The organism is Shewanella sp. NKUCC05_KAH, assembly GCF_019345585.1.
Lineage (GTDB): Bacteria > Pseudomonadota > Gammaproteobacteria > Enterobacterales > Shewanellaceae > Shewanella > Shewanella oncorhynchi.
The window spans coordinates 1-115,343 of the sequence record NZ_JAHKQZ010000013.1 but is presented as its reverse complement, the minus strand read 5'-3'; the positions used below and the strand labels follow the sequence as shown (position 1 = coordinate 115,343).

General features: G+C 45.1%; 103 protein-coding genes and 1 pseudogene (1 of these 104 running past the window's edge). 46 read left to right on the top strand and 58 right to left on the bottom strand.

Translation table 11 applies throughout. From position 1 onward, the window contains the following. The 4 genes from chrA to ohrR all read right to left on the bottom strand — a co-directional run. Nucleotides 1-232, bottom strand: partial view of a chromate efflux transporter gene (chrA, locus tag KO533_RS13175; protein ID WP_219254561.1) — the 5' end (the start) only. Its footprint begins 917 nt before the window's first position; only the first 232 of its 1,149 coding nucleotides appear in the window; its start codon is at nucleotides 230-232; its stop codon lies off the left edge, out of view. 200 nt (nucleotides 233-432) lie between these two features. Beyond that, on the bottom strand, nucleotides 433-1,605 hold the full coding sequence (gene rlmC, locus KO533_RS13170) for a 23S rRNA (uracil(747)-C(5))-methyltransferase RlmC (RefSeq protein ID WP_219254559.1): 1,173 nt from the start codon (nucleotides 1,603-1,605) through the stop codon (nucleotides 433-435). Between the two features lie 109 nt (nucleotides 1,606-1,714). Beyond that, nucleotides 1,715-2,890: an FAD-dependent oxidoreductase gene (locus KO533_RS13165; protein WP_219254557.1), complete on the bottom strand. Its 1,176-nt coding sequence runs from the start codon at nucleotides 2,888-2,890 to the stop codon at nucleotides 1,715-1,717. A 137-nt stretch (nucleotides 2,891-3,027) separates the two neighbouring features. After that, the gene (ohrR, locus tag KO533_RS13160) at nucleotides 3,028-3,483 is read right to left on the bottom strand and encodes a hydroperoxide resistance transcriptional regulator OhrR (RefSeq protein WP_251073438.1); all 456 of its coding nucleotides are present in this window, start codon (nucleotides 3,481-3,483) and stop codon (nucleotides 3,028-3,030) included. 181 nt (nucleotides 3,484-3,664) lie between these two features. Between ohrR and KO533_RS13155 the strand changes: the two genes are divergently transcribed. From KO533_RS13155 to KO533_RS13145, 3 genes are all read left to right on the top strand, one after another. Further along, complete coding sequence (locus tag KO533_RS13155) at nucleotides 3,665-4,090, top strand: organic hydroperoxide resistance protein (protein WP_131524696.1); 426 nt, start codon at nucleotides 3,665-3,667, stop codon at nucleotides 4,088-4,090. Between the two features lie 275 nt (nucleotides 4,091-4,365). Further along, the gene (locus KO533_RS13150; protein WP_219254553.1) at nucleotides 4,366-5,799 is read left to right on the top strand and encodes a cytochrome C biosynthesis protein; all 1,434 of its coding nucleotides are present in this window, start codon (nucleotides 4,366-4,368) and stop codon (nucleotides 5,797-5,799) included. 86 nt (nucleotides 5,800-5,885) lie between these two features. Next, on the top strand, nucleotides 5,886-6,071 hold the full coding sequence (locus tag KO533_RS13145; protein ID WP_028759392.1) for a hypothetical protein: 186 nt from the start codon (nucleotides 5,886-5,888) through the stop codon (nucleotides 6,069-6,071). 83 nt (nucleotides 6,072-6,154) lie between these two features. On the opposite strand, the gene KO533_RS13140 is transcribed toward KO533_RS13145, so the two are convergent. Genes KO533_RS13140 through KO533_RS13130 form a run of 3 tightly spaced genes read right to left on the bottom strand, consistent with a single transcriptional unit; the run spans nucleotide 6,155 to nucleotide 7,461 of the window. Continuing rightward, nucleotides 6,155-6,445 carry a hypothetical protein gene (locus KO533_RS13140; protein WP_105250069.1) on the bottom strand — a complete coding sequence of 97 codons (291 nt, stop codon included), beginning with the start codon at nucleotides 6,443-6,445 and terminating at the stop codon, nucleotides 6,155-6,157. A gap of 30 nt (nucleotides 6,446-6,475) precedes the next feature. Beyond that, nucleotides 6,476-7,045 carry a methyltransferase domain-containing protein gene (locus KO533_RS13135; protein WP_219254551.1) on the bottom strand — a complete coding sequence of 190 codons (570 nt, stop codon included), beginning with the start codon at nucleotides 7,043-7,045 and terminating at the stop codon, nucleotides 6,476-6,478. A gap of 5 nt (nucleotides 7,046-7,050) precedes the next feature. Continuing rightward, nucleotides 7,051-7,461 (bottom strand): hypothetical protein, encoded by a 411-nt coding sequence (locus tag KO533_RS13130; RefSeq protein ID WP_219254549.1) that lies wholly within the window; start codon nucleotides 7,459-7,461, stop codon nucleotides 7,051-7,053. 498 nt (nucleotides 7,462-7,959) lie between these two features. Here KO533_RS13130 and fccA point away from each other — a divergent pair, with 498 nt between their 5' ends. The 4 genes from fccA to KO533_RS13110 all read left to right on the top strand — a co-directional run bounded on the left by fccA (nucleotide 7,960) and on the right by KO533_RS13110 (nucleotide 12,146). Then, nucleotides 7,960-9,753, top strand: a complete 1,794-nt coding sequence (fccA, locus tag KO533_RS13125) for a fumarate reductase flavoprotein subunit FccA (protein ID WP_219254547.1) — start codon at nucleotides 7,960-7,962, stop codon at nucleotides 9,751-9,753. Nucleotides 9,754-10,012: 259 nt separating this feature from the next. Beyond that, nucleotides 10,013-11,002 (top strand): 2-hydroxyacid dehydrogenase, encoded by a 990-nt coding sequence (locus KO533_RS13120; RefSeq protein WP_105250073.1) that lies wholly within the window; start codon nucleotides 10,013-10,015, stop codon nucleotides 11,000-11,002. Between the two features lie 68 nt (nucleotides 11,003-11,070). Next, nucleotides 11,071-11,808 (top strand): dienelactone hydrolase family protein, encoded by a 738-nt coding sequence (locus tag KO533_RS13115; protein ID WP_131524705.1) that lies wholly within the window; start codon nucleotides 11,071-11,073, stop codon nucleotides 11,806-11,808. Nucleotides 11,809-11,858: 50 nt separating this feature from the next. Continuing rightward, nucleotides 11,859-12,146 (top strand): hypothetical protein, encoded by a 288-nt coding sequence (locus KO533_RS13110; RefSeq protein WP_173246570.1) that lies wholly within the window; start codon nucleotides 11,859-11,861, stop codon nucleotides 12,144-12,146. 136 nt (nucleotides 12,147-12,282) lie between these two features. Here the strand turns inward: KO533_RS13110 and KO533_RS13105 are convergent, their stop codons facing one another. The 3 genes from KO533_RS13105 to KO533_RS13095 form a co-directional block, all read right to left on the bottom strand. Then, nucleotides 12,283-12,744 (bottom strand): hypothetical protein, encoded by a 462-nt coding sequence (locus KO533_RS13105; protein WP_219254546.1) that lies wholly within the window; start codon nucleotides 12,742-12,744, stop codon nucleotides 12,283-12,285. Nucleotides 12,745-12,835: 91 nt separating this feature from the next. Continuing rightward, nucleotides 12,836-13,279: a hypothetical protein gene (locus KO533_RS13100; protein ID WP_219254544.1), complete on the bottom strand. Its 444-nt coding sequence runs from the start codon at nucleotides 13,277-13,279 to the stop codon at nucleotides 12,836-12,838. A gap of 16 nt (nucleotides 13,280-13,295) precedes the next feature. Then, a complete protein-coding gene (locus tag KO533_RS13095) occupies nucleotides 13,296-13,841 on the bottom strand; it encodes a mechanosensitive ion channel family protein (RefSeq protein WP_106651494.1) in 546 nt (181 codons plus the stop codon). Between the two features lie 106 nt (nucleotides 13,842-13,947). On the opposite strand from KO533_RS13095, the gene KO533_RS13090 reads away from it, so the two are divergent. From KO533_RS13090 to ahpF, 4 genes are all read left to right on the top strand, one after another. Next, on the top strand, nucleotides 13,948-14,691 hold the full coding sequence (locus KO533_RS13090) for a spermidine synthase (protein ID WP_113939824.1): 744 nt from the start codon (nucleotides 13,948-13,950) through the stop codon (nucleotides 14,689-14,691). Between the two features lie 89 nt (nucleotides 14,692-14,780). Then, entirely contained in the window at nucleotides 14,781-16,316 is a 1,536-nt protein-coding gene (locus KO533_RS13085) for a leucyl aminopeptidase (protein ID WP_198573862.1), read from the top strand. Nucleotides 16,317-16,652: 336 nt separating this feature from the next. Continuing rightward, a complete protein-coding gene (ahpC, locus tag KO533_RS13080) occupies nucleotides 16,653-17,222 on the top strand; it encodes an alkyl hydroperoxide reductase subunit C (protein ID WP_105250080.1) in 570 nt (189 codons plus the stop codon). A 163-nt stretch (nucleotides 17,223-17,385) separates the two neighbouring features. Further along, nucleotides 17,386-18,957 (top strand): alkyl hydroperoxide reductase subunit F, encoded by a 1,572-nt coding sequence (gene ahpF, locus KO533_RS13075; RefSeq protein ID WP_219254542.1) that lies wholly within the window; start codon nucleotides 17,386-17,388, stop codon nucleotides 18,955-18,957. A 72-nt stretch (nucleotides 18,958-19,029) separates the two neighbouring features. Here the strand turns inward: ahpF and KO533_RS13070 are convergent, their stop codons facing one another. The 6 genes from KO533_RS13070 to brnQ all read right to left on the bottom strand — a co-directional run bounded on the left by KO533_RS13070 (nucleotide 19,030) and on the right by brnQ (nucleotide 24,972). Continuing rightward, entirely contained in the window at nucleotides 19,030-19,470 is a 441-nt protein-coding gene (locus tag KO533_RS13070) for a GNAT family N-acetyltransferase (protein ID WP_219254541.1), read from the bottom strand. A gap of 34 nt (nucleotides 19,471-19,504) precedes the next feature. Further along, nucleotides 19,505-19,840 carry a hypothetical protein gene (locus tag KO533_RS13065; protein ID WP_258547618.1) on the bottom strand — a complete coding sequence of 112 codons (336 nt, stop codon included), beginning with the start codon at nucleotides 19,838-19,840 and terminating at the stop codon, nucleotides 19,505-19,507. An 11-nt stretch (nucleotides 19,841-19,851) separates the two neighbouring features. Next, nucleotides 19,852-21,576: a single-stranded-DNA-specific exonuclease RecJ gene (recJ, locus tag KO533_RS13060; protein ID WP_219254539.1), complete on the bottom strand. Its 1,725-nt coding sequence runs from the start codon at nucleotides 21,574-21,576 to the stop codon at nucleotides 19,852-19,854. 94 nt (nucleotides 21,577-21,670) lie between these two features. Next, nucleotides 21,671-22,396, bottom strand: coding sequence for a bifunctional protein-disulfide isomerase/oxidoreductase DsbC (gene dsbC / locus KO533_RS13055; RefSeq protein WP_105250085.1), 726 nt, complete (start codon nucleotides 22,394-22,396; stop codon nucleotides 21,671-21,673). 140 nt (nucleotides 22,397-22,536) lie between these two features. Next, on the bottom strand, nucleotides 22,537-23,439 hold the full coding sequence (gene xerD, locus KO533_RS13050; protein WP_173497326.1) for a site-specific tyrosine recombinase XerD: 903 nt from the start codon (nucleotides 23,437-23,439) through the stop codon (nucleotides 22,537-22,539). Nucleotides 23,440-23,559: 120 nt separating this feature from the next. Continuing rightward, complete coding sequence (brnQ, locus tag KO533_RS13045) at nucleotides 23,560-24,972, bottom strand: branched-chain amino acid transport system II carrier protein (protein ID WP_219254537.1); 1,413 nt, start codon at nucleotides 24,970-24,972, stop codon at nucleotides 23,560-23,562. Nucleotides 24,973-25,500: 528 nt separating this feature from the next. On the opposite strand from brnQ, the gene KO533_RS13040 reads away from it, so the two are divergent. From KO533_RS13040 to KO533_RS13015, 6 genes are all read left to right on the top strand, one after another. Continuing rightward, nucleotides 25,501-26,217, top strand: coding sequence for a methyltransferase (locus tag KO533_RS13040; protein ID WP_219254535.1), 717 nt, complete (start codon nucleotides 25,501-25,503; stop codon nucleotides 26,215-26,217). A 236-nt stretch (nucleotides 26,218-26,453) separates the two neighbouring features. Further along, on the top strand, nucleotides 26,454-27,713 hold the full coding sequence (gene srmB, locus KO533_RS13035; protein ID WP_105250089.1) for an ATP-dependent RNA helicase SrmB: 1,260 nt from the start codon (nucleotides 26,454-26,456) through the stop codon (nucleotides 27,711-27,713). A 362-nt stretch (nucleotides 27,714-28,075) separates the two neighbouring features. Beyond that, on the top strand, nucleotides 28,076-29,287 hold the full coding sequence (locus tag KO533_RS13030; protein WP_212599765.1) for an efflux RND transporter periplasmic adaptor subunit: 1,212 nt from the start codon (nucleotides 28,076-28,078) through the stop codon (nucleotides 29,285-29,287). After that, on the top strand, nucleotides 29,287-32,478 hold the full coding sequence (locus KO533_RS13025; protein WP_198572829.1) for an efflux RND transporter permease subunit: 3,192 nt from the start codon (nucleotides 29,287-29,289) through the stop codon (nucleotides 32,476-32,478). The genes KO533_RS13030 and KO533_RS13025 overlap by 1 nt, the downstream gene beginning before the upstream one ends. A gap of 228 nt (nucleotides 32,479-32,706) precedes the next feature. Then, nucleotides 32,707-33,414, top strand: a complete 708-nt coding sequence (locus KO533_RS13020; protein WP_173497324.1) for a TatD family nuclease-associated radical SAM protein — start codon at nucleotides 32,707-32,709, stop codon at nucleotides 33,412-33,414. Between the two features lie 190 nt (nucleotides 33,415-33,604). Continuing rightward, nucleotides 33,605-35,842, top strand: coding sequence for a PAS domain-containing protein (locus KO533_RS13015; RefSeq protein ID WP_173246598.1), 2,238 nt, complete (start codon nucleotides 33,605-33,607; stop codon nucleotides 35,840-35,842). Here KO533_RS13015 and KO533_RS13010 read toward each other — a convergent pair. From KO533_RS13010 to KO533_RS13000, 3 genes are all read right to left on the bottom strand, one after another. Beyond that, the gene (locus KO533_RS13010; RefSeq protein WP_028761621.1) at nucleotides 35,823-37,226 is read right to left on the bottom strand and encodes a hypothetical protein; all 1,404 of its coding nucleotides are present in this window, start codon (nucleotides 37,224-37,226) and stop codon (nucleotides 35,823-35,825) included. The two genes, KO533_RS13015 and KO533_RS13010, sit on opposite strands and share 20 nt — an antisense overlap. A 95-nt stretch (nucleotides 37,227-37,321) precedes the next feature. Continuing rightward, nucleotides 37,322-37,876 carry a hypothetical protein gene (locus KO533_RS13005; protein ID WP_113939813.1) on the bottom strand — a complete coding sequence of 185 codons (555 nt, stop codon included), beginning with the start codon at nucleotides 37,874-37,876 and terminating at the stop codon, nucleotides 37,322-37,324. Next, nucleotides 37,869-38,618: a helix-turn-helix domain-containing protein gene (locus KO533_RS13000; protein ID WP_105250092.1), complete on the bottom strand. Its 750-nt coding sequence runs from the start codon at nucleotides 38,616-38,618 to the stop codon at nucleotides 37,869-37,871. The genes KO533_RS13005 and KO533_RS13000 overlap by 8 nt, the downstream gene beginning before the upstream one ends. 429 nt (nucleotides 38,619-39,047) lie before the next feature. On the opposite strand from KO533_RS13000, the gene KO533_RS12995 reads away from it, so the two are divergent. Together KO533_RS12995 and KO533_RS12990 are read left to right on the top strand one after the other, a co-directional pair. Further along, nucleotides 39,048-39,869, top strand: coding sequence for a cytochrome C (locus KO533_RS12995; RefSeq protein WP_168824862.1), 822 nt, complete (start codon nucleotides 39,048-39,050; stop codon nucleotides 39,867-39,869). 10 nt (nucleotides 39,870-39,879) lie between these two features. Beyond that, on the top strand, nucleotides 39,880-40,398 hold the full coding sequence (locus tag KO533_RS12990) for a hypothetical protein (RefSeq protein WP_219234424.1): 519 nt from the start codon (nucleotides 39,880-39,882) through the stop codon (nucleotides 40,396-40,398). 193 nt (nucleotides 40,399-40,591) lie between these two features. Here KO533_RS12990 and nhaD read toward each other — a convergent pair whose 3' ends face one another. From nhaD to tkt, 6 genes are all read right to left on the bottom strand, one after another. Continuing rightward, entirely contained in the window at nucleotides 40,592-42,061 is a 1,470-nt protein-coding gene (gene nhaD, locus KO533_RS12985) for a sodium:proton antiporter NhaD (RefSeq protein ID WP_028761625.1), read from the bottom strand. Between the two features lie 231 nt (nucleotides 42,062-42,292). Continuing rightward, nucleotides 42,293-43,030: a DUF481 domain-containing protein gene (locus tag KO533_RS12980; protein WP_219234425.1), complete on the bottom strand. Its 738-nt coding sequence runs from the start codon at nucleotides 43,028-43,030 to the stop codon at nucleotides 42,293-42,295. 205 nt (nucleotides 43,031-43,235) lie between these two features. Then, nucleotides 43,236-44,303: a class II fructose-bisphosphate aldolase gene (gene fba, locus KO533_RS12975; protein WP_028761627.1), complete on the bottom strand. Its 1,068-nt coding sequence runs from the start codon at nucleotides 44,301-44,303 to the stop codon at nucleotides 43,236-43,238. A gap of 223 nt (nucleotides 44,304-44,526) precedes the next feature. Beyond that, on the bottom strand, nucleotides 44,527-45,702 hold the full coding sequence (locus KO533_RS12970; RefSeq protein ID WP_219254533.1) for a phosphoglycerate kinase: 1,176 nt from the start codon (nucleotides 45,700-45,702) through the stop codon (nucleotides 44,527-44,529). Between the two features lie 134 nt (nucleotides 45,703-45,836). Beyond that, complete coding sequence (epd, locus tag KO533_RS12965; RefSeq protein ID WP_219254531.1) at nucleotides 45,837-46,853, bottom strand: erythrose-4-phosphate dehydrogenase; 1,017 nt, start codon at nucleotides 46,851-46,853, stop codon at nucleotides 45,837-45,839. Nucleotides 46,854-46,969: 116 nt separating this feature from the next. After that, complete coding sequence (gene tkt / locus KO533_RS12960) at nucleotides 46,970-48,964, bottom strand: transketolase (protein WP_219254529.1); 1,995 nt, start codon at nucleotides 48,962-48,964, stop codon at nucleotides 46,970-46,972. A gap of 445 nt (nucleotides 48,965-49,409) precedes the next feature. Here tkt and metK point away from each other — a divergent pair, with 445 nt between their 5' ends. From metK to KO533_RS12945, 3 genes and pseudogenes are all read left to right on the top strand, one after another. After that, the gene (gene metK / locus KO533_RS12955) at nucleotides 49,410-50,561 is read left to right on the top strand and encodes a methionine adenosyltransferase (protein WP_113939808.1); all 1,152 of its coding nucleotides are present in this window, start codon (nucleotides 49,410-49,412) and stop codon (nucleotides 50,559-50,561) included. A 155-nt stretch (nucleotides 50,562-50,716) separates the two neighbouring features. Then, entirely contained in the window at nucleotides 50,717-51,202 is a 486-nt protein-coding gene (locus KO533_RS12950; RefSeq protein ID WP_219254527.1) for a hypothetical protein, read from the top strand. A gap of 77 nt (nucleotides 51,203-51,279) precedes the next feature. Then, a pseudogene (locus tag KO533_RS12945) lies at nucleotides 51,280-51,608 on the top strand (transposase); the annotation flags it as partial. A gap of 120 nt (nucleotides 51,609-51,728) precedes the next feature. On the opposite strand, the gene KO533_RS12940 reads toward KO533_RS12945, so the two are convergent. Next, a complete protein-coding gene (locus tag KO533_RS12940; RefSeq protein ID WP_212599759.1) occupies nucleotides 51,729-54,143 on the bottom strand; it encodes a TonB-dependent receptor in 2,415 nt (804 codons plus the stop codon). A gap of 791 nt (nucleotides 54,144-54,934) precedes the next feature. On the opposite strand from KO533_RS12940, the gene KO533_RS12935 reads away from it, so the two are divergent. Both KO533_RS12935 and KO533_RS12930 read left to right on the top strand, forming a co-directional pair. Next, complete coding sequence (locus tag KO533_RS12935) at nucleotides 54,935-55,339, top strand: GNAT family N-acetyltransferase (RefSeq protein WP_219254525.1); 405 nt, start codon at nucleotides 54,935-54,937, stop codon at nucleotides 55,337-55,339. 97 nt (nucleotides 55,340-55,436) lie between these two features. After that, the gene (locus tag KO533_RS12930; RefSeq protein WP_219254523.1) at nucleotides 55,437-56,549 is read left to right on the top strand and encodes a hypothetical protein; all 1,113 of its coding nucleotides are present in this window, start codon (nucleotides 55,437-55,439) and stop codon (nucleotides 56,547-56,549) included. Nucleotides 56,550-56,810: 261 nt separating this feature from the next. On the opposite strand, the gene KO533_RS12925 is transcribed toward KO533_RS12930, so the two are convergent. Both KO533_RS12925 and KO533_RS12920 read right to left on the bottom strand, forming a co-directional pair. Continuing rightward, on the bottom strand, nucleotides 56,811-57,161 hold the full coding sequence (locus KO533_RS12925; protein WP_219254521.1) for a hypothetical protein: 351 nt from the start codon (nucleotides 57,159-57,161) through the stop codon (nucleotides 56,811-56,813). Between the two features lie 80 nt (nucleotides 57,162-57,241). After that, a complete protein-coding gene (locus tag KO533_RS12920) occupies nucleotides 57,242-57,784 on the bottom strand; it encodes a GNAT family N-acetyltransferase (protein ID WP_219254519.1) in 543 nt (180 codons plus the stop codon). Between the two features lie 168 nt (nucleotides 57,785-57,952). Here KO533_RS12920 and KO533_RS12915 point away from each other — a divergent pair, with 168 nt between their 5' ends. After that, nucleotides 57,953-58,969: a GGDEF domain-containing protein gene (locus KO533_RS12915; RefSeq protein ID WP_219254517.1), complete on the top strand. Its 1,017-nt coding sequence runs from the start codon at nucleotides 57,953-57,955 to the stop codon at nucleotides 58,967-58,969. A gap of 36 nt (nucleotides 58,970-59,005) precedes the next feature. Here the strand turns inward: KO533_RS12915 and KO533_RS12910 are convergent, their stop codons facing one another. Beyond that, complete coding sequence (locus KO533_RS12910) at nucleotides 59,006-59,236, bottom strand: hypothetical protein (protein ID WP_219234431.1); 231 nt, start codon at nucleotides 59,234-59,236, stop codon at nucleotides 59,006-59,008. A 71-nt stretch (nucleotides 59,237-59,307) separates the two neighbouring features. Between KO533_RS12910 and KO533_RS12905 the strand changes: the two genes are divergently transcribed. Further along, complete coding sequence (locus KO533_RS12905) at nucleotides 59,308-59,724, top strand: META domain-containing protein (RefSeq protein WP_113939802.1); 417 nt, start codon at nucleotides 59,308-59,310, stop codon at nucleotides 59,722-59,724. Nucleotides 59,725-59,797: 73 nt separating this feature from the next. Here the strand turns inward: KO533_RS12905 and KO533_RS12900 are convergent, their stop codons facing one another. Continuing rightward, a complete protein-coding gene (locus tag KO533_RS12900) occupies nucleotides 59,798-61,132 on the bottom strand; it encodes a dicarboxylate/amino acid:cation symporter (RefSeq protein WP_219254515.1) in 1,335 nt (444 codons plus the stop codon). A gap of 209 nt (nucleotides 61,133-61,341) precedes the next feature. Continuing rightward, nucleotides 61,342-61,638, bottom strand: a complete 297-nt coding sequence (locus tag KO533_RS12895) for a hypothetical protein (protein WP_105250106.1) — start codon at nucleotides 61,636-61,638, stop codon at nucleotides 61,342-61,344. A 213-nt stretch (nucleotides 61,639-61,851) separates the two neighbouring features. On the opposite strand from KO533_RS12895, the gene KO533_RS12890 reads away from it, so the two are divergent. Beyond that, complete coding sequence (locus KO533_RS12890; RefSeq protein WP_105250107.1) at nucleotides 61,852-62,295, top strand: GNAT family N-acetyltransferase; 444 nt, start codon at nucleotides 61,852-61,854, stop codon at nucleotides 62,293-62,295. Between the two features lie 109 nt (nucleotides 62,296-62,404). Here the strand turns inward: KO533_RS12890 and KO533_RS12885 are convergent, their stop codons facing one another. Both KO533_RS12885 and KO533_RS12880 read right to left on the bottom strand, forming a co-directional pair. After that, a complete protein-coding gene (locus KO533_RS12885; protein ID WP_028761640.1) occupies nucleotides 62,405-63,700 on the bottom strand; it encodes an aromatic amino acid transport family protein in 1,296 nt (431 codons plus the stop codon). 451 nt (nucleotides 63,701-64,151) lie between these two features. Continuing rightward, complete coding sequence (locus KO533_RS12880; protein ID WP_219254514.1) at nucleotides 64,152-66,716, bottom strand: acylase; 2,565 nt, start codon at nucleotides 66,714-66,716, stop codon at nucleotides 64,152-64,154. Between the two features lie 258 nt (nucleotides 66,717-66,974). On the opposite strand from KO533_RS12880, the gene yjjX reads away from it, so the two are divergent. The 4 genes from yjjX to KO533_RS12860 all read left to right on the top strand — a co-directional run bounded on the left by yjjX (nucleotide 66,975) and on the right by KO533_RS12860 (nucleotide 71,874). Further along, a complete protein-coding gene (gene yjjX / locus KO533_RS12875; RefSeq protein ID WP_219254512.1) occupies nucleotides 66,975-67,535 on the top strand; it encodes an inosine/xanthosine triphosphatase in 561 nt (186 codons plus the stop codon). A gap of 4 nt (nucleotides 67,536-67,539) precedes the next feature. After that, on the top strand, nucleotides 67,540-68,589 hold the full coding sequence (locus KO533_RS12870) for a bifunctional helix-turn-helix transcriptional regulator/GNAT family N-acetyltransferase (RefSeq protein ID WP_219254510.1): 1,050 nt from the start codon (nucleotides 67,540-67,542) through the stop codon (nucleotides 68,587-68,589). Between the two features lie 241 nt (nucleotides 68,590-68,830). After that, the gene (locus KO533_RS12865) at nucleotides 68,831-71,293 is read left to right on the top strand and encodes an ankyrin repeat domain-containing protein (protein ID WP_219254508.1); all 2,463 of its coding nucleotides are present in this window, start codon (nucleotides 68,831-68,833) and stop codon (nucleotides 71,291-71,293) included. 161 nt (nucleotides 71,294-71,454) lie between these two features. Further along, nucleotides 71,455-71,874 (top strand): hypothetical protein, encoded by a 420-nt coding sequence (locus KO533_RS12860; protein ID WP_219254506.1) that lies wholly within the window; start codon nucleotides 71,455-71,457, stop codon nucleotides 71,872-71,874. 148 nt (nucleotides 71,875-72,022) lie between these two features. On the opposite strand, the gene KO533_RS12855 is transcribed toward KO533_RS12860, so the two are convergent. Both KO533_RS12855 and KO533_RS12850 read right to left on the bottom strand, forming a co-directional pair. Further along, the gene (locus KO533_RS12855; protein WP_219254505.1) at nucleotides 72,023-73,219 is read right to left on the bottom strand and encodes a serine hydrolase domain-containing protein; all 1,197 of its coding nucleotides are present in this window, start codon (nucleotides 73,217-73,219) and stop codon (nucleotides 72,023-72,025) included. Nucleotides 73,220-73,471: 252 nt separating this feature from the next. After that, a complete protein-coding gene (locus KO533_RS12850) occupies nucleotides 73,472-73,789 on the bottom strand; it encodes a hypothetical protein (protein ID WP_212599749.1) in 318 nt (105 codons plus the stop codon). A gap of 167 nt (nucleotides 73,790-73,956) precedes the next feature. Between KO533_RS12850 and KO533_RS12845 the strand changes: the two genes are divergently transcribed. Beyond that, nucleotides 73,957-74,274 (top strand): ankyrin repeat domain-containing protein, encoded by a 318-nt coding sequence (locus KO533_RS12845; protein ID WP_251073434.1) that lies wholly within the window; start codon nucleotides 73,957-73,959, stop codon nucleotides 74,272-74,274. Nucleotides 74,275-74,377: 103 nt separating this feature from the next. Here the strand turns inward: KO533_RS12845 and nqrF are convergent, their stop codons facing one another. The 6 genes from nqrF to KO533_RS12815 form a co-directional block, all read right to left on the bottom strand. Next, complete coding sequence (nqrF, locus tag KO533_RS12840) at nucleotides 74,378-75,595, bottom strand: NADH:ubiquinone reductase (Na(+)-transporting) subunit F (RefSeq protein WP_219254501.1); 1,218 nt, start codon at nucleotides 75,593-75,595, stop codon at nucleotides 74,378-74,380. 77 nt (nucleotides 75,596-75,672) lie between these two features. Then, on the bottom strand, nucleotides 75,673-76,281 hold the full coding sequence (gene nqrE / locus KO533_RS12835) for an NADH:ubiquinone reductase (Na(+)-transporting) subunit E (RefSeq protein WP_105250116.1): 609 nt from the start codon (nucleotides 76,279-76,281) through the stop codon (nucleotides 75,673-75,675). Nucleotides 76,282-76,290: 9 nt separating this feature from the next. Beyond that, on the bottom strand, nucleotides 76,291-76,911 hold the full coding sequence (locus KO533_RS12830; protein WP_028761892.1) for an NADH:ubiquinone reductase (Na(+)-transporting) subunit D: 621 nt from the start codon (nucleotides 76,909-76,911) through the stop codon (nucleotides 76,291-76,293). Beyond that, nucleotides 76,908-77,714 (bottom strand): Na(+)-translocating NADH-quinone reductase subunit C, encoded by an 807-nt coding sequence (locus KO533_RS12825; protein ID WP_219254499.1) that lies wholly within the window; start codon nucleotides 77,712-77,714, stop codon nucleotides 76,908-76,910. The genes KO533_RS12830 and KO533_RS12825 overlap by 4 nt, the downstream gene beginning before the upstream one ends. Beyond that, entirely contained in the window at nucleotides 77,704-78,936 is a 1,233-nt protein-coding gene (locus KO533_RS12820; RefSeq protein ID WP_028759366.1) for an NADH:ubiquinone reductase (Na(+)-transporting) subunit B, read from the bottom strand. The genes KO533_RS12825 and KO533_RS12820 overlap by 11 nt, the downstream gene beginning before the upstream one ends. After that, entirely contained in the window at nucleotides 78,936-80,309 is a 1,374-nt protein-coding gene (locus tag KO533_RS12815) for a Na(+)-translocating NADH-quinone reductase subunit A (protein WP_219254497.1), read from the bottom strand. Before KO533_RS12815 ends, KO533_RS12820 begins: the two co-directional genes overlap by 1 nt. Before the next feature lie 454 nt (nucleotides 80,310-80,763). Here KO533_RS12815 and KO533_RS12810 point away from each other — a divergent pair, with 454 nt between their 5' ends. The 3 genes from KO533_RS12810 (at nucleotide 80,764) to KO533_RS12800 (ending at nucleotide 83,411) form a co-directional block, all read left to right on the top strand. Beyond that, complete coding sequence (locus KO533_RS12810; RefSeq protein ID WP_219254495.1) at nucleotides 80,764-81,804, top strand: NADP(H)-dependent aldo-keto reductase; 1,041 nt, start codon at nucleotides 80,764-80,766, stop codon at nucleotides 81,802-81,804. Between the two features lie 353 nt (nucleotides 81,805-82,157). Continuing rightward, nucleotides 82,158-82,931, top strand: a complete 774-nt coding sequence (gene ompV, locus KO533_RS12805; protein ID WP_168824821.1) for an outer membrane protein OmpV — start codon at nucleotides 82,158-82,160, stop codon at nucleotides 82,929-82,931. Nucleotides 82,932-82,952: 21 nt separating this feature from the next. Next, the gene (locus KO533_RS12800; RefSeq protein WP_028761861.1) at nucleotides 82,953-83,411 is read left to right on the top strand and encodes a hypothetical protein; all 459 of its coding nucleotides are present in this window, start codon (nucleotides 82,953-82,955) and stop codon (nucleotides 83,409-83,411) included. A 266-nt stretch (nucleotides 83,412-83,677) separates the two neighbouring features. Here the strand turns inward: KO533_RS12800 and KO533_RS12795 are convergent, their stop codons facing one another. The 5 genes from KO533_RS12795 to KO533_RS12775 all read right to left on the bottom strand — a co-directional run bounded on the left by KO533_RS12795 (nucleotide 83,678) and on the right by KO533_RS12775 (nucleotide 88,893). Then, nucleotides 83,678-84,970 (bottom strand): ATP-binding protein, encoded by a 1,293-nt coding sequence (locus KO533_RS12795; protein ID WP_219254493.1) that lies wholly within the window; start codon nucleotides 84,968-84,970, stop codon nucleotides 83,678-83,680. Continuing rightward, on the bottom strand, nucleotides 84,967-85,671 hold the full coding sequence (locus KO533_RS12790) for a response regulator transcription factor (RefSeq protein WP_105250123.1): 705 nt from the start codon (nucleotides 85,669-85,671) through the stop codon (nucleotides 84,967-84,969). Before KO533_RS12790 ends, KO533_RS12795 begins: the two co-directional genes overlap by 4 nt. 2 nt (nucleotides 85,672-85,673) lie before the next feature. Beyond that, nucleotides 85,674-86,063: a DUF3019 domain-containing protein gene (locus KO533_RS12785; RefSeq protein ID WP_219254491.1), complete on the bottom strand. Its 390-nt coding sequence runs from the start codon at nucleotides 86,061-86,063 to the stop codon at nucleotides 85,674-85,676. Between the two features lie 9 nt (nucleotides 86,064-86,072). Continuing rightward, nucleotides 86,073-86,912, bottom strand: a complete 840-nt coding sequence (locus KO533_RS12780; RefSeq protein ID WP_028761859.1) for a MipA/OmpV family protein — start codon at nucleotides 86,910-86,912, stop codon at nucleotides 86,073-86,075. A 280-nt stretch (nucleotides 86,913-87,192) separates the two neighbouring features. Next, entirely contained in the window at nucleotides 87,193-88,893 is a 1,701-nt protein-coding gene (locus KO533_RS12775; protein WP_219254489.1) for a methyl-accepting chemotaxis protein, read from the bottom strand. Between the two features lie 348 nt (nucleotides 88,894-89,241). Here KO533_RS12775 and KO533_RS12770 point away from each other — a divergent pair, with 348 nt between their 5' ends. From KO533_RS12770 to KO533_RS12755, 4 genes are all read left to right on the top strand, one after another. Beyond that, nucleotides 89,242-90,591 (top strand): cysteine desulfurase, encoded by a 1,350-nt coding sequence (locus KO533_RS12770; RefSeq protein ID WP_219254487.1) that lies wholly within the window; start codon nucleotides 89,242-89,244, stop codon nucleotides 90,589-90,591. A 69-nt stretch (nucleotides 90,592-90,660) separates the two neighbouring features. Beyond that, nucleotides 90,661-91,101, top strand: coding sequence for a SufE family protein (locus KO533_RS12765; RefSeq protein ID WP_219234442.1), 441 nt, complete (start codon nucleotides 90,661-90,663; stop codon nucleotides 91,099-91,101). 176 nt (nucleotides 91,102-91,277) lie between these two features. Then, complete coding sequence (locus tag KO533_RS12760; protein ID WP_219254485.1) at nucleotides 91,278-92,444, top strand: membrane dipeptidase; 1,167 nt, start codon at nucleotides 91,278-91,280, stop codon at nucleotides 92,442-92,444. 83 nt (nucleotides 92,445-92,527) lie between these two features. Beyond that, nucleotides 92,528-93,700 (top strand): AAA family ATPase, encoded by a 1,173-nt coding sequence (locus KO533_RS12755; protein WP_219254483.1) that lies wholly within the window; start codon nucleotides 92,528-92,530, stop codon nucleotides 93,698-93,700. A 19-nt stretch (nucleotides 93,701-93,719) separates the two neighbouring features. On the opposite strand, the gene KO533_RS12750 is transcribed toward KO533_RS12755, so the two are convergent. Beyond that, nucleotides 93,720-94,037: a cupin domain-containing protein gene (locus KO533_RS12750; protein ID WP_168824805.1), complete on the bottom strand. Its 318-nt coding sequence runs from the start codon at nucleotides 94,035-94,037 to the stop codon at nucleotides 93,720-93,722. A gap of 180 nt (nucleotides 94,038-94,217) precedes the next feature. Here KO533_RS12750 and KO533_RS12745 point away from each other — a divergent pair, with 180 nt between their 5' ends. Further along, a complete protein-coding gene (locus KO533_RS12745) occupies nucleotides 94,218-96,614 on the top strand; it encodes a toxin-antitoxin system YwqK family antitoxin (protein WP_219254481.1) in 2,397 nt (798 codons plus the stop codon). Between the two features lie 180 nt (nucleotides 96,615-96,794). Here the strand turns inward: KO533_RS12745 and KO533_RS12740 are convergent, their stop codons facing one another. Both KO533_RS12740 and KO533_RS12735 read right to left on the bottom strand, forming a co-directional pair. Further along, nucleotides 96,795-97,169: a PH domain-containing protein gene (locus KO533_RS12740; protein WP_105250128.1), complete on the bottom strand. Its 375-nt coding sequence runs from the start codon at nucleotides 97,167-97,169 to the stop codon at nucleotides 96,795-96,797. Nucleotides 97,170-97,370: 201 nt separating this feature from the next. Beyond that, nucleotides 97,371-99,287, bottom strand: coding sequence for a U32 family peptidase (locus tag KO533_RS12735; protein ID WP_219234446.1), 1,917 nt, complete (start codon nucleotides 99,285-99,287; stop codon nucleotides 97,371-97,373). Nucleotides 99,288-99,490: 203 nt separating this feature from the next. Between KO533_RS12735 and rluA the strand changes: the two genes are divergently transcribed. The 3 genes from rluA (at nucleotide 99,491) to KO533_RS22770 (ending at nucleotide 104,795) form a co-directional block, all read left to right on the top strand. After that, nucleotides 99,491-100,168, top strand: a complete 678-nt coding sequence (rluA, locus tag KO533_RS12730; protein WP_028761728.1) for a bifunctional tRNA pseudouridine(32) synthase/23S rRNA pseudouridine(746) synthase RluA — start codon at nucleotides 99,491-99,493, stop codon at nucleotides 100,166-100,168. A 95-nt stretch (nucleotides 100,169-100,263) separates the two neighbouring features. Beyond that, the gene (asnC, locus tag KO533_RS12725; RefSeq protein WP_006080290.1) at nucleotides 100,264-100,725 is read left to right on the top strand and encodes a transcriptional regulator AsnC; all 462 of its coding nucleotides are present in this window, start codon (nucleotides 100,264-100,266) and stop codon (nucleotides 100,723-100,725) included. Between the two features lie 206 nt (nucleotides 100,726-100,931). Next, nucleotides 100,932-104,795, top strand: coding sequence for a S8 family serine peptidase (locus tag KO533_RS22770; RefSeq protein ID WP_219254479.1), 3,864 nt, complete (start codon nucleotides 100,932-100,934; stop codon nucleotides 104,793-104,795). 68 nt (nucleotides 104,796-104,863) lie between these two features. On the opposite strand, the gene KO533_RS12715 is transcribed toward KO533_RS22770, so the two are convergent. The 9 genes from KO533_RS12715 to KO533_RS12675 all read right to left on the bottom strand — a co-directional run bounded on the left by KO533_RS12715 (nucleotide 104,864) and on the right by KO533_RS12675 (nucleotide 113,430). Next, nucleotides 104,864-105,634: an ABC transporter permease gene (locus KO533_RS12715; RefSeq protein ID WP_006080287.1), complete on the bottom strand. Its 771-nt coding sequence runs from the start codon at nucleotides 105,632-105,634 to the stop codon at nucleotides 104,864-104,866. Next, nucleotides 105,631-106,569 (bottom strand): ABC transporter ATP-binding protein, encoded by a 939-nt coding sequence (locus KO533_RS12710; protein WP_219254477.1) that lies wholly within the window; start codon nucleotides 106,567-106,569, stop codon nucleotides 105,631-105,633. The genes KO533_RS12715 and KO533_RS12710 overlap by 4 nt, the downstream gene beginning before the upstream one ends. A 203-nt stretch (nucleotides 106,570-106,772) precedes the next feature. Next, the gene (hpt, locus tag KO533_RS12705; RefSeq protein ID WP_028761726.1) at nucleotides 106,773-107,303 is read right to left on the bottom strand and encodes a hypoxanthine phosphoribosyltransferase; all 531 of its coding nucleotides are present in this window, start codon (nucleotides 107,301-107,303) and stop codon (nucleotides 106,773-106,775) included. A gap of 7 nt (nucleotides 107,304-107,310) precedes the next feature. Continuing rightward, entirely contained in the window at nucleotides 107,311-107,970 is a 660-nt protein-coding gene (locus KO533_RS12700; protein WP_028761725.1) for a flavin prenyltransferase UbiX, read from the bottom strand. 1 nt (nucleotide 107,971) lies between these two features. Continuing rightward, nucleotides 107,972-109,366: a UDP-N-acetylmuramate:L-alanyl-gamma-D-glutamyl-meso-diaminopimelate ligase gene (gene mpl, locus KO533_RS12695; RefSeq protein ID WP_219254474.1), complete on the bottom strand. Its 1,395-nt coding sequence runs from the start codon at nucleotides 109,364-109,366 to the stop codon at nucleotides 107,972-107,974. A gap of 447 nt (nucleotides 109,367-109,813) precedes the next feature. Further along, on the bottom strand, nucleotides 109,814-110,452 hold the full coding sequence (locus KO533_RS12690) for a hypothetical protein (RefSeq protein ID WP_063883553.1): 639 nt from the start codon (nucleotides 110,450-110,452) through the stop codon (nucleotides 109,814-109,816). A gap of 169 nt (nucleotides 110,453-110,621) precedes the next feature. Beyond that, the gene (locus KO533_RS12685; protein WP_219254473.1) at nucleotides 110,622-111,488 is read right to left on the bottom strand and encodes a sterol desaturase family protein; all 867 of its coding nucleotides are present in this window, start codon (nucleotides 111,486-111,488) and stop codon (nucleotides 110,622-110,624) included. Between the two features lie 131 nt (nucleotides 111,489-111,619). Further along, nucleotides 111,620-112,651: a DUF2804 domain-containing protein gene (locus KO533_RS12680; RefSeq protein ID WP_219254471.1), complete on the bottom strand. Its 1,032-nt coding sequence runs from the start codon at nucleotides 112,649-112,651 to the stop codon at nucleotides 111,620-111,622. Between the two features lie 215 nt (nucleotides 112,652-112,866). Continuing rightward, on the bottom strand, nucleotides 112,867-113,430 hold the full coding sequence (locus tag KO533_RS12675) for a porin family protein (RefSeq protein WP_173497291.1): 564 nt from the start codon (nucleotides 113,428-113,430) through the stop codon (nucleotides 112,867-112,869). 188 nt (nucleotides 113,431-113,618) lie between these two features. Here KO533_RS12675 and KO533_RS12670 point away from each other — a divergent pair, with 188 nt between their 5' ends. The 3 genes from KO533_RS12670 to KO533_RS12660 all read left to right on the top strand — a co-directional run bounded on the left by KO533_RS12670 (nucleotide 113,619) and on the right by KO533_RS12660 (nucleotide 115,193). Beyond that, on the top strand, nucleotides 113,619-114,185 hold the full coding sequence (locus tag KO533_RS12670) for a YajG family lipoprotein (RefSeq protein WP_105250136.1): 567 nt from the start codon (nucleotides 113,619-113,621) through the stop codon (nucleotides 114,183-114,185). Nucleotides 114,186-114,214: 29 nt separating this feature from the next. Next, on the top strand, nucleotides 114,215-114,799 hold the full coding sequence (locus tag KO533_RS12665; RefSeq protein ID WP_168824782.1) for a peptidylprolyl isomerase: 585 nt from the start codon (nucleotides 114,215-114,217) through the stop codon (nucleotides 114,797-114,799). Nucleotides 114,800-114,872: 73 nt separating this feature from the next. After that, the gene (locus tag KO533_RS12660; RefSeq protein WP_028761869.1) at nucleotides 114,873-115,193 is read left to right on the top strand and encodes a hypothetical protein; all 321 of its coding nucleotides are present in this window, start codon (nucleotides 114,873-114,875) and stop codon (nucleotides 115,191-115,193) included. Nucleotides 115,194-115,343: the final 150 nt, after the last annotated feature.

Here is a 115,343-nt window from a genome sequence, read left to right as displayed (position 1 = left end):
AAGCAGCAAGCGCGCCAACAAGCCCGCCTCTTTGATAACCAATGGCGAAGCCCACTTGGCTCGACCCTGGCCCCGGCATAAATTGGCTTAAGGCAACCAGACTGGCGTAACGCTTATCATCGAGCCAACCGAGTTCATTTACGAAGGTCTGGCGAAAATAACCAATGTGCGCCGCAGGTCCGCCAAAACTCATCAAGCCCAAGGTAAAAAAGCGTAGGAAAATCTGTAGCATAAATCGCCGCCCATCAATGCATAAAGTGCTGAAGATTATGCCACTAAAAAGACACTTTGATGAAGTTTCACGCGAGCAGCGCAGATAAAAGTATTGCAAAGACTCTACATGGTAGAGTCCTTATGATTGTTTGAGCGGACTTCAAGAGTCGTAAAGCGAGTGAACACAAATGCTTAGTGATAAATTGATGAGCTAAAAAATTAATCCTTCACCAACATGACTAGTACTTCGAAGTGATCCGTGTGGGGGAATAAATCAAATAGCTGCACTTTGGTTAAGTGATAGCCTTGAATATGTTCGAGATCTTTCGCTAAGGTTTTGGGATTACAGCTTGAATAGAGAATCGCCTTAGGGGCAAACTCGCTTAAAGACTGACATAGCGCCTCGCCAATACCGCGCCTCGGCGGATTAACTATGATCAAATCCGGCTTATCGGCAGCGCTTTTACCCTTAGCAAAGTCGGTGGAATCGAGCGCCATAAATTGCACGTTTTCGAGCCCCATCATCTGCGCTGACATTTGCGCGCAGGCAATCGCTTCAGCTTCAATTTCAATCCCTGTGAGGGTAATGTCATTGGATGCACAGTGCAGTCCGAAACCGCCTACACCACAGAAGAGATCCCATAACGAATGAGGTGAAAACTCGGCAACCCATTCACGGGCAGTTTGATATAACTGAGCCGCAACGTGTGGATTAGTTTGGAAAAAGCTTTTAGGCCGAATGAACAAAGGCACATGATTAAAACGTTCTTCAAGCCTAGTATTCTCAGTTAAGAAAATCTCTTCATCACCCTCAAGTATTGCCATATGAACCGGTTGGATATTGACTGACACCACTTTTATTTGCGGATATTCAGCTAATAATGCAGGTAATTCACGTTCGATACGTTCGATACTATTGGTGGACCGCAGTACAAACCGCAGTAGATATTCACCACGCACTTGACTGCGGGTCAGCAGAATAAATTTAAGTTCACCCTTGGCTCTATCTACCCGATAAGGAGGAAGTCCAGCCTGCTGCACAAAGCGTGTTAAGCGATGTAATAAATCTTGCATATCAGATGGATATAAAAGGCAGTCGCAAAGATCTACCGCCTCGCCACTTGGGCCCACAATCCCCAACACAGGCGCATGGGCGGCGCCTAAGGCCACCATTTTAGCTTTATTACGAAAGCCGCTGTCCTCGCCAATTACCGGCGGCTGAAAAATATCGGGCAAATTAGCTGGGATAAAAGGCGCGAGTAGTTGCTGTAAAGTTTGAGTCTTAACCGCCACTTGCTGCACCATAGGCTGTTGTATATGCCGGCAAGAAAGGCACAGACCTTGGTTAAAATAACCACATTGCTTGATGGTATTTACAATAGCAGCACTCACGGCAGATCCTAGATATCAGTAAAAAAGCGCCACACTGTAGCGGTTTTACAGGTAAAAATCACCTTGAAGCATATTCAAATCAGCATCAAGTGCATAATTCACGGCGCACTCAAGATAGGGTGAGTTTATCAACATCAGCAATAGACTGCCGCTTACCTATGGCCTTTTCAATCCATTCAAGCACTTCAGCTGAAGTACTGCGAAACGTCGTTAACTTACCACCATATAAACTGAGTATTCGCGGATGGGAAATTGATGTTTTCATCAACGTATCCCGCGGTCGCTCAAAGGCTTGGCTATTTTGCTTAGGTAAAACCCGAATACCGCAGAAGGTTTGGGTAATTAAAGCCTTAAGCTCATCAATCTCCGGCGTTAGCGGGAAGTAATGCTTATAAATACCAAGCAGATAATTAATTTCAGACTCGGTCGCCTCAGGCGGCTTATCTAAAGAGGTTAATTCAGTTTCTGTGGTGCCGACTAAGGTTTGACCATACCAAGGCATCACAAATATTACCCGTTTATCGAAGCATGACTCTAAGTACAAGATGCCATCGGGCGCAGGAATATCCAGTAACACATGGGCGCCTTGCACCCAATCGAGTTCAACACCCGCAAGTGGGGGCAACACTTTACTCAACACCTCATTCACCCAAGGACCAGCGGCATTGATAACTAGACGCGCCTCGGCACTATGGGCCTCGCCCCTGTGGCTAAAACTCAGTTCACAGGTCTCGCGCTTGTGTTCCAACTCAAGAAATTCAGCCTCGGCATAGACTTCAGCGCCCAGTGCCTGCGCGCTGCGCGCCACCGCTTGAGTGAGCAATTTATCGTCGGTCTGCGCATCCCAATACTGAAATACGGCTTTTAATCCAGAGAGTTTTAATCCCTTGAAACGATGCCAATGCACAGCAGGTACTGACACAAATTGGCCTAAAGGATCAAATTCACTCAGCAGTGCATACATACTCAGTCCTGCGCGAATGGTCCAAGGACTGCGCTGACTGTTGTCGTACACGGGAATATAAAAGGGCACAGCTTTAACAAGTGATGGCGCAAGATTGAGTAAATGTCGCCTTTCAAGCAATGACTTACGGACTAAATTAATTTGTCCGGTTTCTAAATAGCGTAAACCACCGTGGATAAGCTTGCTGGAATTCGCTGAGGTTTGGCCGCCAATTTCGCCCTTTTCAATCAGCAAGGTGGAATAGCCCGCTGCTGCCGCATATTGGGCAATGCCGACACCGCTGATCCCACCGCCAATAATGGCTACATCGAAACAGGCCATAACTTACTCTCGCTAACCTTCAATAGACGACTGACCCGCTGAGCTTCAAGCATACAACCCATTGCACTCAGTCGAACCGCTAATAAGCGTTAATATGTCAATAAGTTAATCTTAGATCAAATCTCGACGATAAGAGTTTAATCAATACTGGCATGTAATTGCTTAAGTGCTTGATCGCACATAGTCTTTAAGGCTTTTAGTTCGCTCGCCTCGCCGCCGACTTTACAACGCATCAAATGGGGAATTTCACTTGCCTGTGTTTTGAGGGCAAGCCCCGCTGGCGTTAAGGCCAGCACTCTCACGCGTTCATCCTGCTCGCTACGACCACGAGTCACTAATCCTTTAGATTCTAACCGCTTCAGCAATGGCGTTAACGTGCCTGAATCGAGGAAAAGTTTATCGCCTAAGGTTTTGACACTAATCCCCTGCTCTTCCCACAGCACTAGCATGACTAAGTACTGCGGATAGGTTAGATCTAATTTGTCCAACAAAGGCCGATAGGCACGCACCATAGCATTTGCAGCACTATAAAGTGAGAAGCACACTTGATTCTCAAGACATAAAGCATTCTCTGTGCTGGCATTTTCGGCCATATCAACAGGATTAATACGGGTATTGGGTTGAAGCGTTGCCATAGGAAGATCCGACAAATTAAATATATTGCGCACAATATACTTGCATTCACACCAAAGATCGAATTATAGTTTATCACAATTGAATTGCGCGCAATTTAAATCAATTTACTTAATCCTTAATCTTAAAAGGTCTAATACTATGAAAACACTTTATGAAACACGTGCCACAGCAAAAGCGGGTCGTCAAGGTCAAGTCAGCACTGATGATGGTTTACTGGATGTCGCTTTAGCCTATCCAAAAGCCATGGGCGGTAGCGGTCTCGCCACGAATCCTGAACAACTGTTTGCCGCAGGTTATGCCGCCTGTTTCTCAAACGCCGTTTTGCACGTCGCAAAAATCGGCAAAGTGGATATTACCGAAGCACCAGTCAGTGCGGTTGTTGGGATTGGTGCCAATGACGCCGGTGGTTTTGCATTAGCGGTTGCCTTAGAAGTCAGCTTAGATTTACCGCAAGAAGCCGCAGAAGCCCTAGTGCGTCATGCACATCAAGTTTGTCCGTACTCGAACGCCACGCGCAATAATATCGACGTTAAACTTAGCGTAAATGGCGTAACGTTAGGCTAACCATAACCCATCATCGACACCTGTTGATAACGTCAGAAATAGAGCACCCTCGGGTGCTTTATTCTTTATTAGCCAATAACGACTCAAGCTGAGAGTGAGTGTGCATCACACCATTTCACAGGGAGATAAACTGGTTTCAGTTCCCAAAAAATTATTATTCGCGAGTTAACTAACACTTCTTAATATCTAATTTAATCAAAATGATTGATTTAAGTAGAGTAAGAGATAATCGAACCGTTTGACGATACTTAAACCCACTCTCTGTGGGAGGCGCTATGACAAAATATCTATCGAAATTATCTCTCTTTTGCTCGCTATTATTCCTCTTTGCCTTTTCTATCCCAAGCTGGGCCGAGACAACACCCTCAAGCTCAGCGGATCGAACGTGGCACTATGTGAATGCTCAGGGTGAACTCAAAATTAAGCTGTATTTCTTTTGGTCAAAAACCTGTCCGCACTGTGCAGAGGCCCATCCCTTCATTAATTCATTACCGCAAAAATACCCTTGGATAGAACTCGAATCCCATAGGGTGTCAGATCCCGGCGTACAGGATATTTGGCAAAATATTGCCTCCAAAACCAGTACTGAAGCACGCTCAGTACCCTATATGGCAAGTTGTGAAAAGGCCATTGTGGGATATTCAAGTGAAGCGGTAACGGGTGAATTTTTAGTCAATCGACTGAAGAATTGTTATTTATCCCTTGGCGGTAAACTGAGCGACGCTGACCTCCCCACCAAAGGAGCCACCAGCACAACCACAAGCGCTCAAACAGATGCACCGCTCTTTGGCACTTGTGGCACAGATACTGGCGAAGGCACCTGTGATGCCACCAGCTTAAGCGAGCCCGTTGCAGAGCCAGAAGTTCAACCCGTTGAATTACCTTTAGTGGGAGTAGTGACACCTGAGACTATGTCTCTGCCGTTACTCACCTTAGTGCTCGCAGGTGTCGATGCTTTTAACCCTTGCGCCTTCTTTGTGTTGCTATTTTTACTGTCGATAATGGTTAATGCCAAGAGTCGCAGCCGCATGTTACTCGTCGGCGGGATTTTCGTATTCTTCTCCGGCTTTATCTATTTCCTGTTTATGACGGCATGGCTAAACATCTTCCAACTGCTGGGGGCAGGCAGTGATGGCGGTATGATCATTTTAGCAGCGGGTTGTTTAGCTTTGATCGCAGGAGTCATCAATATCAAAGATTACTTCTTTACTAAGGGAGAAGTGACACTATCGATGTCGGCAGAAAATCGTACGAGTCTAATAAAACGCATGGGAAAACTATCCAATTCCAGTAACTTAGGCGCGTTACTCATAGGTTCTACTGTATTAGCTATCCTCGCCAACGCCTATGAATTACTTTGCACCGCAGGCTTCCCAATGATCTACACCAGTGTGCTATCTATGCACAATCTGCCAGACATTGAACGCTATATGTATCTGGTTTTATACAATATTGTATATGTGATCCCGCTGGCTATTATTGTTATCGTTTTCAGTGCGACCTTAGGCAAACGTAAGTTGACCGAAAAAGAAGGCCAAACCCTGAAACTTATGTCAGGCGTGATGATGTTAGGTATGGGTATCGCACTGGTTATTGACCCAACAGCACTGCAAAATGTGAGCCTAGCACTCGGATTGATCTTAGGCTCACTAGGCGTTACAGCAATAATTGTCATCGGCCGCAAACTGTTCACGGCCAAGGCAAAATAATTGCAGATTGGCAAATTCATGTGTAACGACTAAAGTTAACCGTGGGTTTGCCGATAAAGGGATCCAGCTTACAATCGAGGTTAGTTATGTCAATTTCACTGAATACCCAAGCTATCGCACCGAATCTAGAAAATGGTGCAATTGGCGTTAAGGTTGCTCAGTTAGCAAAAGAGCAGCAAAAAGCCGAAGGTAAAATCGCGGTAGATTTAATTGCAGCTGCGGCGCCAAAACCCGTAGGCAATGCAGGCCACAACATCAACACCACGGCCTAATTGTTAGCAATACAAAATCAAAAAAAGCGCTCTGATTATCAGGGCGCTTTTTTTTGTTATTTTCTCTAAAACGTCAGGCGAATTTAAGAAAAAGCGTTACCATTTACGTGCATAATAGTGAATGTCCACACCACAAACGCCAGTGGGATATGCACTAAGGCATAGAAACACTGATCGAGTCGCCCCATTCCTTTTGCTAACAAAATCAAATATAAGTGTAATCCAATCACCAAGGGAAATAGCGCTAACAACGGATAGAGTGCGACAGGATTTGCATCGGAAAATAAGCTGTGACTGAATAAAGCCCACGCCACCATAAAGGCGGTCGTCAACGGCGGCGTTGCAATGCGATATTGCTCTGGATAGGGAAACATCCTACGACCTCTGAGTCTCAATCAATAAATTTACGTTGTAGGTTTTCGCGCAATCAACTGGGCTTTATAACTGCTTTGAGTGGACTGCGGATCACATAATCGACCTTCAAAGTAATGTAAAGATTGCCAGTTAGCAAACACTGATTTGAGTTCATTTTCAGTAAGTAGGAAATCAGGGTTACGTGGCCTACCTATCTGCGCCTGTTGCATTGTAAAGGTTTCATAGACAATAAGGCCTGTGCTCTTAACCGCCTTAGCAATTTGTGGCAGTAATGGGCGATGCAGATAATTAAATACTAAGACAATATCGTACTCTTCAACCGGCAATAATGGTCCTGCCTCTGCTTCTAAATCCCTTTGTAATTTGTAAGCATTAGCCTGATCAATGTGTGACATGGCTGACAAATCTCGATCGATAAAAGTCACTTCAGCCCCTTGCGCTAAAAACCACAAACCATTACGCCCAGAACCGCAAGCGAGATCGAGCACCTTAAGTCCATCGAAGCAACTCAAGTCTAAGTTAGACACAGATGGATTAGGCCAAGCGAACTCTGTGATTAACGCAGCAGGCGTTAAAGTTGACGTATGGGTTACAGACATATCAATTAGCCCTTAATTTCTTTTTTCGAGTCAATTTGCCGACGATGCACAATAGAATAATGCCTGAGCCCTGCTGGACCATGGGACACGATAACTGACAAAAAAAGTATCACGATTAACAGCTCAGGTTTGTAATGAGCCAGCGGCACAAACAGGCCAAGCAAGCCTATTTTTACTAAAGTTAACACTCCCTTAAGCTGGATCAGCCAGCGCCAATCCCGTGCGATTTCCCACAACATTAATATGCAGCCCGTCGTCATCGCGAGATACCAATAACTCAACCATTGCACTTTATTTACATCTAATAAAATACCACCACCGACACCAACGATCCCTAAAATATGTAATGCCCTTAAACTGGTTTTACTCAAACGTTGAAACCAAAAACGTTTTTCTGATATGCCTTGTTTGTGCATTACAACCCCTTAAGAATCAATTGCGTAACATTTAATTAAAATGATAATATAATTTTATACAATAAAGGCTTTTGAAATAACATTATTTATAGAATATATAAAAATAAATAAGCCATCTCCTCAATATACAAGATTAAATTATAATATCTATAAAATACAAATAGATAAAACACACCACCAAAGCCATAATTCATGCCATTTTTATTTTATAAAGTTAAAATCAATCCATTCAATATGTTAACTCACGCATGTTATACCGTATTGAAGCAGTGATTAGCCTCAACTTCATTAATATTTCCCATCCGATTGCACATTTTAAATATGTTATTTTCGCTGTAACAAAGGTTATGTGATCTGAACACACATATACCTCTTTAGATAGTGCTAAATTTGCAAATGGAGAATGCTCTAACAGTGCGTGAGCTGCGTAAAAAATAAATATCACGCCACGATGAATAACCCTTATTAAGTAGATGAATGTACGGCGGAGGAACTATCATGTTCACAAGAAATATTCAAAAAACAGCACTAGCCATGCTGATCTCTGGCGCTATGGCAGGTACTGCCTATGCAGCACCAGAAGTGCTAGCCGATTTTCACGGTGAAATGGGTAGCTGCGACAGCTGCCACGTATCAGACAAAGGTGGCGTCACCAACGATAACCTTACCCATGAAAATGCTCAGTGTGTTAGCTGCCACGGTGATTTAAAAGAACTGGCCGCCGCTGCACCTAAAGATAAAGTATCACCCCATAAATCTCACCTAATTGGCGAAATTGCTTGTACTAGCTGCCATAAAGGTCATGAAAAATCAGTCACCTATTGCGATGCTTGTCACAGCTTCGGCTTCGATATGCCTTACGGTGGCAAGTGGGAACGTAAGTTTGTGCCTGTTGATGCAGACAAAGCTGCTCAAGATAAAGCCATTGCCGCTGGCGCAAAAGAAACCACTGATGTCGTGATCATAGGTTCAGGTGGTGCAGGTCTTGCTGCAGCCGTTTCAGCCCGTGATGCAGGCGCTAAAGTTATCCTGCTTGAAAAAGAACCTATCCCAGGCGGAAACACTAAACTTGCTGCTGGTGGTATGAACGCTGCAGAAACTAAGCCACAGGCTAAACTAGGTATCGCAGACAAGAAACAAATCATGATCGACGACACCATGAAAGGTGGTCGCAATATTAACGATCCTGAATTAGTCAAAACCTTAGCCAACAACTCATCAGACTCTATCGATTGGTTAACCTCTATGGGTGCCGATATGACTGACGTAGGTCGTATGGGTGGCGCAAGTGTTAACCGTAGTCACCGTCCAACAGGCGGCGCGGGTGTGGGTGCACACGTAGCACAAGTTCTATGGAACAACGCGGTGAAACGTGGTGCTGACATTCGCTTAAACAGCCGTGTCGTACGTATTCTTGAAGATGCAAGCGGTAAAATTACCGGCGTATTAGTGAAGGGTGAATACACAGGTTACTACGTAGTTAAAGCCGATGCTGTCGTCATCGCGGCGGGTGGTTTTGCTAAAAATAATGACCGTGTCGCTAAGTACGATCCAAAACTGAAAGGCTTTAAAGCAACTAACCACCCAGGTGCTACAGGTGATGGCTTAGATGTGGCATTACAAGCGGGTGCTGCAACTCGCGACTTAGAGTTTATTCAAGCTCACCCAACTTATTCACCTGCTGGTGGCGTGATGATCACCGAAGCGGTACGTGGTAACGGTGCGATCGTGGTTAACCGTGAAGGTAACCGCTTTATGAACGAAATCACCACCCGTGACAAAGCGTCTGCCGCGATTCTGCAACAAAAAGGCGAAAGTGCTTATTTGGTATTCGATGACTCTATCCGTAAGAGCTTAAAAGCTATCGAAGGCTATGTGCACCTGAAAATTGTTAAAGAAGGCAAAACAATTGAAGATCTGGCTAAACAGTTAGATATTCCAGCAGCCGAACTCGCTAAAACAGTGAAAGCTTATAATGGCTTTGTTAAATCAGGTAAAGATGCTCAATTTGAACGTCCTGACTTACCACGTGAATTAGTTGTTGCACCTTTCTACGCTCTCGAAATCGCGCCAGCAGTTCACCACACTATGGGTGGTGTTGTGATCGATACTAAAGCCGAAGTGAAGAGTGAAAAAACGGGCAAGCCTATTGATGGTTTATATGCAGCAGGTGAAGTCACAGGTGGCGTTCACGGTGCTAACCGCTTAGGTGGTAATGCTATTTCCGATATCGTTACTTATGGCCGTATCGCGGGTGCATCTGCAGCTAAATACGCTAAAGACAAAAAGTAAAATGCAATAACGGAGGGTTAAAGGACTAACCCTCAGCTCATAATAGTACGACTTTCAATATGAGAGCCCTAGCTTGAACACTTCAAGTAAAAGCAGTCAATCAATAAGCGAGCCGTCAGGGGCTCGCTTTTTTTATTCCCAATTGATGATAAAGCTCACTCTTTTAACGGGGAATTTTCTAAGGCTAAGGACAAAAAGCCCTAACTCACTTACACTCTTTGCCAGATAATGACATCAGCAAACCCGTTAGGTGACTGAAATGAGAATTGGATTTTTTAGCGCAAAACATTACGACATGCAGCACTTTAACCGCACAAATGCTGCGTTTGGTGCACAAATTGAGTACTTCGATTATCGCCTCTGCATGCAAACAGTGAAGCTTGCCGAAGGTTTTGAAATTGTCTGCGCCTTCGTCAACGATTCACTCTGTGAAGAAGTTCTGGTCGAACTCGCTAAGGGTGGCACAAAAATTATCGCCATGCGCTGCGCTGGATTTAACAACGTCGATTTAGTTGCCGCTAAACGCTTAGGCATGCAAGTCGTTAACGTACCAGCTTATTCTCCTGAATCCGTGGCCGAACATACAGTCGCACTGATGTTGACACTGAATCGAAAAATCCACAAAGCTTACCAACGCACCCGCGATGCCAACTTCTCCCTCGAAGGCTTAGTCGGCTTTAACATGTTCGGCAAAACCGTCGGCGTGATTGGTACAGGTAAAATCGGCGTAGCAACTATCAAGGTATTGCTCGGTTTTGGCTGTAAAGTCATTGCCTTCGATCCCTTTATCAATCCGGCTGTCATCGCGCTGAATGTTGAATATCAAGATCTCGACTCTATTTATGCCAACAGCGATATCATCAGCTTGCATTGCCCGTTGACCGCGGATAACCGTCACTTACTAAACCAAGCCAGCTTCGCCAAGATGAAACCCGGTGTCATGGTGATCAACACCAGCCGCGGTGGTTTACTCAATGCTTTCGACGCAATGGAAGCATTAAAACTGGGACAAATCGGCTCGCTTGGGCTCGATGTATATGAAAACGAAAAGGGCCTGTTCTTCGAAGACAAATCGAATGAAATTATTCAAGACGATGTATTCCGTCGTTTATCAGCCTGCCATAACGTGATTTTCACGGGTCACCAAGCCTTCCTCACCGAAGAAGCCCTAGGCGCCATTGCCAAAACGACCTTGAGCAATATAAAAGCACTATGTGCCGGTGAACTCTCTGGTAACGAATTGTTTTAACTGACAGATAAAATCCTGACTGCTAAAGTGAGGCTTCAACGTTTGAAGCCTCATAGAGGAATATAAATATGTTAGTGACTCAGGAAATTCAGGATATCTCCACGCCTTCAGGGCTAATGCGCACCTATATCTATCGCCCAGAAGCACAGGGAATATTCCCAAGTATCATCTTTTATTCCGAGATATTTCAGCAAACTGCGCCCATCGCCCGCACCGCCACTATTCTTGCTGGCCACGGTTTTGTGGTGTTAGTACCCGAAGTGTTCCATGAACTGAATCCTTTAGGCACTGTGCTGGCCTATGATGAATCAGGTAAAGATAAAGGTAACGCCGATAAATTTGCCAAACCCCTAGAACACCACGATAGCGATACCCAAGCACTGATCGATTTTGCCACTCAACAAACTTACTGCAATGGCAAAGTTGGCTCTATGGGCGTGTGTATCGGCGGCCACTTAGCCTACCGTGCCGCACTCAATCCCGCTATTTTAGGTGCATTTTGCCTCTATCCAACCGACATTCATTCCAACACCCTACCCTGCGCTTACGGTAATGACTCACTGAGCCGCAGCGGTGATATTCAAGGAGAATTAGTGTTAGTGTTCGGCAAGCAAGATCCCCACGTATCTGCGGAAGGCCGAGTACTAATTCACCAGCAATTAATGGCGCTGAACCGTAACTTCACTTGGCTTGAAGTCAACGCCCAACACGCCTTTATGCGTGATGAAGGCGAACGCTATGATCCCGCACTCGCACTGCAAATGTACCTGCAAGCGGTAGCTTTTTTTCAAAGAGTGCTTCACTAGTTTATAAATTAAACATACAAAAATATTAAATACTTAAGGAAAGAGTAAAAATGAAACCCTATAAAAATTTATCCTCAAAAAACTTAGCATTACTATTAATGATTACCCGAGTAACAACCGTTGTTTCGTTATTAGCCGTCGTGCTTTCATTAATTGGCCTAGCGAGTCAGTTTTGGATGACACGTGGATTTAGCCTTAACTTTTGGTCGACTGTGGGCATAGCTACTCTTATCCCCTCTCTACAAGTGCTTTTGGGCTCTGGTATCATAGCTGCTATCATTGCATTTGAAGAATCCTACCGCCAAAAGTCTGAAGCCTTTATCGCCTCGTTAAAATAGCATTTAGTGTTGCCAAAAATACACCTAACGATCTAACTTTTTAAAATAAAATGAATCACTAAAACCTTAACTAATATTATGGTTTTAGTGATTCATCCTTTCATATATTAAACTGCTAGTAAAAAGCAGATAATCACTATTCGGAATATATTTCATCGATAAAGCCATCTAAAACACCTATCTGCAAAAGGGGAAAACCTTTACCCCAAGAAATATCATATCCAATAGTAATGGCATTTGAACCTAGCTTACCAACACCAAGGCTGTATTCATTATTTGCATGAACTTCGATCAAGCATGGCAACAAAAATGCCCAAACATTGGATGAGGAGAGCTCAATATCTGTAGGAACAATGTCAGAAGAGGTAAGGAAATGAATAATCCTAGCAGTTGCATCTTTTCTAATCTGCTCTGCATTATTGATGAGTTTATCGAATGCCTCACATTGGGATACTGTTGGTCCCTCTTTTGTCCCCCAAATACGTATGAGAAAGCCATCCCCTAAATAAGGTATATCTAATTTCCTTTCCCAGATTTTTGATTGACCTTTTCCTGAAATATCACCAAAAGGAAAAATGGTTATTGACTTTACAAACATGCGAACTCCAAATAACTAAAGTTGCCAACCATAGCCAGATATATCAAATTTGTTAACAATTATGTACACGTATAACTCTGACTGTTCTCAATTACAAAGCAGTCATTATCTCCTTTAATTTTCGTGAATATTTTTTGCTGCCTGGTACTCTTATTTTTTTAAGGTAACGTTCTAGTTCATCTTGCTTTTCAATTAAGAGGCAGAACTCAATAATGTATATCACCAAGAAATTTTTATAAAAAGGCAGTGTTGCAATAACATCATCATTGCTCTCTTGCTCATCTGGTGCATCAATAAAAGTATCAATTTTTTTATCGAAGAAACGAGTAAATAGTGGCATGTTCGATGACACTATCTTCTCCATCTCTAAAATAGAAAACTCGGCGGCGTTTATTTTTTGTGCATCATAGGCTAATAACACTTTAGGTAGATCACATTCATTCACATTTACTTTACTATTCTTTTTTGCATAGACGAATAATGAACTATAAAGTTCAGTATCAATCAATTTGCCAACATCTTCTTCAATGACCATGTATCTATATCCTTTGTTACTCAGGATCAAACTTCTTTTTGCCTTCGAGTAAGGCCTGACGTTCGGCTAAGGGGGTTTGATCGGCCAGCTTTAACACTGCCTTTTGCAGCATGAGGTTATTAGGATAAGTGATGGTATCACCGTTATCGCGGTGAATAAGCACATGGAATAAAGCGATTTCGATGATCACGCCGCTAATATCTTCATCCTTATCAACTACCCGAATGCGCTCGCCGATACGGTAGGGAAACACGAAAAAGATCAGCACGCCAGCAGTTAAATTACTCAATATCGACCATTGAGCAACTAATGCAACGCCCATCACCGCAAAGGCAGATGACACAAATAGCGACACATCCTGATAGCCCAGTCCGAGCGAGACCGCCATCAAGGACAGAGTAATAAAAAACATCACATAGGAAATAAAACGGGTCACTAAACTGGTCCGTGCAACACTCACTTGCTTCATTTGCGCGAGTTTTCTAACCCAATGGGTTAAGGCGCGCTGTAAAAAGATAAACACTGCAAGATAAATACAGGCAAGCAGGATTTGATTTGTCATAATAGCGGCTCAATTAACTAAAACTGTCTGAATTCTAACTTTTTTGCGCGAGCAGTTATAGCCCGTGCAAACAAGCCAAACAGCTAAACCGAGTAATTAATCCAATATGGCCGATTCGACCCTCTTACATGAAACCCAAGACGCACTAGGCCCGATTCGTGTAATCGATTACGACGACTCACGGATCCTGTCCTTTGGGGATAACGATGAGCAGAGTAAGATCCTCAAGGCGGCGCCCCATATTCCCCAGCACACTTATGTGCAAGCCATGTTGTTGGTTTTACTATTTTGTAAGCCCAAGAGCGCTATTGTTTTAGGTTTAGGCGGCGGCTCGATTATTCACTCACTGCGCAATTTCGACGCGGCAATAAAGTTAACAGCGGTGGAATTACGCCCCGCGGTGATTGAGTTAGCTAAGCGCTATTTTCAGTTGCCGATAGGTAAAAAGCTCAATCTTATCAATGATGATGCTATTGCTTTTTTAGCTGCTGGCGATCATAAAAAAGTGGATGTAATTTTTGCCGATATTTATACAGCCAAAGGCGTTGAAACAGGGCAGCTTTCGCCAATATTCCTTGAGCAGTGCACTAACCTCATCAAACCCAATGGGTATTTAGTGCTGAACTGCTGGAAAGAGCATAGCCAAAATCGCGAGTTGTTAGCCGACTTACAACAACACTTTGCCCATGTGAACGCTTGTCTCACAGGCGGCGGTAATTGGGTGATTTTTGCGAGCCAATCGCCACAGCTTTTAGGCACCTCGGCCCTTAAAAGTAGTGCTCAATCTTTATCGCAACAATTGGGTTTTGCCCTTGATCGATCATTGACACGCTTTGGGCCTTGGATTTAATACTAATATCAGCAAAATAGCGTAAATTAGTTAACCCTAAGGCTGAGCTTTGATATTCTTCTCACACTTCCATGATATGAGCTGTCACCATGAAAAATAATAATAAATTGATGTTAAGCGTTATGGCTCTGGCGTGCCTTAACTCTCTCAATGCTAACGCCGAAAGTTTTAGTTTTGACACTCGTAGCTCACTGAATTCAGATACATTAGTGCTATTCCAAAGCGCTGATTCTACTACCTATGGGATCGACTTTTTACCTCAGTCGACCCAAGATCAATTAAACCTAGCAACGGCGGATAATATTTTTTCCGGCAAACGGGGGGAAATCCTCGAGATTTTGGTACCCAGCGAAATTGATGCTAAACGGGTCTTACTGGTCGGCATTGGCGATGCAAAAAACTTAACGCCCGGCGACATTAATACAATCGGTGGCAATGTTGCGGCCAAACTCGATACGGTTCCCCAAGCCACAGTGCGTGTACTCACCCAAGGCTTAACGGCCGCGCCGCTATTTGCCTCTGAGCTTGCCCACGGAATTGAACTACGCAGTTATCGCTACACTCAGTTCAAAGCGAGCCCCCGTGCCGAGAAGAATTACCAAATCGCTGTCGATGATTTAAGTCGCAACCAAAAACACCATAAAAATCTGCAAGCGGTTGAAGCAGGTGTGTTTTTAGCACGCGATCTGACAAACGCACCTGCAGACATTATGTATCCCGACAGCTTTGCTAACGAAGCCAGAAAACTCAAATCCCTCGGCGTTAAAGTCACGGTATTAGAAGCCAAAGATATCGAACGTCTACAACTGGGCGCCTTAGCTGCTGTAGGTAAAGGCAGCGAGCGCCCACCTAAGTTAGTGGTCGCCCATTGGCCTGGTAGCAAAGACGCGCCAATCGCACTGGTCGGTAAAGGCATCACCTTCGACTCGGGTGGTTACAATATTAAGGCGACAGGTACTTCAATCGCGCGGATGAAGTCAGATATGGCAGGTGCAGCCACAGTGCTTGGCACTATTAAAGCCATGGCGATTCAAAAAGCGCCAGTCAACGTAGTGGCGATTATGCCCATGGCGGAGAACATGGTATCGGGTCATGCAATGATCCCTGGTGATGTGATTAAAACCGCCCAAGGTCTCACCGTTGAAGTGCTCAATACCGACGCCGAAGGTCGCCTAGTGCTGGCCGATGGCCTCTGGTATGCAAGAGAAAATTATAAGCCATCAGTGATTATCGATGTTGCGACACTGACTGGCTCAAAAGTGAGTGCGTTAGGCAATGTTTACGCAGGCTTGTTTACCGATTCTGAGCCTTTAGTGCAGCAGCTAACTTATGCAGGTCAACAGGTTGGCGAAAAGGTCTGGCGCTTACCGTTAGATCAAGCCTATGCGGATGAGCTTAAATCCACTATCGCGGATCTCACAAACACAGGTAAAGAAGGCAGCGCGGGTGCTTCCTCTGCGGCCATGTTCTTAAAACGCTTTGCGGGCGAACAGCCTTGGGCACATATCGATATCGCGGGCAATGCCTTAACCGCCACCGATACCGCTGTTGTGCCTGCGGGGGCAACAGGTTACGGCGTGCGCTTACTCAGCACTTGGTTAACTCAACCCAAAGCACAGAACTAGAACCTAGAACCTCACTATCTTGTTTTAATTGTATTTACACTTTAAGGGATATCATTGGTATCCCTTTTTTATGCTCGAAATTTATCTTATCTCAATCAACAAAAACCAGCCGGCTAAATCCAAACTACACCCAATCACGCCAAACCCGCAGCAGTCGCAGAAAAACCGATTGAGTCCGACCTAATCGCATCATCATTCTACTAAACCGATTAAGATAATAGTTTTTATCCGTTATCTTAATTTTAATCGAGTCGGTAATATGCTTCACATCGACAGGACGCAAGCAAATGTCCTCGTTATGAACTTAAGCCATCATCAACTAAATGGAAGCATAAAATGACTCAATCAATTATCAACAGCACAATCAAACCATTCAAAGCCACTGCATTCCACAATGGTGAGTTCGTTCCAGTAACTGAACAAGACCTGTTAGGTAAATGGTCTGTTGTCTTCTTCTACCCAGCAGATTTTACCTTTGTTTGCCCAACTGAATTAGGCGACATGGCTGATCACTACGAAAAACTGCAAGGAATGGGTGTTGAAGTTTACTCAGTATCAACTGACACTCACTTCACTCACAAAGCATGGCATGACACGTCAGACACCATCAAGAAGATCAACTTCCCAATGCTGGCTGACCCAACAGGCACTATCAGCCGTAACTTCGGCGTGATGATTGAAGAAGACGGTTTAGCACTACGTGGTACTTTCGTGATTAACCCAGAAGGCCAAATCAAGGTCAGCGAAGTTCACGATTTAGGCATCGGCCGTAGCGCTCAAGAGCTAGTTCGTAAAATTCAAGCTGCTCAATATGTTGCTACTCACGATGGCGAAGTTTGCCCAGCTAAATGGCAACCAGGTGACGAAACATTAGCACCGTCTTTAGACCTCGTTGGCAAAATCTAATTTAGCCTGCAAAGCCTCAACCCCGCCAGTCTAGCATCCCAAGCTGATTGGCGTTACAGCCAACACAGTTGTAGCGCCACGCAGCAAAGGATTAAGCCCGCCCCTGCAAGGGCCTAGACTGGCCCCCTTACTTCTCCCTTTTAAGCGATTTTGGAGTCATCACATGTTAGATGCGAATTTAAAAAATCAACTGCAAACCTATCTGCAAAACCTCAAGAGACCAGTTGAACTTGTCGTGTCTGCAGATGAAAGTAGAAAGTCTCAAGAATTAAAAAGCTTAGCGCAAGACATTGTCAGCCTATCTTCTCTGGTGAGCCTGAAAGAAGTTCAGGGCGAACGCATCCCGGCGATGACAGTGATTAACCCAGAGCTTAATACGCAAATCAGCTTTGCTGGTCTGCCTATGGGTCACGAATTTACCTCACTCGTGCTGGCATTACTGCACACGGGTGGACACCCAATCAAACTCAGCGATGATATTATTGAGCAGATCCGCAATCTGCCAGGCAAATATGCCTTTGAAACTTACGTCTCACTGACCTGCCAAAACTGCCCAGACGTAGTACAGGCACTGAACATGATGGCGGCCATTAACCCGAATATCACCAACGTGATGATCGACGGTGCCCTGTTCCAAGAAGAAGTGACCAGCAAAAACATTATGGCTGTGCCTTCTGTCTACTTAAATGGCGAAGTGTTTGCAGCCGGCCGTATCAGCATTGGCGAGATCCTCAATAAACTGGATACCAATGCCGCAAGCCGTAAGGCCGATAAAATTAATGAAAAAGCGCCATTCGAAGTCTTAGTCGTTGGCGGCGGCCCAGCCGGCGCAGCGGCAGCTATTTATGCAGCACGTAAAGGACTTCGCACCGGTATTGTTGCCGACAAGTTTGGCGGACAAGTGGCTGAAACCGTCGGTATCGAGAACTTTATTTCGGTCAAAGCGACCGAAGGTCCAAAACTAGTGGCAAACCTTGAAGCCCATGTACGAGACTACGAAGTTGACATCATGGACAACCAAAAAGCGGTGTCATTGACGACTGACGGTTTGTTCGAGCTTGAACTGGCAAGCGGCGCTAAATTACGTAGCCGTACCGTATTGTTAGCCACAGGTGCCCGCTGGCGTGAAATGAACGTCCCCGGCGAGAAAGAATACCGCGGCAAAGGCGTCGCATACTGCCCACATTGTGATGGCCCGTTATTTAAGGGCAAGCGTGTGGCGGTGATCGGCGGCGGTAACTCAGGTATCGAAGCGGCTATCGATCTTGCGAACATAGTAGAACATGTGACTGTGCTGGAATTTGATAAAACCCTGCGCGCCGACGATGTACTGCAACGTAAAGCGGCTTCTATGGGTAACATTAAAATCATTACCCAAGCCATGACCACTGAAGTGACTGGCGATGGTACTCGGGTTAATGGCCTGAACTACACAGACAGAGCCACTGGCGAGAGTCACCATGTCGCACTTGCAGGTATCTTCGTGCAGATTGGGCTAGTACCGAATGCGGAATGGTTAAAGGGCACTATCGATTTAACCCCAAGGGGCGAGATCATAGTCGATGAGCGCGGACAAACCTCAGTCCCAGGTATTTTTGCCGCAGGTGATGTCACTAACTCACCTTTCAAGCAAATTATCATTGCCATGGGCAGCGGCGCGACCGCATCACTGGGCGCATTTGATTACTTAATTCGCCACAGCGATGAAGAAACCGCCGCGACCAAAGCCGCTTAAGGCTTAACTCGTCAACAGACATCAAAGCTAACGCAAAAAAATAGCCAGCATTTGCTAGCTATTTTTTTGATGTTAACTAAGCCATTGATAAGGCTTAGCAGGCCTAATTTGCATTAGCATTTCAGGGGTGTCGACCGCTTTAAATCCAAACTGCGCGTAGAGTCCATGGGCATCGCGGGTGGCTAACATTATCCGTCTTAAACCTTGTAATTCAGGATGTTCCATAATTGATGTCATCATCAACTTACTTAAGCCTAAGCCACGGTGCGACTCAAGTACAAACACATCGGCAAGATAGGCAAAAGTGGCTTTATCTGTGATTAAGCGGCCAAAAGCCACTTGTTGATTGTCCTTATCAAATACCCCAAAACACAGGCTATTGGCTAACGCTTTTTGTAGCAGCGCCTTTGGCATGCCCTGCGCCCAATAGCTATTACTAATAAAGCCATGGATAACCTCAAGATTCATTTCAGCTTGATCTGTACTGACTCTGTATCCTGTTTCCTGCTGCATTTTCCTTTCTCCGAAATTTTTCGTTAACGTCAGTTCAGGTGTTATTGGCACTCATGAATATCATAAATGCCATCGCTAATAACACCACTTTAGCTAACGAATACAAAGCCCCCGCTAAAGTGCCACCGCCATGATAACTAAAGGCTAAGTGGCGATTGATTTCATACTTAAAGGATTTAGCTAAATAACGGTAAGCGAGAAAGTAAAACAAGGAGGCTGCGGGCCAAATCCCCATAAGTAGCATTTGCCCCTGAGCCTTAGTGGTGAGTAAAGTTGAGATAAACGGTATGCTTAAGCAGACAACATATATCCAAGCAAAACGCTTAAGTAGCTGGCGGATTTTTTTATCGGATAATGATTTCAACTTCACTCCTTGTCATCTTACATAGCTTCGATTTGCTCAACCATAAGTTGCAGCGAAAAATTGCCACGATACTCATTCACATCGAGTTTATACACAACACGAGCATGATTAATCGTCGCATCTGGCCAAGTATGCAAATCCACATTAAAGGCAATGGCATCGAGCATCACAGTGCCGCATTGGGTTTCGAGTACGAGCTTAAGGTGGCGCTCACCGACAAGACGTTGTTGCACTATCGTAAAGTAACCATCGAATAACGGCTCTTCGAAAGCTTGTCCCCAAGGCCCCGCATTGCGCAGTAACTGAGCCATTTCAAGATTCAACTCTGCGGGAGTGAGCTCGCCATCGGACCAAAGCTCACCCGTTAACAACTCAGGTTTAAGCTGCTCACGCACCGCATCATCATAGGCTTTGGCAAATGTCGCAAAACTGCCCGCTTTGAGCGATAAACCCGCCGCCATTGCATGACCACCAAATTTGATAATCAGTCCCGGATGGCGAGTGTTCACTAACTCCAATAAGTCGCGCATATGCAAGCCTGTGATCGAACGCGCCGAGCCTTTAATTTCACCATTGCCCGCATCGGCAAAGGCAATCACGGGTCTATGGTATTTGTCTTTAATGCGCGAGGCCAAAATCCCGATCACGCCTTGATGCCAATCCTCTTGAAATAAAGCAATCCCCCAAGGTAACTCGGCTTCGTTAAGCTTTAAGTGCTCTAGGCTTTTTAAGGCTTCCTGCTGCATGCCGACTTCCAGCTCACGACGTTCTTGATTCAATCCGTCAAGCTCTGCCGCCATGCGCCGTGCATACATCATGTCTTCGCAGAGTAAGGTTTCAACCCCAAGTGCCATTTCATCTAGTCGCCCTGCGGCATTCAGTCTAGGGCCCACGGCAAAACCAAAGTCAGATGCGACAATGCGCGCCGGATTTCGCTTCGCCACTTCAAGCAACGCAGTAATCCCCACACGGCAACGCCCGACTCGCACGCGCTGCAAACCTGCTTCAACCAAAATACGATTATTGGCATCGAGTGACACCACATCGGCAACGGTGCCAAGGGCAACGATATCGAGTAATGTGCCTAAATTAGGCTCAGAAATACCATGGGTTTGATACCAGTTTCGCGTCCGTAATTCAGCCCTTAATGCGGTCATCAAATAAAAGGCCACGCCGACACCCGCTATCGATTTACTGGCAAATGGACAGCCCGGTTGGTTAGGGTTCACTATCGCATCGGCAGCGGGTAACTCATGGCCGGGTAAATGATGGTCGGTAATCACCACTTGCATACCAAAGGCTTTGGCCGCCGCAACACCGTCAATTGATGAAATACCATTATCAACTGTGATGAGTAGTTCAGCCTGTTTGGAAGCCGCAACTGCAACAATTTCAGGGCTTAAGCCGTAGCCGTAATCGAAGCGATTGGGGATCAAATAATCCACTCTCACCGCGCCCATCATCCGCAGCGCCAACATACACACACTGGTCGATGTGGCGCCGTCTGCGTCAAAGTCACCCACGATCAGAATCGACTTATTCGCCTGCATGGCATCGGCAATAAGCGCCGCAGCTTCAGGCAGGCCCTTCATGGTTTCAGGTCTTAATAGACCCTTAAGGACAAGTTCGCATTCGTGGGTGAGCGCACCACGGCGAGCGTAAAGCTGCTTCAATAGCGGCGAAAGATGAGCAGGTAAATGGCTATCATCAACGGTTGGGCGACGGACTATCTTATGGTTCAAGGGACTCAAACTCTCATGAAATCGTGGCAATAAGATAACAAAAAGGTGAGCCTTAAGCTCACCTTTCGTGGGATAAATTTTACATTTTAGGCTGTTACTGACGTGCCTCTAAGGTGCGTAATAAGTCTTCAGGCGGTTGATAACCAGGGATCATATTGCCATCTTCTAATACGATTGCAGGCGTACCATTAACACCAAAGGTTGTGCCTAACGCATATTGCTCAGCAATTTTAGCATCACATGTTGCCGCGGCAACTTTGCTGCCCGCTTTAGCATCAGTCATGGCTTTTAATGGATCTTTAGCACACCAGATAGCTTGCATCTCATCGGCATTAGCTGACGGCACACCCGCGCGCGGGAAGGCTAAGTAACGCACTGTAATACCAAGTTTATTGTAGTCAGACATTTGGCTATGCAATTTACGGCAATAACCACAGCTAACATCGGTAAATACAGTGACCACGTGTTTTTCGTTTTTCGCTTTATAGACAAGCATATTCTCTTCAAGCGGCTTCATCATTTCTAAACGCGGACCCGCTAATGCGGCTTCGGTTAAGTTTTTCATACCCTTATCGATATCATACACACTACCGTGGAATAGTTTTGAACCATCACGGCTAATATAGAGCACGCCGCGGTTGGTCATGGCTTGATACAAGCCCTCAATTGGTGAGTCCTGCATAGAAATGACTTCAACATCTAACATCTCACCGAGTTTTTGCTTAATCGCAGCGGTATCGGGAGACGTCGCAGTGGCAGCGCTGGCAAGTGGTGCAACTAGGAGGGCAAAAACTAATGATAATGCTGGGGTCAACTTCATGGGACATCCTATAAATTGTGTCACTACAACGAGATATTGGGGCCGTTCTAACTCGAGATATTCAATAGACCCTGTATAGGGGCAAAAAGTTACAGACAAGCCGCGCGGAAAGCAAATTTATGCTGTAACTAAATCCTTTTTTAGCCTCTAGGATGATGCTGTTGATGCAATTCCTGCAATCTTGCCCGTGCGACATGGGTATAAATCTGCGTGGTCGATAAGTCGCTGTGACCTAATAACAGTTGGACAACCCGCAGATCGGCACCGTGATTGAGCAAATGAGTGGCAAAAGCATGTCGTAAAGTGTGCGGTGATAATGCAGTTTCAATCCCCGCACGCAGAGCATAAAGTTTAATCCGATGCCAAAAAGTTTGCCGCGTCATCATCTGCCCGCGTTTCGACGGAAATACCACATCAGATTGTTTATTACCGAGCAACTCTTGGCGAGCAAATTTCATGTAGCCCTCCACTTCGGTAATAGCCAATTCCCCCAGCGGCACAAGACGCTCTTTGCCACCCTTGCCCACAATACGTACTAAGCCTTGGCGCAAACTCATTTGCTCCATGGTCAAGCCGACAAGTTCACTCACCCTGAGGCCAGTTGCATACAAAAGCTCTAGCATTGCCTTGTCACGGCATTCGACGGCATCATCCACATTGGGCTCAGACAGTAAACGGTCAACCTGCGACTCACTCAGAGAATCCGGCAAATGGCGCGTTAACTTAGGTGACTCTACTAAGGCCATAGGATCGGCTGAAATCTGCTTGGTCTGCACCAGATAAGTATAGAAACGCCGTAAGCTGCTGAGCAGCCGAGCGCTACTGGTACGCGCAAAATTCTGCTCAACTCTAAAGGCCAGATATGCCCTAACATCGGTCTGAGAAACCGCGAGTAACGTCACTCCTTGCTGACCTTGATAACGATCAAAATGGCGTAGATCGGTACGATAGGCCGATAGCGTGTTATCACTCAGTCCTTTGCTTGACCAAAGATCATCAAGAAAAGCATCGATAAGTGGATCTGGCATATAGGTTTTAGGCACAAATACTCCATAAAAAAACGGCGTAATCAAATGATACGCCGTTGATATTAATTTAAATATGTCTAAGCCTGCATAAGCTTAACTGAGTTAAGCATAAAGACGAGAACTAGAATGCAAAGCCTAGGCTGCAGCCGTTTGACCACGGCCACGACCGAATACTAAACACAGTGCAATCGTCGCAATGGTCGGCAATAACCAAGCCATACCTTCTTCATAGAGTGGCAGCTTAGATAACACTGGAGACATAACATTCACTATATGGATAAAAACCTGTGCTAAGCCATTCATGGCTTGACCATCAGCGTCAGTCAAACTTTTCGCTGCCACTTTAAGACCATCGAAGATGCCGAAAAACAGTGCCACGCTCAGTACTGCACGATGTGCAAACTGTGGATTCGCAAAATAAGCGGTCAGGAAAGTCACAACCACAAGAGCAATAGCCACAGGATAAATCGTCATTAATACGGGAATACTAATAGCAATCAACTGACTTAGGCCCACGTTCGCAATCACAGCGCATATCAAGCTTAAAAAGATCACGAGGAAACGGTAAGACAGTTTAGGCATTAGCTCATTAAAGAACTCAGAACACGCACTCACCAGTCCAACCGCAGTGGTCAAACAAGCTAAAGTCACGACTGATGACAACAAGACTGAGCCTAGCTCCCCAAACTCGCGGGTCACGTAATTTGTTAATATTTCGCCGCCATTTTTAGTGCCGATAGCGATGTCGCCGGCGGTTGCACCTAAAAAGAACAAGGACACATACACAAAAGTTAAACCAGCGGCGGCGATAAAGGCTGCACGGATTAGATACTTAGTTTGATCACTGGGTTGGTCAATGCCCTTTTTACGCAGGATATCAATAATCAACATACCAAACATCAAGGATGCTAACGTATCCATAGTGTTATAGCCTTCCAAAATACCTTTGGTCAGCGGATGCTGTTGGTAATCCCCCACAGCTTGGCCTACTTCGGATGCAGGTAAAAACAGCACTGAAACGGCTAATCCGACCAATAAAATCAATAAAATAGGCGTTAATACTTTACCTACGCTATCGAGCAACTTACCAGGGAAAAGCGCCAGCAACATAGTGACAGCGAAGAAACCTAATGTGTATAGCAGTTGCGTCAGGTTTAATTCTAAACTGCACAGCAAAAACGTTGCCGTGGTGTCATCGATAAATGGCTTAGCGCCAATCTCGTAAGCCACTAATCCCGTACGCGGCGCAGCAAAAGCAGGGCCGATAATAATGTAAATCGCGACTGCCAATGTCGTTGCTGCAAATACTGGCAGCATAGCCATAACCTTACCTTGAGCCTTAGCGACGGCAATCAGTCCAACTAAAGGTAAACCTACGGCGGTAATCAAAAAACCCAACATGGCGAGGGGCATATTTTCGCCCGCTAACATACCCGCGAATGGTGGAAAAATTAGGTTTCCCGCACCTAAAAAGAACGCAAAGGTCATAAAACCTAAGCCTAATGTATCTCCGATACTCATCTGATTGTCTTGCACTGGAAGCCCCATCTTGTCTTATTGTTTTTTTACAAACTTAAGTGATTATGTGTCGATTAGCCATAGCTAAAACAAAGCCCATCCGGAGTGCAAATCTATGTTTACACAATTCCGTGGTAAATATGTTCGATATCTGCCGAGTTTATAAACGATGGCGAACGTTTATGTAGCCTAACTGACGACTAATTCACCAACAAACTCGTTTACCTATCCGTTAATCTTAAAAGTGATTAAAAATGGGGGCGAAACTAATACCAGACTTAAAGCATCAATACAAGACAACAAGTCCGTTCAGGCAAAAAAAACGAAATAATGCTAATTAACTGCTAATAAAAGGTTTCTAAGGCAATAAATTAAAGCGTTAATTAAGTGAAATCAGTATCACCACGTAAAATAGTAAATGATTTGGCGACACAAATTCATACAGCTAGGACAGATGCGACTGTTTAAAAACATTAGCTAAAAATGAGGGCTAGAATTAGAATATTGCGCGCCCAATATTGGGCCTAAATCACTTTAGAACGGCAAAATTAACTCCCCATGGCATTCACTTTTAAACAATTTCATATCGATGACATGAATTGCGGCATGGCCGTAGGCACAGACAGCGTCGTCCTTGGGGCATGGGCACAACTGACCACCGCGAAATCAATCTTAGATATAGGCGCAGGCAGCGGCTTACTCAGTTTAATGGCCGCTCAGCGCAGTCAAGCACATATCACCAGTGTCGAATTAGACACCAATGCCGCCCATGCTTGCCAACATAACTTCCACAATAGTCCTTGGGCTAATCGACTGACCTTAGTTAATTGCAGCATCCAAGACTTTTGCCAACAAACTGAGTATCAAGGGTATTTTGAACACATAATTTGTAATCCCCCCTATTTTGAGCAAGGCACGCAAGCGATACAATCCCAGCGCGCTATGGCCCGTCACACAGATAGCTTAAGCTTTACCGCACTACTCGATGCCATTCATGTGTGCCTAGCACCACAAGGAAAAGCAAGTCTCATATTACCAATGCAGAGTATGGCCCGTTTCGACGAAATCTTAGCGCACTCTCAGCTCAATTTGATTGAAATAACCAACCTTATCAGCATTGTAGGAAAAAGCGCTAATCGAGTACTCTGCGTACTCGCCCACAAGACTCATCCACAAATGGCTCCAAAGCTCAGTGATATCACTATTCGTGAACGTTCAGGCCAATACACACAAACCATGGTGCAATTGGTTCGAGATTTTTACCTTAAATACTGATATCGAGTCCAATCCTGACACATTAAGTAAAGCTAGCTAAGTTTGGCAAATTTAACGAAAGGTCCAATTTCCCACAAATTAAATGCTAATACATTGACCTAAAAGTAATTAACTTATGCCAATTACCATAAAACTTTACTGACTCAGAAGATAAACACAGGAGATCTAGATAAGTTATTTAAGTTAACCGCCATAACCTTTATAATGCTTCGCTATTATCCGTCGAGACGCTGCGCATGCAATTTGAAGATTTCCAGCTTGACCCTAGCTTATTAGAGTCGCTTAATGCCATGGGGCATCATTCACCCACTACGATTCAGCAAGAAACGATTCCTTACGCCCTAGAGCAAAGAGATATTCTTGCGCGCGCCCCGACAGGAACAGGTAAAACAGCGAGCTTTTTACTGCCATCGCTACAACATTTGATCGATTTTCCCCGTCGTTTTGCTGGACAAGCAAGGGTGCTAATCCTCACGCCAACCCGTGAGTTAGCCAGCCAAATCCACCGTTATGCGAGTCACCTAGCCACAGGCCAAGGTTTAGATATTGCTATCGTTACTGGTGGCGTTCCTTATGGACCACAGGAAGAAGCCTTAGCAGGCAACGTCGATATTCTGGTCGCGACCCCAGGCCGCCTGATGGAATATTTAGACAAAGGCAATTTCAACGCCCAAGAAGTCGATATCTTAATTATCGACGAAGCCGATCGCATGTTAGACATGGGCTTCTCTTCTGTGGTGCAAGCCATTGCTATTGAGGCCCAAGGCCGCAAACAGAACATGCTGTTCTCTGCCACCTTAGAAGGCGGCGGTGTACAACGTTTTGCCCGTGAAGTGTTAAACGACCCGATTGAAATCGATGTTGAAGCCCCACGCAGTGAAAAAGCCAAGATCCACCAATGGATCCACTTAGCCGATGATAAAGAGCATAAATTTGCGCTGTTGTGTCATCTGCTACGCCAAGAAGATGTCAAACGGACTATCGTATTTGTGAAAACCCGCGACATCGTTTCTAGCCTAGAAGGCCAGTTACTTAAAGTCGGTATTCCCTGCGCCTTTATGCGTGGCGATATGGAACAGAAGAAACGCTTCCAAGCCTTGAGTCGCTTTACTAAAGGTGAAGTCAATGTCCTGTTGGCGACCGATGTGGCTGCACGCGGTATCGATATCGACGATATCACTCATGTGATCAACTTCGATATGCCACGTTCTGCCGACACTTATATCCACCGCATTGGCCGTACTGGCCGCGCTGGCGCAAAAGGTACCGCGATTTCGCTTGCCGAAGCCCACGACATGCGTATCGTTGGTAAAATCGAGCGTTATATAGAGCAACCGTTGAAACGCCGCGTGATCGAAGAGCTGCGTCCAAAGAATAAAGAAGCGCGCACACCGGGTAAGAAAAAAGCCAAAGTGAAAGCGAAAGAAGCTGCGAAGAAAACGAGCAAGAAAGAAGCGGCAAAGAAAGCGAGTAAAATCGCCCGTAAGAAAAAGTAACACCCGCTTAAATTCACCAAACTAAAGCCGCTATATGCGGCTTTTTTATTACCAAAATATAACTTACATGGGTGATTTTACTAAAAATATCCTGCTATGTTTAATTATATAGAATGAAATGCGGCGGATTTAGAGCCGTTAACCCCAATACGTATTCATTCTTATTTCAATATATTCCAATTACCTAACTGAACCTTTCATCACCTTTCTGCTCTAATTTTCGCCCAAATATCGATGCATGATGAGCATATCTGTCGCGGCATCACTTTTAGAAACATTTAATTTACAAAAATAAATTTATTGGCGTGGCCGACTCTGCTACTTTAACCCCATTACGCGATTAGCATGGATTTAACCATTATATGATGAAGACCCTACTGAGGAGACTGTCTCCTTTTCTTATTCTGCTGCTGTTTGTCTTTGGCGCAGCCTTATTAATGCAAACGAAGGAGGCGCCAGAACAAAAACCTGAAGAGATGCCCATTCCTATCGTTGATGTCACGCAAGTGACTCAGCAAACAGTATCGCTAAACTTACCTTCCTACGGCGTGGTTACCCCAAAGTATAAAACACAACTCGTGACCGAAGTTCAAGGCAGAATGCTCACTATCTCCCCTCATTTTGTTGCAGGTGGCATAGTCAAGAAAGGCGACCAATTAGCGCAAATCGAGCCCTCAGATTACGAGGCTGACTTAATGCAAGCCGAAGCGACGCTGGCCCAAGCCACCGCCGCACTGAACGAAGAAATAGCCCGTGGTGAAGTCGCTAAAATCGAATTCAAAGGCTATGACAAGGGCTTGCCCCCTGAGTTAGGTCTACGTATCCCGCAACTCAAAAAAGAACAAGCTAACGTAAAATATGCGCAGGCAGCACTGGCGCGAGCCCAACGTAACCTTGAGCGCACGGTTATTCGCGCGCCCTTTGATGGCATAATCAAAGTTAGAAATGTCGATTTAGGTCAATACGTTAGCTTAGGCACTAATCTAGGTGAGCTCTATGACACTCGCGTTGCCGAAATCCGCTTACCCATTTCTAATGATGATTTAGCCTATTTAGAGTCTGTCGATAATCCCGATACCCAAGTCACGCTTAGCGCCTCTTTGGCGGGCAAAGAAAATACTTGGGAAGGCAATATTATCCGCAGTGAAGGTGTTATCGATGCCGAAAATCGCATGGTGTATTTAGTCGCAGAAATCAAAGATCCCTATCTGCGCGCGAATAAAGTGCCAGGTAGCTTACCACTTAAATACGGCAGCTTCGTCAATGCAGTCATCAAGGGCCGCACTGTCGATGGCATAGTTAAATTACCCCGCCATGTGGTTCGTAACGACCAAGTCGCCCTAGTCAGCGACAAAAATATCATTGAAATGCGCCAAGTAAATGTGGTTCGTAGTGATTTAGAAAATGTGTTCATCAAAGACAGTCTAAAAACGGGCGAACGCGTCGCTACGACCCACTTTAACAGTATGGCAAATGGGCAAATGGTCAAAATCTTAGGTGAAGCGGCATTGCCCACTGAGACACCAAAAGAAAATACTCCTGAATCGAGTCTTGCGGCCGCTGGAGTCAAATAATGGACACTCAAAAAGGGATCTTAGCTTGGTTCGCCCGCAACAGTGTGGCCGCGAACTTATTAATGTGTGTTCTGCTCATCGGCGGCCTGTTCAGCAGTATTTTGATTAATAAAGAAGTTTTTCCTTCTTTCGAACTCAATTTATTAAATATTTCCGTCGCCTATCCAGGTGCGGCGCCACAGGAAATCGAAGAAGGCATCAATATCAAGATTGAAGAAGCCATCCAAGATATCAACGGCATCAAGAAAGTGACTTCTGTGGCTAGCGAAGGCGTTGGCTCGATTACCGTTGAAGTTGAAGACGGTTACGAAGTGCAGACCATTCTCGATGAAGCCAAACTGCGGTTAGATGCAATTTCAACCTTCCCAGTGAACATCGAAAAACCGAATATCTCTCAAATCAAGCCAGAGAATAACGTCATTTGGGTGTCTGTTTATGGCGATATGACACTCCACGATATGAAAGAATTGGCTAAGTCGGTGCGTGACGATTTAACCCAACTCCCCGCTGTAACCCGTGCGAAAGTCACAGGGGTGCGCGATTATGAAATCGGTATTGAAGTTTCTGAGAATAAGTTAAGAGAATACGGTTTGACCTTCTCGCAGGTCGCATTAGCAGTGCAAAACTCCTCCTTAGACTTACCAGGTGGCTCTATTCGTGCTCAAGATGGCGATATCCTATTGCGCACCAAAGGCCAAGCCTACACGGGCGATGACTTTGCCAATATAGTCGTCACAACTCGCGCCGACGGTAGCCGCGTGATGCTGCCACAAGTGGCGACCATCAAAGATGATTTTGAAGAACGTTTGGAATATACCCGCTTTAACGGCAAACCCGCTGCGATTATTGAAGTCACCAGCATTGATGATCAAAACGCCTTAGACATTGCAGACCAAGTTAAACAGTACGTCGAGCAGCGCCGCGCCACACTGCCAGCTAACGCTCAACTCGATACTTGGGGTGATATGACCCACTATCTCCAGGGCCGCTTAGACATGATGATGTCAAACATGTTTTACGGTGCCTTGTTGGTGTTTATCATCTTAGCCATGTTCCTCGATCTGAAGTTAGCATTTTGGGTCATGATGGGAATACCTGTTTGTTTCCTCGGCACTATGTTGGTCATGCCGCTCGAACCTTTCTCCATGACGATCAACATGTTGACCCTATTCGCCTTTATCTTAGTGCTCGGAATAGTGGTGGATGATGCCATTGTCATCGGCGAGAGTGCCTACACTGAGGTCGAACGACACGGTCACTCGGTTGAGAACGTGATCCGCGGTGCACAAAAAGTGGCTATGCCCGCCACATTCGGCGTATTAACCACAATTGCAGCCTTTATTCCCATGTTGATGGTTTCTGGCCCTATGGGGATTATCTGGAAATCCATCGGTATGGTGGTCATCCTCTGTTTAGCCTTCTCACTGGTAGAGTCTAAGTTCATTCTGCCAGCGCATTTAGCGCACATGAAGTTTAAAAAACCTGGTGCACCAAAGGGATTCTTTGGCCACCTAAAAGCCAATTTTAACGACAGAGTGCAATACTTTATTCACCACAGTTATCGCAACTTCCTCGAGCGCTGTATCAAACACAGATACAACGTGGTCGCGGCCTTTATCGGTGTATTGATTCTGTCGATTGCCTTAGTCGCCAGTGGCAAAGTGCGCTGGGTATTTTTCCCAGACATTCCCTCAGACTTTATTCAAGTTGAACTTGAAATGGATGAAGGCAGCTCCGAAGGTAACACCTTAAAAGTGGTACAGAGCATAGAAGAAGCCCTGTACAAGATGAACGAAAAAATGGAGAAAGATAACGGTTATCAAGTGGTGAAGCACAGCTTTATCAATATGAGCTCCCGTACCTCGGCCTTCATTTTTGCCGAACTGACGAAAGGTGAAGACCGGGAAGTCGATGGCGTGACGATTGCTGCCGCGTGGCGTGAACAATTGCCCGAGCTTTTGTCGGTTAAAAAACTCAGCTTTAACGCGAGCACCAACGATGCTGGTGGCGATATTTCCTTCAGACTGACCTCGAGTGACCTCGATGAGCTGTCCGCAGCCTCTAAAGAGTTGAAGCAAAAACTCGCCAGCTATGAAGGCGTGTACGATATTGCCGACAACTTTTCATCGGGCAGCCATGAAATTCGCCTCAAGATACGCCCAGAAGCAGAAGCCCTTGGCCTCACGCTTTCCGATTTAGCTCGCCAAGTACGTTATGGTTTCTACGGTTACGAAGCCCAACGGATTTTGCGTAATAAAGAAGAAATCAAGGTGATGGTGCGCTACCCATTAGAGCAACGTCGTACTGTGGGTTATCTTGAAAATATGCTGATCCGCACGCCAACGGGCACTTCGGTTCCCTTCTCGACCGTGGCACAAATTGAAAAAGGTGAATCCTACGCCTCAATTACCCGTGTTGACGGCAAGCGAGCGATTACCATCACGGCAAATGCTAACAAAAACATCGTTGAACCTTCAAAAGTAGTGCAAGAAATCCAAAAAGATTACCTGCCACAATTGCAGGCCAAGTATCCTAAAATCCAAACTGCACTGGACGGTGGCAGTTTGGATGAACAGAATGCCATGGTCGGTTTGATGCAAGGCTTCTTCTTTGCGCTGTTCACCATTTATGCTTTGATGGCCGTGCCACTTAAATCCTACAGTCAGCCGTTAATCATCATGTCTGTGATCCCCTTCGGGATTATCGGCGCCCTGTTTGGTCACTTAATTCAGGGACTCGCGATGAGTGTGTTAAGTCTCTGCGGCATAGTGGCATTAGCGGGAGTGGTGGTGAACGACTCCTTGATTTTGGTGGACTTTGTGAACCGTGCGCGGGAGCAAGGGCAGTCGGTCAGACAGGCGGCGGTCGATTCAGGCTGTTATCGTTTTAGGGCGATCATCCTGACGTCACTCACCACCTTCGTCGGCTTAGTGCCTATTATTCTCGAGCGTAGTTTGCAGGCGCAAATAGTGATCCCTATGGCGACATCCCTCGCCTTCGGTATCCTGTTCTCGACCCTTGTGACGCTAATTTTAGTGCCCTTGCTGTACATCATACTGGACGACGTTAAGCGCACTAGCAGCCGCTTCTTCAATTGGTGGTGGCAGCCTAAAAAAGACCATGAAGTGGACTTTACACCTGAGCATTTAGAGCCGCCAGTCCCCACTGACTATAAAAAAGACTATCTATAGGAAGTTAACTAGAAGCAGTTAATCAATATCTTGAACCTTAAAAAGAGAGCTTAGGCTCTCTTTTTAATCCTCAGTGCGAGTCAATAACCTCTCAATCATCTATGTCATTTTGAGTCTGCCGCGAGTGGCTTGAGCTTTCAAGTTGCGATCTAGTTGACAGTTATCGCATCAGGCTTTCGCTACACTGTGTTTAAGTCGTCAGCTATCGTTAGAATGAAACCCATCATTATGTCTGAGCATCTGCACAAGCAAAATATTGATAAACCACAAGTTGTCACCACAGAAACCCTAGCGAACGGTCACATAACAGATGAAGTTTGCACAAATGAAACCTGTGCGACTGAAACGCTTGTCTATGATATTCGTCGCAGTCGCTACCTTAATATTACGGGTCGCTGCACCCTGCGCTGCGCGTTTTGTCCAAAACATAATGGCAGTAAACAGATCCACGAATATCAACTGGCACTGTGTCACCAACCTAAGCCCGAAGAAATTATTCCACTGCTTGGCGATGTTAAAGACTTCGAAGAATATGTGTTTTGTGGCTATGGCGAACCAACCTTAAATCTTCCAACCTTGCTGGCGGTGGCGAAAGAAATTAAACAAAGAGGCGGGCGAGTACGCATTAATACCGATGGTTTAGGTAATTTAGTCCATAGGCGCAATATTTTGCCGGAACTAGCCAACTGCGTTGATAGTTTATCCATTTCCCTCAATGCGGATAATGAAGCCGCCTATATGGAACATTGTCGCCCCAAACTCGCTGGTTCCTATTCTGCCGTACATGCCTTCATCGCATTAGCGCCACACTATATTGAAACGGTACAAGTTTCGGCCATCGAAGGATTAGCGGGGGTTGATATCGACATCTGTCGTGAACAAGTTGAGTCCTACGGCTGCGAATTCAAGCATCGCATATTAGGCGCCTTAGGCTAAACGGCATTCTAATACAGCCAAAATCGACTCAAACACCCAAGCAGATAACACTGTCGATTACGTGAGTGGTACATGTGTGAATCGTCTTAACTTTTACTCAAGGAATCTTGCTGAGTAACTTGGCACTGTCGTAACAATTCTTTCGTGTTAACATAGCGAAATTAACAGTTCACCCACTCATAATCGGTTCATGCTGAAGAATAACCCAAGCACGTATCCCGCTGCGCCACTGCTCTCTTTAACCCAAGGGATCTATTGGTCGCATCAACGCTTACTCGCTATTGCAAGCCAGCTTTCTATGCTGGTGATTGGCATGATTATTTTAACTCACTTAATCATTACTTTAGGTGAACGACGCCTGCAAGAAGAGTGGGCAACGCAAAGATACAGTGAACTGCAAACCATAGGCTCATTGATCGCAGATAAAGTGTCTTTTCAGCAATTTCGAACCCAAATTTTCGCCAATGGGGAACTGCTAAAACAATACTTAAGCAATCCTACCGCCAAGCAACAACTTAAATTGCAGGAAAACTGGCAAGATCTAGTAAAACATATTCCTGAGTTACTCGGCATTGCACTGTACGATCCCCAAGGTAACTATAAATTCTCAACTCCCCCTAATTTCAATAAAGATGCCTTACCACCGACCTTACTTGGAGCGAGTCGGAGCATGGGTGGCAAAGAAGTTTATACCTCACCGCTGGAATTTGTTCCGATAGACGGCATGCTTGAACCTTATATGTATCAAATGGCGTGGCTCGAGAAGCCCGATCAGAGTTCTATCGGTTATCTGGTGACGTACAACTCTATGGTAAAAATGCTGGAGGCCATAAAACCAGCCTTTTCGAGCAATAAGTCCCCTATGTTAGTGCTTGATACTCAAGGATTACTCTATGCTGGCGCGAGCGATCTCGCCCCTCTAAGCAATATGCCAGAGACCTTAGGAGCAAGTTTAAGACAGAGCTATCCGGCCCTGTGGCGCGATATGTCCATGAGCAACTTTGGACAATTCCACGGTGAAGAAGCCACTTATGTTTACCTTAAAATCGAACTAACTGCCCAACCTGAGACTCACAGAGAATATTTTTTACTCTCCTATGTGCGCAACTCAGACATAGCTGCTCGTTTCTCACAATGGCAAAACATTGTCATTGTGGCATCGTTAATATTAACGGTTTTAGCCGCTTGGGTTGTACTACTCAGCCACATGTATCGCTTACAACAGCGTTCACGCCAATACAGTATTGATGTTGCTAATGGCTTATTTAATAGTGACATCGGCTTTATGATGGTAAACGAAAATGCCAGAGTCATCAGTGCCAATACTAAAGCGGCACAAGCGACCTTAGTACCATTAGATGAACTGACAGACCGAAGCCTACAGCGTACCTTATGCCTCGATGATAAAACCTACACGGAGTTAATGGAGCAGGTACATAAAACAGGTCAATGGTCTGGTGAAATCAGTCTAGAGAGTATTGATGGCCCTACTTTACGCGTTCATATCCGCCAAGCACCAAGGGCGAGCCGAGGCTCACCACATCTATTAATCACCCTTGAGGACATCAGTGAGTTAATCAGCAGCAAACAAAATGCTTTTCTCAGTGAGCTTTTATGCGATAACACAGTCGCGACAGCCCTCACAGATGCTAACGGTAAACTGATTAAAATCAATCCTGTATTCGATGCGTTAATGCAACTCAATGGCGATTTAAATCAAGATTTAGCGTCATTACTCGCGAATGATTTAGGCAATCAATGGCAGAGGATCAGCGCTCAGATAGCCATGCAAGGTCAGTGGCAAGGGCAAATTCTATGCTCACCTAAACAGGCGCATTCCAATTGTTTGCAAGCCACATTGAAGGGCCATGTGGCCGCCGATGGTGAGATTGATTATATCGTCTGCACTTTAGAGCAAGCCGCCGAGCGTGGTCGAGGCACAGAGAAGCGTAACCTTGTACCCCATCGCAGTACTATTCTGCTGAATTTGGCAGATTTAGAACGTTACTTTAACTCTCTGCCGCCACCAAGCCGTCTCAGCTCAAGCTTACTGTTAATGGATATCAATCCAGAGGGCATGCTAAGCCACATGAGTGATATCGACCAACTGGCAAATCGTCAGCAAGAAATAGAAGTGCAATTATTGCTTGAAATTCCAGCTAATTATCAAATTCTGCATTGGCAGCTAGGGAAGCTCATTGTGATGTTACCTGACACAGACGCCACCCATGCGCACAACTTTGCCCTCAATATGATGGAAAAACTCAATGGTAATGGCTTAGGGGAAGGTATTAGTATTGGTATTGCGGGTTATCAAGAAGGCCAGACATTAGAGCAATATTTGAATAATGCCGAAATCGCCCTAAAACGGGCGAAGCAAAATAACGATCAGAATATCGGTCAGGCCTTTACTCGTCATCAATCGTAGATTCGGGTGCATTAACGGAGTCAGGCAACTGACTCTGGGTAATTTCTATGATTGCCGAGCGGTTCATGGTGATTTTATAGCGAATATACTGCGGGGCTTCGCGCCCATCTCGCAACACTAAAATCAGGTTGACTTGATAGCGCCGCTCAACCGATTCATAACTAATTTTGCCTTCAACTTCCTTATAAATCTTCGCTTTACCCCGTTCTAAATAACGGGCAAAAGGCACTAAGCTAAAGCTCACTTGCTCTTGAATAGTCGAATATCCCGCTTGGAATTCACTCTGATTCACCTTAGTAGCGATTTTATAGTGCAGAATTTCCGCATCGACCTTATTTTGGCTATGTCTGTGCTTTAGAATGTCACTGACTTTTTCGGGTAGATCTTGCTGACGCATAAACTCAAGCCATACCAACTGCTTAGCGATAACCGCCTGACTCGTAGTATCCCGTAAAATGCGGCTCCAACGTGGTCGACCCCGCTGAATAAATCGCCACATGGCATTGCGCACATCGTCCTTAAAGATTTCCCTGAAACCATAGATCACAGCCAAAGTCAGCACTAGTGCAATAGTAAAACCACTAAAGGCGCCCTGCGCTTGAATTATCAACGCAGACACCACCAACATCACTAACGCGGTCGCCAGTCCTGTCGTAAACTTTTTAAGGCCAATCCCTAAAGGCTTTAACTCTTCTTTGAGTACCACCCCTTGTTGAATTAAACGGCGCAATAACAACATCTTATTAGAGATACGGTTAGGATCTTGCTTAGTTTGCGCTGAGTTGTACTTATGCTCATCACGATAGGCACATTCATTACGGCAGAGCGTGAGTACCCGCTCTAAAATATCGTTGAAATCACTGGTACGAGTTGCATAAGCGAGCACTTTGAGTAACTGCTGCTCACAAAACCAAGACAAGTAGTTATCAGCATTTTCAAAGTAAGATTTCCATTTGGGATCACCTGGTTCGTTACGACGAAACTTTTTCAGCAACTGGGCAATTTGTTCGCGTAATTCGTCGAGGGCAAAATAAAAATGGGTTACATCTGTGATTTGATTGAGTTCTTTAACATCGTTTTCAACCGCAACCGCAAACTGATAGGCGAAGAGATTTAGGTACAATCTGAACTCTTCAACAGTACGGCGATTTAAACTGGCAAAACGCCCCTGCACCAGAGGTAAGTGCAAGCCTTCTGAATAGTATGAGCGACGTCCAACTATTGAGCTGTAGTAGTACTCTTCTTCATTGAGCGTGCGCGAGCCTATGCCCATTTCCTTAGGTAAAAAGAAATAGAGATCGAGCTGACGATTATCGCCCTTTTCCATCTGATGGCTGAACTTAATCGACAGGGATTCTTCTTGCTTTACACGTATCTTAGACACAACACCCTTTTCATGAATCCCTCACAGGAGACTCACCACAGTAATCACAAATCAATGAGCACTAATCTTAACTGAAATAAACTCAAATTCACTGATTAAATTCGACTATTTACGATTCTGCATCCACAAATAGTATTGCTAGGCTGAAAAAGGACCACGGCATAATCTTTGGTGTCATCCATATCTAACACCTCGATACTGAGATTGTGCATTTCCGAGTCATTAAAATGTAAGCTGCTGATATAGGATAGATATTTCATATGTTCTGGCCAATTTTTTTGCTTTTCAATTTCAGATTCCGTTTTCGTTTTAACGGTAACTTTATAGGTCATGCTATTGGCCTCAATACTGTCGACTTTGCCTTGCATTAAAATATTGCCCGCACTCGTACCGTCAATATTAAAGTAACGATAATTGATCTGCGTATTGTCAGCGGCAATCAAAACATCCACGAGTAGGTAAAATTTACCGTCACTGCTAACACTCGAGCTGCCGCTAGGATTGGCACTAGAATGGCGGTCGAATAATTCAGAGCTGCAATTTAAAATCATCGTCTGATTGGTAGCCGACTGTTTGTATATCACACCGCAGGCCATAATCAATGCCGACAAGATAACAATATTAATCGTCCACTTTAGCCATTTAGCCACAGATATTAACCTCCTGCAGCCAAGCAGCATCGATGAAGGTTTTCGGTCGAGTGAAATCACTGATTTTAATATTACGGATCACTGACTGACCGAGTTTTTCGCCTCGAAAAGTAATATTAAGCACTTGTTTATCATGGGACAAAGAAGCATAGACATCAGCCCAATCACTTTGACCGCAGGCGATTAATCCTGCACTTAAGCGCTCACCTAACTCGAAGAGTAAAGTGTTATTAGTATTGGAATCAGCAAATAAGTGTAATCGTACTTGCTGGCCAGAAGCCAAAGGTAATATTGAGGTCATAAGTGCTTGGGTTGGCTTGCTGTGATCCGTATGATTCAAATAAAACACCGAAAACGCTAACATAAACCCGAATAACACTAAGGCACTCCACAAAGGCACTGTGTGCAATCTGAGGTAATTAACACCTCTAAACTCAGTCCCATTAGATGGTTGGAGTAAATAACCTTGGCCTTTCACGGTTTCAATCAAGCCCTCATATTGAGGTCCAAGAAAGCTGCGAAGCATAAAAACAGCACGGGCCACAGAGGTATCAGTTAGCGGCGGATGCTTTCCATCCCCCGTCTTCAGCATGTGCTTAGAAACCAACTTACCTTGATGCTCAACAAGCAAATTAAGCACTTGTAACTCGGCTCGAGGAAGATGCCAAGATTCATCGCGAGACAACTCAATCAGTATGCCTCGTTCCCGATCAAACCTGCAGTCTCCCAATTGCATCAACATCCACTCAACTCCATAAAAACACAAAGTTAAGTCTATGCAAACTAACTAATGATTAATGTGATCTTGCTAACCCAAGTCAGCAAATAGTTAATTTTCGTGAGACGACCCCCAAGTTCAGCGCTATTAGGCAAAAACATGCGTTAACTCACAGGAATAAATGCCATTTAGCACATGGGAAATTCGGCATAAATTTACATAAATATAACAAATATCGGGACAATGAGCACCTTGCAATCTGTTTAGTTAATTAAAATGCAGAATTTAAGTCGGTTAATTCTATTTTAGTGACGCTATTTACCGCTCATGTAAAAGGCAAATATCCTCCGGCATAAATCACAATATTTATCTCAAGCATGCTTAGAATTTACGCCATCAATTTATCTTTAGCATTTGATAAATAGAAGTAATCCTACATAGAGGAAATACATAATGAGCATAAATAGACGTCAAGCATTAACCCGTATTATTGGTATTAGCACCGCTGCGGCAGGTGCAACACTCATGGGAACATCGGTTCTCGCGGCAACGAATGCCGATGGTCAATATCAATTAGCGATAGGAGAGAAACTTAAATACGTTCCACTTGATGCAATGGCAACAGCAAAACTGGCCTATGAAACGGGTGGTGGTTGTATGCACCAAGTTTTTCATGCCGTTGTGACTATGCTAGCCCAATCTAATAGTGCCGATGCAGACAAGTTCAAAACAATTCCAACGGCATTAGCCGCCTATGGTTTTGCAGGGGTAACGGGTCAAGGCACACTCTGCGGTAATCTTAATGCGATAGGCATGTTAGTGAATATTTTAGATGACATTAATGGTCACAATAACGCCGTGATAGCCAATACCTTCCGCTACTACGAAAATACAACGCTCCCTTTATCTTCACCTGAATTTGTTACTGGTATTGGCTCGACAGCAGAAAAAACGGCTCTTGTGGGCAGTTCATCAAAAGCCAAGAGCGTGTTATGTCACTCATCTATCAGTAACTGGTCAAAGGCTTCTGGCTTACCATTCGCGAAAAAAGGTGAACGCTGTTACCGCTTATCCGCGTCTATGGCTTATTACTTAGTCGATGTATTGAATCGTGCCTATCAAGGGGAGAATATCGGCGCCCTTGTTGGTAGTAAGCCAACACCAGATGCACAAGATTGCCAAACGTGTCACGGTAGTACTAGCACACTAGGCTCAGCGGCAAGTGTAAAAACAGACATGGAATGCACCACTTGCCATACAGGGCATTTCAATTAAGGAGACTGTGATGAAATACCCATTACTCACATTGACCCTCGCAACATTAATGCTCGTAGGATGTGGCAGTGACAGCAATAACACTGAGCCTGAAACTCCGCAGCCACCTCCCGTCGAAAATGCAATAAACATTGATGAAGCAACGCAGATAAATCTCAAGCTTGAGCAATTTGACTCGAGTACAGGGACAATTCAATTTTCACTGACGGATGCGCAACAAGAGGCGATCACTGCGGCTAAAACCTATGATATTTACTATTTTGGGTTCCCCGACAAAGCCAAGGAATCCTCGAATCCGAAGGCATGGAAACACTGGCATGTTACCCAAAATTATCGTTGCCAAAGTCTTGGAGAATGCAGCGGTAAATTAACCGAAGTCACAAGCGGTCAATATCAATTTGAGATAGCAGGCTTAGATTGGGCTCAGCAGGATCCAAGTGGTTCAGTGGCACAAATTAAAGTCGCGATTCAGATCTACGGTGCAAAAGCCAATAACGAGCTGGATTTAATCCAAGTTCTACCGCAATAATCCTTCCCATGACATATCCAAACAAATAGAGGCATCCATCGGATGCCTCTATTTTATTCATTGATATCTAGACGTTATGCGATTGAATTTTGTTAGATCGATGTTGTTCGCTAAATAATTCGCGATATTATCCGCTACAAAACGACTCACAAACGTCAATACAGCCCAAATGATGAATGCTCAGTACTTTTATTTAGAACATCGCGGCATTGAGCCACATATGTACTAAAATGCTCGCGATATAACCCAGCGCAATGACAGGTGTCCAACGCAAATGGGCACCAAAGGTGTAAATCCCCCTAGCTTGTCCCATTAACGCGACCCCTGCAGCACTGCCAATTGACAATAAACTGCCCCCAACTCCTGCGGTTAACGTTACCAGTAACCATTGGCCTAAGGCCATCTCAGGGTTCATCGTCAACACAGCAAACATCACCGGAATATTATCAACAACCGAAGACAACAGACCGATAGCCACGTTGGCATAGGTCGTATCCCAATTGGAATACAAAGCCTCAGATACTAAGCTCAAGTACCCCATAAAGCCAAGGCCACCCACACATAGCACTACACCATAAAAGAACAACAGGGTATCCCATTCAGCGCGGGAGATCCTGCTAAACACATCGAAGGGCACCACACTACCAAGTTGCTGCAGACGCTGCTCGTCCTGACGCAATTCAGCCTTTGCACGTTCGCGGGCAACGGAACGATTGAAGGTTTTACGCAGATAAAAACCAAAAAATTGTAAGAAACCTAATCCCGTCATCATACCCAATACAGGCGGCATACCTAAGAAGGAATGAGCACACACTGCCGTAGCGATTGTGAGTAAAAACAACGCAACAATTCGCTTAGCACCCGGCTTAGTATAAACATGCTCTTTTTCTGGCTCTGGCACAAAATGTGGAATAAACACACTCATAATGGCAGCGGGTAATGCAAAGTTCACTAAAGCAGGAATAAACAGATGGAAGAAATCGCTAAAGTGCACTAATCCTTTTTGCCACACCATTAAGGTCGTGATATCACCAAACGGACTAAACGCACCACCCGCATTAGCCGCAACAACAATGTTGATACAGGCTAGGGTGATAAACTTGCGTTGCCCTGCCCCCACCTTCATCACCACGGCACACATCAATAGCGCAGTCGTTAAATTATCTGCCACGGGTGAGATAAAGAACGCCATAAACCCCGTCAACCAAAATACGGTTCTTAGACTAAACCCACGGCCGACAAGCCAACCACGAATGGCATCAAACAAATTTCGCTCTTCCATAGCATTGATATAAGTCATCGCCACGAGTAAGAAGAGTAGAAGCTCAGCATATTCAAGCAAGTTATGTTTGAATGCAGTTTCCGACACTTCAGACATACCATTTTGTACATACACAAAACCTATCATGCCCCAGATAATCCCTGCCGCGACCAGCACAGGTTTCGACTTGCGTAAATGTAACGACTCCTCAGCCATCACCATTATGTATGCAAGTACAAACACAAAGACGGCAACATAACCCACACTCGAGGCGGTTAAATTAAGCCGTTCTATCCCTTCTGTCATAGCCCATGCTGCAGGTGAGAATCCGCTCAATATTGCAACGCAGAATAGACTCCATAACGCCATTCCACTGCCTTTAAACAACCGCTGTAATTTCATTAAAGTTCATCTCTACGTAGGAAATTAGTCGAAAATTACCATAGCTTCGGCATAGTAAATGTTGATAAAACGCAACTTTCTATGCATTACCCTATAACCAAAGGCATTTAAAACATTAATTTTTGTATAACTACAGCGATAACTAATAAAGAAACATTTAACTTAGTCTAAAAAGAGCCAATAAAAAAGCACCTCAAAGGTGCTTTTTAGTTTCTAATCAGCGTCACAGCATTAGAAGGAATATAACAAGGTCATATTGGTTTCTGTATCTGTACTTTTCTTATTATCCAACGGCTCGCTGTTGTAACGCACAATAATGGCAAACTTCATTGCTAATGCGCCGATAATATTCGCCGTTAACGAAGTTTCAGAACGGGCATCGAGCTTATCACCGTAATCGGCAACGAAACGTTGTTGGAATTTAGAGGTGTCAGTGATTTCGGTTTCAAAGTTGATCACGCCGTGAGCGACGACGCTGTCATTGGTGTCATGGCCTTCGATAAGTGCTTGCTCTGTATCAAGACGCTGATAGATATAACCTGGACCGACTTCGACATCTAAAAAGGTCTTACTAGTATCATAGAATCTATAACCATAACCCGCTGCGCCAGATAGCGTGTAATCATAACCTGTGAACGGATCAACTTCATAATTACCGTTAGCAAACAAGTAGCTACGATCTGTCATCTTGTAGTTACCTTGTGCGCCCGCTAAATAGCGTTTCGCGGTAACAGAACCTGTATCCTCTTTATATAAACCTTCGAGTAAGTACTGATTCTCCCAATCGCCAAGCTCATGCTTAAGATTTAAACGTCCTTTGAATGATGAGGTTTCAGTGTTACCTGTGGTTAAGGTTGCACCAAGCTCAGCTTCACCTGCGAATGTCTCATCGCCTTTTACAAAATCGGCCCCAGCTGTCGCCATAAAAGGTGCAGCCATTAATAGTGCTGCGGTCAGTACTTTCTTCATGTTTATCCGTTCCTGTTCCGTTAAATCCAATCCCTATAAATATCTGTTCGTCCCAGCGATGCTGAATAAGCACATATTAATAAGGGTTAGTATTTTCCCCTGAAAATCTGCGCGATATTAACATTTACGATTAAAAAATGAAAATTGCAGCTATTTTAAGTATAAAAAAACCCGCTTTAGCGGGTTTTTATCTCAGCGATAACGCTTACATATTGATCTTAGGATCTAACGCGCCAGACTGATACGCTTTATACATTGCTTGTAAAGACAATGGCTTAATCTTAGATGCTTGACCTGCACAGCCGAAAGCTTCATAGCGAACCGTACAAATATCGGCCATGGCTTCCATTGATGCTTTCAGGAATTTACGTGGATCAAATTCACTCGGGTGTTCAGCTAAGAATTTACGAACAGCACCCGTTGATGCTAAACGTAAGTCGGTATCAATGTTGACTTTACGTACACCGTGTTTGATACCTTCTACGATTTCTTCTAATGGCACACCGTAGGTTTCTGGGATCTGACCACCATATTGGTTGATGATCTTTAGCCACTCTTGTGGCACAGAAGATGAACCGTGCATCACTAAGTGAGTGTTAGGAATACGCGCATGAATTTCTTTGATGCGGTCGATACGCAGTACATCGCCCGTCGGTTTACGACTGAACTTATATGCACCATGGCTAGTACCGATAGCAATCGCGAGTGCATCAACATGGGTATCGGCAACGAAACGCGCCGCTTCTTCAGGGCTAGTCAACATTTGATCGTGACTTAAAATACCTGATGCACCAACACCATCTTCTTCGCCAGCTTGGCCAGTTTCTAAGCTGCCTAAACAGCCAATTTCACCTTCAACTGACACACCACACGCATGGGCAAATGCCACTGTACGACGGGTAACATCAACGTTGTACTCGTACGATGCAGGCGTTTTGCCGTCAGCCATCAAAGAGCCGTCCATCATGACTGATGACATGCCTAATTGGATAGAACGCTGACAAATATCAGGATCGGTACCGTGGTCTTGGTGAATACACACAGGGATATCTGGGTACTGCTCAAGAGCCGCTGCCATCAAATATTTTAAGAACTGTGGGCGAGCGTATTTACGCGCGCCAGCAGAAGCTTGCACTATCACAGGGCTGTCTGTTGCTTCAGCGGCCTGCATGATGGCACGCATCTGCTCTAAGTTGTTAACGTTAAACGCAGGCACACCGTATCCATGTTCTGCTGCGTGATCAAGTAGTTGTCGTAGGGAAATTAACGCCATTTTTTAACTCCAATAATAGGGTGATATCTATCACCGAGGTCGCTATCGTTTGGATGGATTTTTATACCCGCATTCAACTCTGTACCTTAAATAAACAACTTAAATTAAGCACCTTAGATGAATACGGGCGGTTTTTTTATAATTTTTTACTTTTTATCAAAGCTTTGATGTTATCAGAGCTTATCGCGGCGTCTTATGCGCCGCGTTTTTTAAAACTTAATGATTAAGCGCCGCGTTTTTCTAACATAGCAACAGCCGGTAATTCTTTACCTTCGAGGAACTCGAGGAAAGCACCGCCGCCAGTCGAAATGTAAGACACTTTATCGGCAATACCGTACTTATCAACCGCAGCCAAAGTGTCACCACCGCCTGCGATAGAGAACGCTTTTGAATCAGCAATCGCTTGGGCGATACGCTTAGTACCTTCACCGAATTGGTCGAATTCGAACACGCCCACAGGGCCGTTCCATACGATAGTGCCTGCAGATTCGATGATTTTAGCCAGTGCTTCAGCGCTATCTGGACCAATATCGAAAATCATTTCGCCATCAGCGACTTCGCTAACCGATTTTAACGTTGCCGCTGCTGTTGGACTAAACTCGCCCGCAACGACCACATCGGTCGGCACAGGAATATCGGCGCCACGGCTCTTAGCATTAGCCACTAAACGCTTAGCTTCGTCGATCAAATCCGCCTCATACAGCGATTTACCGACATTGTAGCCCGCCGCCGCAATGAAAGTATTGGCAATACCGCCGCCAACCACTAACTGATCGACTATGCCTGAAAGACTTTCTAGCACGGTTAGCTTAGTCGACACTTTAGAGCCACCGACAATCGCCACCATAGGACGCGCAGGATTATCTAATGCCTTGCCTAAGGCATCTAATTCTTGTGCCAGTAATGGACCGGCACAGGCGATTGGGGCAAACATGCCCACGCCATGGGTCGATGCTTGGGCACGATGTGCTGTACCGAAGGCGTCCATCACATAGACATCACACAGCGCCGCCATTTTTTTCGATAAGGCTTCGTTGTTCTTACCTTCACCCACGTTGAAACGCACGTTTTCGAACACAACCACTTCACCCACGGCAACGTCAACGCCATCTAAATAGTCGGTCGCTAAACGCACAGGACAAGACAGGGCTTTTGCCAAATAATCGACCACAGGTTGCATAGAATATTCGGGATTGTATTCGCCTTCGGTCGGACGACCTAAATGCGACATCACCATCACAGCCGCACCTTTTTCAAGGGCCAACTCGATAGTCGGTAGAGAGGCGCGCAGACGTGCGTCACTGGTGACGACGCCATTGCTAACAGGGACATTGAGATCTTCGCGGATAAGCACGCGCTTACCTTGTAGATCCAGATCTGACATATTGATAATTGCCATGGTAACGCTTCCTTTTATAATCAAAAAACAAACTGTTTCACACATAGCCGGTATGAATTGACTGCCGCTCGGCGCTCGACATCCCGTCGAATTGGCATAAATTCAGTGACCCACAAGTGAATAATCTACTTTTATCAGCCTCGCTTGGCCGCAATCATCGCCAAACTCGTATCTAACATACGATTGGCAAAACCCCACTCGTTATCGCACCACAGGAGTAACTTTACCAACTGACCGGCGCTCACGCGGGTCTGGGTACCATCGACAATACTGGAGCGCGGATCATGGTTGAAATCACATGAGACTAAGGGCTCATCAGTATAGCCTAAGATGCCGTTAAATCGCCCATTGGCGGCTGATTCCAGCACCTGATTGACTGTGGCAATATCGACGGTTTTTTCTAAGGTCACGGACAAATCGATGGCGGTCACGTTGATGGTGGGCACGCGCACCGAAATCGCTTCAAACTTATTTTTCATGTGCGGCAAGATCCGCTCAATGCCGCGGGCAAGTTTAGTATCGACAGGGATAATCGATTGGCCAGCGGCGCGGGTACGACGCAAATCATCATGATAAGCATCAATCACTTGCTGATCGTTCATCGCCGAATGGATAGTGGTAATCGCACCGCTTTTAACGCCAAAGTGGCGATCGAGCACATCGATCACAGGCACGATACAGTTTGTGGTGCAAGAAGCGTTGGAAACCACTGTGTGTTCGGCGCGGAGTAAATCGTGATTCACACCATAGACAATCGTGCCATCGACATCGGCTGAGGATGGATGACTTATCAGCACTTGTTTAGCGCCGGCGTGAATATGGGCTTCGCAGCTTTGACGATCGACTAATACGCCTGTGGCTTCATAGACAATATCTATGCCCATCTCGTGCCAAGGGAGTTTTGCCGGATCGGGCTCGTGGAGGATTTTTATCGCATCGTCGCCAATCAGCATATGATCATCAACAAGCTTCACTTTATGCGCAAACCGACCGTGGGTGGTGTCGTACTGGGTCAGATGAATAATGGCTTCAGGTTTAGCTAATTCATTAATCGCGACAATCTGCATTTGCTGCCGTTTTCCAGACTCATATAAAGCTCGGAGAATAGAGCGGCCGATACGGCCATAACCATTGATAGCGACTCGGATCATTGAGGTCTCAATTTCCTCTTAATACAAAAACGGCCTGCAAACGATTGCAGGCCGCATTATACAGATTAACACTTAAAAAGTTTAACCTTTTGTATTGAATCTAATCCCTTGAGCCATTAGCCCAATGATTTTGCAGCATTCAGCACATTTTCAACGGTGAAACCAAAGTGATTCAATAGCACGTTACCCGGCGCAGACTCACCAAATGTGGTCATGCCCACTACTGTGCCTTCAAACCCGACGTACTTGTACCAGAAATCGGTATGCGCCGCTTCAATAGCCACACGTTTAGTCACAGCACGTGGTAATACAGATTCTTTATAAGCAGCATCTTGCTTATCGAACTCAGTTGTCGATGGCATAGAAACGACGCGAACGTGTTTACCTTGCTCAGTCAGTGCAGCGGCTGCATCCATTGCCAATTGTACTTCGCTACCAGTTGCGATCAGGATCAGTTCTGGTGTACCCGCACAGTCTTGCAGTACATAAGCACCTTTAGCCACATTAGCTAATTGCTCAGCGGTACGCGCTTGAGCTTTCAGGTTTTGACGGCTGAAGATCAGTGACGTAGGTGCATTACGGCGCTCAATCGCAGCTTTCCAAGAAACTGCCGTTTCTGCCGCATCACATGGACGCCATACGGCCATATTTGGTGTCATACGCAGGTTAGCTAATTGCTCAACTGGCTGATGCGTTGGGCCATCTTCACCTTGACCGATAGAGTCATGGGTATAAACGAAGATGTTTTGAATGCCCATCAGCGCCGACATACGCACTGCGTTACGAGCATATTCCATGAACATCATGAACGTTGCGCCGTAATTGATGAAACCACCATGCAGCGAAGCACCGTTCATAATGCCACTCATGCCGAATTCACGCACGCCGTAGTAAATGTAGTTACCAGCTGGGTCGTCTTGAATACCTTTAGAACCTGACCACAGTGTCAAGTTAGAACCCGCTAAGTCAGCAGAGCCGCCTAACAGTTCAGGCAACATAGCGCCAAATGCACCGATAGCATTTTGTGAGGCTTTACGGCTCGCAATACCTTCGGCTTTGTCCTGTGATGCTTGCACGAATGCCTGCGCTTTTTCTTCGAAATCAGCCGGTAATTCACCTTTCAGAACGCGACGCTCATATTCAGCAGCCAGTTCTGGGTGAGCAGCGCGATATACTGCAAACTTCTCGTTCCACGCTGCTTCACGGGCAGCACCTGCTTCTTTGGCATCCCAACCGGCATAAACATCAGCAGGGATTTCAAATGGTGCATGTGGCCAGCCAAGGAATTCACGGGCGGCTGCGATTTCTGCATCGCCTAGTGGCGCGCCGTGACAATCGTGGCTGCCAGATTTGTTGGGTGAACCAAAACCGATAATGGTTTTGCAGCAAATCATGGTTGGTTTATCAGTCACCGCTTTCGCCGCTTCGATAGCAGCACGGATTGCCGCGCTATCGTGACCATCAACACCGGCAATCACATGCCAGCCGTAAGCTTCAAAACGCTTTGGCGTATCATCGGTGAACCAGCCTTCAACATGGCCATCGATAGAAATACCGTTGTCATCCCAAAATGCGACCAGTTTACCTAAACCTAAAGTACCGGCTAATGAACAGGCTTCGTGGGAAATACCTTCCATCAAACAGCCATCGCCGAGGAAGCAGTAAGTATAGTGATCAACGATATCGTGACCATCACGGTTAAACTGTGCCGCTAAGGTTTTCTCAGCAATCGCCATACCGACAGCGTTGCTGATGCCCGCACCGAGTGGACCCGTTGTGGTTTCAACACCTGGGGTGTAACCGTATTCTGGGTGACCCGGTGTTTTAGAATGCAATTGACGGAACTGTTTTAGCTCCTCAATTGGTAATTCATAACCAGTCAGGTGAAGTAAAGAGTAAATCAGCATTGAACCGTGACCGTTAGAGAGGATAAAACGATCTCTATCTACCCATTTCGGATTGTTCGGGTTGTGCTTAAGGAAATCATTCCACAGCACTTCAGCAATATCTGCCATCCCCATTGGGGCGCCGGGATGGCCTGAATTTGCTTTTTGAACTGCATCCATACTTAACGCACGGATTGCGTTTGCGAGTACTTTACGGGAAGACATGCTCTCTCCTGCTTGTTTGTGGGGTCTAGCGGGCAATTTGGATGCATATTTTCCCCTACATGCCAGTGTGACGCAAACTAAAATTACCATTCACTCAGCAAAAGATGGCCGAATATATACCCAAACAACCTGAAGATGCAGGATTCAGGTCGCTTGGGTATACAAGTCGCAGAAACAAGCTAGTCACTCTACTGGCGTTTACTTGAGAGGACATAGCAAGGATCACTTGTAATGGAGAAATAAATTTCTCAAAAACATAGCAAACCTAATAATATGAAATATAAGAAAAATAACCTATTTATGACTGAGCGTAGTCGTTTTCAGGTCACAATCTGAGAGGATTTTTTATTATCGGGGGTGATCGGCAATCGGATTTAAACTAAAATAGCCGTCTAGATGTAGATGCTTCTACACGTTTGAATGCTAACGACGAGATTTTCCTACTATGGCAAAGCACTTGTTTACTTCTGAGTCGGTCTCAGAAGGTCATCCCGATAAGATTGCAGATCAGATTTCTGATGCTGTGCTAGATGCAATTCTGGCTCAAGATCCAAAAGCACGCGTAGCGTGTGAAACTTATGTCAAAACCGGCATGGTATTAGTAGGTGGTGAAGTCACTACCTCTGCCTGGGTTGATATTGAAGAAATCACCCGTAAAACGGTGCGTGAAATTGGTTATACCCATTCAGATATGGGGTTTGATGCAGACTCGTGCGCAGTATTAAACGCCATTGGTAAGCAATCACCCGACATTAATCAAGGTGTAGACCGCGCAGACCCTGCAGAGCAAGGTGCTGGCGATCAAGGGTTAATGTTTGGCTATGCCAACAACGAAACCGACATTCTGATGCCTGCACCTATCACCTATGCTCACGCATTAGTGAAACGTCAGTCTGAAGTGCGTAAAAATGGCACGCTACCTTGGTTACGCCCAGATGCGAAAAGCCAAGTCACTTTTGCCTATGATGATGGCAAAATTATCGGTATCGATGCAGTTGTGTTATCGACTCAGCACAGAGATGACGTTTCACAAGCCGACTTAATTGAAGGTGTGATGGAAACCATCATCAAGCCAGTGTTACCGGCTCAATGGTTAAACAAAGATACTAAGTTCTTTATCAACCCAACTGGCCGTTTTGTTATCGGTGGTCCAGTAGGCGATTGCGGCTTAACGGGTCGTAAGATCATCGTTGACACCTACGGCGGCATGGCCCGTCATGGTGGTGGCGCATTCTCTGGTAAAGATCCATCAAAAGTGGATCGTAGCGCGGCATATGCTGCCCGTTATGTGGCAAAAAACATAGTTGCAGCAGGTCTTGCTGATCGCTGTGAAATCCAAGTGTCTTACGCAATTGGTGTGGCAGAGCCGACCTCTATCAGCATCGAGACCTTCGGTACCGGTAAAGTATCTGAAGAAGTGCTGATCAAGTTAGTACGTCAACACTTTGAACTGCGCCCATACGGTTTAACGGCCATGCTAGATTTAGCACGTCCAATTTATCAAGCGACCGCCGCTTATGGCCACTTTGGTCGCAGCGAATTCCCATGGGAAGCGACTGATAAAGCCGAAATATTACGTGCTGACGCGGGTCTATAGTCTTAATTCATTTCAATTTTTACACTTAAGACCCATAAAAAACCGCTACCCAGCGGTTTTTTTATGTCTGACATTTAGTTAGATTAATAGTGCTAAGACAAATATGGCAAGATAAAAAGCAGCATATACACAGACCATTAGAGTGCACTGATCCCATGACCGATAACGCCATCTTATTACAGCAACTTCAATCTTGTGCATGGGCAGCCAACGTAGGTCTGCCAGAGGAAACAGCAAAGACATACGGTACATTAGAGGAGATCGCCGCTTTTCTTGAATCCGATCCTGAAGCCTTTTTTGAAACACCTTACGAAATCCACTATGAAAGCCTGTGTGTAACTGATCATGACTTGGCAAATTCGTTAAAAACAAAGGCAGTAGTAAATGATGTGCATGCTTGGATTTCTGACAGCGAAGTCGATGAAATTTCTAAGTCAGCTTACCTCTCCACTTGGAAAATTATTCCCGTTGCAGAAATATGCGCGCTGACATCCGATGACGCTAATACGCTCGCAACACTGCTACTAGCTGACGTTAAACTTTCAGCCTTTACGAGTGAACGCCTATTTTGGTATCTCTGTGGAAGAATACCCTTTGGTTATATTGGTACTTACCCAAACGGGCAATGGCTGATACTTTAGACTTATACGCTAGCACCTTTAATGTTTCTGACTTCATCTAGGATCTATTGAGCTTTCGAGAATGATTTTTAGAGAGCATGCCAAGATTGATACTAACCAATGCACGCAGGGAAACGCTATTTCATTTAATGAACAGCACAGGCCATGTTTATGATAAACCTGAACATAGACAAACATTCGAAGGCATTCTTTACCGCCTTCTAGCAGGCCCCCCTTAGCAAGATTGACCCAAAGAGTTGGGCCATTGGAGTACGGTTTTTAGAGGGTTTCATTTATGGTCTAAAAAGACATTCAGGCCTATTTACTCAAAGCTTTAGTGAAAATGGCCGACACGGAATGGGTCTTTATTGATGGCTCGATAGTGCGGACTCACCAGCACAGTGCAGGTGCACTGAGTCATGAGTCATGAGTCATGAGAGTTACCCTATTGTTTAATTGATAGTGGATACCTTTATCAAACGGGTAACTCTCAGTTTTATCTATCGCCCATGAATATCAAATAATAGCTAATGCACAGGGTATTCGTTTAGAAACGTACATTCATACCAACCCAGAAGTTACGGGCCTTATCTTTGTTATTGAAATCATCAACGTAAGATGCAGTGTATCCGTTTTGACCATTGTCGTCAGAGACACAAGTTGTGCTAGTGTCACTACATTCGGTGAAGACAATATCGTATGAAGTAAAATCTTTATCAAACAAGTTATTTACTCGCATGTTGAAGGTGACAAACTCACTCGCCTGATAAGAACCACCAAGATGGAACACGTTATAACCCTTATAGTAGAGTGCAGCATCATTAATGATATCCCAAGAGCGATAACGTTTAGCACGGTATTCAGAGGTCAAGAATACGTTAAATGAGTCAGTCAACTCCCATTTTAATGTCGCGTTTGCCATATGCTTGGCACTGTTGCCGAGTGGACGGCCTTGCTCTGCACCGCTTTTCTGCTCGCTATCTGTGTAGGTATAATTAGCATTTAACGTTAAGGCATCTAGAATTTCCCAACGTCCCGCGAGCTCAGCACCTTGAATAGTAACTTTATCTATGTTGACTGTTTTGCTACTGACTGCATAACCTAAATCAGCATATTCACCCGCATCGGAACATTCTATGCTCGTACCTTTACCACAGGGTTGTGAAGCAATCTTATCGTCAAAGTCATTTTTAAAGATAGTGACGTTAAAATTATGGCCATCTGGATGGGACCAATACAGGGCGACTTCGCTGGACACACTGGTTTCAGCTTCGAGATCTGGGTTACCAAATTGCGGTGAGGTTCCTTGGCCACCAAAGCCAACGACACCATCATACAATTGTGTGGTTTTAGGTGTTTTAAAACCTGTGCTCACCCCACCCTTTACAGTCCACTCATTATTAATGGTGTAAACGCCGTATAGACGTGGGCTGAGTTGGTTGCCAAATATTTCATGATCATCATGACGTAAACCCGCAGTAACAGATAAATCAGAAGTCATGCTCCATGTATCTTCAGCAAAAACAGACCACATATTGTGTTCTTGTACTGCGCCCGGCGTACCTTCTTCCATACCAAATACACCGTCTTTCAACTCACCACGAATCACCTGCGCCCCCGTCACTGCGACATGATTTCCTGCAGCTTCAAATGGAATATCGAGTTTCATATCAAGCGTATATTGATTACTTGCCATTTCGCGTTTAGGTCTAGGCAGGAAAGTGGATTCAGCAATCGCTTTACGTTCGGCTTCAGTCATGCCGGTGTAATCCCCTTTACCATCAATCATCTGCAGTAGTAATACTCTTTCAGCAGTGGTAAATGGCAGTGTGCGGCCATTATTTTGTGTGTCTACATAGGATAGTGACACAAAGCTTGTACCAAAATCCCAAGCACCTTCATGGGTTAACGCCCAAGCATCACGGGTAAATTTTTGAGTCTCGCTGTAACCCGCTCGCGGATTTGATCGTCTTGCCCATTCACCACCGCTGGCTAGACAAGCAGCCTCACGGGAACCTACGCCGCCTTTACAGAAGTTACTGGCAATCCAGAGACTATCGATATTATCAACAGTACCAAGCGGATACTCGCGTTCACCGTTATCATTGATCAGTGGCGTATTATCATAATCTTGAGATGAGGAATCTAAATCAAACCAAATTTTGTGATGTTCATTTAGCGTCCAACTTAAACTCCCACCTAACATATGATTTTCGTTATCGACGGTTTTACCGCCACCACCAAAACCGAGTGAACGAGTGCGTACTTCTCCATTGGGATAATCTACTGGTGCATACTCTGGTGTAGACCCCATTCGATCATAAATACTGCCATGAATCGATAACCCAAGAACGCCTTTAATGAGGGGACCCATCACGCTGAAATCGGTAGTGATATCTTCGCCATAGGCATCATTGGTTTGATGAGTTCGGCTGTGAGTGATAGAGCCAGACCATTCGTCGCCCACTTTTTTAGTGATGATGTTCACCACACCACCTAGAGCATCTGCACCGTATAACGTTGATGCTGGCCCACGAATAACTTCAATTCGATCAATAGCATCAAGTGGTGGTACATGACCAAATTGATTGCCACCAAAACTGTTTGGATAAATATCACCATGGTTATTCTGACGCTTACCATCGACAAGGATTAAGGTATAGTCAGATCCCATACCGCGTAGACTGATGGTACCTTGCCCTGTTTTATCACGGGTTTCACCAATATCAACCCCTTCCAAGTCACGCACTGCATCTAGGAGAGTGGTATAAGGTTTTATCATCAAATCTTCTTGGGTGATAACAGAAATACTGGCAGGTGCATCAACCAATTTCTGTTCATATCCAGAGGCAGTAACAACCATAACTTCCATTTTTCTGTCGGGAGCCTCTTCGGCTTGGACAAAATTACCCGCAAATACAGCGGTAATGGCAACTGCCAAGCAAGTTTGACGAAATAACATAAACCTCTCCTGTTTAGTAAACTTAGTTTACAAATGTAACCAACAAATGATTTCGCGAATGATAATGATTAACATTAGTGAGATCAATCAAAAGTTGAATGCAACAGAAATAACATTTACGTTTAGTGAAATTGATCGTAATTTGCTTACATTCATCGCTTGAATGAACTACACGACAAAGGGGGCTAACCCCCTCCATTCACCGCAAAAAAGATGATTAATTGATTGAAAAATATGAAAAAAAAGTAAACACTTTATCTAAAAGCTTTATTTAAGCCGTTCTATCTGAGCCACCCATCGCATTATCTGAGCCATCGCGTTATCTGAACCATAGTTACATTTTATGCCTTACTATTTCGAACAGGGCTTAATTGCAGGTTTCCAATACAAGGGGATAACGATGCCACAGACAAGAAGATGTAGATAAAGTGAGAAGATATGCCAATGTACTACGAGTCTAGCCAAGTGGTAAAAAGAACCTATTGGTGCTGAAAGGGTCGCTTTGAGAAAACTTAATTTCATTATGTATCCAGCAATCTTAGGGCACTAAAATTGGGCAGTATTGATGAACATCATTTGATGATCGTCTATACCGAAGAGAATTCTTCATCCCATTTCAGAGTGGTATCAGCACTGAAAAATGTTATAGGCTAAGTATCATCTGTTTATATTACGAAATATGGCCATTTGTATAGATAACACTGGCCCCGAATTTTCATCAACCGATGTGAAATCTTAATAAATACCTTTTACGTTTATAAAGTAATCACATTCCAGAAAGAGTTTTTGACATGAACTTTGAAATTATTAGTGAAGAAAATAACGCGATTGTGGATGCGCTGGTAGACGGCGTTCGGCAATATAATGCTGGGCTCTTAGGACCAGAGAAATCAGTACCTTTGACTGTCATTGCACGTGATGAAGCTGGCAAGTTGATTGGTGGTGTGGGTGGTCGAACTATCTATAAAAACTTCTTAATCAATGTCGTCTGGGTTGATGACCAAACCAGAGGCACAGGGCTTGGACGTAAACTGATGGCACTTGCAGAAGCAGAGGCGAAAAAACGCGGTTGCCTAGTAGCCCAAGTGGATACCTTATCGATTCAAGCCCCTGTATTCTATGAGAAACAAGGTTTTGAGATCATAGGCACAGTCACCACGACACCTGAGCGCTACTTTATGGTGAAAAAGTATTGATAATTGGTAAAAGTACTATTGATAAAAATGCACAAATAATATCAATGACTATAAACAGACGAATAAAATAGATTTACTCTATAAAAAAGGAAATTAAATGAAGTTATTTCTTTCCACAATAATATCTTTTCTTATGTTTGGCTGCATGTCTTATACTTCATCGATACCAGAAGGGTATACAGGAGAGCTTGCTACAATTGATGATAGTTTTCAAAGACTAAGTCGAAGTAAAGCAAGTTTTTATTATATAAAGCTAATCGATGGAGAACCTATCCATAATAGCTTAACAGCATCTTCAGCGGCTTCTAATGGAAAAGGCTCGCAATTGATTGCAATGGGCGCATCAAGGTCGATTCCAATCAAACCCATAAACTTATATCTCATCGGCCAAATCCATCACTCCGCTCCAATCGGATATATTTTTAGCTCAACCTCAAACTATATCATTGAGGGAGAAGTTAATTTTACACCGAAGAAAAACGAAAAATATCTTATTAATGGGAGTTTAAGTGAAGATTACTCTGCGGTATGGATAGAGGATATTAACGGAAATGTTGTATCAAAAGTTATTGAGAAAAGAGGCCTATCTCATGTTTCAATAATTGACTCAGGTCTTCAACCCAAAAAGATAGAACTTTCAAAAAAAGAATTATTCCTCAAATTGGCTAGCGGAGAAAGTGAAAACTTGGTTGTTTCAAAACTAGGCAAGCCGGACAAGATTACCAAATATGGTGGAAATTTCCTGATAGAAAAACCACCTAGCGTAACCTATCAGTATGAAGGCCTTGGAAGTATCCAGTTCAGTGAACAAAAGTCAGCAGCTCTCTTTATCGAACGAGTGACCCCAAACATTGAATGGTCAGATGATATATCATCAATAAAAATGCAGTTAAACAGCACAGGAGCAACATTACAGAGTTTAGCCAAAGGCTATTATCAACAAGATCATATCAAAATAGAGGTGCTAGATTTATTTGCTGAAAAAATCTGGACTGAGAAAAAGAATGAAGATCCCTACGTGATCGATGCTGTTTCTTGGCTTTGTAAAGTGTTAGCCAAAAGCAATAACTCACGCTACAGGTCAATATTACAAAACATTGCAACTGAGGCAAACGAAAATAAACTACGAAAACATGCCAAAAATAGCTTAGACCTATTACCAGTCACGGATGTTGATCAATTCATTCCAACGGAAAATAAATTTTACTGAAAATGAATTAAAACGTGTTTGTGCCTAGTGTTAACTAGGCTTTTATATTAAAAATTGTAAATACTAAACCTTATTTTAGTACAATCTCACTTCAATTTTATATTGAGTTAATTGGCAGTGATTCTATGTAGTTTAATTATGTCGTCAGCAAACATAGACTTACCACAGACTTCTTTGGGGGGAATGTTAAAAGTAGCAATCCAAGACAAGCTGCTGAAAACCTGTTCACCTTTAGTGGCGACCTGAAGGTCAAGTATGAATTTAGCAATGATCGAAATGGGCATTTTGCATGCACAGTAGACCAATCTGCTCTTGGGATAAAATGGCGCACTCCAGCGCCTTTTTTGTATTCGCGCGGCTGACTTGCGCATCGCTCAGTTGCGTTATCGTCGCAGAATAGGCATTGGTTCGACCACAATCGAGCCAAATATCTCCAACTTGTACCCAATAATGTTGCAATGCACCTAAGTCAGATAAAAACTCGACTTCAAATCCCCTCGCCTCACATTCATGGTGAGCGCACTCAGATAGGACCAATCTCAAGTTGTCCCAAGCCGATAAATTCACTTCGGCATAGGCCGTTAATAGTGACTCAACAAATTGTACATTCATGTATTTATCTCCGTTATTTAACCTGAACTCGGGTTATTTACTCAGTAGAGATTGAATCCTTAATTTCTATCATCGAACAACTAAGCTTGGGTCTTTGCCGCCATTAAATAATAATCCCTTGCTGAAACGGTGAAAAAGTCCACAACCTGCATGTGCGCTTTACCCGAGTGAGCGGCAAAGGAACGTTCATTATCTTCAGCAATAAAGGTCAGCATATAGCTAAAATGCGGAGCAACTTGGCGACGAACTTCATGGACTAATGCCTCGAAAATCCCTTGCCCACGGTAGGCTTGCTGCACCCATATCGGCCCGTATTGGCAAGAGTTGGCCTTAGTTAATTTAGGTCCATCCCAATCGAGTTGCCCTAAACGATTCAACAAAGTGCGGTAAATGGGCCAATGTTCGAAAAATCCCCAACGGCCTGCAATCACATAACCGACGATCTGCTGCTCAACCTGCGCCACCACGACCCAATGGTGCTGCACTAATTCGCTCAGTTCACCGTGGGAAAAAGCTTGTCCTTGTAACCCCATACTGGCAGAAGCTAATTCATCATTAAGATATTTTTTCTCTAGCATCGCTAATAAATCAACATCTTGAGGTAAGGCTAGTCTAATTTTCACAGTATTCTCACAGCATTATTTCGGCTTTTGGCCCAATTTCAGCCCGCCAGTATACTCGGTTGGGTTAATAGGCACAGCAAGAACAAGGCAATATTTAGGGCTTTGATTTGCTAAATATCCTTTTATTTCCCAAACTTAATGGATATTTAGCCATATTTAGGCATTTGTATGTTGCCAGAAACCATTAATCCCAACTTGAGTTTACTTGATACCGATAATCAACAAGTCAATCTCACACGCTGGATGCACCAATGTGAGCTAATCAACAGCTATTACAACGCCAACACGGTTTTCATATTCCAAAAAATCAGTGCAGGGTTTGAGATCATCGTCAGTTCAATCACTGAAACACCGCAATTTACCGCAGGCACTTTATATCCACCAGAACTCGAACTCTTCAAACAGATACAAAACAGCCAACCTGACGGTTTATATCAAAACCTCGGCAGCTTTATGTTAGAGGATTTACCAAGGGATTTTGATGGTATTCAGCATATTCTCTCACGTCCTATCGCTTGGCCGGATGGTAGCCAATTTGGTGCCCTGTGTGTACTCAACCCGCATATAACAGAGCCACTAGTCAATGCTGCTATGCTCGAACCATTTCAGATATTGCTGCAACAGGAATTATCTCTGCTGTGTCAGAACCATAGAATTGAATCCCTTTCGATGCGCGACCAAGAAACCGGCATGCTCAATCATTACGGTTTTTTGATGATGGCGCCAAGACAGCTCAATTTAGGCCGCCGCTTTGGTGCCCATGCAGGCATCATCTTCTTTGAATTACTGAGTCCGGATAACACGCCCATCCCCCTCGAAGATAATCACCACAGGCTGTTAGGCAAGTTGATCCAAGATACGATACGGACCGCCGACGTTGCCGCCCACTACAACACCAATCAATTTGTGGTACTGGCCTTTGTGGATGGTGAACGAGATATTCAACATATTATGAAGCGGGTAGAAAAACAGTTAGAACAGCAAAACCACCAGCTTAAACTCGATGCGAGTTACAGTTTCTTCACTCCAGAATCCAGCGCCAAACTTGCACCTATGATGGAACTCGCACGGGGTAAACTTGATTCAATGCGCCCACCTGTACCCCAAGCCGCAGACACGCCAGTAGAACCCGCCATTGACTCAAGCTTGTACGATAATCCCGCCGCAGATTCGACAGAGCTTTGATTTAATGAAATTTAGGCTTAATTAGGCAGTACAAAATTACTTGGAATGCTCATCTTGGTGCTTCGCCCATTGGATAAACAGCACCACAGGATAGGGCGACATTAAGACTAATCCTAAACCAATCAGACTTGAGATCAATAACATGCCGCTTATCTCTAGACTCCATTGCGTCAACATATAAAACCCAAGTCCACAAACTAGCATCAATACACCTAACCAATGTAAAAACTTCAACAAATTCAGAGTACTTTTAAATGAGCCTGTCATATAAACCCCTTTAGATCTTACGAAAAACTTGTCACACTATGGCCATAATCATGGAAAAAGGAACCGCAACGATGTTAAAACAAACATTCATCTTAGGTGCATTACTCTTAGGCATCACAGCCTGCCAAAGTGCCGATATAGCCCCAAATGATACCATTCCATTAGAAGGCCGCTGGCACATTGAAATGGTTCAAGGCCAACCGACTATCGATTACAGCCCAGCGCAAATCACCTTTGAGGCCGAAGGTAAATTACATGGCAACAACAGCTGCAATAACTTTTTCGGTCAATATACTCAGCAAGGCGAAGAGCTTAAGCTATCTCCTGCCGGTAGCACAATGAAAGCCTGTGTGGATGCCCTAATGCAGCAAGAGCACAAAGTGATGCAAGCTATGCCATTAGTTACCAAAGCAAAATTAGTGCAAGGCCGACTTACCTTACTTAACAGCGACGACAAGCCAGTGTTAGTGTTAAGCCAAATGAAGTAACCATAAAACTTGTCAGCATAAAAAAACCGCCAATGGCGGTTTTTTTAGTTAACGAACCAGCAATAAAAGCTCCCTATGCTTTGACACTCTTAGCCGCTGCAATTTCGAGGGCGATATTCTGTTCGGCGATTACGGCGCTTTGATCTGTGTCGGCATTATAATGCGCCATATCCAACTCATCTTCAGACTTTGCAATGACAGTCGTCGCCACTAAGTCACCGGAGACGTTTACCACAGTACGCACCATATCTAAAATACGGTCAATTCCCGCAATCAATGCCACCCCTTCTAAGGGAAGCCCTACGGTTGTGAGTACTAAAGTCAACATCACTAAACCCGCACCGGGCACACCCGCAGTACCAATAGAGGCCAACGTCGCCGTTAAAATAATGGTGAGATAATCGACGACAGTCAGGTCGATACCAAACGCCTGTGCCACAAACAGCACTGTGACCCCTTGGTATAATGCTGTGCCATCCATATTGATTGTGGTGCCTAGCGGTAATACGAAGCTAGAGATCTTCTTATGAACCCCCAAATTTTCACTCGCACACTTCATACTCACAGGGAGCGTGCCCGCAGAGCTCGATGTGGTAAACGCCACTAACATGGCATTGCTAATCCCTTTAAAAAACTGCAGCGGGCTTAACTTCGCAAATCCGCGCAGTAAAAAACTATAGAATCCAATCACATGAATAATACAGCCAAGGTACACAGCAATAATGACTTTGATCAGTGGCCAGAGCATATCAATCCCATACTCCCCCGCTACCCAAGCCATTAGCCCAAATACACCGTAGGGTGCGAGCTTCATCACCATGTCGGCCATTTTATACATGGCCTCAGCTAAACTTTCGAACACTTTAATTGCAGGTTTTCCATGCTCGCCAATCAGCACTAAGGCGATACCTAAAACAATCGCAAATACTATAACTTGCAAAATTTGCCCGCTTGCTAAAGCCGCAATAGGGTTCGTCGGCACTATGTCGATCAAAGTATCGACTAAAGAAGGTATTTCTTTGGCAGTTTGAGTCGCGCCTTCTACCAATGACAAACCTAAACCAGCACCGGGTTGAAGAACATAACCGACAATTAAACCGATAGTGATCGCAATAGCCGTGGTAAAGAGATAAAACGCAAAAGATTTAAAACCAATACGCCCCATCTTGTTCGTATCTTGCATCGAAGTGACGCCCACAATCAGTGAGCAAAACACCAATGGCACAATCAGCATCTTAATGGAATTAACAAACAAGGTGCCTATCGGCTTTAAGTGAGTCGCTTGCTCGCCGAAGATGATGCCCACTAAAATACCTAGCACCATACCGATAACAATTTGCAGCCACAGCGGCACTGACATCCAGCGAGACCAAACACGGCCTAATGCTGACGACTTTTGTTTTGTCATATTGATAACCTTGAATTCGAAACTATGATGGGGCAAAGACCAAAACTAGCGCGCTAGTTTCTCAGTCTAAATGGGGCAATCGCCGAGTCTAGCAGAGGGGTTTTAATCGAGGGATGATCTGGGTCACGTTGAGCTAAACCGCCTTAAAATCAGCAATATTAACTAAACCAAGTTTGTTAAATTGGCCGCTTAGATGTTAGTTTTCCTGCTTAAGCATCAAAATATTCTGTGACTTTTTTTGGTGCTATTTGCTGACGATAAAGCGACGCAGGCGGTTGCTCACGCTCAATCAAATAACTCCAATAATCGTCATCAAAACCACTGAAAATAAAGTCGGACTTACCGTTAGCTTTTAAGACCAACCACCACCAAACTAAACCCCATAAACCGAAGCTCAACAGCGTTAAAATAAAATGCAGAAGATGATTTATCTGTTCATCAGCAGCAATATCATAGACGGGTAAAATTTTAAGTTTATAGCGGCGAGTAGACTTAATAAATCCCATCATTAACTCACTTAGTTCAGCGAAAGGACACTAAAGATAAGCCTAGCAGATAAGACTTTAGTCGTACAAATATCCACGACAATAAATAATATCAGTGCCTAACCTGCCACTGCCAAACTCGTTATCCCTCGTCGTTCCATGATAAAGTGAATCACAAAATGTTGTTTACTAAACAAGAGCGGTATTGCCAAATAACCGCCTAGGAGTTGTAGTATGTTGATTCGTAAAGCTAAGGCTCAAGACCTAATCGCCTTAGTGCAGTTTAATCAGGCCATGGCCCAAGAAACCGAAGGCCTAGCCTTAGATGAAGCGACACTGACTCGAGGTGTGGGCACGCTACTTGAGAGCCCGCAAAAAGGGTTTTACCTGGTCGCTGAAATCGCAGGTGAGCTAGTCGGCTCGCTCATGGTGACATTTGAATGGAGCGATTGGCGTGCGAAGGATTATTACTGGATCCAGAGTGTGTATATTCGCCCGAAAAATCGTCGCCAAGGCATCTATGCCAAACTCTACAGCGAAGTCAAACAACTGGCCGAAGCCAATGGTGGTGCCGCCAGCTTCCGTTTATATGTCGAGCAAGAAAATCTCGCCGCACAGCAGACCTATCAAGCGTTAGGGATGAAGCAGAGTTACTACTTAATGTACGAAGAAAAATAAGCGATTCAAATGTTATACGTAATAAAAAAGGATCGGGCCAATGGCACGATCCTTTTCTTTTTACGACTCACGATTCACATTCAAACCGCGTTCCTACTAAGATTAAAACTTAACGAAAGAAGCCAAACAGAATAGCCGTCATTGCCAATAAACCCGCTATAACCACGAAGATATTGCTGATGCGACCACGGTGCGCTTTTAATGCTGGCACTTTATACACAGCATACATAGGCATCAAGTACAGGATAGCCGCGATAATTGGGCCACCTAAAGCTTCAATCATATTCAAAATACTTGGGTTTTTGATTGCCACGGCCCAAATCGTCACAAACATAAACACCAGAATAAATTTGTTGATTTTTTGCTCTGAAATGCCTTTTTTATTCGTGTCTAACTGCTTAACAATAATCCCCTTCATGCCTTCTGTCGCGCCCATGTAATGGCCAAAGAAAGAAGACACAATCGCGATAAAGGCGATTAATGGACCAAAGTAGCTCACAAAACCACTTGAATGCACGTTGGCAAGATAAGACAAAATCGGTAGATTCTGAGCTTTCGCTTCGGCCAATTGTGCTGGCGATAATGACAACACACAAGAGAACACAAACAACATCACAAAGCCCACTAACATCATGGAAGTATTACGTAAAATAACATCAGCTTTGCGAGAAGCATTCGCGCCATGGTCACGTTTCAATGACACAGAAAACTGTGAAATCGCTGGAGAATGGTTAAAGGCAAACACTAAAACTGGAATCGTTAACCAAACTGTGCCTAAAAATGCACCCGCTTCTGGTACAACGAGTAAAGCATCCATTTTCCATTCAGGGATCAGGTAGATAGACATAAAGGCCAAAATACCCACCAGCGGATACACCAGCAATTGTGTCACTTTGAGCATGAATTTCTCACCTGCGACCATTACAGCCATCATACCGAGGATCAATACACCCGATAGAATGAAGCGTGGTGGCGATGCCATGCCTAACTGATTGACGATAAAGCTATCAACAGTGTTGGTAATACCCACACCGTAAATTAATACAATCGGGTAGATAGCAAAGAAATACAGTACGGTAATGGCTTTACCCGCGCCAACACCAAAATGCTCTTCAACTACTTGAGTAATGTCGCTACCAGGAATGCTTGATGAACAAACAAAACGAGATAAACCACGGTGGGCAAGATAGGTCATAGGACCAATGATCACTGCCATTAACACAAGAGGCCAAAAGCCGCCCATGCCCGCATTGATAGGTAAAAATAAAATTCCAGCGCCAACGGCAGTGCCGAACAAACTCAACATCCAAGTCGTGTCTTGGCGAGTCCAAGGTAAGTGTTTCGTTGAATCTAGATTCTGTGTGCTTTGAGGTGTTCCAAGAACACTGGTCGCATCTTTTTGCATATAAAAGTTACCTTACGGTGTGACTAGCATAATAAATTCGCGCTAAGGATAACCAAAAAAAGCCCATAAAAGTTGATCTGACACGGCTTTATGTAAGGGAATTTCATAATAAACTGATATTGAGATCTAGATCGCTGATTTAATGTAATAAGTTTTCAATACAGCATCAAAACATATACATAAAAAGCCACTTAAAAACACAAGGTATTCACCTCAAGCGAAATCCAGTGACATTGCATAAGCGCCGAGAAAAACAGCTAACCGGGCATGCGTCACAAAAATCAACAAAACGAGACTAGTCGCCGCATGCTCGCACCTAAGGTAGATCGAGATCACAGTCGTTAATGTTAAATTTTTACAAATCGCTATCAGTCGCAAACACGCATAAAAAACGGCTCATCCGGATTCAACTCCGAAGTGAGCCGCTAACGATTAAAGCGCAAAATCTGACTTATGGTTTTTGTAGTGTCAGCTCAGTCGTCGACACTACAGCAGGGGCTATGTCAGCCTCTTTGAACAACAAAGGACGGAAGCTTTTAGCACTCGAGTACAAGATACTTTGATCAGCAAACGCAGGCGTTAAGATATTACTCGACTCAGAGTAAGTTAAAATTCCCCGCGCCACAGGCCCCTCATCGGTAAAGTTCACCGCCATCATCCAACTTGAACCATAACGCACTTGGTATCCTTTCGCCGTTAAGCCAGAACTCATCGCCTTGCCTGTGACTACATCCATCACAGCAGCGTATTTGTGCTGCGGGATCAAAGTGTCATCACCCGACAAACTGGTTGAAAACACGTTGAATCCACCTTCAGCATTATGACTACCCGGCCAAGGTAAACGCGACCCACTTGGCGTTCCATCTGGCAGAGATTTCTCCACAAATTGCACATCCCCTAATGGCGCATCTAAGGCAAAGCCTGCGGCCTCAAGGTTAAGCGCACTGTGAGCCAAGGCCTTTAAGGCACTGCCATCCGTAGTCAAGGTTTTAGGTGTCGTTGCCGCATTAGCGGGATCGAATCCTTGAGTCAACATAGTTGTTTGGCTGAATAGATGGGCAAATTCACGTAGTAAAGCACCACCTTTACTGTCGTTATCTTGCTTACCGTTCCACGCCTTTAATGCCGCACAAGCCGAAGAGATATCCTTAGATAAACTCGCCGACACAACCACAGGTGTACTGCCTTGGGCATCACACTGGGCAATCAAGTCAGGCAGCACTAACTCGGCGAGATAACTGCGATTCGACAGCACAGCCGCTTCGAGTTCTTCCAAGCTGAACTTGCCATCAGCCCCCGCGGCATCCTGCATTAAACTCAAGCCCATCCGTGTACGTAGTGATAGCTGTCCGGCCTCTGCGCCGTACATAGGCGAGAAGTAAGTCAGCGGTTCATTCAAGTTGGTCGACCAAAAGGAGTCATTGGAGTTTTGCACAAAGTCGCTGCGCTCAAGCTTGGGCGCACGCTCATAGGGCGTAGGAGCATCGAAGCTAAACAGTGAAGTGTTACCGGGTAAAATCGTAAATCCGGCTTTTGCCTTAGCCGCTTTAATATCCGGTGAGGTTTTTAACAACACGACTGCCGATTCGGATAATCCTGGCACAGTTGAGTCGTCGATATAGAAAGCATTGCCCTCTTTATCTGCGTACATAGTGTTATTGAAGATGACACCATCGTAGTCCTTAAATGCCTGTTGGAACTCTTCTTTGTTCGTCGCCATGTTCATGGCTAACCAATGGTCAACAGGGTCCATAGTCCCCATATTGGCATCTTGGATCATAAAGGCACTGCCATCATCCCAACCGAAAGGCGCTAAAGCGGGAGGAGCTTCGACCATAGGGCCTTTGGCCGTAGTATAAATATCTTTCTCGGCGATCAGCATGCCCGCAGGACCTGCATTCACTAGAACCGATACTGTCTCTTTGGTGATAGGCATAGGTTTACCATCAAACAAATACTGCATCCGATCACCAGAGACTAACTCAAGGTTATACATCACAAAATGCTCAGCAGTAGAGAAGGTATGAGTCCAAGCGAGATCTTTATTGAAACCAATATTAATCGGTCCTGGCATACCCACTAACGAGCCGCCCATCATATCTAAATGCCCTGGGATCGTAATATGGGATTGCCAAAAACGCAGGTTACCCGTATGCGGGAAATGCGGATTACCTAGCACCATGCCCTTACCATTTTCGGTTTTATCCTTGCCTAAACCCCAACCATTTGAACCTAAATCGCGGGGATTGGTCTCTGGTGTCGTGATACGAGCCGCGCGGGCAATCAACTTAGACTGCATATCGGCCACAAACGCAGTTTGGTCTTGGCTAGGCGCAGGCCCAACGATACGCGGCATGTATTCCTGTGCATCTCCTGGGTTAGCGTAAAAAATCAGATCGAGAAAGTTAGCTGCGCCCGGTAATAAGGCGATAGAAAACAAATAAGTCACCACATCTTCTGGCACTATGGGTTTCACCCAAGGCTGACCGCCACAGAAAGGTTCTGCCGTTTGTGTGCCTGCTTCGACATCAGCAAGATATTGGTTATAACCAGAGGTAAAACCTTGGATAAGTGCCCGAGAGTTTTCACTAAATTTCGGCCATTTTTCTTCGGCTTGCGCTCTGATCTTTAGCGCTTTATAGGCAAAATCTGAGATAAGGTTACCGTTATCTTCCGCCGTAGGTTGACCCGTAGTGAAGTCAATCGACGCATGGGGACCAAAGTACATAGAACGCTGTGAGTTCGCCTTGATAAAACCATCGGCTAATACACATAAGTTGTCCTGTGCCTGCGCATAACCGCTGCCAAAACCTAAACTTTCTAAGTTGTCAGCTTGGATATGCGGCACGCCATAGGTCGTACGGCGAATACTGGCTTTGAGTAAACCATTGGGGGCAAAAGTTTGCAGTTGAGTTTCAGGTTCGGTAGGCGTAGTGCTATCTTCGCTATCGTTACAGCCGGTCAGTATTACACCGCAGGCCATTCCCATAGCAATCACGAGTTTGTTGAATTTCATTATTATTATCTCTTGGTTTTGGTTCCTTCAATGACATAGCCTTACTGCCTATTCCAGCCCAAATTACTGAAGGAGCAATAGTTGCATGTCGCTTCCTAGTCCCTAAGGCTGGCTATTGCCTCCCCTACTGTTGGCTTTTTTACTGAGCTTCGCCGACGACTGTGGCAGAATAGAAAACCCAAACGCTTAGACACCTCAGACCATTTAAGCAATGATTCAAACGAGCGTCCACATTAAAATCCAAAATAAATAACTTATATGCAACAAAACATTATTAAGATAAAAGTGGGTTCTAAAAACCCAGTAAAAATCAACGCGGCAACTAACGCCATGGCACAGCTGTTCCCTGAGAGCATCATAGAAGCCAGCAGTATGGATGCCCCTTCTGGTGTTGCGGCGCAGCCAATGACAGATCTCAACACTCGCCAAGGGGCGATCAATCGGGTGCGCTATTGTCAACAGCAGGACCCGCAAGAGACTAAAGCCGACTACTATTTTGCGATGGAAGGCGGTGTCGATTGTTTTGACTTTGGTCCTGCCACATTCGCCTATATCGCTATTGGCCATAAAGACCAGCTTGCCATTGGCCGCAGTGCGATTTTACCTTTACCAATGCAAGTTTATCGGGCATTAGAAGCGGGGGAAGAACTCGGGGATGTCATGGATAGATTGTTCAATACAATCAATATTAAGCAAAAAGGCGGTGCTATAGGTTTACTGACACACGGCCATGCGACCCGTGAAAGTAATTACACCCAGGCGATTATTCTCGCCATGGCGCCATTATTGAATCCTGATATTTACACAGTAGATTGTTAGTAATATGTTGCAAGAGGAATTAAAGCCCGCTAACTTAGTTGTGACATGCAACCAAACCTATTCGACTATGGCTCAAACAGACGCACCATTGGCTCAAGATCCCGCGAAGCCTGTGACTCAAACTAAGCAAACGACTGAGTCAGGCTCATCCGCCCAACTCAGGCATTTGTCTCGCTATCTGGTGAGAAATTTAGGCATGCTCAACGCCGCCTTTGGGGATTTACCCCTTTCGCCCGTGCAAGCTCATGCTCTGTTTGAGATAGGCAAGCAGCCCCTGACCATCAAAGAGCTTGCCTGCAAACTTAGCATAGATAAGTCCAATGCGAGCCGCGCTATCAAGCATTTGATCGATAAACATCTTGCCCAGAGTCAGGTGCACCCACGGGACAGTCGCTGCTTAGTTGTGCAACTGACACCTGCGGGTAAGAAATTACTCGTTAAATTGGATACTCAGCAGAATCAATTATTCCAAGGGATCTTAGCCCAACTGACTCCATTGCAAACTTCACAAATCGAAGAGGCCCTCGTGTTATATAACCAAGCCGTACATAACGCCAAGCAGCAAAGTAGTTGTCACATTCGCCAAGCCACAGCCCAAGATGATGCCGCAATTGCCAAAGTCATCCGCGATGTTTCGGCCGAATACGGCTTAACCGCGGATAAAGGCTATAGCGTGGCGGACCCGACCTTAGATTGCCTAAGCCAGATCTACTCCCAAGCGGGCGCCAACTATTGGATTATTGAATTAGAGGGCCGCATTTTAGGCGGCGCCGGTATTGCGCCTTTAGCTAACAATGATGGCGTCTGCGAACTGCAAAAAATGTACTTTATGCCAGAAATCCGCGGCAAAGGACTCGCAAAACGCGTAGCGTTAATGGCACTCGATTTCGCCCGCGAAACGGGTTATCAAAGCTGCTATTTAGAAACCACCGCTGTACTAAATGAAGCCGTAAAACTCTATGAGAAATTAGGCTTTGTACATCTGTCAGCTCCCCTAGGGAACACAGGCCACGACGCCTGCGAAATGCCGATGCAGCGAGATCTTAATCAATAGGATATGAAGCAGAATTCCAATCAAAGTAACAATGCCAAACATGTCATCATGCAACTTGTTTGGCATTATCAATTTGTATCAAAAAATGTTATTCAAACAGGATCATTTTAATTATCAGTCTTAGGGCATAGTTTTTCTTAACTTAAATGCATTAAAATATGGCAATTTTACCTCACTCAATTTTTAATAAATTGAAAGGTGTTTGATACCATTTTGTTAACGGCATTAAATAGGGAACATTATGCTCAGTTGGATTTTTAGTAATAAGAAACTCACACTTCGGGAAATATGCCTAGATAACACGCTTTCGACCTCGGCTAAAATAAATAAAGTTGATCAATTTCTTGCCGATAGTGGAGATCTCAACTTTATTGATCTCAATGTTTCGCCCTGCAATATATTAGTTCCACTATCTTGCAGTCCTCAGTCCGATTTAGTGCTTATAAAATACTTGCTCAGCAAAGGCGCTAAAATCGAATGTAATGGTTTCAGTGCCTTGCATTCGGCTATTGAATATAACAACTCAGAACTCGTTACCCTATACCTAGACTCTAGTGCCAATCTTTACTTTCAAAATCAATATAATAATTGCTGGCTCAACTATCTATTTCATCCTAATCCGCAATATATCTATCAAGACCATCAACGTAGAGACATGATCGATCTTCTACTTGCAGCTAACTTAGATATCAATAAACCGGTGAGTTTTTGGACCAATGGTGAATTAAATCACCCACTAGAAATATTATATGATGAACGCAATAAAGATCTGTTCCTGCATATCATTAATAAAGATATCCCATTAGACATTGGCAAATTAAGCCTAATTGAAAACATTATTTCTTCGAGCGAATTTTGGGGAGTAGAAACATTTTCTCCCCTAGTTAAACGCTTCCCTGCATTTAAAAAGTCACGCTATATTATGGCCAACGATAGCAGCTTCTGGGATGATGCCAATTTACTCGAACTATGCGTTTACGCCAAAGCGCAAAACTACACTGAATACCTGTTAGACCATTATCCGCAGCTCAAAGCCGATTCTCACGCCAAAAGTTTGGTCTATGCGGCATTGACCTCAGAATTTGACCTTAGGATTATCAAAAAACTGATTAAGGCCACCGTCGATATCAATCGCATCTATAGGATGACACCGCCTGATGCCGACCATTCACCCTTGCTCAACCAATATATTAATAATGCCCAATTTACCGATCCGAATAAACGGAGCTACATCTACCAAGCCATTGAACTGTTGCTCAAATATGACGCTAATCCAAATGCCGAATTTGTGAATACGGGTAAACCCTATGAGATGTTAGTCTGGTCGAATTTACGACTATTGGTTTATCCAATGGTCGAAAAGAAAACCTTTCTGCCCGAGTTTTTCGATCTGTTCCTGCAATATGGTATGGATATCAATAAAAAATTTGGGGCGGTGGATGAACCAACCTTACTCACTATCTGCCAGCGTGGTTCAGGGAAAGAAGATCAAGCAACGCTTATCCAAGTGATGGAATATCTGCTCACCAAGGGGCTAGATTTAAGCCTCACCAATATCTACAACACTAACTATGTGTCCGCGGCGGCCATCTCCTGTCGAAGCCAACTACTTGAATGGCTCATTCACCAAGGCGGGGATATTTTTACCCATTGCGGTCACGATAACTCGCCCATTCTACACAAGGCGATTTCGACCTACTGGTGGGATGAAATTACCGGCCCTATGCGGCGAAAAACCGTAGAACTCTTACTGCGCCATGGAGCAAAGTTAGAAGAATTCTCGGTGGATGAGCAATTTACGCCATTAATGTGCGCCAGTTACTACGGCGCACAGTCCTGCGTAGAGGCGCTACTCGAACATGGCGCCAACCCCAATGCCATCAATGCCGAAGACACCACTCCTGCCCTTTGCGCTGTGATAGGTGGCAGTTCAATCGAGTTCCCCCGCTTTGAATCAACGGCGGTGCGGATCTTAAGACTTTTGCAGCAATATGGCGCCGACTTAACCGTGACCAATAGCTTCGGCAATAGCCCGCTAATAGCGGCTATTGAGCATGAATATAAAGAGATTTTCGAAGCGCTGCTGCAAATAGCCTCCTACAGTGAAACTCAGCTTGAGCAAGCACTCAGCAAAGCCCTGCCGCAAAGCTATTTCCAGCGCCGCCTGCAACAAACACTGGGGCGCGAGATACCGCCAGCCCCCACAACCATAGCCCACAATCGCGCAATACCAGCAACAGCTTCGAGCAATGCCGATCCTATGACGGCCAATCCGCAAGCATCTGAGGTGAATATGACACCTGCCCCCGTCAAGCAAACCAAATTAGAGGTGAGTAATGCGGCGGCAAATCGAGATCAAATCCCAACGCTATTCGATCTCAAAACCAAAGTGCAGAGCTTTTTTAAACTGATCGCCACCGATCCGACGATCACAGTTGAGCAACTCAATTCGGTGAGAGTCCTTATTGATCAATTGATAGAAAAGCTCGACAACTTTAGCTTTTTCCGCAATCAAGCGACAAAGGCCGAATTTGAGGAAGGTGTTCAAGAATATATCGATGAAACCGTCGAAGAAATTAACGGAATTATCGAGGATGATTATCCAGCGCTTACCGAAGCCTTAGTCGATTCAGTTTGGACGATTTTGCAGTACTTTAGGGTTGAGATTGATATCGAGACCGCACTTAGAAAGCGCTTTTGGTAACTGTAAGTCACAGATTAACGTCTCTTTTTTAGGGGCGTTAATCATTAAAATAGAGTTTAAATTCTCTGTTAGCTAACAAACTTACACCCTTAACTAAAGAAAATGGCTCTTTAAAAGACACCAGTGCCGATAAAATATATTCAATGAGGAGATTCAACCATATGAAACATCAAGTACTATTTGGTATAAAATCAACAAGTAAAGATGAAAAAACAATTCATAATAAACTCAAAGAATTTCTAGCATTAATAGATAGAAAAACATCTATAGCTAAGAACCCTACTATGCTTGAGAGTTTTTTACCATTCAGGATAAAACATTACTATTGGAATCTAAATAAAGAGACAGGCACATTCATTAAATTATTTCCCAATGTAGATCTTGATGAAAATACTTTCGCACCATCAAAACCTGAATGCAGCTGGTTATTGAGTATCATTTTCCACCAAGATTTTCCTGGATACGAAAGAATTAAATCCGAAGATTATATAATTAGCTTGTTAGACTCATTGAACTATGAATATGAAATGATATATGAAACAGATAGTCGTGATTCAATTAAATATGGCGACATTAAGTAGTAAAAGACTATATTTATTCCCTTAACGCGGGAGATAGTAGCCATTATCTCCCGCAGAAACTATATCTTAGAAATCTTTTAAGTACCGAAGTACCGTGCTTAATATCAGCATAAGGGCACTGATGTCAGTAGTCAGTTTACTCAAATCACTATGCAAGTGATGTTTTAATAAGCAGTAACTGGCTACGAATGATTTGACGTATCTGATTATGCAGTTCAAATACTCGAGCGCGATCATTAAGATTTAGCGATAGATTTTCCAGCATCACCAGATCCAAATTGAATTCAGGATAATGCAGTGTCATCGACATATAGCCAGATAAATAGCCCGTATGACTGTATTCGATGAGACCATCGTCCTTATTGATCCTCACCCCATAGCCATAGCGCATATTCGGCCATAAGAATTGGATCTCGGTATACGCCGTTGTCATCCGTTGATAACTCTTTGCACTCATCAACTTGCCAGAATGTAATAGATGCTGAAAGGCGGCATAAGCTGGCGCTGAAGCAATTAATCCCCCTGCGGGCAACAAAGCTTCATCAAGCACTAAGTCAGCAGGGGCAATCACCTCGCTTTCCTGTAAACCTACGGTGAGTGAAGGCACTTTGGCGTGAATCGCCTCAATACTGCCAAGCTCAGCACTCAGGCCATTAAGCTGGTATCGCGTTGCAAACTGCGCCACTTGCTCGGCAAAGGATTGGTGATTGACCTTCTCAAGCACTTGCCCAAGCAGTGAATAACCAAAGTTGGAGTATTCAAATTGGCTACCCGGCTCGAATCGATTGGCCTTACCCAGTTTATCGACACCCGATGTATGCGTTAGCAGTTGGTGCAGCGTAATCCGCTCGTCATATCGACTGGAATTAAGTGCATCCGCACTTAGATTTGCCCCCGCCACAGTGCCTTTTAGCGCCTTATTATTCCCTTCAGCATCACCAAAAAGATAATGATTAAGCGAACGGTTTACCTCGAGTTTCCCCGAATCGACCGCCTGCAATATCAAGGTTGCAGTAATCTGCTTAGAGAGCGATGCCATCACAAAGCGCGAATCTTGACTAATACCTTCACCCTTTTGCAGTTCAAGCTGCGGCTTGCCCTCCTCAAGCAGGATAACACTGCCACTAAATGGCTGCGGCGAATCCTTTATCGCGGCTTGGATTAAGGTCTTAATCTCCGCCACCTTCGATACTGAAGATGCGGTTTGGCTTTCAACGGCAATAGAGTTACTGCCTTGCCCGATTTGCTCTTGTTCAGCACCTGTTTCTAATAACAAACCAAAACTATTGGCACTTGGGAATAATAAAAAACCAGTCAACAGGGTACTGATAACACTCAAACGCATGGGTTATCCTTAACGTAATTAACAAATAATGCTGCCTGCTAGAAAAAAGCAAGCTTATCACAAGTGCTTTTTATGGATAATACAATTTAATCTTTACAATTGAATTATAAAGGAAATATTCCATATAAAAATGACACAACAAAGTGATGCCTAGGGCGACGAAGCTAATCCGAGCAGTATAAACCAAGTGGCAGTCTGCCCCAGTTTGTAGACTGAATATCTCAAGTTGCAGCTAATACACATTCAAAATGGCTATAAAACGACAATAGTAATAATTATCGCACCTAACATATATAAGCCTGCAGAAAGTGATATCGATTTTAGTGGGCTAAACGCCTCAACTTCCAACGTCTGTATATCTTCAATTTTGACTAGTTGCCCTTCTCCCTCGATATGCTGTTCCGTTGCACTTTCGACTTGAAATTCCATTTGTTCGCCAGAGATTGTGGTGACTTTGACCTTTTCACCTATGTAGCTGGATATCGACTGAGAGTCCAATTTAACTTCATTGAGTGAAGAGCATGCGCTGAGGGAGAAACAGATAAGTGATACTACTGCTAACTTTTTCAAACAAGCCTCCTAATCCCACAACTATTACATCCATGATAAGTTATACCTCTAGACATAAGCATTTAGGTATATGCTACTCAGCTTACGGAGTTTCGCCCACAAGTTAAAGAAACCTAGGCTAAATCCACTTAAATTAAATCCTTTGGATGAGGTTAAATAGCGATCAAATGAGCACAGAACTCATCGATGCGGTTAAAGCCAAAGATACGCTTGCTGTTAAGCGCATTATTGCCAATGGCGCTAATCTTGAAGGCGTGGACAATGGCGGGATGACGGCACTCTTGCATGCCTGTGAGTTGCAGTCTTTTGAACTGCTCAAATTATTGGTGGATGCGGGGGCCAATGTGAATCATCCAAACTCGCAGGGGTATCATCCGCTCGATATTGCTTACTGGCAGGGTGAGTTCCGCATGGGATGCTATACCGCTGAGAGTGAGCGCATGGTGAGCTATTTAACCCGCCACGGCGGCAAATCCTTTAGCTAGGTGAGGTGCTAAATAGCATCAAAATGCGAAATGATAAAAAGCCCTATAAACAAAAATCGCGTTAAGCTGGGCCTAACGCGATTTTTTATTACTCACTTACAACCTAATCACCAAAGTCATCGAGTAGGATGTTTTCTGGCTCAACTCCTAGGCTTTCAAGCATCTTAATCACTGAAGAGTTCATGATTGGAGGACCACACATGTAGTACTCGCAGTCTTCTGGTGCCTTATGATTTTTAAGATAATTCTCATAAATCACATTATGAATAAAGCCAGTGTAGCCAGTCCAATTATCCTCAGGCAATGGCTCAGATAACGCCACATGCCAAACGAAGTTGTCATTCTCGGCCGCTAGGGCATCGAAATCCGCTTGGTAAAACACTTCACGGGTTGAACGGGCGCCGTACCAGAAGCTCATTTTACGTGTGGTTTTCTTACTCTTAAGCTGATCGAAAATGTGTGAACGCATTGGTGCCATGCCGGCACCGCCGCCGATAAACACCATTTCTGCATCGGTTTCCTTCACAAAGAACTCACCGAATGGCCCTGAAATGGTCACTTTATCGCCCGCTTTCAAGTTGAAGATGTAAGATGACATCTTGCCCGCTGGCACATTGGCCGATGGCGGCGTCGCAATCCGCACGTTCAGCATAATGCGGCCCTTTTCATCGGGATAGTTGGCCATAGAGTAAGCGCGCAACACTTCTTCATTAACGGTAGAGACAATGTCAAACAGGCCGTATTTGTCCCAATCGCCACGGTATTTTTCAGGAATATCAAAGTCAGCGTATTTCACCACATGGGCTGGCGCTTCAATTTGAATATAACCCCCTGCTTTAAAGCGAACATCTTCACCTTCGGGTAACTCAAGCAATAACTCCTTGATAAAAGTCGCCTTGTTATCATTAGAGATCACCTGACATTGCCACTTCTTCACCCCAAAGATTTCTTCGTCGAGTTCAAGTTCCATATCGGTTTTCACTGAGACTTGGCAGGCGAGACGACAACCTTCTTTAGCCTCTTTCTTGGTGATATGGCCCATTTCAGTCGGCAGAATGTCACCGCCGCCCGATTTGATTTTCACTCGGCACTGACCACAGGTTCCGCCGCCACCACAGGCAGACGGAATAAAAATACTCTGACTCGCCAAAGCGCCGAGTAACTTGTCACCCGCGGCAACTTGAATGCTTTTTTCGGCATCTTCGTTGATGCTGATCGTCACTTCACCCGTAGCCACTAATTTCTTTTTGGCGATTAGAATCACTATCACCAATAGACAGACCACTAGCGTGAACATGCCTATGCCAATTGCCATTTCCATCGTATTACCCTTTTCTAGCTCTTTTCTAAAAAGAATCTGGTTTCACTTTCTCAATTCTTGGCTCGCCTACTGTAGCGTTACAGCGAGATCCCTGAGAAAGACATAAAGCCCAGCGCCATCAAGCCTGTAGTAATAAAGGTGATACCAATACCTTGTAAGCCTTCAGGAATCGCGTTGAATTTCATTCTTTCGCGCAGTCCCGCCAGCAGTACAATCGCCACCGCCCAACCAAGACCCGAGCCCATCGCAAACACCACTGACTCACCGAAGTTGTAATCACGGTTCGCCATAAAGATCACCCCGGCAAAAATCGCGCAGTTCACTGTGAGCAAAGGTAAAAAGATCCCAAGGGAGTCATACAGGCTAGGAATGTACTTATCCAAAAACATTTCAAGGATTTGCACTAACGCCGCAATCACACCAATGAAAGTGATCAGTTGCAGGTAACTTAAATCGATACCGGGTAATCCCGCCCAAGACAGAGCGCCAGGTGCGAGCACTTTGACGTAAATCAGCTGGTTTAACGGCACGGCTAAGGTCATCACCACAATCACGGCAACACCTAGACCAAAGGCGGTTGACACCTTTTTAGACACGGCCAAGAAAGTACACATGCCCAAGAAGAACGACAGCGCCATGTTGTCGATAAAAGTGGCCTGCAAAAATAGATTTATATAGTGTTCCATATCTGCTCCTTAACCCCGTTTCCGCTGGATCACATTGATAGTCCAGATCAACACACCAATCAGGAAGAAGGCGCTCGGTGGTAACTTGAACATCTCATTTGGCAAGTACCAGCCGCCATTTTCGATGGTGGTAAACACAGGGTGACCGAATAAATTACCCGTCCCTAACAGCTCGCGTACAAAGGCGACGCTGATCAAAATCAAACCATAGCCTGTCGCATTACCAAGCGCATCGACGACCGCTAAATGCGGTGGATACTTCATGGCGAAGGCTTCTGCACGGCCCATGATGATACAGTTAGTGATAATTAACCCAACGAATACAGAAAGTTGCTTAGATAACTCATAGGCTACATCCTGCAGAACCATGTCGACGATAATCACTAAGGAGGCGATAACCGTCATCTGCGCGATAATCCGCACACTGGTCGGGATAAAGTTACGGATGGCAGAGATAATCAGGTTAGAAAACACCAACACAAAGGTCACTGCCAGTGTCATCACCACAGCGGTTTGCATTGAGTTACTGACCGCCAGTGCCGAACATACGCCCAGCACTTGCATCGCGACGGGGTTATTGGCAAACACTGGCCCCGTTAACATGTCACGCATGGATAAAGTGTTGCTCATTTTGCCTCTCCCAACTCACCTTGCAATTCACCCTGCGTGGCCGTCGCTTTCAGCTGATTGAAGAAGGTTTGAAAACCCTCAACGCCAAACCAAAACTCCATTGCGCGCTGCACGCCGCGGCCCGTCATGGTCGCGCCACTCACCGCATCGACACCATGAATATCGCCTTCTTTAGCGCCGCCTTTCACAAGACGTATCGAAAACTTGCCTTTTTCATCAAACAATTGCTTACCCTTCCATAGTGACACCCACTTAGGATCAGTTAAAAAATCGCCGATACCAGGGGTTTCACCGTGTTCGTACACGACTAGCCCTTTAATGGTGTTGAAATCGGGTTCAACCGCCACATAACCGTAGATCATCGACCACAGACCTTTGCCATAGAAAGGCACAACCACGCTGTCTAACTTGCCGTTGGCATCGAGCACTTTAAACACGCGGGCATCGTTCGCACGGGTTTTAATCTTGGCGATATCTTTTTTCGGCGCACTTGAAGTCTCAGGATTAATTGCCGCCATACGCTCATCGAAATCGAGGACGTTAGCGTCTGAGTCCACCTTGCCTGTATCTAAGTTGATCAATAATGGCTTAACGGATTTAGCAAAAATATCTCTAAACTCATTGCCCTGACCTAAGTTCACATCGGCGGCCATCAACACATAGCGCTGCACTTCGTCACGTTTTTTGGCGACTTTACGTTCTTTCAATATGCCTGCTGTGCCTGTGATCATAAAAGAGCACAAGAGGCAGAGCGTGATGGTGAAGATCATGGTCCCCACCACAGTATCTTTCTTAAATACCATGACGTTTTAATCTCCGTTTGATGTTGGCGCGGGCCACCAGATAATCGAACAGCGGCGCCCAAAGGTTGGCGAACAGAATGGCTAACATCACGCCCTCAGGCATTTTTGGGTTAGCAACACGGATAAGCACAGTCATAAAACCAATCAAAGCACCGTAGGCAAACTTGCCTTGGCGAGTGTACGAAGTGGTTACAGGATCGGTGGCCATAAACATCATTGCTAGCGCAAAACCGCCAGTGACCAGATGCCAAGTCCACGGCATTGCCATCATTTGATTGCTGCTAGAACCGATGTAATTACACAACGTTGCAGTCGCTATCATGCCCAGCAACACACCGAGCACAATGCGCCAATCCGCTAAGCGGCTGATCAGCAATAATGAACCGCCGATCAAAATCGCTAAGGTGCTGGTTTCGCCAATCGCGCCCACGGTAAAGCCAAAAAAGTTGTTCCACCAGTTAGGATCGCTAAAGGCGCTAAACCAAGAGTAATCGGCAAAACTCAACTTGCCCGCTGCGGTTTGTGCCAGCGCCGTTGCACCAGAGAAACCATCAACGGCAACGAGCTGTTTAATGGTTGAAACTTCAGATGGATAGGCGAAGTAGATAAAAGCCAAGCCCGCCAGCGCAGGGTTAAGGAAGTTATATCCCATGCCACCAAATAGCTCTTTAGCCACGACCACACCAAAGGAAATCCCCATGGCCACCAGCCACAACGGTGTTGATACTGGCAAGATTAAGGTAAACAGCAGGGCCGTCACGAAGAAGCCTTCGTGCAACTCTTGACCACGAACCCGCGCAAACACCACTTCCCAAAACAAACTGGTGAGCAGTGCTGTCAGGTAAATCGGCAGATAAAAACTAAGACCATAGAGGAATAAACCTAATATCCCAGTGTCTTGGCTAAGGCTGCCAAACAGGGTATTAAAGATTTCTAACTTCCAAATATCTGGCGTCGATAATCCGCCCGCGAGCGCAAGCTGTGCCTGTAGGCCAATGTTATATAGACCGAATAAAATGGCGGGCAGTAAACACAAACCGACTAGCGTCATGGTACGTTTCACGTCAATCGCGTCACGCACATGCACTTGGCCCTTAGTGCTACGACCATTGGCAATGACGAGTGAGCGCAAAAAGCCCTTCATCGACTTACCCGTTGCGTAGTACTCTTGTTGTAAATCAGAGGCGTCCTGTAAATCAGGTTTTTTCACTTGTTTGGTCATTAACCTTCCCTCTCAATAACATCTAGACAGGCACGTAATTCTTTACCAAAGTCATATTTGCCGGGACATACGAAGGTACACAGCGCCAGATCTTCTTCATCTAACTCCAATGCACCTAAGGCCTGCGCCTCGTCGGTATCACGCACCACTAAGTCTCGAACGAGTAAGGTAGGTAAAATATCCAGTGGCATGACACGATCTAGCTGACCAAAGGCCATCATGGCGCGGGCGGAACCGCCTTGATGGGTGGTAAATTCAAACAATTTACTCGCACCGAACAGACGCGAGGTCACGGCGCGGGTAATGGAAAACTTGTCAGAACCACCGCGCACCCAAGGGAGAACATGGTGCTGCGAATCTTCGCTCAACACTGACACTTGGTTGTGGAATCGGCCTAAAAAGTCATGTACGCCCGCCGCGGTATGGCCAGATAACACAGATCCCGATACCACGCGGTTATGGCCAGGTTTGATTTCATCACTCACTAAGGCACTTAGCTCAGCGCCCAATTGAGTGCGCAGTAAACGCGGGTTCAGCACGCTCGGGCCACCTAAGGCGACGATGCGGTCGGTATACAACTCACCGGTTTGGAATAACTTGCCGTAGGCAATCACATCTTGATAACCGATATGCCATACCTGACGTTCTAAACTCACTGGCAAGGTAAAATGAATATGAGTGCCCACTAAACCCGCAGGATGAACACCATCAAAGCGGCGCACCTCAAGTTGTGGTAATGCTTCTTTAACAATCGCTTCGCCCTTATCCTGACACAGGTAAACCTTGCCTTCGGTTAAACGGCTCAACACCAGCAAGCCAGCTTTAAAAGCCTCGGTTTGCTCGGCGATGATCAAACGCGGATCGGCGGCCAGTGGATTAGTATCAATTGCGGTAACAAAAATCCCTGCGGGCGTGCTATCGAGCGCAGGCACGCGCGAGAAAGGCCGAGTACGCAGGGCGGTCCATAGACCACTCTTCACCAACTGGTCTTGAACGGTTGGCCGAGGGAGAGCGGCGATGTCTTGATGGATATCGAAAGAAATCTGCCCATCGCGGTTTTCACCGTCATCGCAACGAATGACGACTGATTGTAGAATTCGACGCTCGCCGCGGTTAATCGCTACGACTTGGCCACTAGCGGGTGCAGTGAACAAGACTCCTGGCGTTTTTTTGTCTTCAAATAGGGCTTGGCCCTTTTGAACAAAATCACCCTCTTCGACCAACATCGTCGGCTTAAGCCCAACGAACTCTTCTCCCAGAACAGCCACTTGGGATGGCTTAGCACCGAGTTCAATGACCTGTCGCGGCTCACCAACAATCGGCAAGTCGAGGCCTTTTTTGATCGTTACAATTTGGTTTGAAAAATCTGCCATCACAAATATCAACCATGAAAAATTTTTAGATAAATTTAGGGTAGAGATTTGTTAACGCAGATTCCGATATTGGCGTCACATTCCGCTGCAAATTCGTAAGTTAGATACGTAAATTTACGCAATTTTGTGACACAGATTCACATCCTTACTTACTGTAATCTGCAAATGTAGTTTTATAACAATTTATTCATAAATACGTCATTACTGATTTAGTAGTACCTAAGGTTTACAAAAATAAGCCAAAATCTCCATTTCAGTGCAGTAAAGCGCTAAAACCGTTAAAAGAGCAACTCAGCGAACAAACTTCAACCAATGGCATGCCTCAAAATGGGGCAGGATGGCTAAACTTGCTGGCTATTTTTAGCGCACTAACATTTCAACCTATGGTTTAACCTTTGCTTTACAGCAAAAGCTTGGTAGCCTCAAACTAAGAGAGTTTCCGTAGGAGAAATAGATGGAATACAGACGCATACCGCATTCTAATCTTGAGATCAGTAAAATTTGTTTGGGCACTATGACTTGGGGCGAACAAAATACCCAAGCCGAAGCGTTTGCACAGCTGGACTACGCCATAGGCAATGGCATCAACTTTATCGATACGGCGGAAATGTATCCCGTACCACCTAAGCCGGAAACCCAAGGGGAAACCGAGCGTATCCTAGGGCAATATATTAAGGCCCGCGGTAACCGAGACGACTTAGTGATCGCCACTAAAATTGCCGCACCTGGGGGTAAAAGTGATTACATTCGCAAAAATATGGCGCTGGACTGGAACAACATCCACCAAGCGGTCGATGCGTCTTTAGCACGCCTCCAAATAGACACTATCGACCTTTATCAAATCCATTGGCCTGACCGTAATACCAATTTCTTTGGTGAACTGTTTTACGATCAACAAGAGCATGAACATCAAACACCGATCCTCGAGACCCTAGAAGCGCTCGCCGAAGTGATCCGCCAAGGTAAAGTGCGCTATATCGGTGTGTCGAACGAAACGCCTTGGGGCTTGATGAAGTACTTGCAACTCGCCGAAAAACATGGCTTGCCGCGTATTGTGAGTGTGCAAAATCCCTATAACTTACTTAATCGCAGTTTCGAAGTCGGCATGAGCGAAATCAGTCACCGCGAAAACTTGCCATTACTGGCCTATTCGCCACTGGCCTTTGGCGCCTTGACGGGAAAATATTGCAACGACCAATGGCCTGAAGGCGCGCGCCTGACCTTGTTTAAGCGTTTCGCCCGCTATACAGGTTCGCAAATGGCTCTGGAGGCGACAAAAGCCTATGTCGATTTGGCCCGCGAGTTCAAACTCACGCCCGCACAAATGGCGTTAGCTTTTGTTAACTCACGTAAGTTTGTCGGCTCCAATATCATAGGCGCCACCGACTTATATCAACTGAAAGAAAACATCGACAGTTTAAAAGTCACCTTATCACCAGAGCTATTAGTGCGATTAAACCAACTGTCCGATCAATTTAGATTACCTTGTCCTTAGCCCCTAGGCTTAGTCGGCGAGTTGTTTGAATGACTGACCAATAGCATCGGGTCAATATCCCTGATGCTATTGATTTCAAATAGCTTTAGAGGCATAACTTTTTACCTTTATATCACCTCATCACTGCACCCTCTCCTCTATTCAATCAAAAGCTACCTATTACCTAGTCTTGTTTATCTTATCCCTCCGGCTTAGCAAAAGGTCATTGTCTTCAGCTCCACGAGCTCACCAGCGCCAGACGATGCGAGAAGGCTGCGATACATGGTCTAGGTTACATTCGGATACAGAGTCCTTTTAAGAAGTGAAATATAGTGGCATCACAGTCACTAGACAGATGTCTTAAGGATAAAAAAATGAAAAAACTTTGCTTTGTAATCACAAGTGTTTTGATGTCAAGCCACGCTCTTGCTGAAAGCAATACCTACATTCGTAACGGTAATATCTATAGTCATCAAGATCAGTTCTTTGCTGGCGCAGGTGTTGCTACTGGTAGTCAGTTTTATAAGGGTCAAGATCACCAGACAGGTGCCTACCTCAATGGCGGCTACCACGGTGAAGACTTCAACGCCGATCTGTCCGGCATCAACTACCGCTTTTTAGGCACGAACGATAGTGCCGTTAATTTCAGTATCTTTGCCGTTGCCAATCCTGGCTTTGATGCCGATGATGCGGATATTTTAACGGGCATGAAGGATCGCAAGTTCAGTGGCGATCTGGGTTTAAACGCCGACATTCATTTAGGAAATGGCACGCTATCAACTAAATTCCAACACGATGTCACCAATATTTATGATGGTTTTCAGGCTGATATCACCTATTACCATCCAATAAATGTAGGCTTCGGTGATCTGGTGCCTTATGCGGGTGTGCACTACTTCAGTAAAGATTTCGCAAACTACTACACAGGTGTGACGTCATCTGAAGCTACGGCGCAGCGCCCTGCCTATCAAGCTGACGGCACCTTTGCCTATAAGCTAGGCTACGCTTTGGTTATTCCAGTCACTAAGCATTTAGATATTACTCAAGCCACAGGTTACTCGCACATAGGTGCCAACATGGCTGACTCTCCGCTAATAGACAGTAACAACCAGTGGGTTACTACCCTTGGCGTGAACTATAGCTTCTAAACAACCTGACGAGACAAGACCATGACACTTATCAGAAAAACGTTTTTATGTGCTGGATTAGCTCTGATGCTTTCAGCTTGTGCCACTTCCTACGATACCGAAAAGCAATTTTGGTCTTTCGGTAAAGGATTTGAAACCGCACAGATTGCACCCGATAGCTGGCAGATAAGCTTTGTTGGCAATACCAACACTGACCGCGCATTGGCCCGAAAGTACGTCATGCGTAAGTCAGCAGAGTTATGCAAACAAGCGGGTTATAACTACTTCACTTTTACTCACGAACAAACCGATCGTGATGCAATTGGCCAGTTTGGAGTAGGAGCGAGCGCGAGTAAGGATATCTTGTGGGGGAGTTCAACGATGAATCAAGAAACCTCTGTCATGGTCGAAGTCACAGGTTTACATAGCAAGCCAGAAAATGCGAGTTCCCGCATCTATGAAACAGATTACATACTTAACAATGTCAATGTGAAAAGTTAATTGCTCATCAAAAATGCACCAGTCTAGATTCTCGTTAGGTATCAAGGCTGGTGCGTTTTTTTTATAAATCCCCCTGTTTTGCACCAATTCGTTAGGCACTCATTCGTATAGTAAGTTGAGTCATTCTGCCTCTGCCTCTATCTCTAAATCAACACAGCAGATTAGATTACGTAGGCCTAGCCGCATTGCTCGCTTCAGCTCATGTTAAAGAAACAGACAAAAACGGCTCAAACCTCGCATTATACCAATCGTATTAAACCCCAAATTTAAACTTCAGCCTTGAATTTTAGTGACATGCGAGCCCCACCCAAGTCAGGAGCACGGCCAATACGTAATGGGGAACCCATCCAACAACCAATTCTATCGACAATCGCCAGACCCATGCCATGACCGGAATTTCCGCGGCTATGCTGACCACGCACAAAAGGTTTAATCACTTGAGCAGATTCCTGTTCATCTATGCCAGGGCCATCATCGTCAACGTGTAACCACGCAATCCCATCTTCCAATGCCAACATCAGCCGGATATTGGCACGGCCAAAACGCAGCGCATTACTGAGCAAGTTATTCACCTGCATTGACAAGTACTTAGGATCTGTTTTGATATTTAGCGGTATTGGGCAGGTGATGAGTTCTATTGAAAACCCTGGGTATACTTGGCCTTGATACTTTTCCAGCAACCAAGTATTAAGCTCAATAGGTTGCCAATCAGGTTGGATATTCGCCTCATCGAGGCGGGCATAGCTGAGCAGTGTCATGACCAACTCTTCCATAGTGTCCAGATCGCGGTTCAATCGCTGAAAATACTTCACCCTAAGTTGTTCGCTTTGGGTTTCTTCTAACGCCGCGATACCAAATCGCAGCCGCGCAATTGGAGTTTTTAAATCATGGGAAACTGCCCGACTAAGCAATTTATTGTCATCGATCAATTGCTGGATGCGATCTGCCATGCGGTTGAATTCGCTTTCTATTGTGCCTATGTAGGACGCTTTGCTGACCACAATTCGCTGCTGTAATTCTCCCATACCAAATGCTTGAGTCACCTTACTGAGATTAACCAGTTGGCGGATTAAAGGAGACACCCACACCAACAAAATCACCACCACACCGCCATAAAAAAGCATGGTATACAGCTTATTCGCGTTAAAACTCACATCGGCTGGCGTCACTATCTGGGTATTGATATTCAGCACCTGACCCGTTTTAGGCAATAAATAGTGCAAAGAGATGCCATCATCGGACTCCAGCAGTAATGATTCCCCTGAATAAAACTCTGTTTTTAGGGCTGAGGGTAAGACAAAATCCGCTTCATTCACCAAAGACAATTGATCTGCATTTCGCTGATTCCAGTTGTCTATAAACACATGATTAGGGGCGGGATCGTTATCTAACGTTTGCGCCAGTGAACCGCCCAGCAGTTTTAATGCCGCGAGGTGAGTTGCTGGGCTAGGCGTTTCATTATCAGGATCAATAAGTGTTGCAAACTCACTTATCGACCAGCCTAGGCTGGCAATGGCCACCAGCACGACCAGCACCAGAGAAGTCATTAACTTCTTCATAAAGCTTGCTCGGCCTCATCGCGGCAAAACAAATATCCCTTGCCACGAATGGTTTTGACTTTATAGGGCTGACTCAACGCTTCCTGCAACTTCTTGCGTAAGCGCGATATGCGAATATCCACCGAGCGGTCTAGGCCATCGTATTCAATGCCCCGCAGTTGAGCCACCAATTCATTGCGACTCACTATCGTGCCCGCCTTCAATGCCAGCAGCCACAAGACATCAAACTCATTGGCATTCAAATCCAGCGGTTGTTTATCAATGGTGACTGATTTTGCCGTCGCATTTAACACTAAAGAATCAAAAACTAATTGCTGCTTTTGCTCCTCATCACTCACTCGGCGTAACAGGGCCTTTATCCGCGCTAACAGCACCTGTGGTCGAATCGGCTTAGTGAGGTAATCATCAGCACCAGCATCTAACCCGCGGATTTCATCGCCGTCCTCAACGCAAGCCGTCATAAATAAAATGGGCCCAGTATAAAATGCCCTGGCCTCTTTACACACATCGAAGCCATTCTTAACGGGCATCATCACGTCGAGTAGCACTAAGTCAGGCATCTCATCGGCTATCATCTCTAAGGCAAAATCACCTTGGCTGGCCACTGTGACTCCGTAACCGTGATCCAGTAAATAATCACTGATCCACTCTGCCAGTGAGGTATCGTCCTCTACGACTAAGATATGCTTTGCAACTGACATAGTTAGAATAACCTCCAACCGGACTGACTCTGTTTAGGGGCCTTATAAACCCATGTCACGACCACTTTAACTTGCGCGAGCGGTTGCACATCATCATTACGGATAAGACTAAACGTCGCCGTTTTATCCCCTTCAAAACTATATTGATATTCTTGCAAAGCTTTGCCAGTCCAGCAGGTTAACTGGTGCTGACGGTCTGTCAGTATGAGGCAGTACTCGCCGCTCGCGGGTGTCTGCCATCGGAACAATACATCTTGATAGCAAGTTTGCCCTTTATGCAGTGCAATGCAGCGTTCTGGGGTCGCGGTAAAAATAACGGCATCATCCTGACTCCAAGCCAAAAAAGGCGCGCTCAGCATCACTACCGCTAACAATTGATAAAATCGATTCATGCCCTCCTCCTAAAACACATAGCTAAGAGAAGCATTAAAATACGATGTATAACTCGCTTGATTGAAGGGACTGTCGGTCACTTCTTGGGATAACACATTGAAGCGATACATGGCCCGAAAGACAAAATTTTCACTCAGCGGATAGGCAACCCCTAGCTCCATGCCGTAACTGAAAGAGCTATCCGGCCGATACTCAGGAAAGCGTTCAGTGGCTTCTTCCTTACTGATACCAAAAAGATAGCGATTCAAGGTGGCAGATGAGTAACCTACGCTCCCCAATACGTGAAAATTCCAATTACGAACCTGCCAGGACTTACCCAATCTGGCAGAACTTTGAATACCTTGATCATCATAATAATCAGATACTAACCTATACTGAAAAACATAGTTATCGCCCCAATAACGCGTGGCACGAAAACCGGCACCCACATAGAGAGAATCTTCCGATAGTAGATAAGCATTGCGGCCAGCTTCATCCAGCGTACTGGGATCCACATCAGGACGGGACCAAGAACCTTGTAAGTTAGCCAATAGCAGTTCTAATGACCAATCCTCTGAGCTCCAAAGATTAAACCCCAGATTAATGCCATCTTGAGATTGATGGATCATCTCAACAAACAGCCCTTTGTACTGGTACATGCCACTGACTAACAGCGACAACTGTGCAGAACCAGAATCCGTTTGCCGAACATCGACTTGATTAATCCCGTAAACACTCATGCCCAGCTCAAAATCACCGCCGTCAGCAAGGCGATTAGTTCCTCCAGTAACACTGCTCGCAATATCTGATGCTGCAGCGGTTCTAGGAAGAATGCTCAGCGTTAACACAAGAAGCCAAAGAATACGCATGCCCATTTAATTCACATTTTTAGTCGTTATTTAGCGCTACATATTACAACAGTTTGTTGCAAGTCACTGCACAACCAGTATCATTTTTACGGCAATAGTGTGTCGGATAACAAGATAGACCTATATCCCAAACAACTTGAATCCTGCATCTTCAAATTGTTTGAGGATATACTCACCTCACATTGAGTTAAGGCACAAATGAGGCTCAAGCTAAGATGAAGTGGCGCAGTTAAGTTAACCACTGTCAGTCGTTGGCACACTGAATTATGGGCTAATACATTTAAACAACTCGCACCTTAAACTGCTGCATCGTTTCCCTCAATGAATTAGCCTGCTTAGACAGTGACTCACTGGCTTTCGCGGTTTCGTTAGCGCTGCAGAGAACCAACTCACCCGAATCACGAATCGCATTAATGCGCTCACTAATATCTTCGGCGGTCACAGCTTGCTCCTCACTGGCGGTCGCAACTTGAGTATTAGCCTGAGTCAGTTCAGTCAACGCATCTAAAATCTCAAATAAGTGCTGCTTGGCTTGATTAACGAGCAGTGATGACTCACTGATTTGCTTATCGTTATTGGCAAAGGATTCGACTGAGGATTTGGCATCTTTCACGAGTGTTTGGATAAGATCGCTGATCTCCTGCGTGGCCGTTTGACTGCGCGTTGCCAGCGCCCGCACTTCTTCGGCAACGACAGCAAAACCACGACCTTGATCTCCCGCCCGCGCCGCTTCAATCGATGCATTCAAAGCTAATAAGTTCGTCTGCCCAGCTATCGCATCGACCACAGAAACAAAGTTGAGGATTTTCCCCGTACTCGCCTGAACCTGTTGAATAAGTTGATTCGAATACTGGGCGCTGGCAACCAACTGCTTCGAGATTTTTTCGCTCGCATCGACAACCTCACAACTTTCTTTCACCTTATGCTCAGCTTGTCCCGCTGAGTAAGAAGCGGTTTCTGCACTACTCGCCACTTCAGTGATCGTTGCTGCCATTTGGGTCATAGAGGCGGCGACTTGGTCAGTGTTATCCTGCTGCCTCAACATGGCCTCACGATTATTCTCGGCCACCGCATTAAGCTCAGTCACCATAGAGGCAATTTCTTCACTTCGAGCAATCACTTGGCCAACAGTTTTACTTAAGGTCCACGCCATTTGATTCATACTGACGGTAAGTTCGCCTAATTCATCCTTGGAATCGACGCGTAACTCTTGATTAAAGTTACCCTTTTCCATCATGGCGGCAGAATTACGTAACAGATTGATAGATTTGACCATGTATTGACTGCAAGCAATACCAATCAATAATCCTATGACTAAAGACACTATCGAAATAATCGTTAAGCCATAAATGGCCCTAAGCTCTTCTTCCTCTGTTACAGAAACTGCAGCTTGAGTCATCAGCGCTAAACGTTCTACGAATTGACTTAGCTCAGCATTAAACACATTTTGCGCTTCCTCTAAAGATTCAACCCGCTTAGCTAAAGCGGTATGGTCTTCTTTTTGCTGAATTCCCGAAATAACGGTGCCAAGCAGGACTTTATAATCTGCAAAATGTTGAATGATCGTGTCAATATCTTGATTTAGCTGCTGTGTTTTCTCACGTACTTGAGGAGTTTTAGCGTTTTTTAATGCCTCTCCAAGCATGGTTTGAGTCGAGAGCAACTCCTTGCTAATGTCTTCATTGTGCTGAACAACATCCGCAATAAAAGCCGCTAGAATGAGTGGGCTGGATACGGCGTCAACATCCGCGGCACGAAACGCTTTTTCTAGAATGACAGAGCTTTCAAGCTGCTTAATGGTGATGTCAGTCGATAGCCTGACTAATGGAATATTCTCTTCTGCAATGCCATGAATTTCCTCCGATACACGCTGCATCTTCAACAGACTAAATCCAGACAAAATCAAGATCAGCACTAACATCACCCCAACGAGGGCGATCATCTTATGTTTAATCCGTAAGTCTTTTAAAAACTTCACCATAAAGCTACTCTCCAGCAAAACACTGACAACGAAGGACGTCCAATTTAGGATAGTCGGAGTTTTAACTTTCGGTGGATGAATTAAGCGTAAAGTATTAGCTGAATTTAAAAGAGAAACTTAAACATTAGAAAAATCGCATCATAGCTAAGCTCAATGATACGTTAGAGTCAAAAACCGTTTAAGGCGTGCAAAATCATCTATTAGGCAACAGTTTGAACAGACCTTGGTGAAATTAGGCGTTCAATACCACTGTCCGATACCAACGCCTCAACAAACCGCTAAAACTTGCATTCACATGGCAGATCACAGAAGATCCCTTGGCCTTTTTCATTGCCCTTAGCCTCACCCATGACTCAACCTGCATCGCCTACGCCAAATACTGTGACTAACACAGCGACGAATACAATGGCAGACATTGAAACATCCCATGCCTCGGCGAGTGCTATGCCTGATACCACAGTGACACTTTGCTCATCAGAGGCATATCAGCTAAATGCTCAGATCCGGTCGCAATTCCCAGCGTTAAATCAAATGCTTGATGGTTATCCCCTATGTTATCTCGACACAGCAGCCACCAGCCAGAAGCCGCAAATGGTGTTAGATGCCATGGCGCAGTTTTACGCTAATGACAATGCGAATGTACACCGTGCTGCACATCAGTTATCAGCGCGTTCGACCTTAAGCTATGAAAACGTGCGCGATCAGTTGCAACAATTTTTGAAGGCAAAACGCCGCGAAGAAATCATTTTTACCCACGGCACCACAGAATCAATCAACTTAGTCGCCTTTGGACTGACTGCCCAATTAAGCGCTGGCGATGTGATATTAATCGACGCAGCCGCTCACCACGCCAATATCGTGCCTTGGCAGGAACTGGCGAAACGCACAGGGGCAATGATTAAACCAATCCCGCTCTGTCAGGATTGCCGCTTAGATATCAACGCATATAAAACCTTGCTCGAGTTAAAGCCTAAAATCGTCGCCCTATGCCATGTTTCCAACGCCCTAGGTACAGTCAATCCCGTGGCTCAGCTAGTGCAGTTAGCGAAAAAACATGGTGCTATCACCTTAGTTGATGGCGCACAGGCAGTGGCGCATTTAACGCTGGATGTGACTGAAATCGATTGTGATTTTTACGTCTTCTCGGGGCATAAAATGTATGGTCCCACTGGTGTGGGTATACTTTACGGCCGTTTCGACGCGTTAGATAATCTCGCGCCACTATTAACTGGCGGCGAGATGATTAAACACGTGAGTTTTGAAGCGACAGAATTTGGCAACTTGCCGAATCGCTTAGAGGCGGGCACACCGCCGATTGCTGAAGTCATAGGTTTGGGTGCGGCCATTACATTTTTACAAACCGAACTCATGCCGCAGGTTCAAGCTTATGAAGCTGAACTAGTTAACTATTTACAAAGCCAATTGCGCGCGCTCGGTGAAGTGCATTTATACGGCGCCTTTGATGACAATATCGGTGTAGTCGCGTTTAATCTTGCCGGTGAACATCACCAAGATGTAGGCATTTTGCTGGACCAACAAGGGGTTGCCGTTCGTTGTGGCCATCATTGTGCCATGCCATTAATGCAGAGCCTGAATCTTAAGGGCTGTTGCCGTGCCTCTATCGGTATCTACACCAATAAAGACGATATCGACCGCTTTATTGCCGCGTTAGCCTCGGTAAAAGACTTGCTGCTGTAATCCAGCATTTAGCCACTGATCTACGCCACTCATACGATGCTCAAAATAAGTTAGACAGGATTTAGCCCTATGACAGATTCAATCATGCCAAATGAGGCCGATTTTCACTATTTAGTGCAAGATGCCGAAACCTTACTGGCGCGTTTTACCAATGCCCCTAACTGGCAGGAAAGATATCGCCAAATTATGTTGCTAGGGAAAGACTTACCAAGTTTAAGCCCTGAGCTTCGCATCGAGGCCGCTCAAGTAAAAGGCTGCGAGAGTGATGCGTGGATTTACCATCTAAAACAGGCTGGCAAACACTATTATTTAGCCGACAGCGATGCCCGCATCGTTAAGGGATTGATTGGATTATTGCTTGGCGCCTGCCATGGTAAAAGCCGCGCTGAAATCCAAGCATTTGATCCTACAGCTTACTTCAAACAATTGGGCCTAGAAGGTCAGCTCAGCCCATCGCGCACCAACGGCCTTAACTCACTGGCAAAAGCAATGGTTGAAGCCACTCGATAATCATAACCCGAGGGTTTTCATTTACTGCGACAAGCGATAATTGAAACCACTAGGCAACAACAAATAATCACAACTCTAGCTCAGGGGCAAAGGCCAAAAAAGGGATTTAATCAAAGACTTCTACGCCCTAAAAAGGTATAAAGAAGTTACATTTGCGTTATTGATAGGAACCGAGCATGCCCATCAAGGCAGTCAATCACTACCGTCGTACACTCCTTAAAGGTCTTGGCGCAGCAACTCTGTTAAGTCCACTCGCCAGTTTACCTAGCTTTGCCGCCGCACAGAGGCGGATATATGTCGATGGTTTATCTTTCCTTCCCGATGACTTAAGTGATGTAACTGCCGCTAAGCTCGATGCCTATCTTTGCGATATTTCGGCTATTGAGACCATAGAACAAGCCGATGGCACTCAAAACTACAAACGCACCTATAAAGCTTGCATGGAAAGCATTAAGCAGGCCGCTAAACGGGTGAGCGATCATCCCGATATTTTACTGCAAGGTCTGAGGGGGCGAGATATTCAACGTGCCCGCGACAGCCAGCGCACTGCGGTATACTTTCAAATCCAAGGCGCAGATTGTGTCGAAGAAGACAGCGAAGCTAACCAGTGGGCGCGGGTAGATGAGTTTCATCAACAAGGGCTACGCGTATTGCAACTCACCCACCATTACGGCAATACCTTTGCCGGTGGCGCCTTAGATAATGATGCCAGTGGCGGACTCAATAAACCACTCACGGCCCATGGGCACGAGCTTATCGCCAAACTCAATCACGCCAATATCTTAGTCGATGTGAGTCACTCCAGCGCTCAAACCGCTTTAGATGTCACAAAAATCACTAAATCACCCATAGTGCAAAGCCACGGCGCAGCGCGCGGTATAGTAAACCATGCCCGTTGTTCCCCCGATGAAGTGATCCGCGCCATCGGCGATAGCGGCGGCGTATTCGGCGTATTTATGATGAGTTTCTGGCTTACCAATAATGCCGTGCCCACGATTGATGATTATATTCGCCAACTGGAATACGTTATGCGTGTTGGTGGAGTGGACTGCGTGGCAATCGCGAATGACTTCCCGCTCCGAGGCCAAGAAAACCTACTGGCACTCGGTAATGACAACGCCAAAGGCATTAAAGAATATCAAGAATGGTGGTACAGCCTGAGGGCGAAAGGCGTGCTAGGTTTTGATGCAGAGCCAAGGCATGTCGTGATCCCTGAGCTGAATCATATCGATCGCATGAGCCGTATCGACGATGCCTTAGCCAAGGCGCGCTTTAAATCTACCGACCGCGACCGTTTTATGGGTGGTAACTGGCAAAGAGTGCTCAACAAAGTGCTACTGTAAATGCCATTGTTTTATCGTCATATTTAATTTACTTTGTCGATAAATTTACTGACTTATCAGCTCATTTCAGTCTTGGATATTCTATGCTGACCACACTCGCTATTTTCAATTATCGCTCTCTGCGTGAAATCGTCTTGCCTCTAGGGCAACTCAATTTGATCACTGGGGCGAATGGCAGTGGTAAATCGAATCTATACAAGGCACTACGTTTACTCGCACAAACGGCGCAAGGCGGCGTTGTCAATGCTTTAGCCCAAGAAGGTGGACTCGACTCCAGCTTTTGGGCGGGACCAGAAAACCCCACCAAAAGTATGCTAGCGGGCGACACCGCCATTGAAGCCACCGTCAGGCAAGCGCCAAAACGCTTAAAGCTCGGCTTTGCTGGCGAGGACTTTAGCTATCTTATTGAACTCGGTTTACCTAAACCCGACGCCACCACGCTGTTTGGCTTAGATCCACAAATCAAGCGCGAAGCCATTTGGAACGGGCCTAAGTATAGACCCTCAACAGTATTGGTTGAGCGCCGTGGTCCTATGGTGAAGAGTCGCACTGCTGACGGACAAGGCTGGATAACCTTAGGCGCACACCTGCAAACCGGCGACAGTATTTTTACCGAACTTGCCGATCCAGAGCGCAGCCCTGAAGTGCTAAAGCTTCGCGATAGTATCCGCGCATGGCGTTTTTACGATCACTTCAGAACCGATGCAGAAGCGCCAGCCCGTCGTCCACAATTAGGTACAGCCACGCCAGTATTGCACCACGATGGGCGCGACCTTGCATCAGCAATTCAAACCATTTTTGAGATAGGTGATAAAACGGCTTTTGATCATGCGGTCAGCGATGCGTTTCCCGGTGCAGAGGTTCGAATCGAACCTCAAGAGGGCGGCATTTTAGTGCTCGCATTTCATCAGCATGGTTTATTAAGGCCACTCAATGCCAGTGAATTGTCGGATGGCACCCTGCGCTATTTGCTGTTAATCGCCGCCCTACTGACCCCAAGACCGCCAGAGCTTATGGTGCTAAACGAGCCAGAAACTAGCCTACATCCCGACTTATTACCTGCGCTTGCACGCTTAATCGCTAAGGTATCGGAAGAGTGCCAGTTGTGGGTGGTTTCCCATGCTAATCGGCTTATTAATGCCTTAAGTCAATTTGAACACTGCAATACCTTGGCCTTAGACAAAACCTTAGGCCAAACGCAGATCCAAGGCCAAGACTTACTCAATACGCCCAGTTGGCTATGGCAGAATCGTTAACCTGTAGCCTTAACCCTAATCAATCGTAAAATACCGCGAGCCATAGGGTTTCTGAACTTATAGAAGTCGAAGCGACTCGATGTTTTTGATGGGGCGGAATCGTTAAGTAATCACCAGGAGTTAGCGTAACGGGTTCACCTTGTTCAAATTCAAGCGTCGCCTCGCCTTTGAGCAGCATCACCCATTCATGTTGAGTTTGATCGTACCATTGACCTTCGGGCGTAGATTGCCCATTGGAAACGATGCGCTCAATAGTCACAGTGTTATTACCCGCCAGTTTTTCAAACACTTCGGCCGATAAATCTGTGGGTAATTTTGCAAAAAAGTTATCAAGCATTTTGTCTTTATTCCTCTGCTTTTATTAATGTGCCACTCTGATTAAACGGTATTTGGAGCAATCAAGCATTGAGAAACGAATCCATAAACCGCTATGATATGCGCACAGAAATACTCAGTTGCCATGAGTATCCCTCAGATAAGCCTATTGTTTTACATATGGATATGGAGATTTCCCCCAATGTCGTTGTTTCGCGCACTCAAAGCCAAGTTATTTCCCTCAAACCAAACTAGCCGCGATCCAAAAGACATTCATCTTCAAACTGAATCACAAACACTCTGCCAAGAACAAGATTTAACGCAGGAGCCGTCAGTCGCTGCACCGCTATTCCAGCGTCATTTCAGCTTAAAAATTCATGCGACAAAGGCAGACGCGACTTCTTGCGAAGAAAATGCCGACCACGGCTTAACTCTCTATCACTACGATACGCCCCAAGTCATAGAACTCTTAGGCTGGGAAAACGCCAATGAATGCTGCGACTTCCACCATACCGAATTCGACCGCCTCGAAATCAGCAATCAATTCCCTTTCCCCGAGCAGCACTTTTGGCTCGACAAGGTAAAAGTGTGCAGTATCACCCCCAAAAAGAACTGCCAAATAAAGGCGTTGTGGCAAGTTGAGCTTAACAATCTCGATGCATTATTGATAAGCCACTTTACCCTAGATGCAGACAATATAGTGCAAGGCGATATTCAAGATTACGCCAGCCTAACAGGCCAACTGCACCGCACTTTTCACCAACTCAATACTGAAGAAGGTGCAGGTATACTTAGAATCATCACCCAAAGCCCAGGGCTTACCCAAGCCGTCGATTCAAATTATTTTGGCGAACGTAATGGTGTGACCCGCCAATTCAATGCCCTAGGTACCCTGTTATTTGAAGGCAACTTTATTAATGATCAGCAACTTGGAACACAAACGTGGTACGACCATGAGGGCAAGATCAATCAAATAGAAGATCGCCATCCCCAAGGTCAATTTATTCAATACTTTTATGGCAATGGTCAGCTTAAAGAAACCGCCGAACAAGATAGCAATGGCTATTATATCAATACGTTAACTCGCTACTATGAATCTGGACAAATACAGCTGATCCGGCCCTTAGTGCAAGATGTTATCCACGGAATTGAAAAACAATATTACCCTGATGGTTCACTAGAAGCTGAAAGATATTACAACCAAGGCTATGAATATGAAGCCGTTTGGTATCATCCCAATGGAGCGATTAAACAAAAAGTGTTTAATGATGTGACGGGCAAAGTCATTGAAGAGTTTTACGACTCAGGTAAGCCTGCATGGCGTGAACCCTTCAATACCGAAGGCCAATTACATGGCGAACATGTAAAATGGTATCCCAATGGTCAACTTGAAGAAAAAATCTATTTTGAGAATGGTAAAGAACAAGGCATGGCCCTTTGGTATCATGACAATGGTCAACTCGCCCTTGAGATCTATCTTGAAAATGGACTCAGAGAAGGTCTATTTAGAAGCTATTATAAAAGTGGCGTGCTTTCGGCCGAAGGCCAATATAAAAATAACCTCTCGGTAGCCCCTTTTATTGAATACCACGAAAACCAGCAAATTCAGATGTACTTACCGCACACACAGGGCAACCGTGATGGCACTGCTCGCTGGTTTTATGAAGATGGCACGATACGTACAATTTCTAAATATGAAGTTCGTGATGGTCAAGGCTACCTCAAAGAGTCCAGCTTTTATAATAACAAAGGGATCCTCGAATCCTATCAGAGTCACTCGAATACCCGCTGCGGCTATAATCTTGATAATAATCAAAGGGAATACTATCAAGAAGGTATCGCCGATACTCGCATCGAATACTATGAAGATGGCGCCATTCGCTGGTTACTCACCCGTACGCAAGGGGATTTATTTAGCTCAAAATCCTTGTCCCCTCAAGGTTTAATTTTAGAAACTGGCACCATCCAAATTACTAATGGTCGTTACCTCGATATCGGCCATTGGCAACGTTTTACGCCCCAAGGACAAGTATACCGCGAAGCCTGGCTAGATGAACAAGGCCAACTGATAGAAAGCCGTCACTACTTTGATTTTCATGAAAATATAGCAACTCAGGAAGATGAAGAACCTGAATGGGATAGCCCAGAAAATCCTAGTTATGGCTATGATGAAAACGATGCTGATGGGCAAAGTAACGGACCAAATAACCGTTCGGATGACAGCGAACATCATGCTAGCAATAGTAGCAACAACGCATATTTATCTCGTCAGAAGTATCACGCACCCAATGGCAATACCACGACAAAACAGCGAGAAGATAAAACAATAGCAGATGTCGCCGCTCACACCGAAGAACCCATATTGGCTTATCACTTAAAATTTGATAATGAAAGCAAGCTTTATGCAATGAAACGCTATCATCCCAATCGCCAGATTGCCGAAGAAGGTAATTTACAAATTCAGGGACAGGAGCAATTCTGGGTCGGCATCCACAATCAATACGATGAGCAAGGCAAACTCAAGCTTTCCGAAACCTATACTATGGCGGGCGAACCGATAGAGCACTCCACTAGCACAAGTAGGATAGTGTTAAATTAATCAAGCAGATTTGAATCACACTCGATAGCGAGGATAGGTAAGCCCAGATAAAACTTGGCTTACCTTACTCACAATTAACCGTTAGCTTGCGATAACAATTCCAAGCTTGATAGCACTAAATGAATCTAAGTCGCAGCACTAAAACTTAAGCCACGGCACTAAAACTAAAGTGCAAAAAAACTAAAGCGCAAAAGTGGCGATGGTCTTTTGAATACCCACAACATCCGTGCCACGCTTGAGCTCTTTTACTAAAGGTTCGCTCTGGCCTGAAATCCAAATTTTAAGCTCGGCATCCATATCAAAATGCCCTGTCGTTTCCACTTCAAAATGGGTAATGGATTTATAAGGTATTGAATGGTAAGTAACCTTCTTGCCTGTAAGTCCCTGCTTATCAATTAAGATCAGGCGTTTATTGGTGAAAATAAACAAATCACGGATCACTTTGTAGGCGAGTTTTAATTCTTCTTGAATGCCCATGATAGGCCTTAATTCCTCGGCTAATTCCTGTAAATCAACCTCAGCAGCATTACCGAGTAAACCGTCTAACAATCCCATTTTAACATCCCTTATTATTAATATTATTTTCAATAAGATATCTGCTCATTACCGCATGTGCAATATAGGGCTTTGATGAAAATATGGGAGTGGCGATGGTGAGAGCAACATCAATGAGAAGTAGGCTGTTATAGGCGCGCAGATGCAAGCTGAATAGGTGCTAGGAGCATTGCACTCGGGCAATGCTCCTAATGACAAATATTAAAGGTGTTTCTGGCCTCGCACTTGACGGTTTTCACCGACCACCATCATTTCGCATTTAGGACAGTCGAAGACTAACTTGAGCACATCGTTGCCGATTTCAAGCACCATAGGATCGGCCTTGATCCCTGGCACTTCTTTCGGACACAGATTGAAGTTAAAGCGCAGGCAATGCTTAGTGATCATCAATGGCACGTCTTCGGTGACGCCATTTTTCTCATAGGTATCTTGAATTTCAATCACGCCGTGGCGTTGATAAAAATCCTTAGCCTTTTCGTTAGCAACATTACCTAAGTAACTCAAATGCTTGACGGGATAGACTGCATCTTGATTATGCTTCCACGGCAGTGGACGCACATAACCTTGCACACGGGCAGCCTCTAGAGCGGCAACGCCATCACGGCGCAGACCATTGAGCACAGACGCAGGCAAGAACCAAGCTTGGGCCGTATCGATACTGATGCTACGGGCAACAAAGTCGGTGCTGCCGAGCTTACCCAGCTGAGTGCGAGTATTTTGTAAGGTCTTATCGACATCTGTCGCGGGCGTCTTCTCGGCCACTAAATTCACTGTGGCTGTAAGGCCATAGATATCCGTCAAGGTCAGCGCCAGTCCGTCTTGGGTATCGCTCAACCGTAAATCAACGCCGATAATCCGCTTAGAAGATTCTTTAGATAACAGGGCTTCGAAGGCTTGGTTATGGTTACGGTACAAAGTCATGCCGACTTTTAAATCCTTTGGCACCTGCAATATATGCAGTTTTAACCCTTCGGCGCGGTTAACCCGCAGGCCTTGCAGCTTGTCATCGGATTGTTTTGCCATGGCAAAATTCGCAGGGAAAAATGCTAAGCCATCGCCGTTATTAAACTCATGGGTTGAGCTCACTTGGATAAAGTCTTTACCTATGCTGACCACTTTGCCGACTTCTTCGCCTATGTATTTAGGCGAGCGGAAATCTTTAATTCCTTGGCTACGTTCGTTAACAAAGTAATCTGTGCTGCCACGGTTAAAGGTCTTTTCAGGATCAGGGGTAAAACTATGTTCGCAGCGGCCGTGGGACGAAGCCTTAAACTCGGGACGACGCGCCATAATCGCATCCAGCTTTTGGCGATAATGCGCGGTGACGTTTTTAACGTAACTTAAATCTTTTAAGCGACCTTCAATCTTAAACGAGCGAATGCCCGCATCGATGAGCGCCTCAAGGTTTTCGGTTTGGTTATTGTCTTTTAAAGACAATAAATGTTCGTTCTGCGCTAACACATCACCTTGACGGGTTTTAAGATTGCCCGGCAGACGGCACATTTGCGAGCATTCACCGCGGTTAGCACTGCGGTTACTAAAGGAATGGCTCAAATTACATAAGCCACTGTAAGCCACACACAAAGCACCGTGGATAAAGAATTCGAGCTGCATATTAGTATGCGCGGCGACATCACGGATTTGGCTTAAGCCCAATTCACGGGCAAGCACAACCTGAGAAAAACCAACTTGCTCTAAAAACGCCACTTTTTCTGGGCTGCGGTTATCCATTTGGGTACTGGCATGAAGGGCAATCGGCGGCAAATTGAGCTGTAATACGCCCATGTCCTGCACAATCAGCGCATCGGCACCCGCTTCGTACAATTGCCAAATAAGTTTTTCGGCGTCGGCCAGTTCGTTATCCATCAAAATGGTATTGAGGGCGACGAATACCTGAGCATGATATTGATGAGCATAAGTACACAGGCGCGCGATATCTTCAACACTGTTACCCGCCGTTGCCCGCGCACCAAACGCAGGACCACCTATGTATACCGCATCGGCACCATGGCGTATGGCTTCGATACCGTAGTCAGCATTTTTTGCAGGCGCCAATAACTCAAGACGGTTATGGACGTGAGAAAGATTCTCGGGAGTGTATATCTCTGGCTGGCTCATGGCTTCACAGACTCAAAATGATCATTAACGAAAAGGACGGGAGTATAACAAAAACTCAAATACAGCTCTATCAGCAAATCATCAACTAATCCGCTTTACTTTTGTCAGCGAGGATAATGGCACAACCGATCTTTGGGCCTCACACTTGCACCCTCAAGCCGAGCAGAGTATCTTTGCCCCGCATTGACGAATAGGCACTATTTATGACTGATTTTATTTACCAACCACCGACCACTCCTTGGCTCGATATTCTTTATCAAGATAAAGACATTATCGTCATCAACAAACCTTCAGGATTGTTGTCTGTGCCCGGTCGCGACCCCGCCCATTACGACAGTGTCTATGCTCGAGTAAAAGCTGAGCATCCCCATTGCCAAATCGTCCATCGCCTCGATATGGCGACCTCAGGCGTGATAGTTGTCGCCCTTATTCGTAGCGCCGAGCGGGAATTAAAACGTCAGTTCCACGATAGAGAAACCAGCAAGACCTATTATGCAAGGGTTGCAGGCCATGTCAAAAATGACACTGGCAGCGTTGATTATCCACTGATCTGCGACTGGCCAAATCGCCCTAAACAGAAAGTCGATCATCTTGTTGGCAAACCGTCTTTGACTCACTACCAAGTAATGAGCCGCGCCAAACGCTCAACGCTGGTTAAACTGATGCCAATCACAGGCCGCTCACACCAATTACGGGTGCATATGATGGCGCTAGGACATCCGATCTTAGGTGATGGTTTTTATGCCGACTCACTGGCAAAATCCTTAGCGCCTCGACTATTGCTGCATGCAGCAGAACTCACCATCAAACATCCCTACTCGGGTGTCAGCATGACTTTTAGCGCAGAAGTGCCTTTTTGTGAGCCTTTGGGCGAACAATGATCACTAAAATCAAATAATACGGGCAAAATCGGTAGCAATTCCCCATAAAAAAACGTAACTTTATGACAATTCACTACGTTATAGAGAGTTTATTTATGGATACCGCATTTCAGCGCGATCAACTCGATAATCATATCCTCGAAGCCCTAATGCAGGATGCCCGCACACCCTTTGCCGAACTCGCTAAACGCTTTAGCGTGAGCGCCGGCACTATCCATGTTCGGGTAGAAAAAATGAAGCAAGCGGGGATCATTACAGGTGCGCAGATCACGGTAAACCCTAAAGCCCTAGGCTATGACGTTTGCTGTTTTATCGGTATCAACCTTAAAAGCGCTGGCGATTACCCCGCCGCTATCGCCAAACTCAACGCTCTCGAAGAAGTCGTCGAAGCCTATTACACCACAGGCAATTACAGCATTTTCGTCAAGGTCATGTGCCAATCCATCGACGGCTTGCAACACGTGCTCATCAATCGCATTCAATCTATCGATGAAATCCAGTCGACAGAAACCTTGATCAGCCTACAAAACCCAATCGTCAGAGCGGTTAAACCTTAAACAGGAAAAACAGCAAACACCTACAAACAACATAACAAATACCAAAGTGTGATTAACATCTTTTTTACCGCAAAAGTGTTAACCATACGATACTTTTGTGTTACAACTTCATTGCTACCGCCAAAGAGCGCAGCAAAAACTATAACAATTCAGCTACAGGCACGTTTAATAAAGTGCTGAAAGCATTAATTGACAAGGAAGAAGTTGTGAAGACAAAACTATCGATCGCTATCTCCGCTGCACTACTCTCAAGCGCAGCTATTGCTAACAGTGAATTTACATTTAAACCTTACTCTCCAGAAATAAGCGCGCATGATAAATATACTAAACCGCAAACATCAGCCACTAACCTCGATGCTCCACAACGTTTTATTGTTGAGATGGAATCTCCTGCACTAGCTAAGTATAGAGGCGGCATCGGCAACTTCGCAGCAACAGCTTTAAATTCGAAAAAAGAAAAACTAGATATTCAATCTACTAATGTCAAAAGCTATTCAAGTCACCTAGCTAAAGAGCAAAACGCTTTTGCTAGCAATTTAGCTAAAATTGCGCCAAATGCAAAAGTGGAACGTCATTTCCAAACACTTTTTAACGGTATAACAGTTGTTGGCCAAGGACTAAGTGTTGAAAAAATAGCCAAAATGCCTGGAGTGAAAGCAGTATACCCAGAGGCTATATATGAAACTAACATGGATGCATCACACCAAGTGATTAATACCCCAGCTATGTGGGAAGCCGTTTCCGGCATGGCTAATGCGGGCAAAGGAATGAAAGTTGCTATTATTGATGGCGGCATTCGTCCGGAAAACCCCATGTTTACCGATGCAGGCTTCACAGCACCCAGCGGTAGTCGACCATCGGATGACTACTGCTCGACTGTCGATGCTTCATTCTGTAACAACAAGCTGATCGTTGCGCGTTGGTCACAGCCAACATCACCTGTGTGTCCTAATGAATACATGAGTCCACTTAGCTATGGTGGTCACGGAACTCACGTTGCAGGTACCGCTGTCGGTAACAAGATATCAACTACTTATAAAGATATTCCCGTTCAACTATCTGGTGTAGCACCAGCAGCTTACCTTATGGTCTACAAGGCTCTTTACAGTAAGCCTGATTGCACAGGCGGAACCGGCTCTAACATCATGTTAATGGAAGCCTTAGAGCATGCTGTTAATGATGGTGCAGATGTAATCAACAACTCATGGGGGGGGAGTGCTGGTAGTGATCCAGCTAGCAGCCCATACAAAACCATGTTTGAAGCTGCAGAAGCTGCGGGGGTTGTTGTAGTTAGCGCTGCCGGTAACGATGGTAATGGTCCTCAAACTATCGGCTGCCCTGCTTGTATTGAATCAGGAATAACTGTTGCTAACACTACAACAGGGCGTTTTTTCGCTAATAGCTTTAATACCGGTGGTGATGATTTACTTGCTATCCCAAGTTCTGATGCAGTGCTTTCAGAAGATATTACCGCTCCAGTGATTGCGGCCGTTAATTTAGATGCTGAAAATGCCAATGGTTGTGATGCCTTTGCTGCGGATTCGTTCAAAGATGGCATTGCATTGATTTCTCGCGGAACATGTAACTTCTCATTAAAAGCCACAAACGCAAAAGCTGCAGGCGCTAAAGCCCTTGTAGTTTATAACAATGCGGCAGGTGCACCAACGACTATGTCTATGCCTGGTGAACCATTCCCTGCTGTCATGATTACGAAAGATGCAGGTTTAGCCGTAATTGAAGCCATGGGAGATGCTGCAACAACAGGTACGATAGTTGCAAAAACTAAACGTATCATGGTTTCTGAACTTGCTGATAACCTAAATAGCACCAGTTCACGCGGTCCTGATGGCAACCAAAATATTCTTAAACCGGATATTGCAGCACCTGGTACCAACATTCTGTCAGCTTTTTCTCCTGATGATGGTGGTGAAGACTTTAATATGATCTCTGGCACCAGTATGGCAAGCCCGCACGTAGCAGGTGCTGCAGCTATGATGCGTCAATTACATCCAGATTGGTCTGCAAACGATATTAAAACTGCTTTAACATCAACAGCTAAATTTGATGATATTTTAGATGATGATGCAACAACACCAGCCACACCATTTGGTATGGGTGCTGGACGCATGGATTTAGATGCTGCAGCCAAAGCTATATTAACGTTCGACAAACCATCCATCGCATCAGACTCTTGTGTTGGTCCATGTACTTTCACTCGAACGGTATATAACAAGAGTGACGCAAAAACATCTTGGAACTTATCAACTTCATCCGATAGTACAGGTATAACAGTATCACCTTCTAGCTTAGAACTTGCCGCAGGAGCCTCTGCCACGTTTACTGTAACCGTTGACTCAACTTTCGCAGAATATGGTGAGTGGATTTTTGGTAATGTAATGATAAGCAGCACCGAAGGACTGCAAGATGCTCACTTACCTTTGGCTGTGTTAGCTAAAGAGTCAAGTGATGCCTCACTGATTTCGACTATGAGCAAGAAAACCGAACTTAACGCAACCGATGCGATTCCAATATCAGTTGTGATTAACAATAACTCATTTGACAGTACAGTGACTATTACAGCGCAAGCACCAGAAGGCACGAAACTAACATCGAAAGATGATGTAAAAGTTAGCTTAGCTGGCGCGACGCAAAATGGTTTACAAATCAACGAAGATATAGGCAACATTACTTGGGTTGGGTCACTTAATCTTCCTAAAATGACGACAACTAAGGGCTCAGCTGGTTTCCCAAGCATAGTGAGTCTAGGGGTCAAACCAATTACTTGTCCAGAAGGTTGTGATGAACAAGCGTTCACCTTTACTGTGCCTAGCTTTAAATACAATGGGGTTAGCTATTCCAGCATCACTATGTCTGACAATGGTCTAGCGATTGTTGGAGGTGGAAGTGCAAGTGGTACATTTGCGAACAAAAAGCTACCTGATGGCAGCAACCCAAATAACATTTTAGCGCCCTTCTGGTCAGATTTTGATTTATCAGATAAATCTGCTGGCGATACTGGCGGTGGTGACTTAGCCGTTGGTGTATTCACAGATGATGATGGAGTTAAATGGTTAGCTTTAGAGTGGAATAAAGGCCAACTCTATGGTGATACATCAAATACACCTTATACGTTTAGCATTTGGATTAAGACAGGTAATACTGAAGAGGTTGTATTCAATTACATAAATATTCCAAATATGCCTTCAAACGTCACTATCGGCGCTGAAAATATAGGCGGAACAATTGGAACAACTTACCACTTTAATGGTGAAGGTGATTCGGTTGTAACAGGTAATACATTGACGCTGAAAAACACAACGGCAGGTAATGTTACTATCGACTATCTGGCTAAAGCGACAGAATTCTCCTTTGGCACTGGCGATATGGCAGAGGCTACAGAAGAAACCTCAATAGAAATTGATTTGCTCGCAAATGATATCAATCCAGATCAAAAAGTTGCTCGCGCATCAATCACAGGCAATGGCATAACCGCCAGTGCACAGCGTGTTTTGGATATTGCTCCTGTAGGTACATTGTCTAAAGCAACTGTAGTAGACGCACCTGCCAATGGTACTGTCACTATCAGTGAAGCTGGCATTGCGACTTATCAGCCTAAGAAAGACTTCTTTGGCACCGATAGCTTCACTTACAGCGTCGAAGATGCCGATGGCAACGTATCAAAAGCGACTAAAGTGACTGTGACAGTTGCTAATGTCAATGATGCACCAACTGTCGCCCCAACAGGAGAAACCTTGCCTACAGGCCAAAAAATCACCGTCATGTCAAATGCTAAAGATGTCGATGGCGATGCACTCACCTATATTTGGACACAGACATCAGGTCCTACAGTGACTTTTGATCCTGCAGCAAAAAATATTAGCTTTACCCCAAAAGAGCAGGGAACCTATACATTTACTGTTATTGCGAATGATGGCACATTAAACAGTAATACTGGTGAAGTGACTGCGGTTGCTGCACCAAATAAAAATACAGACAATGGAGGAGGTTCACTCGGTTGGTTAACCGCCTTATTGTTACCACTGGCGGCAATACGTCGTCGTATGAAGTAACGAGTTGTTAGACAATAAAAGGGAGCCTTAATGGCTCCCTTTTTCTATTACGCTCTAAAGAAATATCTCTAGGAACGCAGACCTATTCCGCGCGAAACTAAGTAATACGCTAAGGTCCACAGGGCGACACAGAAACCGATCATAATGGCGATGGATAATGGCACGCTGATATCGGCAAAGCCTAAAAAGCCGTAGCGGAACACGTTGATCATATAGACCACAGGGTTAAGTGCCGACACGCCTTGCCAAAATGGGGGCAAGAGTGACAGGGAATAAAATACGCCCCCAAGGTAAGTTAATGGGGTAAGCACAAAGGTGGGGATGATACTGATATCGTCGAAGCTTTTGGCAAAAACAGCGTTAATTAAGCCACCCAATGAGAATAGCACTGAGGTTAAAAATACCGTCATCACCACTAAACCTGCGTGATGTAAGCTAATGTCGACAAAGAACATGGCCACTAACGTCACTATCAGGCCAACACACAAACCGCGCGCCACGCCGCCGCCTACGTAGCCAGCAATCAGCACATAATGGGGCACAGGTGCCACCATCAGCTCTTCTAAATTACGTTGAAACTTGGCACTGTAAAATGAGCTAGCAACATTCGAGTAAGAGTTAGTGATCACCGACATCATGATCAAACCAGGGGCGATAAACTCCATATAAGATACGCCGCCCATTTCTCCAATCCGGCTGCCGACTAAGTTACCAAAAATCAAAAAATACAAGGTCATGGTAATCGCTGGCGGGACTAAGGTCTGGATCCAAATTCGCGTAAAACGATTAATCTCTTTACTTAAAATACTTTTAAAGGCAATAAAGTAGAGCTGATTCATGCTGAGGCTCCCTGAGTTTTCTTCACGAGTTCGACGAAGAGTTCTTCTAACCGATTAGACTTGTTACGCATCGATAGCACTTCAATATTGGCTGCGCTCAATTGGCTAAAGACATCGTTAAGATTATGCTCTTTCGCCACATCCACCTCTAAGGTATGAGAGTCGGTTAAGCGACAAGCCATGCCATCGAGCACGGGGGCCGTTTCAGTATCGCGACGAAGATCGAGAATAAAAGTCTCCATATTCAGCTTACTCAGCAACGCCTTCATGCTAGTGCATTCCACTAAAATACCTTTATCGATAATGCCGATATTACGGCAAAGCATTTCCGCTTCTTCAAGGTAATGAGTGGTCAGGATGATCGTCACGCCCTGCTGGTTTATTTGTTTAAGAAACTCCCACATAGAGCGGCGCAGTTCAATATCCACACCTGCGGTAGGTTCATCTAAAATCAATAATTTAGGTTCGTGCATCAGCGCGCGCGCAATCATTAACCGTCGCTTCATGCCGCCGGATAATTCCCGCGAAGGGCTATTGCGCTTTTCCCACAGATCCAGTTGGCTTAAGTATTTTTGGGCACGCTCAAGGGCGATAGGTTTTGGCACACCATAGTAACCCGCTTGATTCACCACAATTTGCAGCACGGTTTCAAACTGGTTGAAGTTAAACTCTTGTGGCACTAAACCAATGCAGAGCTTGGCGTGTTCTAGCTGCTTATCGATATCATAATCAAAGACTTTGACCGTACCTGAACTCTTCTGCACTAAGGAGCTAATAATACCAATCGTGGTGGATTTACCCGCACCATTGGGGCCGAGCAAGGCAAAGAAATCCCCTTGATTGACGGTAAGGCTGATGCCTTTGACCGCTTCTACACCGCCTTTATAGGTTTTTTTAAGCCCTTCGAGTACCAGAGCATGGGTAATATTCGCCATATTTGTACCGATCCTTACACATTAGAAAGTAATAAGATGGTGCTAAAAAACACAATTACAATGATGGGTTGCAGAACTAACGCAAAAAGTTAGCTAATTGATTGAAAAGACACTCTTTAATGATTCAATCATTAATACTTTTTATATTGCCGCAAAAAGCAAAACTCCCGCCTGTTGCGGGAGTTTTAAACTGTATCGGACACTTAATCGAGTGGTACGACTTTGGCGATATAAGGTAGATTGCGATACTGCTCAGCATAATCAATACCATAACCTACGATAAACTCATCAGGGATAGTAAAACCGATAAAATCGACCTTCACATCCACTTCACGACGCTCAGGTTTATCCAACAGGGTGCACAGTGCAAGACTCTTAGGCTCCCGCAGTAACAACATCTCGCGCACTTTGCTTAAAGTGTTACCTGAGTCAATCAAGTCTTCCACAATCAATACATCGCGACCGGCGATATCTGATTGCACATCTTTCAGCACTTTCACATCCCGTGAGCTGGTCATAGTATTGCCATAACTGGAAACCGACATAAAATCGATTTCAACATGGCCTTTAATGCGGCGACACAGGTCAGCCATAAAGACCACTGAGCCTTTTAACAAGCCTACCATCAGCAGACGTTCACTGTGGGCATAATGGGCATTGATTAGCTCGGCCATTTGATCCAATTTCTGGCTTATCTCTTCAGCAGAGATCATCACTTCGGTGGTGTGTTTCATATAAGTCTCAATTGTCGAGGTCGCGGTTAGACTGTTTGTCATAACCCCAGCGACTCGTTAATGCATGGTCAACGCCCAAATGATCGAGAATTCGAGCGACCATGAAGTCTACCAGATCTTCTACCGATTTGGGATTGTGATAAAAGCCGGGTGCAGCGGGCATAATGGTCGCGCCGAGGCGAGAAAGGCTTAACATATGCTCTAAGTGTATGGCACTAAAAGGAGTTTCCCTCGGTACTAGGATAAGTTGGCCGCGCTCTTTAATCACCACATCGGCGGCGCGTTCGAGTAAATTATTACTCATTCCGGTAGCAACTGCCGCTAACGTCCCCGTTGAGCAAGGACAAATCACCATTTGTTTAGGTGCTGCGCTACCCGATGCAGGCGGTGAAAACCACTCATCTTTGCCTAATACCACTAACTCGCCAGCAATAATCACGCCTTTTTCGTGCAGCAAAGCCAACAGCTGGGCATGGGCTTTGTCACTGTTGGCGCTTAACTGTAAGCCGTGTTCCGTCGCCAATACCACTCGAGCGGCACTGGAGATCATCAAAAACACTTGATAACCCGATACCAACAGACACTCGAGTAACTTAAGCCCATAGGGCGCACCAGAGGCGCCCGTCCAAGCTAAGCTAATCGCCTTAGTCGACTTTGCGTAGGCCATCTTAGCTAACCTGCTCTACAGTTGAAGCCTGTTCTAATGCGGCCAGCAGCTTCTTATGTAACCCACCAAAACCACCGTTACTCATCACCACTATGGTGTCGCCTGCTTTGGCGGTTGCTGCGACTTTCGCGACCACATCATCAATTTGATGTAACACAGTCACAGGGATCACCGCCGCTTCCATGGCTTCTTTCATATTCCAGTCGATGGTATCAGCTTGATATAAAAAGGCTTCGTCGGCTTGCATCATAGAAAAAGCTAAAGTGTCTTTATGGACACCGCTCTTCATGGTATTTGAGCGCGGCTCGAGTACCACAGTAATTTTGCTCTGCCCAACCTTAGCCCGCATACCTTTTAACGTGGTCGCAATGGCCGTCGGATGGTGGGCAAAATCGTCATATACGCTCACACCGTTAACGGTTCCGAGTAATTCGAGTCGACGCTTAGGTGGCATAAACTTAGCTAAAGCTTCAATTGCAGCACTCGGCTTAACGCCAACGTGACGCGCGGCAGCAATGGCCATCATGGCGTTTTCAATATTGTGCTGACCAATCAAATCCCATTCGAGAACACCTTGGGACTCGCCATCAAAAAACACTTCAAAGCGATGGCAATCATCACTTAACGCTTTGCCATACCAACCGCTGGTCGATTCGGCTAAATGGTAGGTTTCTTGCTCACTCCAACACCCCATATCAATCGTTTGCTTAACGGCATGGGAATCGGCGGGCCAAATGATCTTGCCTTCACCAGGAACGGTGCGAATTAAGTGGTTAAACTGTTTTTGAATCGCAGCCAGATCAGCAAAAATATCGGCATGATCGAACTCAAGATTGTTGATCACTAAGGTACGCGGATGATAATGCACGAATTTCGAACGTTTATCGAAGAAGGCACTGTCGTATTCGTCGGCCTCAACGACAAAGAAAGCGGTCTTGCCTAAACGTGCCGACACACCAAAGTTTTGCGGTACGCCACCGATTAAGAACCCAGGCTCATAACCACAATCATCTAAAATCCAGGCTAACATGCTAGAAGTCGAGGTTTTACCGTGAGTGCCAGACACTGCCAGCACCCAACGCTCAGGCAAAATATGATCGGCTAAAAACTGCGGGCCAGAGGTATAAGGGATGCCAATGTTCAACACGGCTTCCACACAAGGATTACCCCGGCTCATGGCATTACCAATGACAACTAAGTCAGGATAGTGCCCTGCTTCACCTAGCTGGCTAGGATCAAAACCTTGAATAAGCTCAATGCCTTGGTCCTCTAGTTGCGTGCTCATTGGAGGATAGACATTGGCATCCGAGCCCGTCACTCTGTGCCCTTTGGCCCTAGCCAATAACGCTAGACCACCCATGAAGGTTCCACAAATTCCTAAAATATGTACGTGCATACCGCTCGCTCTGATGTGTTGAATTCACCGCCATTCTAATCCATCGGGAGACAGATTGGCAGGTAACAATCGGTGAAAAGCACTGCAATCACAAATGACAGTTTTTAAATCCGTGGATTTCACATTCAAGTTGCAGAACTGAGATTTTTAGATAACAGGTCAACTAACACAAGGCCGAAAACTGTCGCAATGCAGGGTACTATACCCAAACAACCTGAAGATGCAGGATTCAGCGGGAATTTAACGCACTTTAGGCAAGGCGGTTATTTGCAGACCTAGCGGGCTAAGTTAAAAATAACCAACGCAGCATAAAGTGCGTTAAAACCCGCCGGAACGGAGCGCCTAGGGCACTTCACTTCCGTGTTGCATCAATTCAAAAGGTGGCCGACATTCTGTCATTGATGCGCCTTGAATTGAAGCACCCTAGGCGCTCTGAAACTCGTATCTTCAGGTTGCTTGGGTATAGCGTAAGTCACGGTAGAGCTGAGCGTGCTGGCTACGGTGCCGACTAAATAAGAATTGACGTAACGCTTCACGCTCTTCAGTTTCGGCCTGAAACTTAACAAAGGCCAGACCTTTCTCGCTACGAATAGGCTCGATATCGACGCGCATAGTCTCGCCATTGGGCAATTGTAATTGCAGATCTTTACTGCCTAACAATTGCTTAAATTGCTGCTGTGATTTAGCACGGATGGCCATGCCAGAACTGGATAACGAGGCAACAGACCATTGCTCACCTTGATCGTGGTCGAATATCCACACATCATCGGCTTGAGTTAACCGCCAACTGCGCTCCACTCCCGAGGCATCGAGCACTTCAGGTACACCTAAAGTGGGTTGAAACTGACCAAAGTCATCCACTTTCATCAGTAGCGGAAACCAGAGTTTATAGGGCCCGACTTCGGCCAATAAAGTGAGTTTTGCCTTGCCGAGAATCGAGGCAATAACTTGCGGCACTTCAGTTGTGACTGTGAGCACGTGATTGACCAGGGGATCGTTAGTCAAGGCAGTGCCCACACGAGTCGGCGAAAAAAGTTCGCTAAAACAAGCAAGCTCCTCCGCGGATAATCGAGGTTCATCCATCATGATACGTCCTCCCAAGTTAAATTCCTTATCCCAAAAAGTACCACCAAAGTATGGGATTGTACATTTTTACACCAAAACAGTGGCAAAAAACGGAATATAGGCTAGCAAGGCTAAATTCAAGACTCTATTAGCCATTTGCGCTATTTAACTTGGAAAATGCAGTGGATTGTTATTCCTCGCTTTTTAAACTGCTGGAAGGCGGAGCAAACAAGATACGTAGTCGTTGTTTAACACTCAAACCTATCGCTGTGACCTCTGCAAACATGTCTCGCCATTCACTAAAAGTCACTTTAAAGGGATTAAAACTATTCACTGGCTTAGTAATGCCGTAAATCACAGTCTCCACTTCGGGCTCAAAGGTACCAAACAGCTTGTCCCAAATAATCAGCACGCCCGCATAGTTTTTATCTATATATTGGGGATTACGACCGTGGTGCACCCTGTGATGTGACGGTGTATTGAAGACCCATTCCAGCGGTCCGAGTGATTTAATCGCTTGGGTATGCACAAAAAATTGCAATCCCAGATTGAGTAATACCACAAACACCACCCAGTTTGGATCGAAACCTATGACCACCAGCGGTAACCAAAATACCCACATGCCTGCAAAGGGATACATTAAACTCTGACGAAACGCAGTGCTAAAATTCATATTCTCAGAGCTATGGTGCACCACGTGAGCCGCCCACATCCAGCGGACTCTGTGGCTCGCCCTGTGGAACCAGTAATAACAAAAGTCCTGCGCAACCATCAAGGCAATAAAGCTCAATGGGCCCATTTCAATATCGAATAACTTCCAACCAAAAATCGCCAAATATAGCTTAGCGATCAGCAAACCAGTGAGTAAATCAGCACCTTGATGCATGGCCGCGAGGCTGAAATTACACAGCACTTCTTGGCCGCGATAACGTGCACTTAACGGTAGCTTTTGTCTTTTATCGCCAAAGTACCATTCCAGCAAAATACACACGAAAAATAAAGGTGCAAGCACTAGCAGTAACAATTCTGGGTGCTGGATCAGCGAGGCGACATCCATATAAGATCATCCTGTTCTATTTTTATTTTATGGTTATTTTTATTATTACTTTTATAAAAATTCTGACTGCATTCTATAAACCGCATTCAACGCCACAACGTAGGCAGCTGCGATCCGTTAGTCATCGTTAGCTACCAGCGGGCATAATGATCTTCGGCGAGTCCCAGAACATTATTTAACTGGTAACTGTGTCCTTGATTATCGGTAATAGTGCCGCTGAAATGGCCGATGAATTGGCGGAAATTACTCTTAAGCAAGAGCAAATTACGCTTTTCACTGCGACAATTGCGCGCCGCAAACTGCAAATCCACTTGGCCATTTTGACTGTGGACTCGCCAAACCTCGGCGCCGAGCGTGGCATGGCGATCAAACTCAAATTGCACTGGCCCAAGCAAATGACGCTCACCATTAATCCAAAAGACATTTTCAGTAGCCCCAGTTTCATTGACACCCGCCGCTAAATTAAGTCCCATAATGCCCTCATGGATCCGCGCGTTAATTGACGCCCAGCGCCAACTGGTATCACGGCGCATGTAACCCGCCGAAAAGTCATAGCCTGCTAAAGCTTGATTCAGCGGCTGCGGCTCATGACCCACAGTCAAACTACCTTTAACGGTCAAACCATTATGCTTTTGTGTGTAAGTCCAGCCGTTGTATCCAGTAGGACTACACATAGCCATAGGCAAACTTAAGGGGGCTGAGTGTAAAGTCACATCGGCTTGAATGTTTTTAGTATCAATTACTAACCGCCAACCGCCCTCTACAATCTCAAAGCTTAACTGCGCCCCTTTACGGCCAATACTACTTCGCCCCTCGGCGGGCGATGGCGTCATTTGATAGCCAAACCTCAAAGGTTTTAACCAATCAAGCTGGGTGAGTATGTTGGTTTTTATGTCGTATAAATAGCAAAAAGCACTGCCGACGTAGGCAATATCGGCAAGCGCGATGCCTAGGACATAACGCGGCGTGACCAAAGAGACAAACTGAAATTGTTTATAATCGAAATGCTTAGCCCACGCTGAAGCAGGATTATCCATAGTATCGAAATAGGCAAAGTCCGCTAAACCTAAGGTTTTGACTATGCCATCGAAATGACCAAAATGGGGTAACCCCTTCGGATTGATCAGGTTATCTGGGGCGATTTGCGTTGCTATCGTTAACATGACTAAGCCTTACAAAAAAGACGCGGGAGCATCTATGCTCTCTCATTCTAAACATCGAATTTTTACTCTAACCTGTCCCCCATTGCATTAAAAGAGTGCAAGGACAAAATGTTGTCATTTTGTTGCCAGCCAGTGTTCGGTTTAATGTTTTAAATTCCTTGTTTGTAAAACGATTAAAGCGCCTAAAGGCGCTTTAATCGTTGGATAAGGAGAGATTAGAATCGGTAACTAATACCAAAGTTGATCCCCTGTAATTCAAGCTCTTTCATCGGGATATATTGGTATTCCAAATTCAAACCGAATCCTGACTTAAATCGATATTGCCAGCCTGCAGCGCCATAAAAACCGACATCATCCGAGTCCATATCTTGTTTATCTATCTCATAGCTGACTTGAGTGTAAGCAGCGCCTAATTTGGCATACAGGCTGTTACCACGAGACAAAGCATACTCACCGTAAGCGGCGGTTCTAACACCTTGGTAACGTAAATCTTTTATCTCACTGATGACGCTAACAAGCGCACTCGCCACCCCACCTGAACCCGCTAAATAACCCGCCTCAAACCCAAAATGCTCGTTGAGCATATAGCGGTAATATAAGTCGCTGGTTAAGGTGTCACCCGCATCATATTTACCGTTCTTAGTTTCAAATTCTTGGGTACCGTAACCTAAACTACCACCCAGTATATGGGCAGAATCGCCCGCGAGCGCATTGGAGCTCATCAGGCCTGACGCCAGCATCAGGCCAACAAATAACGAAGTGAATGATATTTTTTCCATATTTAACCTGCCTTCCATGCCTTGTAACTATGCGAATAAATGATGTGAATGCACAGAAAACACGGATGTGAATAATGAGCACAAGATATTAGCAATAAAAGCTGTACCTCAACTGAATCACGGTGTTCTGTGGCATCAAAAGTGATTTCTGGTATGCTGTAGCCACTTTTACTTGTACGAGAGATCCCATGAAACGGCTATTACTGACCTTGACTTTCCCCCTGCTGTTCGCGGGCTGTGCCAGCCAAAATCCGACTCATATGGCTTTCAGCCCTCAAGTGCCCAATATCAGCCAACAAACGGCGCAACTTGTACCTATCGCTCTTGAAACGGTAGATACACGCACAGTCGATTATGTTGCTCGTTTTATTGAAGAAGGGACAAAAACACGTTTAGTTGGCCCGAGCGAACCGCCTAAACTGTTACTCGATGAAGTATTCCGCGCAGGTTTTGCTCAAGCGGGCTACCAAATCGACCCAAGCGCAACTAATTCAGTGCAAATTCAATTAGAAGAATTGCAAATGGATATCACTAAAAAGACCTTTGGCTATGAGGCAAAACACAGTGTGTTAATCGCAGTTCAAGCCAAAAATTCCACCCAAGAGCTGGTAAAACGCTATAAAGCCAAAGGCACTTTAAAAGGTCCTTTAACGCCCGATTTTGCAACCTTAGAACTGGATATGAACAAATTGCTCGGCCAACTTACCGGCGAGATTCTAAACGATCCTGAGCTTAATCAGTTTCTACAAAAATAACAGCGTCAGTTTATTATAAGGAAATCAATATGCTCCGTTGGATATCAGCCCTCTTGCTCATCTTTATGAGTCATCATAGCCTCGCACTCGACATTCAGGCCGATACCTTGTATCCCAGAGTCGAATTTGATACTAGCTTAGGCAAAATAGTGGTCGAGCTAGATAGAACTCGTGCACCAATCACTGTCGATAACTTTTTAACTCATGTCGTTAAAGGCGAATACGACAACACGATATTTCACCGCGTGATCAGTGACTTTGTGGTGCAGGGCGGCGGACTCACCCCTAAGTATGAAGAGTTGCCAGACGGCAAGCCGATAGTCAACGAATCAGGAAATGGCCTAACAAATAGCATGGGCACTATCGCCATGGCACGTGAAAACGAGCCGCACTCAGCCACTCGTCAGTTCTACTTTAACGTAGCCGACAACACTAAACTCGATCCCTCTAAACGTCGTTGGGGTTATGCCGTATTTGGTGAAGTGATTGAAGGTAAAACCGTCCTCGAAGCTATGGCTGTCGTTGAGACAGGAACTAACACTAAGCTCAATTGGCCCGATGTTCCTGTTACCCCTATCATATTGAAAAAAGCCAAATTATTACCAAAACAGTAATCAAAATATAATTTCGAGCAAAAGCGCTAATTTTGCATCTATACTGTGATAGTAAACAGAAAGGAGGCAAACGATGACGGCAACTGAGTTCATCGATAATAAAGCGCCCCAACTCGCCTTCTATGGAAAAGCGTTTTTGAGTGAAGAACTCGACTTCCATGAAGTGCAACTTTACTTATGGGACACGTTAGAAGAATGGCAGCAACTGAATTCGACTGGCGAAGCGCAAACTGAAACTGAAAAAGTGTTTTGGCACTTGCTCCACAGCTTTAACAGGTGGCCTGACTGTGTAATCCGCGGTAATCAATATCTGCGTAAGCAAGTAAATGATTGCTGTGACTACCTGAGTTTAGGAGGCCGAGTGCCGCAGGGATGCATCGGGATAAGACCTTAAGTTCAGCATTCCTATCGATAAAAAATGGCCCTGTAATAGTAATGCCGTTCACTTAAGAGTGAACGGCATTTTTCTTGGTCTAACCGGGAACTTGTTTTTGCTCATTTTAAGAACTCGTGGATATGCCCTTTCCCGTTTACCATCCAGCTT

What these genes read in the sequence shown, in the direction of transcription:
- KO533_RS12980 (WP_219234425.1), bottom strand. Translation starts at nt 43,030, where the DNA reads ATGAAGAAAGTACTGACCGCAGCACTATTAATGGCTGCACCTTTTATG.
- KO533_RS13165 (WP_219254557.1), bottom strand. Translation starts at nt 2,890, where the DNA reads ATGGCCTGTTTCGATGTAGCCATTATTGGCGGTGGGATCAGCGGTGTC.
- KO533_RS12935 (WP_219254525.1), top strand. Translation starts at nt 54,935, where the DNA reads ATGAACTTTGAAATTATTAGTGAAGAAAATAACGCGATTGTGGATGCG.
- KO533_RS12685 (WP_219254473.1), bottom strand. Translation starts at nt 111,488, where the DNA reads ATGGATGTCGCCTCGCTGATCCAGCACCCAGAATTGTTACTGCTAGTG.
- KO533_RS12790 (WP_105250123.1), bottom strand. Translation starts at nt 85,671, where the DNA reads ATGTCAGTTGCAAAGCATATCTTAGTCGTAGAGGACGATACCTCACTG.
- KO533_RS12820 (WP_028759366.1), bottom strand. Translation starts at nt 78,936, where the DNA reads ATGACCAAACAAGTGAAAAAACCTGATTTACAGGACGCCTCTGATTTA.
- nqrF (WP_219254501.1), bottom strand. Translation starts at nt 75,595, where the DNA reads ATGGAAATGGCAATTGGCATAGGCATGTTCACGCTAGTGGTCTGTCTA.
- KO533_RS12885 (WP_028761640.1), bottom strand. Translation starts at nt 63,700, where the DNA reads ATGCAAAAAGATGCGACCAGTGTTCTTGGAACACCTCAAAGCACACAG.
- KO533_RS13110 (WP_173246570.1), top strand. Translation starts at nt 11,859, where the DNA reads ATGAAACCCTATAAAAATTTATCCTCAAAAAACTTAGCATTACTATTA.
- KO533_RS13085 (WP_198573862.1), top strand. Translation starts at nt 14,781, where the DNA reads ATGAAAAATAATAATAAATTGATGTTAAGCGTTATGGCTCTGGCGTGC.
- KO533_RS12675 (WP_173497291.1), bottom strand. Translation starts at nt 113,430, where the DNA reads ATGGAAAAAATATCATTCACTTCGTTATTTGTTGGCCTGATGCTGGCG.
- KO533_RS13015 (WP_173246598.1), top strand. Translation starts at nt 33,605, where the DNA reads ATGCTGAAGAATAACCCAAGCACGTATCCCGCTGCGCCACTGCTCTCT.
- KO533_RS12950 (WP_219254527.1), top strand. Translation starts at nt 50,717, where the DNA reads ATGACCGATAACGCCATCTTATTACAGCAACTTCAATCTTGTGCATGG.
- KO533_RS12665 (WP_168824782.1), top strand. Translation starts at nt 114,215, where the DNA reads ATGCTCCGTTGGATATCAGCCCTCTTGCTCATCTTTATGAGTCATCAT.
- KO533_RS12760 (WP_219254485.1), top strand. Translation starts at nt 91,278, where the DNA reads ATGCCCATCAAGGCAGTCAATCACTACCGTCGTACACTCCTTAAAGGT.
- KO533_RS12670 (WP_105250136.1), top strand. Translation starts at nt 113,619, where the DNA reads ATGAAACGGCTATTACTGACCTTGACTTTCCCCCTGCTGTTCGCGGGC.
- KO533_RS13090 (WP_113939824.1), top strand. Translation starts at nt 13,948, where the DNA reads ATGGCCGATTCGACCCTCTTACATGAAACCCAAGACGCACTAGGCCCG.
- KO533_RS12905 (WP_113939802.1), top strand. Translation starts at nt 59,308, where the DNA reads ATGTTAAAACAAACATTCATCTTAGGTGCATTACTCTTAGGCATCACA.
- ahpF (WP_219254542.1), top strand. Translation starts at nt 17,386, where the DNA reads ATGTTAGATGCGAATTTAAAAAATCAACTGCAAACCTATCTGCAAAAC.
- KO533_RS13150 (WP_219254553.1), top strand. Translation starts at nt 4,366, where the DNA reads ATGACAAAATATCTATCGAAATTATCTCTCTTTTGCTCGCTATTATTC.
- KO533_RS12995 (WP_168824862.1), top strand. Translation starts at nt 39,048, where the DNA reads ATGAGCATAAATAGACGTCAAGCATTAACCCGTATTATTGGTATTAGC.
- KO533_RS12745 (WP_219254481.1), top strand. Translation starts at nt 94,218, where the DNA reads ATGTCGTTGTTTCGCGCACTCAAAGCCAAGTTATTTCCCTCAAACCAA.
- yjjX (WP_219254512.1), top strand. Translation starts at nt 66,975, where the DNA reads ATGCAACAAAACATTATTAAGATAAAAGTGGGTTCTAAAAACCCAGTA.
- KO533_RS12940 (WP_212599759.1), bottom strand. Translation starts at nt 54,143, where the DNA reads ATGTTATTTCGTCAAACTTGCTTGGCAGTTGCCATTACCGCTGTATTT.
- KO533_RS12910 (WP_219234431.1), bottom strand. Translation starts at nt 59,236, where the DNA reads ATGACAGGCTCATTTAAAAGTACTCTGAATTTGTTGAAGTTTTTACAT.
- KO533_RS12990 (WP_219234424.1), top strand. Translation starts at nt 39,880, where the DNA reads ATGAAATACCCATTACTCACATTGACCCTCGCAACATTAATGCTCGTA.
- mpl (WP_219254474.1), bottom strand. Translation starts at nt 109,366, where the DNA reads ATGCACGTACATATTTTAGGAATTTGTGGAACCTTCATGGGTGGTCTA.
- KO533_RS12915 (WP_219254517.1), top strand. Translation starts at nt 57,953, where the DNA reads ATGTTGCCAGAAACCATTAATCCCAACTTGAGTTTACTTGATACCGAT.
- KO533_RS12740 (WP_105250128.1), bottom strand. Translation starts at nt 97,169, where the DNA reads ATGGGATTGTTAGACGGTTTACTCGGTAATGCTGCTGAGGTTGATTTA.
- KO533_RS13100 (WP_219254544.1), bottom strand. Translation starts at nt 13,279, where the DNA reads ATGGTCATTGAAGAAGATGTTGGCAAATTGATTGATACTGAACTTTAT.
- KO533_RS12890 (WP_105250107.1), top strand. Translation starts at nt 61,852, where the DNA reads ATGTTGATTCGTAAAGCTAAGGCTCAAGACCTAATCGCCTTAGTGCAG.
- brnQ (WP_219254537.1), bottom strand. Translation starts at nt 24,972, where the DNA reads ATGGGGCTTCCAGTGCAAGACAATCAGATGAGTATCGGAGATACATTA.
- KO533_RS12880 (WP_219254514.1), bottom strand. Translation starts at nt 66,716, where the DNA reads ATGAAATTCAACAAACTCGTGATTGCTATGGGAATGGCCTGCGGTGTA.
- KO533_RS13105 (WP_219254546.1), bottom strand. Translation starts at nt 12,744, where the DNA reads ATGTTTGTAAAGTCAATAACCATTTTTCCTTTTGGTGATATTTCAGGA.
- KO533_RS12825 (WP_219254499.1), bottom strand. Translation starts at nt 77,714, where the DNA reads ATGGTATTTAAGAAAGATACTGTGGTGGGGACCATGATCTTCACCATC.
- KO533_RS12860 (WP_219254506.1), top strand. Translation starts at nt 71,455, where the DNA reads ATGAAACATCAAGTACTATTTGGTATAAAATCAACAAGTAAAGATGAA.
- KO533_RS12810 (WP_219254495.1), top strand. Translation starts at nt 80,764, where the DNA reads ATGGAATACAGACGCATACCGCATTCTAATCTTGAGATCAGTAAAATT.
- nqrE (WP_105250116.1), bottom strand. Translation starts at nt 76,281, where the DNA reads ATGGAACACTATATAAATCTATTTTTGCAGGCCACTTTTATCGACAAC.
- KO533_RS12830 (WP_028761892.1), bottom strand. Translation starts at nt 76,911, where the DNA reads ATGAGCAACACTTTATCCATGCGTGACATGTTAACGGGGCCAGTGTTT.
- KO533_RS12785 (WP_219254491.1), bottom strand. Translation starts at nt 86,063, where the DNA reads ATGAATCGATTTTATCAATTGTTAGCGGTAGTGATGCTGAGCGCGCCT.
- KO533_RS13025 (WP_198572829.1), top strand. Translation starts at nt 29,287, where the DNA reads ATGGACACTCAAAAAGGGATCTTAGCTTGGTTCGCCCGCAACAGTGTG.
- srmB (WP_105250089.1), top strand. Translation starts at nt 26,454, where the DNA reads ATGCAATTTGAAGATTTCCAGCTTGACCCTAGCTTATTAGAGTCGCTT.
- metK (WP_113939808.1), top strand. Translation starts at nt 49,410, where the DNA reads ATGGCAAAGCACTTGTTTACTTCTGAGTCGGTCTCAGAAGGTCATCCC.
- KO533_RS12865 (WP_219254508.1), top strand. Translation starts at nt 68,831, where the DNA reads ATGCTCAGTTGGATTTTTAGTAATAAGAAACTCACACTTCGGGAAATA.
- nhaD (WP_028761625.1), bottom strand. Translation starts at nt 42,061, where the DNA reads ATGAAATTACAGCGGTTGTTTAAAGGCAGTGGAATGGCGTTATGGAGT.
- KO533_RS12755 (WP_219254483.1), top strand. Translation starts at nt 92,528, where the DNA reads ATGCTGACCACACTCGCTATTTTCAATTATCGCTCTCTGCGTGAAATC.
- KO533_RS12855 (WP_219254505.1), bottom strand. Translation starts at nt 73,219, where the DNA reads ATGCGTTTGAGTGTTATCAGTACCCTGTTGACTGGTTTTTTATTATTC.
- KO533_RS12735 (WP_219234446.1), bottom strand. Translation starts at nt 99,287, where the DNA reads ATGAGCCAGCCAGAGATATACACTCCCGAGAATCTTTCTCACGTCCAT.
- KO533_RS13130 (WP_219254549.1), bottom strand. Translation starts at nt 7,461, where the DNA reads ATGCACAAACAAGGCATATCAGAAAAACGTTTTTGGTTTCAACGTTTG.
- KO533_RS12680 (WP_219254471.1), bottom strand. Translation starts at nt 112,651, where the DNA reads ATGTTAACGATAGCAACGCAAATCGCCCCAGATAACCTGATCAATCCG.
- KO533_RS12845 (WP_251073434.1), top strand. Translation starts at nt 73,957, where the DNA reads ATGAGCACAGAACTCATCGATGCGGTTAAAGCCAAAGATACGCTTGCT.
- tkt (WP_219254529.1), bottom strand. Translation starts at nt 48,964, where the DNA reads ATGTCTTCCCGTAAAGTACTCGCAAACGCAATCCGTGCGTTAAGTATG.
- asnC (WP_006080290.1), top strand. Translation starts at nt 100,264, where the DNA reads ATGGATACCGCATTTCAGCGCGATCAACTCGATAATCATATCCTCGAA.
- KO533_RS13120 (WP_105250073.1), top strand. Translation starts at nt 10,013, where the DNA reads ATGAGAATTGGATTTTTTAGCGCAAAACATTACGACATGCAGCACTTT.
- KO533_RS13070 (WP_219254541.1), bottom strand. Translation starts at nt 19,470, where the DNA reads ATGCAGCAGGAAACAGGATACAGAGTCAGTACAGATCAAGCTGAAATG.
- fba (WP_028761627.1), bottom strand. Translation starts at nt 44,303, where the DNA reads ATGGCGTTAATTTCCCTACGACAACTACTTGATCACGCAGCAGAACAT.
- dsbC (WP_105250085.1), bottom strand. Translation starts at nt 22,396, where the DNA reads ATGAAGTTGACCCCAGCATTATCATTAGTTTTTGCCCTCCTAGTTGCA.
- KO533_RS12775 (WP_219254489.1), bottom strand. Translation starts at nt 88,893, where the DNA reads ATGGTGAAGTTTTTAAAAGACTTACGGATTAAACATAAGATGATCGCC.
- KO533_RS12780 (WP_028761859.1), bottom strand. Translation starts at nt 86,912, where the DNA reads ATGCGTATTCTTTGGCTTCTTGTGTTAACGCTGAGCATTCTTCCTAGA.
- KO533_RS13140 (WP_105250069.1), bottom strand. Translation starts at nt 6,445, where the DNA reads ATGTTTCCCTATCCAGAGCAATATCGCATTGCAACGCCGCCGTTGACG.
- KO533_RS13095 (WP_106651494.1), bottom strand. Translation starts at nt 13,841, where the DNA reads ATGACAAATCAAATCCTGCTTGCCTGTATTTATCTTGCAGTGTTTATC.
- KO533_RS12700 (WP_028761725.1), bottom strand. Translation starts at nt 107,970, where the DNA reads ATGGCCTACGCAAAGTCGACTAAGGCGATTAGCTTAGCTTGGACGGGC.
- KO533_RS12900 (WP_219254515.1), bottom strand. Translation starts at nt 61,132, where the DNA reads ATGACAAAACAAAAGTCGTCAGCATTAGGCCGTGTTTGGTCTCGCTGG.
- KO533_RS12930 (WP_219254523.1), top strand. Translation starts at nt 55,437, where the DNA reads ATGAAGTTATTTCTTTCCACAATAATATCTTTTCTTATGTTTGGCTGC.
- KO533_RS12800 (WP_028761861.1), top strand. Translation starts at nt 82,953, where the DNA reads ATGACACTTATCAGAAAAACGTTTTTATGTGCTGGATTAGCTCTGATG.
- rluA (WP_028761728.1), top strand. Translation starts at nt 99,491, where the DNA reads ATGACTGATTTTATTTACCAACCACCGACCACTCCTTGGCTCGATATT.
- KO533_RS13020 (WP_173497324.1), top strand. Translation starts at nt 32,707, where the DNA reads ATGTCTGAGCATCTGCACAAGCAAAATATTGATAAACCACAAGTTGTC.
- KO533_RS12895 (WP_105250106.1), bottom strand. Translation starts at nt 61,638, where the DNA reads ATGGGATTTATTAAGTCTACTCGCCGCTATAAACTTAAAATTTTACCC.
- KO533_RS12870 (WP_219254510.1), top strand. Translation starts at nt 67,540, where the DNA reads ATGTTGCAAGAGGAATTAAAGCCCGCTAACTTAGTTGTGACATGCAAC.
- KO533_RS13040 (WP_219254535.1), top strand. Translation starts at nt 25,501, where the DNA reads ATGGCATTCACTTTTAAACAATTTCATATCGATGACATGAATTGCGGC.
- fccA (WP_219254547.1), top strand. Translation starts at nt 7,960, where the DNA reads ATGTTCACAAGAAATATTCAAAAAACAGCACTAGCCATGCTGATCTCT.
- KO533_RS12690 (WP_063883553.1), bottom strand. Translation starts at nt 110,452, where the DNA reads ATGATGGATGAACCTCGATTATCCGCGGAGGAGCTTGCTTGTTTTAGC.
- KO533_RS12710 (WP_219254477.1), bottom strand. Translation starts at nt 106,569, where the DNA reads ATGGCGAATATTACCCATGCTCTGGTACTCGAAGGGCTTAAAAAAACC.
- KO533_RS12765 (WP_219234442.1), top strand. Translation starts at nt 90,661, where the DNA reads ATGACAGATTCAATCATGCCAAATGAGGCCGATTTTCACTATTTAGTG.
- KO533_RS12770 (WP_219254487.1), top strand. Translation starts at nt 89,242, where the DNA reads ATGACTCAACCTGCATCGCCTACGCCAAATACTGTGACTAACACAGCG.
- KO533_RS12795 (WP_219254493.1), bottom strand. Translation starts at nt 84,970, where the DNA reads ATGAAGAAGTTAATGACTTCTCTGGTGCTGGTCGTGCTGGTGGCCATT.
- KO533_RS12815 (WP_219254497.1), bottom strand. Translation starts at nt 80,309, where the DNA reads ATGGCAGATTTTTCAAACCAAATTGTAACGATCAAAAAAGGCCTCGAC.
- ompV (WP_168824821.1), top strand. Translation starts at nt 82,158, where the DNA reads ATGAAAAAACTTTGCTTTGTAATCACAAGTGTTTTGATGTCAAGCCAC.
- KO533_RS13000 (WP_105250092.1), bottom strand. Translation starts at nt 38,618, where the DNA reads ATGTTGATGCAATTGGGAGACTGCAGGTTTGATCGGGAACGAGGCATA.
- KO533_RS12715 (WP_006080287.1), bottom strand. Translation starts at nt 105,634, where the DNA reads ATGAATCAGCTCTACTTTATTGCCTTTAAAAGTATTTTAAGTAAAGAG.
- KO533_RS12660 (WP_028761869.1), top strand. Translation starts at nt 114,873, where the DNA reads ATGACGGCAACTGAGTTCATCGATAATAAAGCGCCCCAACTCGCCTTC.
- hpt (WP_028761726.1), bottom strand. Translation starts at nt 107,303, where the DNA reads ATGAAACACACCACCGAAGTGATGATCTCTGCTGAAGAGATAAGCCAG.
- KO533_RS13135 (WP_219254551.1), bottom strand. Translation starts at nt 7,045, where the DNA reads ATGTCTGTAACCCATACGTCAACTTTAACGCCTGCTGCGTTAATCACA.
- KO533_RS13145 (WP_028759392.1), top strand. Translation starts at nt 5,886, where the DNA reads ATGTCAATTTCACTGAATACCCAAGCTATCGCACCGAATCTAGAAAAT.
- KO533_RS13155 (WP_131524696.1), top strand. Translation starts at nt 3,665, where the DNA reads ATGAAAACACTTTATGAAACACGTGCCACAGCAAAAGCGGGTCGTCAA.
- ahpC (WP_105250080.1), top strand. Translation starts at nt 16,653, where the DNA reads ATGACTCAATCAATTATCAACAGCACAATCAAACCATTCAAAGCCACT.
- KO533_RS13030 (WP_212599765.1), top strand. Translation starts at nt 28,076, where the DNA reads ATGATGAAGACCCTACTGAGGAGACTGTCTCCTTTTCTTATTCTGCTG.
- KO533_RS12970 (WP_219254533.1), bottom strand. Translation starts at nt 45,702, where the DNA reads ATGGCAATTATCAATATGTCAGATCTGGATCTACAAGGTAAGCGCGTG.
- epd (WP_219254531.1), bottom strand. Translation starts at nt 46,853, where the DNA reads ATGATCCGAGTCGCTATCAATGGTTATGGCCGTATCGGCCGCTCTATT.
- ohrR (WP_251073438.1), bottom strand. Translation starts at nt 3,483, where the DNA reads ATGGCCGAAAATGCCAGCACAGAGAATGCTTTATGTCTTGAGAATCAA.
- KO533_RS12925 (WP_219254521.1), bottom strand. Translation starts at nt 57,161, where the DNA reads ATGAATGTACAATTTGTTGAGTCACTATTAACGGCCTATGCCGAAGTG.
- KO533_RS13115 (WP_131524705.1), top strand. Translation starts at nt 11,071, where the DNA reads ATGTTAGTGACTCAGGAAATTCAGGATATCTCCACGCCTTCAGGGCTA.
- KO533_RS12750 (WP_168824805.1), bottom strand. Translation starts at nt 94,037, where the DNA reads ATGCTTGATAACTTTTTTGCAAAATTACCCACAGATTTATCGGCCGAA.